This is a genomic window from Pantoea sp. X-Soil-ISGK-285, from assembly GCF_059730815.1.
Map to the genome: position 1 here is coordinate 57,144 of NZ_AP035938.1, position 115,343 is coordinate 172,486.

87 protein-coding genes, 1 tRNA gene, 1 other RNA gene and 5 pseudogenes (1 of these 94 only partly in view) are annotated in these 115,343 nt (G+C 56.2%); 67 read left to right on the forward strand and 27 right to left on the reverse strand.

Features of this window, described 5'->3' with window-relative positions:
- Positions 1-107 precede the first annotated feature (107 nt).
- Positions 108-1,208, reverse strand: coding sequence for a DNA polymerase III subunit beta (gene dnaN, locus AC6I8B_RS00270; RefSeq protein ID WP_010258930.1), 1,101 nt, complete (start codon positions 1,206-1,208; stop codon positions 108-110).
- 4 nt (positions 1,209-1,212) lie between these two features.
- On the reverse strand, positions 1,213-2,628 hold the full coding sequence (gene dnaA / locus AC6I8B_RS00275; protein ID WP_010671615.1) for a chromosomal replication initiator protein DnaA: 1,416 nt from the start codon (positions 2,626-2,628) through the stop codon (positions 1,213-1,215).
- Positions 2,629-3,225: 597 nt separating this feature from the next.
- On the opposite strand from dnaA, the gene rpmH reads away from it, so the two are divergent.
- From rpmH to AC6I8B_RS00305, 6 genes are all read left to right on the forward strand, one after another.
- Entirely contained in the window at positions 3,226-3,366 is a 141-nt protein-coding gene (gene rpmH / locus AC6I8B_RS00280) for a 50S ribosomal protein L34 (RefSeq protein ID WP_003849659.1), read from the forward strand.
- A 14-nt stretch (positions 3,367-3,380) separates the two neighbouring features.
- Positions 3,381-3,740, forward strand: coding sequence for a ribonuclease P protein component (gene rnpA, locus AC6I8B_RS00285; RefSeq protein WP_008926396.1), 360 nt, complete (start codon positions 3,381-3,383; stop codon positions 3,738-3,740).
- Positions 3,704-3,961: a membrane protein insertion efficiency factor YidD gene (gene yidD / locus AC6I8B_RS00290; RefSeq protein ID WP_008926397.1), complete on the forward strand. Its 258-nt coding sequence runs from the start codon at positions 3,704-3,706 to the stop codon at positions 3,959-3,961. The genes rnpA and yidD overlap by 37 nt, the downstream gene beginning before the upstream one ends.
- Before the next feature lie 2 nt (positions 3,962-3,963).
- On the forward strand, positions 3,964-5,610 hold the full coding sequence (gene yidC, locus AC6I8B_RS00295) for a membrane protein insertase YidC (protein WP_010258933.1): 1,647 nt from the start codon (positions 3,964-3,966) through the stop codon (positions 5,608-5,610).
- 92 nt (positions 5,611-5,702) lie between these two features.
- Positions 5,703-7,067, forward strand: a complete 1,365-nt coding sequence (mnmE, locus tag AC6I8B_RS00300) for a tRNA uridine-5-carboxymethylaminomethyl(34) synthesis GTPase MnmE (RefSeq protein WP_010258935.1) — start codon at positions 5,703-5,705, stop codon at positions 7,065-7,067.
- 265 nt (positions 7,068-7,332) lie between these two features.
- On the forward strand, positions 7,333-7,923 hold the full coding sequence (locus AC6I8B_RS00305; protein WP_157354097.1) for a malonic semialdehyde reductase: 591 nt from the start codon (positions 7,333-7,335) through the stop codon (positions 7,921-7,923).
- 18 nt (positions 7,924-7,941) lie between these two features.
- Here the strand turns inward: AC6I8B_RS00305 and AC6I8B_RS00310 are convergent, their stop codons facing one another.
- Entirely contained in the window at positions 7,942-8,352 is a 411-nt protein-coding gene (locus tag AC6I8B_RS00310) for a nuclear transport factor 2 family protein (RefSeq protein WP_157354094.1), read from the reverse strand.
- Between the two features lie 220 nt (positions 8,353-8,572).
- Between AC6I8B_RS00310 and AC6I8B_RS00315 the strand changes: the two genes are divergently transcribed.
- A complete protein-coding gene (locus tag AC6I8B_RS00315; RefSeq protein WP_157354091.1) occupies positions 8,573-9,322 on the forward strand; it encodes a 4'-phosphopantetheinyl transferase family protein in 750 nt (249 codons plus the stop codon).
- A 36-nt stretch (positions 9,323-9,358) separates the two neighbouring features.
- Here AC6I8B_RS00315 and AC6I8B_RS00320 read toward each other — a convergent pair whose 3' ends face one another.
- Positions 9,359-10,672, reverse strand: coding sequence for an NCS2 family permease (locus AC6I8B_RS00320; protein ID WP_010258938.1), 1,314 nt, complete (start codon positions 10,670-10,672; stop codon positions 9,359-9,361).
- A 152-nt stretch (positions 10,673-10,824) separates the two neighbouring features.
- Between AC6I8B_RS00320 and yieH the strand changes: the two genes are divergently transcribed.
- The gene (gene yieH / locus AC6I8B_RS00325) at positions 10,825-11,484 is read left to right on the forward strand and encodes a 6-phosphogluconate phosphatase (RefSeq protein WP_010258939.1); all 660 of its coding nucleotides are present in this window, start codon (positions 10,825-10,827) and stop codon (positions 11,482-11,484) included.
- A gap of 14 nt (positions 11,485-11,498) precedes the next feature.
- Positions 11,499-12,431 (forward strand): GlxA family transcriptional regulator, encoded by a 933-nt coding sequence (locus AC6I8B_RS00330; RefSeq protein WP_157354086.1) that lies wholly within the window; start codon positions 11,499-11,501, stop codon positions 12,429-12,431.
- On the opposite strand, the gene AC6I8B_RS00335 is transcribed toward AC6I8B_RS00330, so the two are convergent.
- Complete coding sequence (locus AC6I8B_RS00335; RefSeq protein ID WP_157354083.1) at positions 12,416-13,411, reverse strand: acyltransferase; 996 nt, start codon at positions 13,409-13,411, stop codon at positions 12,416-12,418. The two genes, AC6I8B_RS00330 and AC6I8B_RS00335, sit on opposite strands and share 16 nt — an antisense overlap.
- A 221-nt stretch (positions 13,412-13,632) precedes the next feature.
- Between AC6I8B_RS00335 and glyQ the strand changes: the two genes are divergently transcribed.
- From glyQ to AC6I8B_RS00415, 16 genes and pseudogenes are all read left to right on the forward strand, one after another.
- The gene (gene glyQ / locus AC6I8B_RS00340; RefSeq protein WP_010258942.1) at positions 13,633-14,544 is read left to right on the forward strand and encodes a glycine--tRNA ligase subunit alpha; all 912 of its coding nucleotides are present in this window, start codon (positions 13,633-13,635) and stop codon (positions 14,542-14,544) included.
- Positions 14,545-14,553: 9 nt separating this feature from the next.
- Complete coding sequence (gene glyS, locus AC6I8B_RS00345; protein WP_064690441.1) at positions 14,554-16,623, forward strand: glycine--tRNA ligase subunit beta; 2,070 nt, start codon at positions 14,554-14,556, stop codon at positions 16,621-16,623.
- 379 nt (positions 16,624-17,002) lie between these two features.
- Positions 17,003-17,236, forward strand: coding sequence for a hypothetical protein (locus AC6I8B_RS00350; protein WP_071998009.1), 234 nt, complete (start codon positions 17,003-17,005; stop codon positions 17,234-17,236).
- Complete coding sequence (locus AC6I8B_RS00355) at positions 17,199-18,149, forward strand: hypothetical protein (protein WP_157354081.1); 951 nt, start codon at positions 17,199-17,201, stop codon at positions 18,147-18,149. Before AC6I8B_RS00350 ends, AC6I8B_RS00355 begins: the two co-directional genes overlap by 38 nt.
- Positions 18,146-18,412 carry a hypothetical protein gene (locus tag AC6I8B_RS00360; protein ID WP_052270955.1) on the forward strand — a complete coding sequence of 89 codons (267 nt, stop codon included), beginning with the start codon at positions 18,146-18,148 and terminating at the stop codon, positions 18,410-18,412. Before AC6I8B_RS00355 ends, AC6I8B_RS00360 begins: the two co-directional genes overlap by 4 nt.
- Positions 18,413-18,447: 35 nt before the next feature.
- Positions 18,448-23,277 (forward strand): annotated as a pseudogene (locus tag AC6I8B_RS00365) (hemagglutinin repeat-containing protein); the annotation flags it as partial.
- Positions 23,267-23,509: a hypothetical protein gene (locus tag AC6I8B_RS00370; protein ID WP_033768452.1), complete on the forward strand. Its 243-nt coding sequence runs from the start codon at positions 23,267-23,269 to the stop codon at positions 23,507-23,509. The pseudogene AC6I8B_RS00365 and the gene AC6I8B_RS00370, both read left to right, overlap by 11 nt.
- A 165-nt stretch (positions 23,510-23,674) precedes the next feature.
- Positions 23,675-25,342: pseudogene (locus tag AC6I8B_RS00375) on the forward strand (VENN motif pre-toxin domain-containing protein); the annotation flags it as partial.
- 342 nt (positions 25,343-25,684) lie between these two features.
- A pseudogene (locus AC6I8B_RS00380) lies at positions 25,685-25,960 on the forward strand (polymorphic toxin type 17 domain-containing protein); the annotation flags it as partial.
- A gap of 5 nt (positions 25,961-25,965) precedes the next feature.
- Positions 25,966-26,181 (forward strand): Imm31 family immunity protein, encoded by a 216-nt coding sequence (locus tag AC6I8B_RS00385; protein ID WP_050482658.1) that lies wholly within the window; start codon positions 25,966-25,968, stop codon positions 26,179-26,181.
- 140 nt (positions 26,182-26,321) lie between these two features.
- Positions 26,322-27,767, forward strand: coding sequence for a VENN motif pre-toxin domain-containing protein (locus AC6I8B_RS00390; RefSeq protein WP_497817555.1), 1,446 nt, complete (start codon positions 26,322-26,324; stop codon positions 27,765-27,767).
- Positions 27,764-28,237, forward strand: a complete 474-nt coding sequence (locus AC6I8B_RS00395) for a hypothetical protein (protein ID WP_307515683.1) — start codon at positions 27,764-27,766, stop codon at positions 28,235-28,237. The genes AC6I8B_RS00390 and AC6I8B_RS00395 overlap by 4 nt, the downstream gene beginning before the upstream one ends.
- Before the next feature lie 147 nt (positions 28,238-28,384).
- A pseudogene (locus AC6I8B_RS00400) lies at positions 28,385-28,919 on the forward strand (VENN motif pre-toxin domain-containing protein); the annotation flags it as partial.
- Between the two features lie 1,162 nt (positions 28,920-30,081).
- The gene (locus tag AC6I8B_RS00405; RefSeq protein ID WP_022624817.1) at positions 30,082-30,468 is read left to right on the forward strand and encodes a hypothetical protein; all 387 of its coding nucleotides are present in this window, start codon (positions 30,082-30,084) and stop codon (positions 30,466-30,468) included.
- 36 nt (positions 30,469-30,504) lie between these two features.
- Positions 30,505-32,399 (forward strand): annotated as a pseudogene (locus tag AC6I8B_RS00410) (DUF4258 domain-containing protein); the annotation flags it as partial.
- Positions 32,386-32,688: a lipase chaperone gene (locus tag AC6I8B_RS00415; RefSeq protein ID WP_060681419.1), complete on the forward strand. Its 303-nt coding sequence runs from the start codon at positions 32,386-32,388 to the stop codon at positions 32,686-32,688. The pseudogene AC6I8B_RS00410 and the gene AC6I8B_RS00415, both read left to right, overlap by 14 nt.
- Positions 32,689-32,735: 47 nt before the next feature.
- Here the strand turns inward: AC6I8B_RS00415 and AC6I8B_RS00420 are convergent, their stop codons facing one another.
- Positions 32,736-32,969 (reverse strand): SymE family type I addiction module toxin, encoded by a 234-nt coding sequence (locus AC6I8B_RS00420; RefSeq protein WP_064690451.1) that lies wholly within the window; start codon positions 32,967-32,969, stop codon positions 32,736-32,738.
- A gap of 369 nt (positions 32,970-33,338) precedes the next feature.
- Here AC6I8B_RS00420 and AC6I8B_RS00425 point away from each other — a divergent pair, with 369 nt between their 5' ends.
- Both AC6I8B_RS00425 and AC6I8B_RS00430 read left to right on the forward strand, forming a co-directional pair.
- Complete coding sequence (locus AC6I8B_RS00425) at positions 33,339-33,623, forward strand: damage-inducible protein J (protein WP_122459548.1); 285 nt, start codon at positions 33,339-33,341, stop codon at positions 33,621-33,623.
- Entirely contained in the window at positions 33,620-33,919 is a 300-nt protein-coding gene (locus tag AC6I8B_RS00430; protein ID WP_115388059.1) for a type II toxin-antitoxin system RelE/ParE family toxin, read from the forward strand. The genes AC6I8B_RS00425 and AC6I8B_RS00430 overlap by 4 nt, the downstream gene beginning before the upstream one ends.
- Positions 33,920-35,312: 1,393 nt before the next feature.
- Here the strand turns inward: AC6I8B_RS00430 and AC6I8B_RS00435 are convergent.
- The 5 genes from AC6I8B_RS00435 to fdnG are packed head-to-tail and all read right to left on the reverse strand — an operon-like array spanning position 35,313 to position 41,472.
- Positions 35,313-35,924, reverse strand: a complete 612-nt coding sequence (locus AC6I8B_RS00435; protein ID WP_022624824.1) for a glutathione S-transferase — start codon at positions 35,922-35,924, stop codon at positions 35,313-35,315.
- Between the two features lie 21 nt (positions 35,925-35,945).
- Entirely contained in the window at positions 35,946-36,869 is a 924-nt protein-coding gene (gene fdhE, locus AC6I8B_RS00440) for a formate dehydrogenase accessory protein FdhE (protein WP_157354078.1), read from the reverse strand.
- Positions 36,869-37,510: a formate dehydrogenase cytochrome b556 subunit gene (gene fdoI, locus AC6I8B_RS00445; protein WP_010257478.1), complete on the reverse strand. Its 642-nt coding sequence runs from the start codon at positions 37,508-37,510 to the stop codon at positions 36,869-36,871. Before fdoI ends, fdhE begins: the two co-directional genes overlap by 1 nt.
- Positions 37,510-38,409, reverse strand: coding sequence for a formate dehydrogenase subunit beta (gene fdxH / locus AC6I8B_RS00450; RefSeq protein ID WP_010257476.1), 900 nt, complete (start codon positions 38,407-38,409; stop codon positions 37,510-37,512). Before fdxH ends, fdoI begins: the two co-directional genes overlap by 1 nt.
- A gap of 12 nt (positions 38,410-38,421) precedes the next feature.
- A complete protein-coding gene (gene fdnG / locus AC6I8B_RS00455; protein ID WP_157354075.1) occupies positions 38,422-41,472 on the reverse strand; it encodes a formate dehydrogenase-N subunit alpha in 3,051 nt (1,016 codons plus the stop codon).
- 404 nt (positions 41,473-41,876) lie between these two features.
- Between fdnG and fdhD the strand changes: the two genes are divergently transcribed.
- Positions 41,877-42,701 (forward strand): formate dehydrogenase accessory sulfurtransferase FdhD, encoded by an 825-nt coding sequence (gene fdhD / locus AC6I8B_RS00460; RefSeq protein WP_157354072.1) that lies wholly within the window; start codon positions 41,877-41,879, stop codon positions 42,699-42,701.
- Here fdhD and AC6I8B_RS00465 read toward each other — a convergent pair.
- Positions 42,698-43,474, reverse strand: a complete 777-nt coding sequence (locus AC6I8B_RS00465; protein WP_137229742.1) for a DeoR/GlpR family DNA-binding transcription regulator — start codon at positions 43,472-43,474, stop codon at positions 42,698-42,700. The genes fdhD and AC6I8B_RS00465 overlap by 4 nt on opposite strands.
- A gap of 207 nt (positions 43,475-43,681) precedes the next feature.
- On the opposite strand from AC6I8B_RS00465, the gene AC6I8B_RS00470 reads away from it, so the two are divergent.
- The 3 genes from AC6I8B_RS00470 (at position 43,682) to AC6I8B_RS00480 (ending at position 47,103) form a co-directional block, all read left to right on the forward strand.
- Positions 43,682-45,022 (forward strand): aspartate aminotransferase family protein, encoded by a 1,341-nt coding sequence (locus AC6I8B_RS00470; RefSeq protein WP_052270948.1) that lies wholly within the window; start codon positions 43,682-43,684, stop codon positions 45,020-45,022.
- A 282-nt stretch (positions 45,023-45,304) separates the two neighbouring features.
- Positions 45,305-45,922, forward strand: coding sequence for a superoxide dismutase [Mn] (gene sodA / locus AC6I8B_RS00475; RefSeq protein ID WP_008926407.1), 618 nt, complete (start codon positions 45,305-45,307; stop codon positions 45,920-45,922).
- 212 nt (positions 45,923-46,134) lie between these two features.
- Entirely contained in the window at positions 46,135-47,103 is a 969-nt protein-coding gene (locus AC6I8B_RS00480; RefSeq protein ID WP_033780832.1) for a VirK/YbjX family protein, read from the forward strand.
- Between the two features lie 8 nt (positions 47,104-47,111).
- On the opposite strand, the gene AC6I8B_RS00485 is transcribed toward AC6I8B_RS00480, so the two are convergent.
- The 6 genes from AC6I8B_RS00485 to AC6I8B_RS00510 form a co-directional block, all read right to left on the reverse strand.
- Positions 47,112-47,474, reverse strand: a complete 363-nt coding sequence (locus AC6I8B_RS00485; RefSeq protein WP_003848030.1) for a YibL family ribosome-associated protein — start codon at positions 47,472-47,474, stop codon at positions 47,112-47,114.
- Between the two features lie 103 nt (positions 47,475-47,577).
- Positions 47,578-48,123, reverse strand: a complete 546-nt coding sequence (gene mtlR / locus AC6I8B_RS00490) for a mannitol operon repressor MtlR (RefSeq protein ID WP_198346870.1) — start codon at positions 48,121-48,123, stop codon at positions 47,578-47,580.
- Positions 48,124-48,187: 64 nt separating this feature from the next.
- Entirely contained in the window at positions 48,188-49,336 is a 1,149-nt protein-coding gene (gene mtlD, locus AC6I8B_RS00495; RefSeq protein WP_157354069.1) for a mannitol-1-phosphate 5-dehydrogenase, read from the reverse strand.
- A gap of 96 nt (positions 49,337-49,432) precedes the next feature.
- Positions 49,433-51,367 carry a PTS mannitol transporter subunit IICBA gene (locus AC6I8B_RS00500; RefSeq protein ID WP_157354067.1) on the reverse strand — a complete coding sequence of 645 codons (1,935 nt, stop codon included), beginning with the start codon at positions 51,365-51,367 and terminating at the stop codon, positions 49,433-49,435.
- Between the two features lie 432 nt (positions 51,368-51,799).
- Positions 51,800-52,516, reverse strand: coding sequence for a DUF3053 domain-containing protein (locus AC6I8B_RS00505; protein WP_010257443.1), 717 nt, complete (start codon positions 52,514-52,516; stop codon positions 51,800-51,802).
- 237 nt (positions 52,517-52,753) lie between these two features.
- Positions 52,754-54,352 carry a gamma-glutamyltransferase family protein gene (locus AC6I8B_RS00510; RefSeq protein ID WP_122459533.1) on the reverse strand — a complete coding sequence of 533 codons (1,599 nt, stop codon included), beginning with the start codon at positions 54,350-54,352 and terminating at the stop codon, positions 52,754-52,756.
- A 734-nt stretch (positions 54,353-55,086) separates the two neighbouring features.
- Here AC6I8B_RS00510 and AC6I8B_RS00515 point away from each other — a divergent pair.
- Positions 55,087-55,383, forward strand: coding sequence for an HTH-type transcriptional regulator (locus AC6I8B_RS00515; RefSeq protein ID WP_010257438.1), 297 nt, complete (start codon positions 55,087-55,089; stop codon positions 55,381-55,383).
- A 41-nt stretch (positions 55,384-55,424) separates the two neighbouring features.
- On the opposite strand, the gene AC6I8B_RS00520 is transcribed toward AC6I8B_RS00515, so the two are convergent.
- On the reverse strand, positions 55,425-56,018 hold the full coding sequence (locus AC6I8B_RS00520) for an HD domain-containing protein (protein ID WP_010257434.1): 594 nt from the start codon (positions 56,016-56,018) through the stop codon (positions 55,425-55,427).
- Between the two features lie 62 nt (positions 56,019-56,080).
- Between AC6I8B_RS00520 and AC6I8B_RS00525 the strand changes: the two genes are divergently transcribed.
- The 17 genes from AC6I8B_RS00525 (at position 56,081) to AC6I8B_RS00605 (ending at position 78,919) form a co-directional block, all read left to right on the forward strand.
- Positions 56,081-56,545 carry a MarR family winged helix-turn-helix transcriptional regulator gene (locus AC6I8B_RS00525; RefSeq protein ID WP_010671641.1) on the forward strand — a complete coding sequence of 155 codons (465 nt, stop codon included), beginning with the start codon at positions 56,081-56,083 and terminating at the stop codon, positions 56,543-56,545.
- A gap of 95 nt (positions 56,546-56,640) precedes the next feature.
- A complete protein-coding gene (locus AC6I8B_RS00530; protein ID WP_010257431.1) occupies positions 56,641-57,069 on the forward strand; it encodes an organic hydroperoxide resistance protein in 429 nt (142 codons plus the stop codon).
- Positions 57,070-57,389: 320 nt separating this feature from the next.
- On the forward strand, positions 57,390-59,081 hold the full coding sequence (gene eptB / locus AC6I8B_RS00535; RefSeq protein WP_010257429.1) for a kdo(2)-lipid A phosphoethanolamine 7''-transferase: 1,692 nt from the start codon (positions 57,390-57,392) through the stop codon (positions 59,079-59,081).
- A gap of 125 nt (positions 59,082-59,206) precedes the next feature.
- Positions 59,207-59,283, forward strand: a tRNA-Pro gene (locus AC6I8B_RS00540).
- Positions 59,284-59,316: 33 nt separating this feature from the next.
- Positions 59,317-59,446: non-coding RNA, RtT sRNA (locus AC6I8B_RS00545), on the forward strand.
- A gap of 1,209 nt (positions 59,447-60,655) precedes the next feature.
- A complete protein-coding gene (gene dppA, locus AC6I8B_RS00550; RefSeq protein WP_010671642.1) occupies positions 60,656-62,266 on the forward strand; it encodes a dipeptide ABC transporter periplasmic-binding protein DppA in 1,611 nt (536 codons plus the stop codon).
- Positions 62,267-62,437: 171 nt separating this feature from the next.
- The gene (gene dppB, locus AC6I8B_RS00555) at positions 62,438-63,457 is read left to right on the forward strand and encodes a dipeptide ABC transporter permease DppB (RefSeq protein WP_022624833.1); all 1,020 of its coding nucleotides are present in this window, start codon (positions 62,438-62,440) and stop codon (positions 63,455-63,457) included.
- Between the two features lie 9 nt (positions 63,458-63,466).
- Positions 63,467-64,369: a dipeptide ABC transporter permease DppC gene (gene dppC, locus AC6I8B_RS00560; protein ID WP_010671643.1), complete on the forward strand. Its 903-nt coding sequence runs from the start codon at positions 63,467-63,469 to the stop codon at positions 64,367-64,369.
- A 12-nt stretch (positions 64,370-64,381) separates the two neighbouring features.
- Entirely contained in the window at positions 64,382-65,368 is a 987-nt protein-coding gene (gene dppD / locus AC6I8B_RS00565; protein WP_157354064.1) for a dipeptide ABC transporter ATP-binding protein, read from the forward strand.
- Positions 65,358-66,380 (forward strand): dipeptide ABC transporter ATP-binding subunit DppF, encoded by a 1,023-nt coding sequence (gene dppF, locus AC6I8B_RS00570; RefSeq protein ID WP_010671644.1) that lies wholly within the window; start codon positions 65,358-65,360, stop codon positions 66,378-66,380. The genes dppD and dppF overlap by 11 nt, the downstream gene beginning before the upstream one ends.
- A gap of 759 nt (positions 66,381-67,139) precedes the next feature.
- Entirely contained in the window at positions 67,140-67,730 is a 591-nt protein-coding gene (gene bcsO, locus AC6I8B_RS00575; RefSeq protein WP_045140905.1) for a cellulose biosynthesis protein BcsO, read from the forward strand.
- Complete coding sequence (gene bcsQ, locus AC6I8B_RS00580; RefSeq protein ID WP_010671647.1) at positions 67,721-68,524, forward strand: cellulose biosynthesis protein BcsQ; 804 nt, start codon at positions 67,721-67,723, stop codon at positions 68,522-68,524. The genes bcsO and bcsQ (AC6I8B_RS00580) overlap by 10 nt, the downstream gene beginning before the upstream one ends.
- A gap of 49 nt (positions 68,525-68,573) precedes the next feature.
- On the forward strand, positions 68,574-70,685 hold the full coding sequence (gene bcsA, locus AC6I8B_RS00585) for a UDP-forming cellulose synthase catalytic subunit (RefSeq protein WP_157354062.1): 2,112 nt from the start codon (positions 68,574-68,576) through the stop codon (positions 70,683-70,685).
- The gene (gene bcsB, locus AC6I8B_RS00590; protein ID WP_157354059.1) at positions 70,682-73,633 is read left to right on the forward strand and encodes a cellulose biosynthesis cyclic di-GMP-binding regulatory protein BcsB; all 2,952 of its coding nucleotides are present in this window, start codon (positions 70,682-70,684) and stop codon (positions 73,631-73,633) included. The genes bcsA (AC6I8B_RS00585) and bcsB (AC6I8B_RS00590) overlap by 4 nt, the downstream gene beginning before the upstream one ends.
- 11 nt (positions 73,634-73,644) lie before the next feature.
- Positions 73,645-77,460: a cellulose biosynthesis protein BcsC gene (locus AC6I8B_RS00595; RefSeq protein WP_157354056.1), complete on the forward strand. Its 3,816-nt coding sequence runs from the start codon at positions 73,645-73,647 to the stop codon at positions 77,458-77,460.
- Positions 77,460-77,903, forward strand: coding sequence for a cellulose biosynthesis protein BcsD (gene bcsD / locus AC6I8B_RS00600; protein ID WP_033767602.1), 444 nt, complete (start codon positions 77,460-77,462; stop codon positions 77,901-77,903). The genes AC6I8B_RS00595 and bcsD overlap by 1 nt, the downstream gene beginning before the upstream one ends.
- A gap of 8 nt (positions 77,904-77,911) precedes the next feature.
- Positions 77,912-78,919, forward strand: a complete 1,008-nt coding sequence (locus AC6I8B_RS00605; RefSeq protein ID WP_010671652.1) for a family 8 glycosyl hydrolase — start codon at positions 77,912-77,914, stop codon at positions 78,917-78,919.
- A gap of 128 nt (positions 78,920-79,047) precedes the next feature.
- Here the strand turns inward: AC6I8B_RS00605 and bcsG are convergent, their stop codons facing one another.
- The 3 genes from bcsG to bcsE are packed head-to-tail and all read right to left on the reverse strand — an operon-like array spanning position 79,048 to position 82,432.
- Positions 79,048-80,709 carry a cellulose biosynthesis protein BcsG gene (gene bcsG, locus AC6I8B_RS00610; protein ID WP_050680407.1) on the reverse strand — a complete coding sequence of 554 codons (1,662 nt, stop codon included), beginning with the start codon at positions 80,707-80,709 and terminating at the stop codon, positions 79,048-79,050.
- Entirely contained in the window at positions 80,709-80,897 is a 189-nt protein-coding gene (bcsF, locus tag AC6I8B_RS00615; RefSeq protein ID WP_010257418.1) for a cellulose biosynthesis protein BcsF, read from the reverse strand. Before bcsF ends, bcsG begins: the two co-directional genes overlap by 1 nt.
- A complete protein-coding gene (gene bcsE, locus AC6I8B_RS00620) occupies positions 80,897-82,432 on the reverse strand; it encodes a cellulose biosynthesis protein BcsE (RefSeq protein WP_050680409.1) in 1,536 nt (511 codons plus the stop codon). The genes bcsF and bcsE overlap by 1 nt, the downstream gene beginning before the upstream one ends.
- Positions 82,433-82,638: 206 nt before the next feature.
- Between bcsE and bcsR the strand changes: the two genes are divergently transcribed.
- The 8 genes from bcsR (at position 82,639) to AC6I8B_RS00660 (ending at position 97,295) form a co-directional block, all read left to right on the forward strand.
- Positions 82,639-82,836 (forward strand): cellulose biosynthesis protein BcsR, encoded by a 198-nt coding sequence (gene bcsR, locus AC6I8B_RS00625; RefSeq protein ID WP_050680410.1) that lies wholly within the window; start codon positions 82,639-82,641, stop codon positions 82,834-82,836.
- The gene (bcsQ, locus tag AC6I8B_RS00630) at positions 82,836-83,567 is read left to right on the forward strand and encodes a cellulose biosynthesis protein BcsQ (RefSeq protein ID WP_050680411.1); all 732 of its coding nucleotides are present in this window, start codon (positions 82,836-82,838) and stop codon (positions 83,565-83,567) included. Before bcsR ends, bcsQ (AC6I8B_RS00630) begins: the two co-directional genes overlap by 1 nt.
- A complete protein-coding gene (bcsA, locus tag AC6I8B_RS00635; RefSeq protein ID WP_050680412.1) occupies positions 83,564-86,167 on the forward strand; it encodes a UDP-forming cellulose synthase catalytic subunit in 2,604 nt (867 codons plus the stop codon). The genes bcsQ (AC6I8B_RS00630) and bcsA (AC6I8B_RS00635) overlap by 4 nt, the downstream gene beginning before the upstream one ends.
- Positions 86,168-86,171: 4 nt before the next feature.
- Positions 86,172-88,460, forward strand: coding sequence for a cellulose biosynthesis cyclic di-GMP-binding regulatory protein BcsB (gene bcsB, locus AC6I8B_RS00640; RefSeq protein WP_157354052.1), 2,289 nt, complete (start codon positions 86,172-86,174; stop codon positions 88,458-88,460).
- Positions 88,453-91,920, forward strand: a complete 3,468-nt coding sequence (gene bcsC / locus AC6I8B_RS00645; protein ID WP_157354049.1) for a cellulose synthase complex outer membrane protein BcsC — start codon at positions 88,453-88,455, stop codon at positions 91,918-91,920. Before bcsB (AC6I8B_RS00640) ends, bcsC begins: the two co-directional genes overlap by 8 nt.
- Before the next feature lie 116 nt (positions 91,921-92,036).
- Positions 92,037-94,043 carry a biofilm formation regulator HmsP gene (gene hmsP, locus AC6I8B_RS00650; protein ID WP_031292605.1) on the forward strand — a complete coding sequence of 669 codons (2,007 nt, stop codon included), beginning with the start codon at positions 92,037-92,039 and terminating at the stop codon, positions 94,041-94,043.
- Positions 94,044-94,268: 225 nt separating this feature from the next.
- A complete protein-coding gene (locus AC6I8B_RS00655) occupies positions 94,269-95,558 on the forward strand; it encodes a dicarboxylate/amino acid:cation symporter (protein WP_010257403.1) in 1,290 nt (429 codons plus the stop codon).
- Between the two features lie 246 nt (positions 95,559-95,804).
- On the forward strand, positions 95,805-97,295 hold the full coding sequence (locus AC6I8B_RS00660) for a M16 family metallopeptidase (RefSeq protein WP_010257399.1): 1,491 nt from the start codon (positions 95,805-95,807) through the stop codon (positions 97,293-97,295).
- Between the two features lie 2 nt (positions 97,296-97,297).
- Here AC6I8B_RS00660 and AC6I8B_RS00665 read toward each other — a convergent pair whose 3' ends face one another.
- Complete coding sequence (locus AC6I8B_RS00665; protein WP_010671660.1) at positions 97,298-98,170, reverse strand: alpha/beta hydrolase; 873 nt, start codon at positions 98,168-98,170, stop codon at positions 97,298-97,300.
- Positions 98,171-98,693: 523 nt separating this feature from the next.
- The gene (gene kdgK, locus AC6I8B_RS00670; RefSeq protein ID WP_010671661.1) at positions 98,694-99,626 is read right to left on the reverse strand and encodes a 2-dehydro-3-deoxygluconokinase; all 933 of its coding nucleotides are present in this window, start codon (positions 99,624-99,626) and stop codon (positions 98,694-98,696) included.
- A gap of 284 nt (positions 99,627-99,910) precedes the next feature.
- On the opposite strand from kdgK, the gene AC6I8B_RS00675 reads away from it, so the two are divergent.
- On the forward strand, positions 99,911-101,971 hold the full coding sequence (locus tag AC6I8B_RS00675; protein WP_045140898.1) for an AsmA family protein: 2,061 nt from the start codon (positions 99,911-99,913) through the stop codon (positions 101,969-101,971).
- Here AC6I8B_RS00675 and ppiC read toward each other — a convergent pair whose 3' ends face one another.
- On the reverse strand, positions 101,972-102,253 hold the full coding sequence (gene ppiC / locus AC6I8B_RS00680) for a peptidylprolyl isomerase PpiC (protein WP_033780849.1): 282 nt from the start codon (positions 102,251-102,253) through the stop codon (positions 101,972-101,974).
- A gap of 75 nt (positions 102,254-102,328) precedes the next feature.
- Here ppiC and rep point away from each other — a divergent pair, with 75 nt between their 5' ends.
- Complete coding sequence (gene rep, locus AC6I8B_RS00685; protein ID WP_010257384.1) at positions 102,329-104,350, forward strand: DNA helicase Rep; 2,022 nt, start codon at positions 102,329-102,331, stop codon at positions 104,348-104,350.
- Between the two features lie 43 nt (positions 104,351-104,393).
- Here the strand turns inward: rep and gppA are convergent, their stop codons facing one another.
- Together gppA and rhlB are read right to left on the reverse strand one after the other, a co-directional pair.
- Positions 104,394-105,878 carry a guanosine-5'-triphosphate,3'-diphosphate diphosphatase gene (gene gppA / locus AC6I8B_RS00690; protein ID WP_010671664.1) on the reverse strand — a complete coding sequence of 495 codons (1,485 nt, stop codon included), beginning with the start codon at positions 105,876-105,878 and terminating at the stop codon, positions 104,394-104,396.
- A gap of 7 nt (positions 105,879-105,885) precedes the next feature.
- Positions 105,886-107,178: an ATP-dependent RNA helicase RhlB gene (gene rhlB / locus AC6I8B_RS00695; RefSeq protein WP_022624852.1), complete on the reverse strand. Its 1,293-nt coding sequence runs from the start codon at positions 107,176-107,178 to the stop codon at positions 105,886-105,888.
- Between the two features lie 117 nt (positions 107,179-107,295).
- Between rhlB and trxA the strand changes: the two genes are divergently transcribed.
- The 8 genes from trxA to rfbA all read left to right on the forward strand — a co-directional run.
- Entirely contained in the window at positions 107,296-107,628 is a 333-nt protein-coding gene (gene trxA, locus AC6I8B_RS00700; protein ID WP_003851963.1) for a thioredoxin TrxA, read from the forward strand.
- 352 nt (positions 107,629-107,980) lie between these two features.
- Positions 107,981-109,240: a transcription termination factor Rho gene (gene rho / locus AC6I8B_RS00705; RefSeq protein ID WP_010257369.1), complete on the forward strand. Its 1,260-nt coding sequence runs from the start codon at positions 107,981-107,983 to the stop codon at positions 109,238-109,240.
- A 280-nt stretch (positions 109,241-109,520) separates the two neighbouring features.
- Positions 109,521-110,606 carry a UDP-N-acetylglucosamine--undecaprenyl-phosphate N-acetylglucosaminephosphotransferase gene (wecA, locus tag AC6I8B_RS00710; protein WP_022624853.1) on the forward strand — a complete coding sequence of 362 codons (1,086 nt, stop codon included), beginning with the start codon at positions 109,521-109,523 and terminating at the stop codon, positions 110,604-110,606.
- Between the two features lie 27 nt (positions 110,607-110,633).
- Positions 110,634-111,683 carry an ECA polysaccharide chain length modulation protein gene (gene wzzE, locus AC6I8B_RS00715; protein ID WP_010257365.1) on the forward strand — a complete coding sequence of 350 codons (1,050 nt, stop codon included), beginning with the start codon at positions 110,634-110,636 and terminating at the stop codon, positions 111,681-111,683.
- A gap of 10 nt (positions 111,684-111,693) precedes the next feature.
- Positions 111,694-112,824, forward strand: a complete 1,131-nt coding sequence (wecB, locus tag AC6I8B_RS00720) for a non-hydrolyzing UDP-N-acetylglucosamine 2-epimerase (RefSeq protein ID WP_010257363.1) — start codon at positions 111,694-111,696, stop codon at positions 112,822-112,824.
- The gene (wecC, locus tag AC6I8B_RS00725) at positions 112,821-114,080 is read left to right on the forward strand and encodes a UDP-N-acetyl-D-mannosamine dehydrogenase (protein WP_010257361.1); all 1,260 of its coding nucleotides are present in this window, start codon (positions 112,821-112,823) and stop codon (positions 114,078-114,080) included. Before wecB ends, wecC begins: the two co-directional genes overlap by 4 nt.
- Positions 114,077-115,147 (forward strand): dTDP-glucose 4,6-dehydratase, encoded by a 1,071-nt coding sequence (gene rffG / locus AC6I8B_RS00730; protein WP_033767584.1) that lies wholly within the window; start codon positions 114,077-114,079, stop codon positions 115,145-115,147. The genes wecC and rffG overlap by 4 nt, the downstream gene beginning before the upstream one ends.
- A gap of 19 nt (positions 115,148-115,166) precedes the next feature.
- A protein-coding gene (gene rfbA, locus AC6I8B_RS00735) for a glucose-1-phosphate thymidylyltransferase RfbA (RefSeq protein ID WP_010257356.1) crosses the window boundary here: on the forward strand, positions 115,167-115,343 show its 5' end (the start). The gene runs 705 nt beyond the window's last position; the window shows 177 of its 882 coding nt (coding positions 1-177); the start codon lies at positions 115,167-115,169; its stop codon lies off the right edge, out of view.

A 115,343-nucleotide genomic window follows, 5' to 3' on the forward strand; every position in this document is an offset into this window, starting at 1 on the left:
CAGTCTGGTTCCGGCCAGCGCGCAGGCCCTGGGAGCATACTGAAGTATGTGACCAGGGGCGAGCACTGCCCGGAATCAGAATGGCAAGTAAGCCAGGCCGATATATTCTACAAGCGCATGGGCATGACGACATAGGCCGCTGCCGGGCTCGCCACATCCTCAATCTGCACGCTCGACACTGAATCGGTCAGCAGCAGACGGACGTTTTCGCACTTAAGCGCGTTCAGCACATCCAGCACGTAACTGACGTTGAAGCCAATCTCCAGTTCCGTGCCGTTATAGCTGACATCCAGCATCTCTTCCGCTTCTTCCTGTTCAGGGTTATTGGCGGTGATCTTCAGCTGATTTTCGGTGATATAGAGGCGAACACCGCGGAACTTCTCGTTAGAGAGGATAGCGGCGCGGGCAAAGGCCTGTTTGAGCAGATCGCAGCCCGCTTCCAGCGCTTTGTCGGGATTCTTCGGCAATACGCGACGATAATCGGGGAAACGGCCATCAACCAGCTTAGAGGTAAAGATGTAGTCGCCGACATGCGCACGGATATTGCTGCCGCCAATCTGAACCTGCAGAGGTGTATCGCCGCCATCCAGCAGACGCAGCAGTTCAATCACGCCTTTACGCGGCACAATCACCGAATGACTCGGCAGCGCCTGACCAATCGGCATGGAGCAGACAGCCAGACGGTGACCGTCAGTGGCCACGGTGCGCAGCTCTTCCCCTTCGGTTTCAAACATCATGCCGTTGAGGTAGTAACGCACATCCTGATGCGCCATCGAAAACTGGGTCGCTTCAATCAGCCGTTTCAGCGTTGCCTGCGGCAGGGTAAATTCAACTTCACTCTGCCAGTCGTCAAGATTGGGGAAGTCACTGGCGGGCAGGGTCGACAGCGAAAAACGGCTGCGGCCAGAGCGCACCAGCATGCGATCGCCTTCCAGTGCCAGAGTAATTTCTGCGCCATCCGGCAATCCGCGACAGATATCGAGGAATTTACGCGCCGGAACGGTGGTGGATCCAGGCTCATGTGCCTGAGTCAGCGCCACGCGTGCGACCATCTCCATTTCCAGATCGGTACCGGTCAGCAACAGCGAACCTTCAGTTACCTGCAGCAGCAGGTTTCCAAGGATCGGCAGCGTCGGACGACCACCCAGGGGACCACTTACTTGTTGCAGCGGCTTCAGCAGCTGCTCACGTTCAACAATAAATTTCATAGCGTCAGGAAGATAATGTTCTGATGAGATTAGAGAAATCTTCTTTGATATCGTGGCTCTCTTCACGCAGCTGCTCAATCTTGCGGCAGGCATGAAGCACCGTTGTATGGTCGCGACCCCCAAAAGCATCGCCAATTTCTGGCAGGCTATGGTTGGTTAACTCTTTCGCCATCGCCATCGCCATCTGGCGCGGACGTGCCACCGAGCGCGAACGGCGCTTGGAAAGCAGATCCGCTACCTTAATTTTGTAGTACTCAGCCACGGTCTTCTGAATATTATCGATGGTGACCAGCTTTTCCTGCAGCGCCAGCAGATCGCGCAGCGCTTCGCGCACGAAGTCGATGGTAATCGCCCGGCCAGTAAAGTTGGCATTGGCGATCACGCGATTCAGCGCGCCTTCCAGCTCACGCACGTTAGAGCGTAACCGCTTGGCAATAAAGAAGGCGACTTCACCAGGCAGACGGATGTCGTTCTCATCCGCTTTTTTCATCAGGATCGCCACACGCGTTTCCAGCTCAGGCGGCTCGATCGCCACCGTTAAACCCCAGCCGAAACGTGATTTAAGACGATCTTCCACCCCGTTGATCTCTTTTGGATAGCGATCCGAGGTGAGGATGATCTGCTGATTGCCCTCTAATAAGGCATTAAAGGTGTGGAAGAACTCTTCCTGCGATCGCTCTTTATTAGCAAAGAACTGAATGTCATCGATCAGCAGCGCATCTACCGAACGGTAGTAGCGTTTGAACTCTTCAATCGCATTGTTCTGTAGTGCTTTAACCATGTCCTGCACGAAGCGCTCGGAGTGCATATAAACCACTTTTGCATTGGGTTTTCGGGCAATGATGCCGTTGCCCACCGCATGCAACAGGTGCGTTTTACCGAGACCGGTGCCGCCATACAGAAACAGCGGGTTGTAAGCGCCGCCTGGATTATCCGCCACCTGACGTGCCGCCGCGCGCGCCAGCTGGTTAGATTTACCCTCGACGAAGTTATCGAAGTTATGACGGTTGTTCACATTTGAGCGATAGGTGACGTCGGCCGGAGCCGGGACATTATCCCAGCTGGGACGCATGATCTGCGTCGGGGCCGGACGAATATGGCTCTGTACGGGCATCACGGGCGCGCTGACGCTGGCCATTACAGGCTGGCTGACCGCTGCCGCCTGCTGCTGAACCGGGCGCGTTCCCACTTCAAAACGCAGCGTGGGCACGTTCGGACCGCAGAATTCATTCAGCAGTGCATTGATACTATTAAGGTATTTGTCCCGAACCCAGTCGAGTACGAAGCGATTTGGAGCATACAAGGCAAGCGTATTGTCGTTTAACTCAGCCTGCAGTGGACGGATCCACATGCTGAATTCGGTGGCAGGAAGCTCATCCTGCAAACGGGCAAGACACTGTTGCCAAAGCGTAAGTGACACGGCGGACTCCACTCGTACAAATTCGAAAAGAATAGTAGGCGTTACTCTAAGAAACGTTCATTTTTGACACAGACGCTAAGAAAGCGCCTGCGACCGCTATCAGCGGTTTTCCGTCCTGCAATCACCGGAGGATCGTCAGCGGAAGGGCGGATCATAGCGCAAAGCGAGGCAGAGATCTTCCCTTTCTACACAGTTTTGATCCTTTTTATCCACAGGCCAGAGGCGCGCAAAGAAGTTTACGCCAGTTGCGGGAAAAACCAGCAGGGATCTGGCGCAATCCATTAAAATTTCGGGCGACATCTCATTTTATCCCCAGGATCCGGCAAGCCGATCGCAATAAGATCCCGTGCGATCCTTGCGCTTTAGTGCGGAGCCCGTATAATTCTCCACCCGACATTGAGCCATCAGGCGCAAAGTCGGGACTCTGCGGGCTGTATGCGGGTTTTCAGGCACTATGACACGCGAAGTAAATTGACTCGGGACTGTACAATTATTACAATCCCGCCTCTTTATTAAAGACACATTGAGGCGTAGGTCGATTTTCTGGCCCGAAACGCGTCACCCAGTGAAAATTTTCAAGTTTAGGTAGAAACCGCCATGAAACGCACTTTTCAACCGTCCGTACTGAAGCGCAACCGTTCACACGGTTTCCGTGCTCGTATGGCAACAAAAAATGGTCGTCAGGTTCTGGCACGTCGTCGTGCTAAAGGCCGTTCTCGTCTGACCGTTTCTAAGTAATAAAGCAAGCCCTGATGGGTAAGCTCGCATTTCCCAGGGAGTTACGTTTGTTAACTCCCACTCATTTCACTTTCGTCTTCCAGCAGCCACAACGGGCTGGCACGCCGCAAATTACTATTCTCGGCCGCCTTAACGCGCTGGGGCATCCCCGCATCGGTCTCACCGTCGCTAAAAAACATGTGAAACGCGCTCATGAACGCAACCGGATCAAGCGATTGACCCGCGAAAGCTTTCGTCTGCGTCAACATGAACTGCCGTCGATGGACTTCGTGGTGGTCGCGAAGAAGGGGGTTGCCGATCTGGATAACCGTATGCTGGCGGAAGCGTTGGAGAAATTATGGCGTCGTCACTGTCGCCTGGCGCGCGGCTCCTGATCGTCCTGATACGCGTCTATCAACGCGGCATCAGTCCATTACTGGGACCACACTGTCGGTTTCACCCGACCTGCTCTCATTACGGAATTGAGGCATTACGCAGGTTCGGCCTGATAAAAGGCAGTTGGTTGACATTAAAACGCGTATTAAAATGCCACCCCTTGAACCCGGGTGGTGACGATCCTGTGCCGCCAAAAACCTTTGATACCAGAGAACATTAACGATGGATTCGCAACGCAATCTCTTTCTCATCGCTTTTCTGTTCGTGACCTTTATGATCTGGCAAGCCTGGCAGACGGACCACGCTCCGCAGCCACAGCAGACGCAGACCACACAAGGCACAAACAGCGTAGCGGGTGATACCGCCAGTCAGGGTGTACCGGCCAGCGGTCAGGGCCAGACGATCACCGTTAAGACTGATGTCCTGTCATTGAATATCAACACCCGAGGCGGTGATGTTGAACAAGCACAGCTGCTGACTTTCCCGGACAAACTGGGTTCTAACCAGCCGTTCCAGCTGCTTGAAACAACGCCAGCGTTCCTTTATCAGGCACAGAGTGGTTTGACCGGTCGTAATGGCCCGGATAACCCGAACAACGGCGCGCGTCCGCTGTTCAACGCTGCGCAGGATCACTTCGAGATGGCTGATGGCCAGTCCGAACTGCGTGTGCCGATGACCTACACCGCTGAAAATGGCGTGGTTTACACCAAAACCTTCATCTTCAAGCGTGGCGAATATGCCGTTAATGTCGATTATCATGTCAACAACACCACCCAGCAGCCGCTGGAAGTGTCGCTGTTTGGCCAGCTGAAGCAGACCATCGATCTGCCTAAGCATCGTGATACCGGCAGCAACAACTTTGCTCTGCACACCTTCCGTGGCGCGGCCTACTCCACCAGCGAGTCGAAATATGAGAAGTATAAATTCGACACCATCGCGGATAACGAGAACCTGAACGCCACCACCAGCAATGGCTGGGTTGCGATGCTGCAGCAGTACTTTGCAACGGCATGGGTTCCGCGTACCGAAGGCACCAACACCCTTTACACCAGCAACCTGGGTAATGGCGTGGCGGCGATTGGCTATAAATCTGCACCGGTCACCATTGCCGCGGGCGCACAGCAGAATCTGGGTGCAACGCTGTGGGTCGGCCCGGAAATTCAGGACAAGATGGCAGCGATTGCGCCGCACCTTGATCTGACCGTAGATTACGGCTGGTTGTGGTTTATCTCTCAGCCGCTGTTCAAACTGCTGAAATTTATTCACAGCTTCATCGGTAACTGGGGCTTCTCCATTATCGTGATCACCTTCATCGTGCGCGGCATCATGTACCCGCTGACCAAAGCGCAGTACACCTCGATGGCGAAGATGCGCATGCTGCAGCCGAAAATTCAGGCGATGCGTGAGCGTCTGGGGGATGACAAGCAGAAGCAGAGCCAGGAAATGATGGCGCTGTATAAAGCAGAGAAAGTGAATCCGCTGGGTGGCTGTCTGCCGCTGGTGATTCAGATGCCAATCTTCCTGGCGCTTTACTACATGCTGTCAGGCTCGGTTGAACTGCGTCATGCGCCATTTATTCTGTGGATCCATGACCTGTCAGCGCAGGACCCGTACTACATCCTGCCGATTCTGATGGGCATCACCATGTTCTTCATTCAGAAGATGTCACCGACCACCGTGACCGATCCGATGCAGCAGAAGATCATGACGTATATGCCGGTGATTTTCACCGTGTTCTTCCTGTGGTTCCCATCAGGTCTGGTGCTGTACTACATCGTCAGCAACCTGGTCACCATTCTCCAGCAGCAGCTGATTTATCGCGGCCTGGAAAAACGTGGTCTGCATAGCCGCGACAAGAAGAAAGCGTAAGCGATCCAGAGCGGGAGCAATCCCGCCCTAAAATAGTCTATTCTCAGGCGGTCAAAGCGACCGCCTGTGTTTTTTGTAGCGAGAGAAAATTTATGAGCCACAGCGATACCATTGTTGCCCAGGCGACGCCGCCCGGACGCGGCGGCGTAGGCATTCTGCGCGTCTCTGGCGCCCAGGCGGCAGAGGTCGCCCGCCAGCTACTGGGCAAACTGCCTAAGCCGCGTTACGCCGATTATCTGCCGTTCACCGATAGCGATGGCCGCGTGCTGGATCAGGGCATTGCGCTGTGGTTTCCTGGTCCTAACTCCTTTACTGGTGAAGATGTGCTGGAGCTGCAGGGCCACGGCGGCCCGGTGATCCTGGACCTGCTGCTGAAGCGCATCGTGGCGCTGCCTGGCGTGCGTATCGCTCAGCCGGGTGAGTTTTCAGAGCGTGCGTTTCTGAATGACAAGCTCGATCTGGCGCAGGCCGAAGCGATTGCTGACCTGATTGATGCCAGCTCTGAGCAGGCGGCGCGTTCGGCAGTGAACTCCCTGCAGGGCGTCTTCTCCACCCGTATCAATCATCTTGTGGAAGCACTCACTCACCTGCGGATCTATGTCGAAGCCGCTATCGACTTCCCGGATGAGGAGATCGATTTCCTCTCTGACGGCAGAATCGAAGCGCAGCTGAATACGGTGATCGGCGACCTGGATGCCGTCCGTGCCGAAGCACGTCAGGGCAGCCTGCTGCGTGAAGGGATGAAAGTGGTGATTGCGGGCCGGCCTAATGCGGGCAAATCGAGCCTGCTGAATGCGCTGGCGGGCCGTGACGCCGCCATCGTCACGGATATCGCAGGCACCACCCGTGACGTACTGCGTGAGCATATTCATATTGATGGCATGCCGCTGCATATCATCGACACCGCCGGTCTGCGTGAAGCCAGCGACGAAGTGGAGCGCATCGGGATTGAGCGCGCCTGGCAGGAGATCGAACAGGCTGATCGCGTGCTGTTTATGGTGGACGGCACGACGACCGATGCCACCGAAGCGGCGGCGATCTGGCCCGATTTCGTCTCCCGTCTGCCGCCCGAACTGCCGATTACCGTGGTCCGCAACAAGGCGGATGTCACCGGTGAGTCTCTCGGTCTGACAGAAGTAAATGGTCACTCACTGATTCGCCTGTCGGCACGCACCAGCGCGGGCGTGGACGAGCTGCGCGATCACCTGAAGCAGAGCATGGGCTTCGCCGGCAATATGGAAGGCGGCTTCCTGGCGCGTCGCCGTCATCTGCAGGCGCTGGAGCTGGCGGCAACGCACTTACAGCAGGGTAAAGCGCAGCTGCTCGGTGCCTGGGCCGGTGAGCTACTGGCGGAAGAGTTACGTCTTGCCCAGCAGGCGTTAAGCGAGATCACCGGCGAGTTCACTTCTGACGATCTGCTGGGTCGCATCTTCTCCAGCTTCTGTATCGGTAAATAACCGTGCTGGCCTGATAGCGTCCTGCTGTCAGGCCAGATTTCCTGCCACGCTGCTCCCCTGTTATTCCCGCCTCTGCGTTGATTCTTGCTGATATGTTATTTTGCGGCGGCACGGCATTGCCGTATAACGGTTGAAGCGCCGATCTGACGTGCGGCGACGGATTGCGGTGAGTGATCCCCGCCTCATCCCGCCGCGCCGGACCGGACGCAAACCCACTACGTGAACACCGTTGGGCGAACTTTTTCGCCTGAAACAGGAGAGTTGCATGAGTACACCGCTCGACACTGCCGCACTGGACACGCTGTTTAATGACGCCCGCACCCACAGTTACTGGCAGGCTAAGCCCGTCGATAACGCCCTGCTGGAGCAGCTCTATGCTTTAACGGCACTGGGCCCGACCTCGGCGAACTGCTCGCCTGCGCGATTTGTTTTCGTGACCTCGGCGGAAGGCAAAGAGAAGCTGAAACCGGCACTCTCTTCCGGCAATCTGGAAAAAACCATGAGCGCGCCGGTCACGGTGATTGTGGCCTGGGACCGCGAGTTCTATGAGCAGCTGCCCGCCCTGTTCCCCCATGCTGATGCGCGCAGCTGGTTTACCGGCAGCCCGGAAGCGGCAAAAGAGACCGCTTTCCGTAACAGCAGCCTGCAGGCGGGCTACCTGATTCTGGCGGCGCGTTCGCTGGGTCTGGATGCCGGTCCGATGTCCGGGTTTGATCCGGCCAAAGTCAATGACGCCTTTTTCTCCGACGGTCAGTATCAGGTTAACCTGCTGATTAACCTCGGCTATGGTGACGCGTCAAAACTGCATCCGCGCCTGCCGCGACTGAGCTTTGAGCAGGCGAGTCGTTTCGCCTGATGCTGCCCGCGTCGCGAGTCAAATCGCGACGCGGATGACCTTATAAAACAGATAGCCACCACACGAACCGCTCAGCGGCGCAGCATTTTTTGCAGGCGTCCCCTGATGAAACACCATTCGCCAGTTCTGACCCTCGCACAGCCAGTGTGAGGCGCGCAGTGCGGCCCGACTGCCATCGGCATCACAGCTCTGGTAGTGCAGTATCAGACTCCTCTCGCCCGTGCTCACCAGCTGAAAGTTACTACTAAGCATATCGGGCATCGCATCTTCTTTTATCAGCGCCGCGATGGTCTGCGCGCGAGTCACAAAGCGTCCTGAACGGGTTATCTCACAAAAGTCAGGATGGAGTATCTGCTCCAGCCACGCCAGTTCCCGTCGCCTGGCACTGTGCAGGCTGCGCTCTCGTTTCACCATTTCGTCCAGCAACATGGCTGACCCTCCTGTTATTCTGTGCTGACAGGCAGCGACAATAATTCCTTTAAGCTGTTGAAGATGGGCATCGTGACGCTTCTGTCCGGTTAGCTCTCCCTCGCGACTCTGCTCATCCTAATCCGAATTTACCCCAATCTGTGCGTTGCAAGGTGCATTAAGGTAAGAAAATTCCTACAATGCTTCTGATGATTATCTGACCATTTTCACGGAGCGACAGATGGCTGGTCATTTTGTACGCTGGACGGGCGATCCCGGCTTCCCGGCTAATGATTTACGCATTCCCCAGGCTATCACCGACACGGCACAGCAGTTTGCTGACAAACGCCGTGGGCGATTTCTTGCCGCCCGTACCCTGCTGGCACAACTGATGCTACGGGTTTATGGCATTAGTGAGCTGCCGCGCCTGCTTATCCAGAACAACGGACGCCCCGTTTTTGCTGACAGCGATCTGCCCGATTTCAGCATCGCCTATGCGGGTAATACGGTGGGTGTGCTGCTGGCCGAAGAGGGTGGGCGTGCCGGTCTGGATATGGAGATTGTGCATGCCAGAAGCCGTCAGACTCAGGAGCAGCTGATTCAGGGATTAACCTCGGGCGAGATCGCCTGGATCAATGCCCAGCAGGATGCCATGGAGGCGGTGACGCAGATCTGGACATTACGCCAGAGCATTCTCAAGCTGACGGGAGAGGGCGATCGGGGACTGGATTCGCTGCGCCTGTTGCCCGGTGCGGGTCGGCTGCGATCTTCACTCTATCCCGATATTCAGGTGGTGTGTGATGCGGAGCCCATGCTGGTCTGGTCGTGTGCGCTGTCGTCTGCGACTCAGCGTCTGCATCTGTGGGAGATGGATAACGCCTTTCAGTGGCACGCATTACGCGAAATAGAGATGGGTAAGCCCAACATCGGGCCTCATGCTTTGCGGCTGACCAGCCTGCCCAGCGAGCGCAGCCTGCATCCTGAAATGTAAAAAGCCGCAACCCGGAGGTTGCGGCCCTGAATGCGCTTAGTGCGCGTCTACAAAAACAATCTTCAGCACAAACAGCAGAGCAACAATCACTACGCAGGGGCTGATTTCACGCCAGCGGCCAGTACCCAGCTTCATGACGCAGTAAGCAATGAATCCCAGCGCAATACCTTCGGTGATGGAAAAACTGAAGGGCATCATGGCGGCGGTCACAAACGCCGGAACGGCTTCGGTCAAATCATCCCAGCGAACGCGCGACAGGCTGGCGGTCATTAACACCCCAACGTAAATCAGCGCGCCTGCAGCGGCGTAGGACGGCACCATCGCGGCCAGCGGTGACAGGAAGGTCACCAGCAGGAACAGCAGGCCGGTGACCACGGCCATCAGGCCGGTACGGCCACCAATCGCCACGCCCGAGGTGCTTTCGATATAGGCGGTCACGGATGAGGTGCCTGCCAGCGCGCCACTCACTGAACTGATGCTGTCGACATAGAGCGCCTGCTGCATGCGCGGGAAAGTGCCGGTTTCATCGGTCAGTCCCGCTTTATCGGTGACGCCAATCAGCGTGCCGGAGGAGTCGAACAGATTGACCAGCATAAAGGAGAAGATCACGCCTGCCATGCCGATGTTGAAGGCGCCTTTGATATCCACCTGGCCGACCACAGAAGTAATGGAAGGCGGCGCAGAGAACAGGCCGACAAACTTCACGTCACCCAGCATCCAGCCGATAGCGGTAGTAACCACCATCGAGATCAGCACCGCCGCGTGGATATTGCGTGATGCCAGAATAGCGATGATAAAGAAGCCCAGCGCGCCCAGCAGTACGCTGTGCGAGGTCAGGTTCCCCACGGCCACCAGGGTATCGGGATTCGGCACGATAATACCGGCATTCTTCAGCCCCATCATGGCGATAAACAGGCCGATACCGGCGGTAATGCCGACGCGCAGGCTCAGCGGGATATTGGCAATCATCCAGTAGCGAACCCGCAGCAGCGTCAGGATCAGCAGGCCGACCGCACCCCAGAAGATCGCGCCCATACCCACCTGCCACGAATAGCCCATCGCGCCAACCACCACAAAGGCAAAAAAGGCGTTCAGCCCCATTGCGGGCGCCAGCGCCACCGGCAGATTGGCAAACAGTCCCATCAGAATGCTGCCGAAAGCGGCAATCAGACAGGTGGTCACAAACACCGCCTGGGTATCCATGCCGGCGACGCCGAGGATCTGCGGATTGACGAAGACGATGTAGACCATCGTCAGAAAGGTGGTGATACCCGCGATCACTTCGGTGCGCACCGTGGTGCCATGTTCCTGCAGCCTGAAGATGCGCTGCAAAACGCCTTGCTTGCTCATGCCATCCATCCAGAAGAAAAAATCATCGGCGCGTATCCTGGCGATTTTACCGGGGCAATACAATGATTTTTCGCAACCGATTGCCAGTCTCGCAATCTGCGCTGAGTGCGGTAGAGTGTGGAGCACACCCCTGAATCGAAGGATAGAGTCTGATGTCAGTAGAATGCGTCTTTTTTGATTGCGATGGCACGCTGGTGGACAGTGAGTTGCTCTGTACCCAGGCCTACGTCAACACCTTTGCCCGTTACGGCCTGGAACTGTCGCTGCAGCAGATGTTTGAAAAGTATAAGGGCGTCAAACTCTACGACATTATTCGTGACGTCGGCGACGCGCATCAGGTGACGCTACCGATGGAAGAGGTGGAGACTGCTTATCGCGCAGAGGTCGCGCGGCTGTTTGATCAGCAACTGCAGCCTATCCCGGGCGCGAAAGCGCTGGTTGAGCAGATCAAGGTGCCGATGTGCGTAGTTTCAAACGGGACGGTAAAAAAGATGCAGCACTCGCTGGGCTTAACCGGCATGCTGCCGCTGTTTGCGGAGCACCTCTACAGCGGCTATGACATTCTGCACTGGAAGCCCGATCCGGAACTGATGTACCACGCGGCGGAACAGATGCAGGTACCGATTGAGCGCTGCATTCTGGTGGATGACTCCGAAGCGGGCGCCCGCGCCGGTATCGCCGCCGGCATTCCGGTCTACTACTACTGCGCTGACCCGCACAACCCTGAACTGGATCATCCGCTGGTGACGCGCTTCGACGATATGGCGCAACTGCCTGCGCTGTGGCGCGCCCGTGGCTGGGATCTGGTGTAGCAGCGCGGGCCAGCATGACACACATCGTCTGGTTTTTAACCCTGCCCGGCGTGATGGCGCTGGATCTCACCGGCCCGGCCGAGACGCTGAAGCTGGCGGGCGAGCGCTTTATGCTGCGCTACATCGGCCCGCAGCCGGAGGTGGTCTGCTCCACCGGCATGACCATTGGCGGCATCGAACCGTTACCTGATCAGTTGCCCGCCGGGAGTCTGCTGGTGGTGCCTGGCGTCTATGACTCGCAGGTCTGTTACGCCACGCCGCAGGCCGGAGAGGCTCGCGAGTGGCTGATGCGCCAGCACGCCGCGCTGCGCGCGCAGACCTTTATGCTGGTCTGCGTCTGCTCGGGTGCGCTGCTGGCGGCGCAGGCAGGCATGCTGGATGACGTGCTCTGCACCACTCATCATGATGTGATTGCCCGTCTGAAAGCCGCGGCCCCGCGCGCACGGGTGCAGGAGAACCGGGTGTTTGTCGGGCATGAGAATATCTGGACCAGCGCAGGCATCACGGCGGGAATCGATCTGGCGCTGCATCTGATTAATCAGCTCTGCGATACGCAAACCGCGCTGGCGGTAGCGCGGGAGATGGTGGTCTGGTTTCGCCGTGCCGGTGACGATCCGCAACTTTCGCCGTGGCTGCGTTACCGCAACCACATGCATCCGGCCATTCACCGGGCGCAGGATCTGATGATTGCCCATCCTGAGCACGGTTGGACCCTGACCGAGCTGGCCGGACGCACGCATGTCAGCAGCCGCCATCTGGCGCGGCTGTTTCGCCAGCATCTGGGGATTAGCGTGCGTGAATACCATGAGCAGCTGCGGGTTGGCGTGGCACGCCAGCGTCAGCAGCAGGGTGAATCTGCCGAAAAAGCGGCGCTGGCGGCGGGGTTTTCATCGGCGCGCCAGCTACGGCGCGCCCGCCAGCGTGAAGCCGATCAGCTGACAAAGTGACGGGTATCGACGCGTTTCAGTGCCATACCCAGCAGCAGGCTGCCGCCCAGCGTCAGCCCGAACACCCAGGGCAGGTCGAGCCACGGACGTGACATATCATCGTAATGATGCGTTCGCAGGTAGTGAATGAACAGCGCATGAAAGCCGTAGATCGGCAGTGAATAGCGTGCAATCACCGTTAAACCCGGCAGCGTGCGCTGGTTCAGGCTGTTTTTAAACACGATCAGCAGGCTGATCGCGGCGATAAACACCAGCGGTCCGCAGTAGAGATACCAGGTGTCATTAAACGCCCCGTTGACGATCAACGCCTGTTTCGTCCCTAACGTAATGCCAATCACACAGGCGATAAACAGCCCGGCAGCCAGCGGCGTCAGGCCGCGGCGGGTCGTTTCCATCGTGCCGATAGCCCGTCCCAGCAGCGCATAGAGCAGGTAGTAGATACTGTCACCGCTGACATAGAGATTAACCGGCAGAAAGTGAAATGACCCCAGCGACTGGCTGACCGTATTGGGATTGGCGAGCACCGCCAGCACCAGCACCAGCAGCACCACGTAGCGCGCCTGCACGGTTTTTACCTGGATCAGGGGCGACAGCAGATAGATGCCGATCAGCGCAAAGAAGAACCACAGGTGATAAAACACCGGCTTCTGCAGCATCTTCAGGATTGATCGCCCTTCGCTGATGGGGGTCAGCCAGGTGATATAGGCCAGCGATACCGCGCTGTAGAACAACAGACAGAGCACCAGCCGGAGCATATGGCGCGGCTGGGCGCTGCGTTCGCCGAAAAACAGATAGCCGGAGATCATAAAGAACAGCGGAACACAGACGCGTGATGCTGAGTTCAGCAGATTAGCCGCATCCCAGGTGATGCCAGTCACCGCCATCGGCCCGGTGATATACCAGGTGGTGGTATGAATCACGATCACCATCAGACAGGCAACCGCGCGTAAATTATCGATCCAGTAAATCTTCTGCGGCATGGCATCCTCTTGCGCATCGCGTCCGTGCGCAAAAGGGTAGCCAAATGCGACCAGAGCAACAACTGCTGCCAGCAGGATTCGGAGCCATCTGTATGCCAGCGCCCTGAATCACCGCGAAAACGCGCCGGTAGCGCCTGGGATTTACGGCTGCACATCGCGCGGTCAAAGGGTATACTGTCGGCCTCTTTTTTTAATCTAACCGAAGCGCGTGCACACTCAACATGCAAAAGTTTGATACCAAAACCTTTCAGGGGCTGATCCTGACCTTGCAGGATTACTGGGCGCGTCAGGGCTGCACCATTGTCCAACCGCTGGACATGGAAGTGGGCGCTGGCACTTCACACCCGATGACCTGCCTGCGCGCACTCGGCCCGGAGCCGATCGCCGCCGCTTACGTGCAGCCATCACGCCGTCCTACCGATGGCCGCTACGGTGAAAACCCGAACCGCCTGCAACACTATTACCAGTTCCAGGTGATCATCAAACCCTCACCGGACAACATTCAGGAGCTCTATCTTGGCTCGCTGAAAGAGCTGGGTATGGACCCGACGGTGCATGACATTCGCTTCGTGGAAGATAACTGGGAAAACCCGACGCTGGGTGCCTGGGGACTCGGCTGGGAAGTGTGGCTCAACGGCATGGAAGTGACGCAGTTCACCTACTTCCAGCAGGTTGGCGGCATGGAGTGTAAGCCGGTGACCGGCGAGATCACCTACGGTCTGGAGCGTCTGGCGATGTACATCCAGGGCGTCGACAGCGTTTACGATCTGGTGTGGAGCGACGGTCCGCTGGGCAAAACCACCTACGGCGACGTGTTCCATCAGAACGAAGTGGAGCAATCCACCTATAACTTCGAATACGCCGACGTTGATTTCCTCTTTACCTGCTTCGAGCAGTATGAGAAAGAGGCGCAGCATCTGCTGGCGCTGGAAAAACCGCTGCCACTGCCCGCCTACGAACGCATTCTTAAAGCGGCACACAGCTTCAACCTGCTGGATGCCCGCAAAGCGATCTCGGTAACAGAGCGTCAGCGCTATATTCTGCGCATTCGTACCCTGACCAAAGCCGTGGCTGAAGCTTACTACGCCTCTCGCGAGGCAATGGGCTTCCCGATGTGCAATAACAAAAAGTAAGAGGCAGCCATGACTGAACAAACCTTCCTGGTGGAGATCGGCACCGAAGAGCTGCCACCAAAAGCCCTGCGCAGCCTGGCAGAAGCCTTTGCCGCGCAGGTCACTGCTGAACTGGATGCCGCTAACCTGAGCCACGGCGAGGTCAGCTGGTTTGCTGCGCCGCGTCGTCTGGCGCTGAAAGTCGCCAACCTGAGCGCCTCACAACCCGATCGGGAAGTAGAGAAGCGCGGACCGGCGGTCGCTGCGGCGTTTGACGCTGACGGCAACGCGACCAAAGCCGCTGAAGGCTGGGCGCGTGGCAACGGCATTACCGTCGATCAGGCTGAACGTCTCGCCACCGATAAAGGCGAATGGCTGGTTTATCGCGCTCAGGTCAAAGGCGAAGCGGCCCAGGCGCTGCTGCCCGCAATGATCGCTACCGCGCTCAGCAAGCTGCCGGTGCCAAAACTGATGCGCTGGGGCAACAGCGATGTGCAGTTCGTTCGTCCGGTTCACACCGTGACGATGCTGCTGGGCGATGAGCTGATCCCAGGCACCATTCTGGGCATTAAGTCAGATCGGGTTATTCGTGGTCACCGCTTTATGGGTGAAAGCGAAATCACGCTCGACAACGCCGATCAGTACCCTGATGTGCTGGAAAAACGCGGCCAGGTCATTGCCGACTATCAGGTCCGCAAAGCGATGATTAAAGCCGATGCTGAAGCAGCAGCACGCCGTTTAGGCGGCAACGCTGATATCAGCGACAGCCTGCTGGAAGAGGTGACATCGCTGGTGGAGTGGCCGGTGGTCCTGACCGCGACCTTTGAAGAGAAATTCCTCAAGGTACCTGCGGAAGCGCTGGTCTACACCATGAAAGGCGATCAGAAGTATTTCCCGGTGTATGACAATGACGGCAACCTGATGCCGAACTTCATTTTCGTCACCAACATCGAATCCAGCGATCCGCGTCAGATTATCTCCGGCAACGAGAAGGTGGTACGTCCACGCCTGGCCGATGCGGAGTTCTTCTTTAATACCGACCGCAAAAAGCGTCTGGAAGATCACCTGCCGCGTCTGGAGACGGTGCTGTTCCAGAAAGAGCTGGGCACGCTGCGCGATAAAACCGATCGCATTCAGGCCCTCGCGGGCTGGATTGCCGGTGAAATTGGCGCAGATGTGAATCACGCCACCCGCGCGGGCCTGCTGTCGAAGTGTGACCTGATGACCAACATGGTCTTCGAGTTCACCGACACCCAGGGCGTGATGGGCATGCACTACGCGCGTCACGACGGCGAAGCCGAAGATGTGGCGGTGGCGCTGAATGAGCAGTATCAGCCGCGCTTTGCCGGTGACGATCTGCCGTCCAGCCCTGTCGCCTGTGCACTGGCGATTGCCGATAAAATGGATACGCTGGCCGGTATTTTCGGCATTGGTCAGCATCCAAAAGGCGACAAAGACCCGTTCGCACTGCGTCGTGCGGCGCTGGGCGTGCTGCGTATCATAGTCGAGAAAAACCTGCCGCTTGACCTGCAGACTCTGACCGAAGAAGCGGTGCGCCTGTATGGCAGCAAGCTGAGCAACGCCCGCGTGGTGGATGATGTGATCGACTTTATGCTGGGTCGCTTCCGCGCCTGGTATCAGGAAGAGGGTCACAGCATCGACACGCTGCAGGCGGTTCTGGCGCGTCGTCCGACCCGTCCGGCTGACTTTGATGCACGCATGAAAGCGGTGTCGCACTTCCGTACGCTGGAAGCAGCCGCAGCACTGGCGGCGGCGAACAAGCGCGTCTCTAACATTCTGGCAAAATCGACTGAAACGCTGAATGAGAGCGTGCAGGCGTCGCTGCTGAAAGAGAATGAAGAGATCCAGCTGGCGACCTTTGTCACTGCGCTGAGCAGCAAGCTGCAGCCTTACTTCGCTGAAGGTCGTTATCAGGATGCGCTGGTCGAACTGGCACAGCTGCGTACTGCGGTAGACAACTTCTTCGATAAAGTGATGGTTAACGCCGACGATCAGGCGGTGCGGGTTAATCGCCTGACGCTGCTGTCAAAACTGCGTGAGCTGTTCCTGCAGGTCGCGGATATCTCACTGCTACAGTAATGCTATTTGTTGTGCGAAAAAGGGACGAGCAATCGTCCCTTTTTTTATGGGATTTTTTTGGCCTGATGTCTTCGACTCATACCTGAGTGTGACCGCTATAGCGGCCATTTTTTAGGGTGCAAATGAATACGCTAAAGTGCCTAAACTGCCATTGCCGGTCATCAGAAATCGGCTGTTGTGATGCGCCAGGTTATAAATATTATGTCGATATATCAAAAGTTTAATTGTTAATTTTTCTCCTGTAATACTCTAAGGTTTTTCATCAATCCGGTGGTTAAGAAACCGCCCTAAAAATAGCCAGCCCTCTTGTTTTTCCCCTCTCCTGATGGATAATTCGCCAGAATTTACACCCGGTTACATTTAGTGAAATGGAATTTTCATGAAAAGGATTTGTTTATCGCTCTGTCATCCGCCAGTGCGTCTGCTCGCCATGGTGGCAGGCGCGCTGCTCTGCTCTGCTTTCCCGGTGATGGCAGCCCCGCCAGCCGATAATCCCCGCGAAGAAGGCCAGGCGATTGAAACCGGGCAACAGTTGCGTCAGCAGATGCGTGAAAATAATTCTAAAAGGTGTTTAGATGAATGTCTCAAATATGGATATGCAGCAAAAACTTGAAGTTTCCATCACTAAGTCTGCAAAAATTCTGCCTGGTGATGTCGGCCAACAATTGTTGGCAATGCTGACCCCTCAAGCATTGGCCACAATGGCTGCAATAACTGGTTTATGGGCTGGTGCACACTTTTTTGGTATTGGTGAGTTAGCTGACCTCATTCTGATTGTGGCGGGTTGGGTTGCCGTAGGTGGTGTGGCTGTTGAGGCTTCAAAAAAGCTCTACGAATTCGGTAAGACAACATACAAAGCCAGAACTGAAAGTGATCTTGATGATGCGGCTGCCTATTTAGCTGCAGCCATTACCATGATTGGCGTAGATACTGTGATGGCGATTTTACTGAAAAAGAACCCTCGCGACGCCTTCAGGCATTCATACAGAAATATACGTATGCCTAAATACAGCGCATCAGTGGGCCGCGCAATGAATGGCCCCCGAAACACTTCTTCATCCTGGCGGTATCGCCCAAAAATCCGCTTTACTGATAGGCAAAATGCCGGGTTAGGTTCAACTAATTTATGGGGTGACATTACTATTGGCAGAGCCTACGACCGCACATTAAAAACAGCGGAACAAGCGGCTGAGGATGTTCTGGCGGCCATATATCATGAGCGGGTACATTCCTCCATTGCGCCAAAGTTTTATCTGCTTCGGGAGCTTAGAGCCTTTATGTATATTAGCTCCTACAACAGGTCATATATTTTACGGTATCTGGAAGAAGCATTTGCCGAGATGGTTGGGCTAATGAGAGCGAAAGGGATGTCAACACGTTATGTTATTGATGGTTTCAAATTTCCGTTAACCAATAACTATGAGATTACCTTTACCGCACTTCGACATGAAGCAGCTGGCGTGCTTCTTGGGCCGGTTGTTGTAGGCGGTGCTATGTACAATGTCTATTATGGAATTCAGCAATGATAAACCTAGAAGACGCTAAGAACGCCGCTCGTGACTATGCATCCCGACATAAAGTGGGATGGAGTGAGAAATTTACTTTCATTAAAACGGCTTTTTATGATGGTGTTGAATGCTATATCGTTGAGACTTCTAGCGAAGATGTAGAAAACAAGTCATGGATGGAGATTGAGACCTCTACTCCCGTAAATATTTACGTCGATATGAAAACTGGAAAATGTTTTGGGCATCAGTTTGGTAATAGGGGTTTTAACAAGGGTATTTAATATCCTCAATCATTGACCAGCTAATACCGTGTGGCCTGGCCTTCACCGTAGACGGCGTCGCCCGCCATGACGGCGACACAGAACTTACGACGGGTGATAACACATCGGGTCGCCCACTGTTACCGGCTGAACTGGCCCTGACGGCGCTACAACAGCTGGAGAAAGTCGCCACAACCATCCCCAATAATGGTCTGTTCAGCCAGCATACCGCGGCGGGCAGCCCGTATCTGATCGTGACTGACGAGCGTTTTACCAGCAAGAGCAAATTTATCAGCAGCGACTATCTGCTTGAACGGGTGGGTTACGACCCGTCACAGGTGCATAAACGCCTGGGCGACGGTTTTTATGAGCAGCGTCTGGTTCGCGAGCAGGTCCTGAAACTGACCGGCAGGCCTTCCGTTAACGGCTGGGATGCGATGGCGCAGTATCAGGAGCTAATGAACAACGGCTCTAAAGTGGCGCAGGATTTCCATCTGGTGCCGGGCGTGGCGTTGACGCCGCAGCAGATTGCGGCGCTGCAACAGGATATCGTCTGGCTGGTCAGCGAAACGGTTGATACGGCAGACGGCCCTCAGACGGTGTGGGTGCCGAAAGTTTATCTGGCTCAGACCACGCTGCGCCTGACTGGCGCGGGCGCGGTGATTGGCGGCGGTAACCTGCAGCTCTCAGCGGACAGCGTGACCAATGCCGGTAACCTCTTTGCGGATCAGGCGCTCTCCATCGACAGCGGGCAGTTTCAGCACCTGGGCGGCGACATTAAGGCGGGCAGCATTGATGTGAAGGCGGAGACGCTGAAGATCAGTACCGATCTGCAGAATGCCCTGCGTCAGGCGACGATGAGTGCTGAGGATATCAGCCTCAGCGGCAACGATATCCGGCTGCAGGGCGCGAAACTCAATGCCACCAATAACCTCAGCCTGAGCGCGCGCAACAACCTTGCGATCGGTGCCGCGAAAAGCAGTCACAGCGGCAGCCTGAACGTGATCTCCGGGGCGATGGGTAACCGCACCAGCAGCGGCATAGAAGAAGCGGGCAGGCGCATGGCGCAGGTCAGCGGCCAGTGGCAGCAGGCAAAGGGCAGCGAGCTTAACGCCGGTGGCAATCTTCTGCTCTCGGCCGGGCGTGATCTGACGCTGATCGGTAGCCAGGCCAGCGCCTCCGGCTCTGCCCGGGTTCAGGCTGGCGGCGACATTCACATCGGCGCTGAAACCACCACCAATACCACCCATCTTGAGGCTGGCAGCCGGACTTCATCGGTCAGCAACAGCCGCACGGAAGATCGCCTGGTGCTCAGCACCCTGAGCGGTGACCAGGGTGTGACGCTGGTGGCGGGTAATAACCTGCTGGCCGAAGGCGCGCAGGTTGACAGTACCCAGGGCCGCATCGGCGTCAGCGCGCAGAACGTCACCATTAAAGATGCGCGCGCCAGCCTGCTCGATCAGGACAGCGAAAACAAGCGTGAGGGTAATACCCGCACCCATCGTGAAGAAGAAAGCGTGCGCGAGAGCAGCACCGGTAGCACCTTCAGCGGGCAGCAGGGCGTAACAGTGATTGGGCGCGAGGGCGACGTCACCGTGACCGGCAGTACGCTTCACAGCGAACAGGGCGCGGTCGGGCTTCAGGCGAAACAGGACGTGGTGCTCAACACCGCCACCGAACGTGAGTCACTCTATAGTGAAGAACGCTCAGAGAATAAAGGCCTGCTGAACAAAAGTAGCAGTCACAGCGTGACGCGGGACGTTACCACCCGTGAGAACGGCAGCCTGCTGAGCGGCGAAAGCGTCGCGGTCATCGCCGGACGCGACCTGACGGTGACCGGCTCGGCGGTGGCTGCCGACCAGGACGTCAGTCTGCGGGCCGGGCGCGACGTGGAGATTGGCGCGGCAACCGAGACCGACAGCCACTACCAGCTGAAAGAAAAGAAAAAAAGCGGGCTGATGAGCAGCGGCGGCATCGGCTTCACCGTCGGCAAGCAGTCCACGCGGCACGAAATTGATGAGAAAGGCACCACCCAGAGCCAGAGCGTCAGCACCATCGGCAGCAGCCAGGGCAGCGTGGATATCACGGCGGGCAACCGGCTGCACGTCGGCGGCGCAGACCTGGTGGCAGGTCAGGACATGAACCTGACGGGCGACAGCGTAACTATCGACCCGGGCTTTGATTCACGCAGCCGTAAGGAAACCTTCGAGCAGAAACAGAGCGGTCTGCGCATCGCCCTGTCAGGCACGGCAGGCAGCGCGCTCAACACGGCAGTGAGCAGCGCGCAGCAGGCGAGGAAGTCGGGTGGCGGGCGTGTCAGCGCACTGCAGAACACCCAGGCGGCGCTGAACGGGGTGCAGGCGGCGCAGGCAGCTCAGATGGACGGGCTTAACACCGCCGCCGCGGACGCACACAATGCCGCCGGCGACCTGAAGCCGGGGCAGGACGGCTATCAGGCGGGCTCGACCAACACCATCGGCGTCAGCGCCTCGTACGGCAGTCAGTCGTCGAAAAGCGAAGCGCGTACTGAGAGCAGTCAGTCGAAGGGCAGCACGCTGACGGCGGGCCGGAATCTGACCGTCACGGCAACCGGCAAAAACGGTACGGCGCAGAGCGGCGACATCAGCATCACCGGCAGCCAGCTGAAGGCGGGCGGCGACCTGAGCCTGGATGCGTCGCGGGACATCCTGCTGCAGTCGGCGCAGAACACGCAGAGCACCGATGGGAAAAACAGCAGCAAGGGCGGCAGCGTCGGCGTAGGCATCGGCGTCGGGTCAGGCGGCTACGGCATCAGCGTGTCGGCGAGCGTCAACGCGGCGAAGGGCAGCGAAAAAGGCAACGGGCTGACGCACAGCGAGACCACGCTGGACGCGGGCAACCGGCTCAGCCTGACCAGCGGGCGCGACACGACGCTCACGGGCGCGCAGGCCAGCGGTGAGAGCGTGAAGGTGGACGCGGGCCGCAACCTGACGCTGACCTCGGAGCAGGACAGCGACCGCTACGACAGCAAACAGCAGAGCGCCAGCGCGGGCGGCAGCTTCACGTTCGGCTCAATGACCGGGTCGGCGAACGTGAACGTGAGCCGGGATAAGATGCACAGCACCTGGCAGAGCGTGGCGGAGCAGACCGGGATATTTGCCGGGAAGGGCGGCTTTGACGTCACGGTGGATGAGCACACGCAGCTGAACGGGGCGGTCATCAGCTCGACGGCCTCCGCCGATAAGAACCGGCTCGACACCGGCACGCTGGGCTTCGGCAATATTGAGAACCACGCGGAATATGAGGTGGAGCATCAGAGTGCGGGCATGAGCACGGGCGGCAGCGTGGGCGGTCAGTTCGCCGGGAACATGGCGAACGGCATGCTGGCGGGGCTGAACGACAGCGGCAGCGCGGACTCCACCACGAAGGCGGCGGTGAGTGAGGGCACCATCGTTATCCGCGATAAGGAACAGCAGACGCAGGACGTGGCGGACCTCAGCCGCGACGTGGCGAACGCGAATCCGGGGCTGGACGTCATCTTCGACAAGGAGAAGGAGCAGAACCGGCTGAAGGCGGCGCAGCTTATCGGGGAAATCGGGGCTCAGGCGGGGGATATCGCACGGACGCAGGGCGATATCATTGCGACGCGGGCCGCAAACGAGAAAATGTCCGGCGCCACGCAGACCGACCGCGACAGAGCGCTGGCTGAGCTGAAAGCAAAGGATCCGACGAAGCAGTACAGCGCAAGCGACGTCAATAAACAGGTTTACAGCAACTACTATAATCAGGCGTTCGCGGAGAGCGGGTTCGGCACCGGCGGTAAGGTGCAGCAGGCCATCAGCGCGGTGACAGCTGCGGTGCAGGGCCTGTCGGGTGGGAACGTGGCTCAGGCGTTGAGCGGCGCGGCAAGTCCGTATCTTGCTGAGCAGATACATAAGCTGACGGAAGGCAACCCGGAAGCGCAGGCGATGGCCCACGCGGTTGTTGGGGCGGTAGCGTCTTACGCATCCGGCAACTCAGCGCTGGCTGGTGCAGCCGGAGCGGTCAGCGGTGAGGTGATGGCGAAGCTGGTGATGAATCAGCTGTATCCGGGTAAAGCGGTCAGCGGCCTGACAGAAACGGAGAAGCAGACCATCAGCGCGCTGGGGACGCTGGCGGCGGGTCTTGCGGGCGGCGTTGTAGGTGACAGCGCCGCGGGTGCGGTGGCGGGTGCGCAGGCGGGACAGAACGCGGTTAATAACAACTTATTTGGTGGAACCGAAGCGGGACAGAAAAAGTTCGTGCAGAAGCAGGGTAAAGACGTGATGTCCTGTGCAGACGATCCTTCTTCAGTTAGCTGCCAGCGCGGCGAGGCGGTAAATAAAGCGATTGCGGGAGCGCTGGCAACTGGCGGCGTGGCATCTTTAACAGCTCCAGCGCAGGCAATGTGGGCACTGGGTGCAGGGGTTAATGCAGGCGCTCAGTACGCTGAAGATGGCACGGTGAACCCGGTTAACTCTGTTGTCGCTGGCTGGACAAACGTTATCACCATCGGAAATGGCCTGACCGGTACAGTGATCTGGAACGCTGTTGGAGGAGCCTTAACGAATCAAATCAATGGCGATGATCCGCTAACTGGTGCGATAACTAATGGTGCAGGATCGGCATTAGGTTATGGAGCCGGTAAATTGATCTCTTCAGGGACAAATGCCGCTGGTAAATGGATCACTGGTGGCTGGGATCCAAAGTTCAATCCTGACCTGCTGAAATATACCGAAGTCAAAGGACAACTGGGGATATCGAAGGAAATGCTTCCGAGCAAAGTCCCCAGCAGCATAGGTAATATCGGAGCTTCAATAATGTCAGAGGGAAGCGGGAAAGCAGCAGAGCAAGTGCTCAAAAAAATAGGAGATGGAAATGAAAAATGATCTTCTCAGAATTTTTCAATCCTTATTTATTTTAGCTGCCACTGTTTTGTTTATGATCGCTCTATCTGTTTGTGGAAAACTTTTTTTCTCGTTACTACTGTGGCTGCTTGGGGATGGGTTTAATTCCACCTGGCAAGATATTTTACATGGAGCAAAAATTGGACTTTATGGTGGAGGGATCGGAGGTATTGGCCTTGCATTACTTCACTTTTTTAAAGTAAAAGGTTTTTAACCTCAGCAAAGAGGATCTCGGCCACCAAGCCAGGATCTTTTTACCCACCAATCGCTCCTCAGCCACGGCTCGTCACAGGTGCATAAACGCCTGGGCGACGGTTTTTATGAGCAGCGTCTGGTACGCGAGCAGGTCCTGAAACTGATCGTCACCGGTAGCACGCTGCGCAGCGGACAGGGTGCTGTTGCGTTGCAGGCGAAATCAGGCGGCTACGGCATCAGCGTGTCGGCGAGCGTCAACGCGGCGAAGGGCAGCGAAAAAGGCAACGGGCTGACGCACAGCGAGACCACGCTGGACGCGGGCAACCGGCTCAGCCTGACCAGCGGGCGCGACACGACGCTCACGGGCGCGCAGGCCAGCGGTGAGAGCGTGAAGGTGGACGCGGGCCGCAACCTGACGCTGACCTCAGAGCAGGACAGCGACCGCTACGACAGCAAGCAGCAGAGCGCCAGCGCGGGCGGCAGCTTTACCTTCGGCTCAATGACCGGGTCGGCGAACGTGAACGTGAGCCGGGATAAGATGCACAGCAACTGGCAGAGCGTGGCGGAGCAGACCGGGATTTTTGCGGGCAAGGGCGGCTTTGACGTCACGGTGGGTGAGCACACGCAGCTGAACGGGGCGGTCATCAGCTCGACGGCCTCCGCCGATAAGAACCGGCTCGACACCGGCACGCTGGGCTTCGGCAATATTGAGAACCACGCGGAATATGAGGTGGAGCATCAGAGTGCGGGCATGAGCACGGGCGGCAGCGTGGGCGGTCAGTTCGCCGGGAACATGGCGAACGGCATGCTGGCGGGGCTGAACGACAGCGGCAGCGCGGACTCCACCACGAAGGCGGCGGTGAGTGAGGGCACCATCGTTATCCGCGATAAGGAACAGCAGACGCAGGACGTGGCGGACCTCAGCCGCGACGTGGCGAACGCGAATCCGGGGCTGGACGTCATCTTTGACAAGGAGAAGGAGCAGAACCGGCTGAAGGCGGCGCAGCTTATCGGGGAAATCGGGGCTCAGGCGGGAGATATCGCGCGGACGCAGGGCGAGATAGCGGGACTGAAGGCGCAGCGAGATCCGGCGGCGCTTCAGGCGGCGAGGGAAGAGCTGGCCGGAAAAGGGAAGCTGAACCCGACGGCAGATGAGATAGCGAAGCAGGCTTACGACACGGCGATGAAGCCGTTCGGCACGGGTTCGTCGCTGCAGCAGGGCATCAGCGCGGTGACGGCGGCGGTGCAGGGCCTGTCGGGCGGGAACGTGGCGCAGGCGGTGAGCGGCGCGTCGGCACCGTACCTGGCGGAAAAGATACATGAGCTGACCACGGACGCGAACGGTAAGGTAAATGTCCAGGCGAACCTGATGGCGCACGCGGTGCTGGGTGCGGTAACCTCGTATGCGTCGGGCAATGCGGCGCTGGCGGGTGCCTCGGGCGCGGTGATGGGCGAGTACATCGCGCAGCAGCTGTATCCGGGGGTTAAGCGTAATGACCTGTCTGAGGAGCAGCGGCAGACGATAAGTGCGCTGGGGACGCTGGCGGCGGGTCTGGCAGGCGGCGTGGTTGGTGACAGCACGGCGGATGCGGTGGCGGGGGCGCAGGCGGGTAAGAACGCGGTTGAAAATAATGCGCTGCACGCCGAAGGCGAGAAGCAGCGTCAGGATGCGAAGTGGTCGCTGCCGTATCTGGAAGCCGAAAAGAAACAGCAGGCTGAGAAGTTAATCAGTGACCTGAATGCGAAAGATAAGGCATTCGATGCAGCGTTAGACTCAGCCTGTAAAGGGCTTTCTTCAGCAGCCTGCCAGGGAATGCGGCAGGAACTGGCAGCGATGTCGAAGAGTTATGACCAGCAGCTCGACGGTCAGTATATCGGCACGATGGGCAGCGTTTATAAAGAAGGAAAAGGTCAGGTTGACGCGCTGATGTGGCAGTATGCCTCGGCGGATGCGAAAGCGGAGCGCGAAGCCAACGTTAACCGTATCGCTGAAAACTGGGGTGTGAGTAAGGAGACAGCAGACGGCCTCTATACCGCGATGGCTGGCGTTCATACCACGGCGGCGATTGGTGGCGCGGTTTATGGGATGAAGGGAAGTAGTTCGGCGCAGACAGGTAAGAATCCTGCTTATATAGAAGAGCCACCTTTCAATCCCTCAGGCACAGGCGGAGCTGCGCAACCGTGGTCGACTAAAGGTCGTATCAACTATGTTCAGCTACCGAATGAAGGTAAAATTCGTTATATACCGCCAGAGGGGTACTCTGCATCTCAACCTCTGCCAAGAGGCCCAAATAAAGGTTACATTGACAAGTTTGGGAATGAATGGGTTAAAGGCCCATCTCGTACAGCGGGCCAGGCATTTGAGTGGGATGTCCAGTTATCACGAACAGGTAAAGCTCAGTTAGGTTGGGCAACGCGAGATGGCTCTCACCTTAATATCTCCCTTGATGGAAAAGTTACGCATAAGTGAAAACTATGAAAATAGATTTTTATCAAGAAGTAGAAATTAAAGCGGATGCTAAAAATAGTAAGTACGCAAAATGCAAGGGAGTCGTTCTTGGAATCAGCGAGGAGGAGAATACTGTCTTTGGTTACTCTGTAGTAATTCATGGGAAAGAAAACACAGTGTACTTCGATAAAGATGATGTTTCCCCCACTGGTATTACCTTCAGTCGAGAAGACTTTTATTGATAAAAAGCCCGGCTATAATGGGCTGACTCCATAAAGTTGGACATCCAACAAGTAGGGGTTCACTTCATTAATAGCCGGTTTGTTTTATCAGCCCCTACGCAAAATGCCCGTCATCACGCTTAAACTTCGGCGCGTCACTGGTGCTGTGCATCGCACCAGGAAACTCCGTCAGCCACTGCGCCACCTTCTTCCGGTTGATGGGCACCACGCTTAAGCCCTCGACGCAGCCCCACAGTTCGCGGGTGGCGGGCCTGAAGGTGCAGAAAGATCCGGAAGCACTGGCGGCTGCGAGGGAAGAGCTGGTCAAAAAAGGGAAGCTGAACCCGACGGCAGATGAAATAGCGAAGCAGGCTTACGACACGGCGCAGAAACCGTTTGGGACCGGCGGTAAGGTGCAGCGTGCCATCAGCGCAGTGACGGCGGCAGTGCAGGGCCTGTCGGGCGGGAACGTGGCGCAGGCGATAAGCGGCGCGTCGGCACCGTACCTGGCGGAAAAGATACATGAACTGACCACGGATGCGAACGGTAAGGTAAATGTCCAGGCGAACCTGATGGCGCACGCGGTGCTGGGTGCGGTAACCTCGTACGCGGCGGGCAATGCTGCGCTGGCCGGAGCCTCGGGCGCGGTGATGGGCGAGTACATCGCGCAGCAGCTGTATCCGGGGGTTAAGCGCAGTGACCTGTCTGAGGAGCAGCGGCAGACGATAAGCGCGCTGGGTACGCTGGCAGCGGGTCTTGCGGGCGGTGTCGTGGGTGACAGCACGGCGGATGCGGTGGCGGGGGCTCAGGCGGGAAAAACGTCGCTGGAAAATAACGCACTGAGTGATATTGCGCAGGCGCAGTCTGAAGGTAAGACGCCGGAACAGAAGGCCGGTGAGTACGTTGAGGCGGAAAACGAACGCTATAAGAAGGCAAACTGCGGCGGCATGAGCGCCGAAGCCTGCTCGGTGAAGATGTATGAAGAGCGGCGTGAAGCGCTGAAAGATATGGCTTCGCTGGGTGCTGACTTCGTACCTGTTGTGGGTGATATCAAAAGCTTTGCGGAAGCTCAGTCGGCGCTTGATTACCTTGTGGCTGCAATCGGTATCATTCCTGGCGCGGGAGATGCGGCAGGCAAGGTCATCAGGGCAGCAGAAACGGCGCTGAAGAAAGGCGACGTGGCTGAAGCGTCGAAGCTGATTAATAAGGCCAGCGATGAAATATCAGGGCATTTACCGAGTTCTGGCCAAATATCTTTACCAAGCTCTGGAGTTGGATCTAATGCTGCATTCTCAGTTAACAATGCACAACTAGGTAAAAAGCTTGGAAAACACGTTGAAGATTTTGGTGGTAATGCATCGAACGCAGCAGATAGACAGCGTGTATTAGATATTATCAATGATATCGGTTCTCACCCGGATAAAGTTATTGCTGGAAAATTTGCGGGGCAAGGTACTGGAATCGGGGCCAGTCGTGGAGATGTATTTTTTAGGATCAAGGGTAATAATGTTGTTGTTACCAAACCAGATGGTAGCTTCGTCACTATCCTTAAAGATGGTATTAATAATACATCTGTAATAAATGCATTGAAGGGGGATCCGAAATGATTAATGTTGTGGGAGGATATCAAAAATGGGCTCGCAGTGTCGTTGGAAGAAAGCTTCTAAGGGTTAATGGGGTGATTTATTCGCTTGAAACTCATGATTTTAGTCACCCTCAGCAATTACAGCTTGTTTTTTCAGAAGTTGAAGAGATGGAGAGTTTTAAATGTGGAAGGGATGGCTCGACACTTGAATTAACAGACGTATCTCTCCAGGGAAATGATCTTGGCGAATATGGGAGAGAAACGGTCATTGATATTTCACACGTTTATCCGTTCGTTAATTATCTCGAAAAAAAACTTTTAAAAGTATTTTTAATTTTTTCTTCATTAGAGGATGCATTTATAGGTGTAAAGCTGGTTTTTGAAGGTGAATTAATCTTGTTCATTATGAATGTTGGAGATGAAATAAGTATGTTGGAATCTTTGTCGTCATCATATGAACAAGACGAAGGTATTAAATATCAACACTTATAAATTAGAACCTAGACCTCAATTAACCGACGTTTTCTTAACTTTAATGATCAGATTTTCGCGTACAGCAGGTTCGGAATGGGGCGTAAGGCGTAGTAGGCCATCAGCATCGGCATGAGTTCAGGCGGCTAATGCATCAGCGTGTCGACGAGCGTGAAGGTGGATGCGGGCCGCAACCTGACGCTGACCTCAGAGGAAGACAGCGACCGCTACGACAGTAAGCAGCAGAGCGCCAGCGCGGGCGGCAGCTTCACGTTCGGCTCGATGACCGGGGCGGCGAAGGTGAACGTTACCGGGGCTGTCGGGTGGGAACCTGGCGCAGGCGATAAGCGGCGCGTCGGCACCGTACCTGGCGGAAAAGATACATGAACTGACGACGGACGCGAACGGTAAGGTAAATGTCCAGGCGAACCTGATGGCGCACGCGGTGCTGGGTGCGGTAACCTCGTACGCGGCGGGCAATGCTGCGCTGGCCGGAGCCTCGGGCGCGGTGATGGGCGAGTACATCGCGCAGCAGCTGTATCCGGGGGTTAAGCGCAGTGACCTGTCTGAGGAGCAGCGGCAGACGATAAGCGCGCTGGGTACGCTGGCGGCGGGTCTTGCGGGCGGCGTTGTGGGTGACAGCACGGCGGATGCGGTGGCGGGGGCTCAGGCGGGTAAAAATGCGGTTGAGAATAATCATTTGCACACCGCAGAAGCCAGGGCGCTTGATAAAGAACTCTCGGACTGTAAAGCGTCGGGCGGTGACTGTCAGGCCGTAATTAACAAATATATTGATATCAGCAATAAAAACAGTAAAGAACTGGCGGAAGCCTGCACCGGAGGAGGTGTTGCCTGTGTAAGCTGGGAAGAACTGGTTCAGGCGGAAACTAACATTGCTCTGGATGCTGATAAACATCAGGTAAGGCTGGGTGATAAACTGAAAGATCCGGATGCAGCTGCGATAGTTAAATATCTTAACGGGTCTGATCTTAAATTCCTTAAGGATAATATCACGAAAAGTGATCGGTTTATGGATGTGGTAATGAACCCAACTTCCTGGCCGGTAGTGATAATGGGTGGGAAAGCAATTATTACGAATATTGTTAATAACAGCAAGGAGCAATTAATTGCTGTTGGAGTTGCTGGGGCTGCAAATGTAGGTATTCAATATGGCACGACAGGTGAGGTAAAACTGTCTGATGTAATTGGATCTGTAATTGTTGGTGGGATTACTGCGGGTAAAGGTTATAACCCAACGGTTACATGGAATGCAGCAGGTGGGTATTATCAGGCAGAAATAAGTGGAGATGATCCGATTATGGCTGCACTTATGAGTACTACTAGTTCTGGGGCAGGATATAAAGCAGGAAATATTTTAAAAGTACCTTTTGATAAGGTCTTCAATCCTGTGTCAAAGCAATATGAATGGGTGTCGAGCGGAGTTTGGACAATATCAAAACCGGTCCCTCAAAGCTCAGTGCCATCTGTGGCGGGTAATGTCGCAGACTCTCTCACATCAGGTTTACTTAATTCACCGAATGGCAATAATTCGGGAGAGAAAAAATGATCCGTATAACTAAATGGAAGTTAATAATTTTATTCATATACTCATGCACCACTATTCCTGTGTTTATGTTTTTATTGAGTCTATTTTTTCTATGGCAGCCGTCTCCAGTAGGGGAGGGGGTTTTTGCGGAGAAAAATTTAAATGTTGCATTAAATATGGCAGGAGTGGGGTTTTTATTAGGTATCATTTTATGGCTATCTTATTATTTACCGTATAGAAAAAGAAATTTGAATAAAACAAAAAGTTAATGCAGTCTGTTAAAAATAGGGTTAAGTTTAGATATGATGAGTGATGCCATATGACTGAGAAAATTTTAAGTATTGATATCGGTGTTCATTCCTTTAAAAATATTCAGCTAAAGGATATTAAGTATTTTTCTGGGGCGCTTGATCTGACTTTTTACTTATTTGATGAGGATTTTAAAAGTAATGTTATGGTTACTTTTGAATGGATACACTCCTTTCGTGTAACAGATGAAGGTGACTTGCTAAAAATGCAAGATGATCTGAATGGTCAGATGATTACAGGAATTTATACAGTAGAAGGATCTCATTATTTATCATGGTTTAATAAGCAAAGCGCCAACATCCATGATGGGGGTACTATAAATCATTACTTAATAGTTACAGGCGATGATGTTATTGAAGTACTGTCTTCTGTTAGTCCAACAATAACACCTTGTTAATAGAAAGCCCAGTTTTCACGGCTGGGTTTTTACTTTATAACCAGTGAGTTACCCGATAATGGCCGCTACTCAATAAACCTCATCACTGTCACCGACAGCACCAGCAGCAGCGCGGGCGGCAGCTTCACCTTCGGCTCGATGACCGGGTCGGCAAACGTGAACGTGAGCCGGGATAAGATGCACAGCACCTGGCAGAGCGTGGCGGAACAGACCGGGATATTTGCCGGAAAGGGCGGCTTTGACGTCACGGTAGGTGAGCACACGCAGCTGAACGGCGCGGTCATCAGCTCAACGGCCTCCGCCGATAAGAACCGGCTCGACACCGGCACGCTGGGCTTCGGCGACATAGAGAACCACGCGGACTACAGGGTGGAGCACCAGAGCGCGGGCATTAGCACGGGCGGCAGCGTGGGCGGTCAGTTCGCCGGGAACATGGCGAACGGCATGCTGGCGGGGCTGAACGACAGCGGCAGCGCGGACTCCACCACGAAGGCGGCGGTGAGTGAGGGCACCATCGTTATCCGCGATAAGGAACAGCAGACGCAGGACGTGGCGGACCTCAGCCGCGACGTGGCGAACGCGAATCCGGGGCTGGACGTCATCTTCGACAAGGAGAAGGAGCAGAACCGGCTGAAGGCGGCGCAGCTTATCGGGGAAATCGGGGCTCAGGCGGGAGATATTGCACGGACGCAGGGCCAGATAGCGGGCCTGAAGGCGCAGCAGGACCCGGCGGCGCTTCAGGCGGCGAGGGAAGAGCTGGCCAAAAAAGGGAAGCTGAACCCGACGGCAGATGAAATAGCGAAGCAGGCTTATGATACGGCGATGAAGCCGTTCGGCACGGGTTCGTCGCTGCAGCAGGGCATCAGCGCAGTGACGGCGGCGGTGCAGGGGCTGTCTGGCGGGAACGTGGCGCAGGCGATAAGCGGCACGGCGGCACCGTACCTGGCGGAAAAGATACATGAACTGACGACGGACGCGAACGGTAAGGTAAATGTCCAGGCGAACCTGATGGCGCACGCGGTACTGGGCGCGGTAACCTCTTACGCGGCGGGCAATACAGCGCTGGCGAGTACATCGCGCAGCAGATGTATCCGGGGGTTAAACGTGAAGACCTGTCTGAGGAGCAGCGGCAGACGATAAGTGCGCTGCGTACGCTGGCGGCGGGTCTTGCGGGCGGCGTAGCGGGTGACAGCACGGCGGATGCGGTGGCGGGGGCGTAGGCGGGGAAAACGTCGCTGGAAAATAACGCACTGAGTGATATTGCGCAGGCGCAGTCTGAAGGTAAGACGCCGGAACAGAAGGCCGGTGAGTACGTTGAGGCAGAAAACGAACGCTATAAGAAGGCAAACTGCGGCGGCATGAGCGCCGAAGCCTGCTCGGTGAAGTTGTATGAAGAGCGGCGTGAAGCGCTGAAAGATATGGCTTCGCTGGGTGCTGACTTCGTACCTGTTGTGGGTGATATCAAAAGCTTTGCGGAAGCGCAGTCGGCGCTTGATTACCTTGTGGCTGCAATCGGTATCATTCCTGGCGCGGGAGATGCGGCAGGCAAGGTCATCAGGGCAGCAGAAACGGCGCTGAAAAAAGGCGACGTGGCTGAAGCGTCGAAGCTGATTAATAAGGCCAGTGACGAAGTGTCTGCAACTCTCCCAATGGGAAGTAAGCGCAATCCGATGAATCAGCCAAGTAATCCATCTTATCAACCTGTAAGAAATCAGCCGAGTACGATCAGTAATCGAGAATATTCCGGGCATGCTTTAGACAGAATGCAGGATCGAGGAATAACCCCTTCTGTAGTTGAAAATACGATTAAAAATGGTAAATCAACACCTAGTCGAGGTGGAACAATAGTACATTATGATCCTGAAAGTAAGGTATCCGTAGTTACGAACGAATCTGGTAGGGTGGTCACGGTTAAATATGGCGATAAATAAGAAGAATGACATCTGTGAATATGCGCTTAGTTCACTAAATGATGTCGTCAGCTTTGCGAGGTTCGTTAATTATGCGGAAGATTTACCTCAGCTAAACGATCTGTTTGAAGGGGAACATGATAAGGATAATTATCAGCAAATATGGTTTGAGCTAGAAATTATTAACGCACTTGCCTTATCTGAGTGGGAAATTGAAGGCCGTCCCGCAGACTGGCAAACTCGCTGGCTATCAGACTATAAACAAGATGCTTCTGAACTAATAGGTAAGTTATTAAGAACGTTGAAATAAAAGTAAAATCCCAGCCAACCGGCTGGGATTTTACTTTTATCGGTCAGTTACCCTTCAGTCGCCAGCCGGATAACCAGCTGTCCCGGCCCGGGGATCACCTCGATCTTCTGCCCGGTCGTAAAGCCCAGCGCTTCCAGCCAGCGCCCTTTAATGGTGAGCTGTGGCAGCGGGTTCGGCTGGCCTTTATTAGGCCGGTATCCCACTTTGTAATAATGTGCCTGCGATCCGCTTGCGGCGGTTGTGGGCGTGTGGGTCTCTGACTTATGATGTGCCTCAGCCATAATTAACTCCAGTTCAGTTAGTTGTGGTCAGCGGGCTGTTGGTGTTCCACCACCTTCAGCTCGCGTTAAAAATCTCTCGTTACGTTCTTCCTTTTCTGTTTTCTCCTGTTCAAATATACACCGCCCGCTTTGTAAACTCGCTGAAAGCTAAGTAATAAACTGCGAGTCGTCTCTGAAAAACGGATTGTTTTTTCCATTTACTATTTCGTTTACATCCTCTTCTCAATACTCTCTTCAGCATCTGCAGCCGGCCATTTGTTCCTATGGGTGTGGCGATTTCCTGCATCGCATAAGAGTGAAATGAAGATGACAGAGAAAAGGATGACAGGCATCATGACACCACAAATGACACCACGCGAGAGGCAGGTTATGAGTACTATCCACTTCAGGATTGATGAGGACGTTAAACGACTGGCGATGCGGGCAGCAGAGCGCCAGAAGATGACGCTGACAGAGGTTATGCGTCAGCGAGCGGAAGAGCTGGCTGCCGAAGAGCGGCAATATCAGGACAGTAAACATGATGCATGGCTGGAAGAGCAGATAGTGACGGCATTCAGTCGTTATGATGCCGGTGATAGCGAGTTCATCAGTAACGATGAAATGAATACCCGCATGGAAGAACTGAAAGCGCAGGCCGCGCGGGGAACGTTGTGATATCAGCCGTTCAATGGGAAAAACAGGCGCAGGCAGACAGGGAGACGATATTTCGTTATCTGTATCGTGAGGCTGGCCTGCTGGTAGCCAGTGCAACAGACGATAAGTTTACCCGTATGGCCAGTCTGATTAGCGAAAACCCGCGGGCCGGAACAAAAGTCGGCACAGAAAAACAATATAAACTGGTGGTGCCACGCTTTCCGTTCATCATCATCTATGTTGCCGAAACAGATGGCGTTCGCATCCTGCGGGTACTTCATACATCCCGGAAAATATCAGGCCGCTATCAAAGATAGTTAGCCTGTTCATCCAGCATCAGATTGTCAGGCATAAGAACGTCGTCAGACAGAACGGCACGCTTCAGAGCTGGATTAGAAAATTAGCACCCAAACCGCACCTTTTAATTTTTCACCTGCCATCTACAGCACACCATCACGCCGCAGGCGGCGTCGTCCTTGCAAAGCTTTCACGCTGAAACAGTGTTTCCGCCAGACGGTGTTGGTGAAGGGGCTGACGGGTAAGAACCTGGCGCAGGTGGTAAGCGATACGGATGCAGTTTGCTTAGCAACGCAGATAAATAAGCTGACGGAAGACTATTCGGAAGTACAGGCGATAGGGGCGCGTTGCTGGGTACGGTAACCTCTTATGCTTCTTGCAACTTGGCGCTGACAGGCGTACCGGACGGTGTCAGTGACGTAGTATAATAAAAATACGCTCTAAAACCTATAGTCAACTAGCAAAGTGAAAGTGAGTTTTCGCTAATTCCATTAGCAAATTGAATTGTTTGAAAGTATATTTACGAGAAGATAGCTCACTAACAACCAGAAGTTAAAATAAGTTTTAGTGTTATATAAGGAAAGATTAAAATGCATGGAAGCCGTTTTGTTTCTGGCTATGAAAAAGGCAATGTTAAACGCTATTTATTACTCTCCGTTTTTTTCATCATATTCGCAGCATGGCTATGGTATCTGATGTGGTCAACTGGCATCGCAAGTCGTGTTGTATTAATGAAGAGTGTTCCCGAGTGGACAACATACATTACTGTTGCATAAATAGTAGGTCTTGTTTTTTCGGGGCGAGTTGTTTATTTTAGACCAGTTGGTGAATCAGCTATCTATGTACTGAAAGCTTTTGGATGTGGCTTTTCTATTGGTCTTATATGCATTCTAAATTGTTACAGTGTCTATGTTTATATCGCTCCTGGTAACATTGTTCAGTATGAGTCTGAATATGAGGTTACGTTTCCAGGCCCGGCAGTTGGGAAATATAGCCATTGTGAAGCTGGCTTGTGGATTAAAGATGCTCACACAAAAAGATGGCTTCAACTTTGTACAAATCGTACGAATTTATACAATGACAGGAAGCAAGGTATGACTAAAGTATGGGTGACGGCTCATACTAATAAAATAGGGTCTTACATTATAAATTATAAGTTCACTTATGATTAATTTTAAAACAACTATACGCATTAATTATTATTTTTATAAATCCGGGTTAACTGAGTGATAGTTAAAATTTCCGAGCGGAAAGTCCAGAGGCAGGAATGAAGATAATCCAGTAAAATTAATATTCGTGGGCTTTTACTGATCTATAGCCTGGCTCCAGATTTCTGCTGCTCTTAATGAAGTCATTACCTTGACATGGAGCCAGACACCATTGTCCTTCTTAATGGTTCTGGCTCAGCACCCATCACGCCGCAGGCGGCGTCGTCCGCGCAAAGCTCTCACGCTGAAACAGTGTTTCCGCCAGTTTCACCAGCGCCGGTCGTTCAACACACCAGTTCGGCACTACGCGACGGAAATTGAGGTAGCCGATCATGCAACCGGTGGCGATATCCGCCAGATTGAGCTGGCCGTTGTTAAGCCATTTCCCCTCTGCCGCCTTCGCTTCCAGCATGTCGAGGCTGCGCTGAATCTTTTCACGATTGCGCAGCAGCACCTCTTCCGACTGTAAATTTCCCGGACGCATCTGCTCGCGCACGATCACCAGCGCGGCATCGCTGACGCCATCCGCCAGCTTCTCCAGCTGACGGATGTTAAGCGATTCAAGCGGATCGGCAGGCAGCAGAGCAGGCTCCACGCCACGCAGTTCCAGAAACTCCGCAATGATGCTGGAATCGAACCAGATTTGCTTATCGTCAGCGACCAGCGCCGGAACTTTGCCCAGCGGATTGTAGTGCGGCACGTGGCTGTCATCGCTGTAAGGCGATGCGTTAACGAATTCAAAAGTAATGCCTTTTTCCAGCATGATAATCGAAATCTTACGCACAAACGGGCTGGTATAGCTGCCAATCAGTTTCATCGGGTTCTCCAGAGTCAGTGACTATTCGCCAGGAAACATAAAGGGATTGAGACTGCTGCGTGCGAAGCCTTCCTGCTCCATTTTGGCATCCAGTATCAGCGATGCCAGGTCATCTGCCACCGGTTCAATGGCCGGATCTTTCTCCTGATAGAGCATCTTCAGGTAAGTGCCGCAGTCGCCACAGCTCTCTGCTTTCACCGCCGCCCGTTCGCTGTCGATCGACCAGTAATGCAGATCACGGGACTGTTCGCACTGGGTACATTTGCTGCGCACCACATGCCATTCACTTTCGCACAGATTACAGTGCAGATAGCGCGCGCCTTCATGACTGCCCATATGCACCACGCTGGCGACCGGCATACTGGCGCAGACCGGACAGAACTGACGCTGATCGCCCATCTCAGCGCGTGCTTTGCCTGGGATCAGGGCCGCCATCTGCGCCCAGTAGAGCGAAAGCGCCGCCCAGATAAAGGGTGCTTTGTCGCTGCTGACCAGCGCATACTCGCCGGTAAACAGCGCGTTGGCCAGCGTTTCCAGCTCGGTGGCGGACGCCTTCTCCAGATTCTCCAGCACCGCCAGTGCCTGACCGCTCATCTCTGGCTTCAGCTCGGCAATCAGTGAATGCAGGAGTCGCTGCCAGTGGGGATCGCGCGGCAGGGTATGAATATTCAGCGGCGGCTTGCCCTCGCTGGCGCTCTGCGTCAGGCGGGCATGCAGGTCGATGTGCAGCGGATGGTCATACAGCACAATCTCCTGCGCTTCAGCGATCACCGCCGCAAAGCGCAGGTAGTCGCCGAGTGGGTTTTTCGCCGCCAGGTCACGCAGTCGCGCAGCACGACGGCTGTATAAATTTTTCAGCCGTGGAAAAAGTAACGGCGGAATCATCTCCGCCGTTGTCTTTTCGCCTTTCTCCAGCTGATCTTGCGGGATTATGCGAATACTCATCAGGGGCGTTTTTCCTGTTTTATTGGCGGATTACGCTGCTCGCGATACCAGCGAGGATGGTGCTGCCTGGCCCATTCGGCGCTGACCCAGCCTTCCACCATCGCGGTCAGTGTGCCTTTGACCCACAACGCAGCATAAATGTGCACCATAATGACGATGATTAGCGCCACCGCTGACACCGAATGTACCACCAACGCCAGACGAATCAGCGGAATGGCGAAGGCATCGGCAAAGTAAGGTCGCCAGATCACGATGCCACTGGCAAGCAGCAACACTAAGCTGATAATAGCAGCCCAGAACACACACTTCTGACCAAAGTTATATTTACCGGTATCACCCACCTCTTCATTCAGCGCAATCCGGTGAATGTTTCTGGCCCAGTAAAGGTCATCGCGATTAATCAGGTTGTGTTTCCAGTAACGCAAAAACATCAGCATAAAAGCAACGAACATCACCACACCGACAAAAGGATGCAGGATACGCGCCAGCTGTGGCGTGCCAAATATCTGCATCAGCCAGTTGAACGACGGAAAGAAAAACCCTAATCCGCTTAACGCGGCCATGACAAAGCAAATCGCGACAATCCAGTGATTGATGCGTTCGGGTGCGCGGTAACGCACCAGATGATCGGGCTTTTTCATTATTTGCGCTCCTCAGGGTGATCGTCGTTGTCGTCGTGCTCTTCAGTGACGCGATTCGGGCCAACGCCAACATAGTGAAAAATAGAGGCGGCGAACGTAGCGGCAAAACCCACCGCCGCCAGCGGTTTCCAGATCCCCTTCCAGAAGGTCACCGTCGGGCTGATGCCCGGGTTAGCAGGCAGACCGTGGTAGAGCTGAGGCTTGTCGGCATGATGCAGCACATACATTACATGGGTGCCGCCCACGCCTTCCGGGTTGTAGAGGCCAGCCTGCGCAAAGCCGCGCGACTTCAGCTCCGCTACACGTTCCTCCGCCAGCGTCAGCATGTCGCTTTTGCTGCCGAAATGAATGGCACCGGTCGGACAGGTCTTCACACAGGCAGGCTCCTGGCCGACGCTGACGCGATCCACGCACAGAGTGCATTTGTAGGCGCGGTTATCCTCTTTGTTGAGCCGCGGCACGTTGAACGGGCAACCCGCAATGCAGTAGCCGCAGCCGATACACTGCTCAGACTGGAAATCGACGATGCCGTTGGCGTACTGAATAATGGCACCTGCCGACGGACAGGCTTTCAGGCAGCCGGGATCGGCGCAGTGCATGCAGCCATCTTTGCGAATCAGCCAGGCCAGCTTGCCGTTCTCTTCAACTTCCGAGAAGCGCATCACCGTCCAGGATTTGGCGGTCAAATCGGTAGGGTTGTCATAGACCCCGATGTTATGACCGACTTCATCGCGGATGTCGTTCCATTCGGAGCAGGCGACCTGACAGCCTTTGCAGCCAATACAGGTGGTGACGTCAATTAGCTTCGCGACTTCACGCTGGTGATCGCGCGCCTGTGGCGGTGGGGTGAAGCCGTTGGTCGCTGAGCGACGGATAATATCTTGTGATTGATAAGCCATTGTCATCTACCGTTACGCTTTTTCCACTTTCACTAAAAATCCCTTGTACTCCGGGGTCTGCGAGTTGGCATCGCCAACCGACGGCGTCAGCGTATTGGCGAGGAAGCCTTTACGCGTGGTGCCTTCAAAGCCCCAGTGACAGGGAATACCCACGGTATCAACCGGCTTGCCGTCAATCATCAGACGCTGCAGACGACGTGTTACCACCGCTTTGGCTTTGATATAGCCACGGCGCGACGAGACTTTGACGCTGTCTCCGGCCTTGATGCCTTTCTCCTCTGCCAGTTCGGTGCCGATTTCAACAAACTGCTCCGGCTGCGCGATTGCGTTCAGCAGGGCATGTTTGGTCCAGTGCCGGAACAGTTCGGTGATGGAATAGGTGGTGGCGACGCAGGGATAGTCAGCGGCCTCGCCCAGTTGCGCGGCGTCGCTGCTGAATAGTCGGACGACCGGACTATGACGCTGCTGCGGATTCATAGGATTGTCGGCGAGCGGGCTTTCCATCGGTTCGTAATGTTCCGGGAAGGGGCCGTCGGCCATCTTATCGAGCGCAAACAGATGGCCAAGACCATCGGGCTGCATGATAAACGGACCGGCCTGCTGCTGCGGCGACAGCGTTACCGGATAATCCGGCACGTCGATGCCGTGCCAGCGAGTGCCATCCCACTCAATCAGGCGGCGATTCGGATCCCAGGCTTTACCCTGCGCATCCGCGGAGGCGCGGTTGTAGAGAATGCGGCGGTTAGCCGGCCACGCCCAGGCCCAGCCGGAGACCGCGCCCAGCCCCGATGGGTCGGCGTTGTCGCGTCGTGCCATCTGGTTGCCTTCCGGCGTCCAGCTGCCGCTGTAGATCCAGCAGGCGCTGGCTGTGGTGCCGTCGTTACGCAGCTCTGAGAAGCCGTTGAGCTGCTGGCCTTTTTTCAGCAACAGCTTGCCGCTGGCGTCGTAAATGTCGGCCAGCGCCTGACCGTTGTTCTCCTGCGCCACCTCTTCCGGCTCAGGATTAGACGGATCGCGGTAGTCCCAGCGCATTGCCATCAGCGGTTCAGGGTTTGCTCCGCCTTCCAGGCGATAGAGCGCGCGCAGACGCATGAACAGATTGCCGAGGATTTTACCGTCGTGCAGCGCTTCAGCGGGCGGCTCCGCAGCCGCCCAGTGCCACTGCAGCCAGCGTGACGAGTTGGCCACCGATCCTGACTCTTCAGCGAAGCAGGAAGAGGGCAGACGGAACACTTCGGTCTGGATTTTCGAGGGATCGACATCGTTGAACTCGTCGTGATGCTGCCAGAAGCTGGCGGTTTCGGTGCGAAGCGGATCGATCACCACCATATATTTGAGGCGGGACAGTGCCCGGACCGCTTTATTTTTGTCCGGGAAGGCGGCCAGCAGGTTGAAGCCCTGAATCAGGCAACCATTGAGCGCGCCCTGTTCCATCATCTCCGCCTGCGCCATGCAGTCGTAGCTCTTATCCCACTTCGGCAGCCAGTCGTAGCCCCACTGGTTTTCCGCTGTGGCCTTATCGCCGTAGAAACTCTTCATCAGGCTGACGAAAAATTTGTCGGTGTTCTGCCAGTAGTTGACCTGATCCGGCAGTGCCGCAACCGGCGTGGCCTGCTGCAGGTAGGTTGCCAGCGTGGTCATCTTTTCGGAAGGCAGTGGCAGATAGCCCGGCAGACTCTGCGCCAGCAGGCCGAGATCGGTATAACCCTGCACGTTGGAGTGGCCGCGCAGAGCGTTAATACCGCCGCCTGGCATCCCGATATTACCCAGCAGCAGCTGAATCATCGCCGCCGTGCGGATAATCTGCGAACCGTTGGTGTGGTGAGTCCAGCCCAGCGCATAGAGAATAGTCGCGGTGCGATTCGGCACACAGGTGGAGGCCAGCTGCCTGCACACCGCAATAAAGGATTCCTGCGAGGTCCCGCACAGGCGCGTCACCATTTTCGGGGTGTAACGGCTGGCATGGGTTTTCAGCAGGTTCAGCACGCAACGCGGGTGAGTGAAGCTCTCATCGCGTTTCGCATGGCCGTTTTCATCCAGCTCATAGTGCCAGCTCTGACGATCGTACTGACGGGTTTCAGCATCGTAACCGCTGAACAACCCGTCGCTGAAGCTGAAACCTTCGCTGACAATCAGTGCGGCATTGGTGAAGGCGCGAACATACTCCTGCTGAATCTGATTGTGTTGCAGCAGATAGTTGATCACTCCCATCAGGAAAACCACATCGCTGCCGGCACGCAGTGGCGCGTAGAGATCGGCGACCGCCGCAGAGCGGTTAAAGCGTGGATCGACCACGATGACTTGCGCATTGTTATGGGTTTTGGCTTCAATCACCCATTTAAAGCCAACCGGATGCGCCTCGGCGGGGTTGCCGCCCATGATCATCACCACATTGGCATTTTTGATGTCGTTCCAGTTATTGGTCATCGCACCGCGACCAAAGCTGGGGGCCAGCGCGGCCACGGTCGGGCCGTGACACAGGCGCGCCTGGTTTTCCAGCGCCAGAATACCCAGCGAGCGGGCAAATTTCTGATCGAGCAGGCCGGTTTCATTACTGGCGGCGGAAGAGCAGAGCATGGCGGTGGTCGGCCAGCGGTTTACCGTCACGCCAGCGGCGTTGGTGGCCTGGAAATTGGCATCGCGATCCTGCTTCATCAGGCGGGCTATGCGGTCAAATGCCTCATCCCAGTTGATGCGCTGCCATTTATCCGAGCCTGGCGCGCGGTATTCCGGGTATTTCAGGCGCTGTTCACTGTGAATAAAGTCGAGCACGCCCGCGCCTTTGGGGCAGAGCGATCCACGACTGACAGGATGGTCAGGATCGCCTTCAATATGGTAAATCGAGGCGCGGGCATTTTTAGCGCCATCACCCAGGCTGTAAATCAGCATGCCGCAGCCGACTGAGCAGTAGGTGCAGTTATTACGTGTCTCTCTGGCGCGAATGAGTTTGAACTCTCTGACGCTGGCTAAGGCTGTGGTGGGGGCAAAACCGAGTAACGCCGCGCTGGTGCCCGCCAACCCGCCAGCACAGATTTTGAAAAAACTCCGTCTGTTAATTTGCATTTTATCGTTCTTCTTTATTGGCTCCATTGCGAAGCCTTGCAAAATAGCAGCCCTATCTGCCTGTAAGTTGACCAGGGTCAACAGGTTAGTCATTAGTAATTCTTTTTCTAAATTTTGTTAAAAATCCTCGGCAACCAATCCCCGGCGCAAGCAGATTTCCCGTAGCGGCAGATAATTACTGTTGTTTTATGCTTACCGATGTTAAAGCCTGAAAGATACCCATTCTCATTCTGCCCGCCAGCAGGCGTGGCTGCGCCTTTCCCGATGAGAAAACCGCATGAATTGCCCCGCTGTTTATTTGCGCCGCACCGGGCCAGAAGGCAAAATTAGTCTGCGTCTGATCACCGCTGTGCAGCCGTACTGACTGTCGCATTTCATTATTTATTAACAACAGGTCGTACTTTTTGAAAGCTATCCAGCCTGACTCAGGCGAAGATTTAACAATTCAGGCCGGCGTCAGCAGAACGCAGGTATGGCAGCGTGCCGATTTGACCGCAGCAGAGTCTGACTGGCTGGCGGACGAGGTGCCGGTGGCGCTGGTTTACAACGGCATCTCTCACGTGGTGATGATGACCACGCCCAAAGATCTGGAGGCGTTTGCGCTGGGTTTTTCGCTGTCAGAGGGCATTATCGACGCGCCAGGCGACATTTTCGGCATGGACATCGTGCCGGGCTGTAACGGCATTGAGGTTCAGATTGAGCTTTCCAGCCGTCGTTTTATGGCGCTGAAAGAGCAGCGTCGTGCGCTGGCAGGCCGTACCGGCTGCGGCGTGTGTGGCGTTGAACAGCTGGACCAGATTGGCAAGCCGCTCTCTCCGCTGCCGTTTACCCAGACCTTTGCGCTGGATCAGCTGGATCGGGCGCTGGGCCAGCTGAAAGCGTATCAGCCGGTCGGACAGAAAACCGGCTGCACCCATGCTGCCGCGTGGATCCAGCCTGATGGTCAGCTGGCCGGTGGCTGTGAAGATGTGGGTCGCCATGTGGCACTGGATAAGCTGCTGGGCTATCGCAGCCAGGCTGAGTGGGGGCCAGGCGCGGTGCTGGTCTCCAGCCGCGCCAGCTATGAAATGGTGCAGAAGTCCGCCATGTGCGGGGTTGAGATCCTGTTCGCAGTCTCGGCAGCGACCCGCCTGGCGGTTGAGGTGGCTGAGCGCTGCAATCTGACGCTGGTCGGGTTCAGTAAACCTGGACGCGCCACGGTTTACAGCCATCCTCAGCGACTGCGTTAAACCACCATCACCTCTGGCAGCGTCTGCTGCAACGCCTCAAGGGCGGCACTATTGTCGCCGCCACTATCCGTAATCAGCAGGTTGATCGCCGGTGACGGCGCGTAAACCGTGCGGCTGACTACGCCCAGTTTAGTGTGATCGGCCAGCAGATAGCAGGAAGTGGATTGCTGCACCATCGCCCTGGCGATGGCCGCTTCGTGCGGATGAAAACTGCTGGCACCACAACCCGCCTCAATGCCAACCGGCGACAGCAGCGCCACATCGGCGCGGTAGCGGATAATCTCACCCACGGTAATTTCGCCGCGCGTCTGTTGTGCGCCCGCCGACATCATCCCGCCCAGCAAAATAATCTGATTATTCAGCGGCTGATCTTCTTCTCCGGCGCTCAGCGCCAGCGCGGCCTGCAGGCTGTTGGTCACAATCGTCAGGCCGGAAAGGGCGTGCAACTCCTCTGCCAGCAGCGTGGTGGTGCTGCCCGCATCCAGAAACAGCGTTTGTCCGGGCTGCAGCAACTGCGCAGCGGCACGGGCGATGGCGCGCTTCTCCCGGGTCTGGGTACTGCGGCGTTCCGTCAGCGGCGGTTCAGCCCGCGTTTCAATCGCCACCAGCCCGCCGTGAACGCGGCGCGCCAGACCCAGCGCTTCCAGCTCAATGATATCGCGGCGCGCGGTTTCGCGTGAGACCCCCAGCTCCCTGATAATGCGCTCGGTACTCACCTGGTTAAGCCGGGTCAGTAAGGCACGGATGCGATGAAGGCGCGTTTCCTGCAGCATAGAGGTTTCCTTTTAAAGCGCGAAGATCACGGATGATACGCCAGTGAAGCGAAAGATTCCGTCTGAATCAGGGAGCAAGCTTAGCGTGGCGATCTGCCTGCGTCATGTGTATTTTATTGCATTTGTGTATTTTGTTGCATTTTAGATTCAGGCAGGCATGATAAAGGCGTCAGCTCTTCCTCCTTCATCCTTGTAACGGGAGTCATTATGGCCACGCGTTCCACTATTATGGATACCAACAGTTTCCGCGCCGAACATGCCGATGCGCTCGACAGCGAGACGCGCAAACTGACCGATAAACGCAGCAAAGTGCTTGGCGAATCTTATCGCCTGTTCTATCGCAAACCGGTGCATCTGGTGCGGGGTGAAGGGCAATATCTGTGGGATGCGGCGGGCGATAAATATCTCGACGTCTACAACAACGTGGCGAGCATCGGGCACTGCCATCCGGCCGTGACTGAGGCGGTGACGCAGCAGATGAAAATGCTGAATACCCACACCCGTTACCTGCATGAAAATATTCTGGATTACAGCGAAGCGCTGCTGGCGACCACGCCCACGGCGATCGATCGCGCGATGTATATGTGCACCGGATCGGAAGCTAACGACCTGGCGATTCGCGTGGCGCGCGCCTTTAGCGGCGGCAGTGGGATTATTGTCAGTAAAGAGGCCTATCACGGCACCAGTGAGCTGACATCCGGCGCTTCTCCGGCGCTGGGCAGTGGACAGCCGCTGGCGCCCACCACGCGGCTGGTGATGCCACCGGATGCGTATCGTGTGGACGCGCCTGACCTGGGCGACTGGTTCGCTGACCAGATTCAGCAGCAGATTGATGATATGGCGGCGCACGGCATTAAATTTGCCGGTTTCCTGGCGGACTCAATCTTCTCCTCAGACGGCGTGTTGCCCGATCCGCGCGGCTTCCTGAAAAAAGCGGTCGAGGTGGTGCATGCCAACGGCGGCATCTTTATTGCCGATGAAGTGCAGCCTGGTTTTGGCCGTACCGGCGACGCGTTCTGGGGCTTTGGCCGCCACGATGTGGTGCCTGACATCATTACCACCGGCAAGCCAATGGGCAACGGCATTCCGGTTTCCGGCCTGCTGGCAAAAAGTGAAGTGCTGGCCGCCTTCAGCGACTCAATTCCCTACTTCAATACCTTTGGTGGTAATCCGGTCGCGATGGCGGCGGCGCAGGCGGTACTGAAAGTGATCACCGAAGAGGGGTTACAGGAACACAGCCGCGTGGTCGGCGCGAAGCTGCTGGCGGAGCTACGAACCCTGATGGATCGCTATGAGTGCGTGGGGGATGTGCGCGGTGCCGGACTGTTTATCGGTTTTGAGCTGGTCACCGATCGTCACAGCAAAACGCCGGACAAAACGCTGGCGCTGGATTTAATCGAGAAGCTGCGTGAACATCGCGTGCTGACCTCGGTCGCCGGCCCGTATGGGAATGTGCTGAAACTGCGTCCGCCACTGGCGTTCCAGGAAGGGGATATCGACTGGCTGGTCGGCGCGCTCGACAGCGGGCTGCGCGAACTGGGCAGGTAACGCGCAGGGCAGGGCAGATGCGGCGTTCGGGCGGGATGAGTGCCTGCTGGTGGTGCTGGCAGAGTGCTTCGCTCTCCCTGTCTGATAAAGCTGAAAAGGCGGAGTCAGCAGCAGCATGCTGTAAAAACAACGGGTTGCTTTTGCCAGATTTCTCAAATCCTTATGGTTAATAGGGCATTGATTACCCTTTTACGCTACATGAATTTAACTATAATGATTCGACTGCTTACGCGGCACGTCCCGAATTCGTCGTGCTGCTCAAACTAAATGGAGAGGAAGAACATGAGTTATTCACTGCCATCCCTGCCTTACGCATACGACGCACTGGAACCGCATTTCGACAAGCAGACGATGGAAATCCATCACACCAAACATCACCAGACCTACGTGAACAACGCTAACGCGGCGCTGGAAGGCACTGAATTTGCCAATCTGCCGGTAGAAGAGCTGATCACCAAACTGGATCAGCTGCCAGCAGACAAAAAAGGCCCACTGCGTAACAACGCAGGCGGCCACGCTAACCACAGCCTGTTCTGGAAAGGCCTGAAAACCGGCACCACGCTGCAGGGCGACCTGAAAGCGGCTATCGAGAAAGATTTCGGTAGCGTGGAAAAATTCCAGGAAGAGTTCGAGAAAGCGGCTGCGACCCGTTTCGGCTCAGGCTGGGCGTGGCTGGTTAAAAAAGGCGACAAACTGGCTGTGGTATCGACCGCAAACCAGGACAACCCGCTGATGGGTGAAGCGGTTGCTGGCGTTTCTGGCTTCCCAATCATCGGTCTGGACGTGTGGGAACACGCCTACTACCTGAAGTATCAGAACAAACGTCCTGACTACATCAAAGCATTCTGGAACGTGGTCAACTGGGACGAAGCAGCAGCCCGCTTCGCAGCTGCCCAGTAAGTTAACTCAGTGTTAACGTGATAACGATAAACCGGTGGAATTTATTTCGCCGGTTTTTTTTATCTTTAAATTCTGTCGTCCCAGATTAAACCAAAAATAAACGGATCTCGCTTTTTAACCGCCGCGCTTTTAACCTTCTGCCACATTAACACGCCGTTGATACTCGTTGTCTTATGCTCAGTGACATTCCTGCTCACTGTGTGTCGATGACTATGTCAATTATAACTACTCACGAAACTACGACCGATTCTTCTGCATCGCTTTTTTTTCAGTTAATTAGCGGAAAATACGTTCCGAATAAACTCTGGATAAGTAAACGTTTCCGGCTGAAATTTGTGTTAAGAACCTTAATATCGCCGCTGACTACGCTGCGTTATCTGGATGAGCTGTCGCATTTACCGCAACTCCCTCTGTTGATGAGTACTCAGGGATTGCTGCCAGCCAAGCTGCACCGGCCCTATCTGCGCTCAGGGTTGAGCATTGCTGCGCGCGCGCAGGCGATACTTGATCATTACAGTCTGATGAATAATCTGGAAAACCCTGCGCTGCGTCAGCTGCTGCAAAGCGCCACGGATAATCCGCTGGCTACGCTGACCGGTAAAAATGGCGAATCCTTTTTACTTTCCTGCAGTTCCGGTTATTTCGATCGGGAAGGGGAAGTGACGCTGGTATTACGCTATAACGACGAAATTATTGCTTCACTTTCATTTTCAATTCTCAATGAAAATAACCAGCGCACATTATTAATTGGCGGATTACAGGGTCCGCGAAAACATATCAATAATGAGGTGATCCGCGAGGCGACCAAAGCGGCGCAGGGTCTCTTTCCGAAACGCCTGTTAATGGAATCGGTATTTATTGTGGCGAAGCAGTGCGGCGTGGAGAATATTCTGGCGGTAGGCGATGAGACTCATGTCTTCCGCAGCCTGCGCTATCGCCACAGCAAAGGGGATAAGTTCTTTGCCAGCTACAGTGAATTCTGGCTGTCGCTGAGTGGCGAGGCGCGCAGGGATGGGATGTTTATCCTGCCGCTGAGTCTGCCGCGCAAAACGCTGGAGGAGATTGCCAGTAAGAAGCGGGCTGAATATCGTCGCCGCTATGAACTGCTGGATGCGCTGGCGGAGCAGGTCTATGCCGCCGCCGGCGAACGCAAAGCCGATGTCGATCAGGCTGCTGCCTGATCGACCCGTCAGAATGCGGTTTTGGCGAAGCCGGTCATTGCTGTCAGCCCCATCTCACGTCCCAGCGCGGTCATTGGATGCACCACGACCAGGCCGCGCACGCTTTTCTTCAGCGCGCCCAGATTTGCCTGCTCTTTCTTGGTAATTTCGCGGCTGAAGCCCATTTTTTGCAGCTTCTGCGCCTCGGCACTGAGTTTTTCAACCCGCTGACCGCGCAGACGCTCAATCTCAATGACCAGCGCTTCTTTCTCTTTCAGCAACGCGCCCAGTTTCTCGACATCACCCGATTCCAGTAACTGCGGCTCTTTGCGGTTCAATGCGTCCAGCTTATCGCTGAGAAGTTTGATTTCGTTCTTTTCTTGCTCTTTCATGACAACAACTCGTTGAGGAAAACAGGCAAAGGATACACCAAATCTGGCGCATATTCCCGCTCAGGTTAAGACGAAAAAGGCGCCGTGATGGCGCCTGACAGGATTAGCTGCCGGACTTTTTAAACGCCTGCTTCATACTGATGCGGGCGATCAGCTCGGTTAGCGACAGGACCATGGTGGATCGCACCATCTGCAGATAGCGCTGCTGCTGCATGCTGCGCAGCTCTGCATCTTCGATGTGAAACACCGGTGCGGGCGGCCAGGCGGTGACGCAGTGCAGTTCACCAAACGGGCCAAGGATCTCATCGTCGGTAAAACGATAATCACCGCTGTCGTGATTCAGCTCTTCGCGCAGCGCCAGCAGCAGTTCACCATCTTCATATTCGTGGCGGCTGATAACGCCAAGACCGTAAATCAGCTTCAGGCGAACCGAGAGTTCACCCAAAGGACCATCGCCCAGCAGCAGCGGTTCTACGGCATATTTCACCGCGTAGTCATCTTTACGGAACACCTGCAGCACCAGCAGATTGACGGCTTCAGCCAATAGCTCAACGGCGGCGATCAGAAAGCTTCTCACCGAACGACCGGCGTTCAGGCGCTCAAGCACCCGGTTTTCAAAAGCCTGCTTCTCTTCCATTATTGCCTGCATGGGTTCAATACCGCCGTTGGGCGCAGGCGAACTGCGCCCGGCTTGCGTCACTAACACGCGCGCATTATGCCATAGCGTGCCAGGCGCTCACCACCGAAGCCACCACTTCGCTGTCAGCATCCAGCCCTGAAACCTCAGCCAGCGTCGCCTGTGGGCCTTTTTCTGCCAGCAGCGTGGCCAGCTCCTGCGCCTGTGGGTCCTGGTCGCTGCGATAGTGCATCGCGGCGGCAATGCCCTGCACCAGGCTGGCGTGCGGTAAACCATACTCCAGCGTGCCCAGCGTCGGCTTGATCAGGCGATCGCCCGCGCTGAGTTTACGCAGCGGCTGACGACCCACACGCTCAACATCATCTTTCAGATAGGGGTTTTCAAAACGGCCCAGTATTTTCTGGATGTAGGCCGCATGTTTATCCGCCTCAAAACCGTAGCGCTTAATCAGCACCGCGCCGCTCTCTTCCATCGCCCCTTTCACCACGGCCCGGATTTTTTCATCGAGGATGGCGTCACGAATGGTCTGGTGACCGGCCAGCTGGCCAAGATAGGCGGTAATCGCGTGACCGGTGTTCAGTGTGAAGAGTTTACGCTCAACAAATGCCATCAGGTTATCGGTCAGTTCCATACCCGGAATCGCAGGCAGGTCGCCTTTAAACTGAGTTTTATCGACGATCCATTCGCTGAAGGTTTCAACGGTCACTTCCAGCGGATCGGTGCTGCCCGCTTCTGACGGTGGCACGATGCGATCGACAGCAGAATCCACAAAGCCGACATGCTGCTCCAGCCAGGCGTGATACTGCTCCGGCAGCGCCTTCAGCACATGCTGTTTCAGCTGGCTGGTGCCGCGCACCATATTCTCACAGGCGATAATATTTAGCGGGCGGGTATTGCCGTTGTCGCTGCGTTTTTCCAGCCCTTTAGCCACACTGCCGGCAATACGCTCCAGAATCTGCGGGCCCACGGCGGTGGTAACGAGATCGACTTCAGAAACCAGGGTGATGATCTCATCGCTGGTGCTGTTTACCGCACTGACGCCTTTAACGGTTTCTGTTTTGGCCTGCTCGCCAACTACATGAACGGGATACTCATGACGCGCGTTCAGTGCATCCAGCACCGTCTGATTCACATCAGCAAAAACCAGTTCGATACCTGCATCAGCCAGTAACTTGCCGATAAAGCCGCGACCAATGTTTCCTGCTCCGAAATGTAACGCTTTCATAATTTTTGACCCATATCAAATGACGATGGGGCGGGCAAACCCGCCCCAGGAAATCGGGACGGGCATGACCGCCCCAGGGAAATTAATTGCTATAAATTACGCGATTGAAGGCTTACCTGACAGCAGATCCAGCACTTCCTGCACGCTGGTGGTGTTCGCCAGCTTCTCAATCACGCTGTCATCATCCAGCGCATTGGTCAGGCTGGTGATCACCTGGATGTGCTCGTTGTTACGGGCAGCAATACCAATCACCAGGCGCGCCACATCCTCCGGCTCTTCACCGAACAGGACGCCTGCCGGATACTGACAGAACACCACGCCGGTTTTCAGCACGCGATCTTTTGCTTCGACCGTACCGTGCGGCACGGCAATCGACTCACCGAGGTAGGTCGGCGTCAGTTTTTCACGCGCCAGCATCGCCTCAACGTATTCAGGCTCAACGTAACCGCCTTTCACCAGCTGTTCGCCAGCAAAGCGGATCGCCTGCTCTTTGTTACTGGCGGTCAGGCCGAGGAAGACGTTATCCGCACCCAGTTTAAACAGGTGTGCGTTGCCTTCATCGTAGCTGTCAGAGAGCGCGGTATTCACCGTTTGACGATGCACGTCGCTGCGGTTAGCCGCCACCAGACGCTCGGTCAGAGTGCTGTAGAGCGCGCTGTCAAGGAAGTTGTTCAGCGAGATATGCTGCGCATGCGGAGCCTGGCGGATGGCGCGTTCAGTCAGATCACGATGGGTAATCACCAGATCGACATCACCCGGCAGGGCGTTGATCGCGGTATTGGTCACCGACACATTGCTCAGCCCGGCGTCCTGCACTTTCTTACGCAATACGCCTGCACCCATCGCGCTGGAACCCATACCGGCATCACAGGCGACGATGATTTTACGCACGTGATGCAGTTCAACGCTCATGGCATCGCTGGCGACTGGGGCACCCGCGCCGCTCTGGCCTTTAGACTGCGCTTTCATCTCATGCATGCGCTGGGTCGCGGCTTCGATATCGTCATCTTCTTTGACTTTGCTGGTTTTCAGCAGGATAGCGGACACCACGAAGGAGACGGCGAAGGCCGCAGCGATAGCGGCGATGTTCGCGAAGTAGGCCCCTTTTGGCGTCATTGCCAGTACCGCCAGGATTGAACCCGGTGAGGCAGGAGAGACCAGGCCACCGTTCAGCACCGTCAGCGTGAAGACGCCGGTCATACCGCCAAGGATAACTGCCAGCAGCAGACGAGGAGCCATCAGCACATACGGGAAGTAGATCTCATGGATGCCGCCAAGGAAGTGGATGATTGCCGCACCGCCCGCAGACTGTTTAGCACTGCCACGACCAAAGAACATATAGGCCATCAGCACGCCCATACCCGGACCCGGGTTGGCTTCGATCAGGAAGAAAATGGATTTGCCGGCTTCACTAGCCTGCTGGATACCGAGCGGCGAGAAGATACCGTGGTTAATGGCGTTGTTCAGGAACAGAATTTTCGCGGGTTCGACGAAGATCGAAGTCAGTGGCAGCAGGTTGTTCTGCACCATCAGATTCACGCCCGCGGCAAGAATGTGTGACAGACCTTCTACCAGCGGACCGATCGCCAGGAACGCCAGCAGTGCCAGTATCATCCCGATAATACCGGCCGAGAAGTTGTTGACCAGCATCTCGAAGCCGCTTTTGATTTTGCCGTCAATCGCCCGGTCAAACGACTTGATTGCCCAGCCGCCCAGCGGACCGGCAATCATCGCACCGAGGAACATCGGCATATCCGCACCGACAATCACACCCATGGTGGTAATGGCACCGACCACGCCGCCGCGATCGCCGCCCACCAGACGCCCACCGGTGAAACCGATCAGCAGTGGCAGCAGGTAGGTGATCATCGGGCCAACCAGTTTGGCCAGCGTTTCGTTAGGGATCCAGCCAGTTGGAATAAACAGTGCGGTGATGATACCCCAGGCGATAAACGCCCCGATGTTTGGCATCACCATATTACTCAGAAAGCGACCAAAGCTTTGTACTTTGACCTTCACTGATGAGGACATAAACCCACCCCTTATTGAGACGCGCTGCAATAGGAGAGCGCGCTTGTTTTTGTTTAGCCACCCCGACCCAAAGCCGGTGGTATTACTGTATGCACGCGGACTCTATCACGCGAATTTGACGCTGCGTAGCGTGCGGGGTAAGTGTGATCTACATCACTGATTAAGGGTGGTGGCAGGGGTGATTAGCGTGATTTTGATCACACTTTAAAGCGTAGCTCAGGCTCATTTGGCTGATTTTTAGACGGGGTGGCCGGTTATCTGTGAGGTGAATCACACTTGTTTGACGTTGATTTGTTATATATCTGTGACTTAGATCACAAACTATTTTTGGTCGAAAATGCGCCAGATCACACTTCATTCAGCGGGTGATTGGGTGGGAGGAGAAAAGAGAGTGGGACGGGCAGACGATTAGCATCTGCCCGTAAGGCGGGTTTACTGCAGACCACCCTGGACGGCAGCCTGTGCCTGAGCAAGCGCCTGCGAATTGGCGGATAAAGTGCTCATCAGCGCGTTATATTGCGAAGCCTGATCCTGAGTCGGGAACTGTACGCCGCCATCATTGAAGCTGACACGGGTTCCCTGCGTTTGCAGGAAATCGCCGGTCTGCACTGCACCCTGGCTCAGCGCCTGGAGTTTTGGCAGCAGAGGAATCAGCTGATTGGCGGGCACCGTCACCACTTTGTTATAGGCGGTGTCGTAGACTTTTTTCAGGTCATCCGGCTGCTTCAGGGTCGCCTTGCTGCTATCCGCCTGCATTTTGGCGCTTTCAATCTGCTGGGTGACGATCACCAGTGCGCTGGTCGCCTGACGCAGGGAATCACGACGGCTGAGATAATCCTGCGGAACGCGAATAGCAGAAAGCTCATCCACCACCGGACGCATACCCTGTTCAACCGCTTTGTTCGCCTGCTGCGAGAAGCCATACATAATGGCGTAATCGCTGGCGAAGTTGCCAAAGCTCTGCTTCTGGTTTTCGCTGAGGCTGGGCAGATGCTCGCCGCTGCGCATCACAGTGTTCTGGAGAAAATCGATAAATGCTTTGCGCTGCTCGCCTTCTTTATCACCGCATGCGGTGAGTTGCAGCACGATCAGCGCGCCAGCGAGCATAATGCCGCCGCGTGCCATAAGGCGTGTAAGTCCTGAAGCCATAGGGTCAACTCCTGTCGGTGATACTGTCAGATGTCCAGGTAGGAATGGCCTAAAGAATAGAACAAACCCGAGCCACGGCACAACGTGAAACCACCTGTGAAACAGATGCTTTCTGAAACGCCGGTTACAGAATGGGACCGCCTGCGCCTCAGGGCGTGCTGCGTTCCCTGCCATTGCAGGCTTCAGCGCGCAGAGATGAAGGAGGGGTTGAGCAGCCTGACACTCACTGCCGCGACCTTAAAACACCACCGCCTGACCATCTTTGCGACTCTCACTGGCCGCAATGTAAAAGCCCTGCGGATCGCGCACTATCGCCTGCGCGCCACCAAAATTGTAATTACTCAGGGGATCTTCCAGTACCACGTTGTGACCCATGCGGCGCAGTGTGCTCAGGGTATTGCGATCGAGGGTTGATTCAAATACCACCTCGCGTCCCTGCACCACGCGCCAGCGCGGCGCATCAATCGCGGCCTGCGGATTCTGCTGGTGCAGCATAATGCGCAGCGCCAGCTGGAGGTGCCCCTGCGCCTGCATCGGGCCGCCCATCACGCCAAATGCCATCAGCGGCTGGCCCTGCTGATCCCGCGCAAAGGCCGGAATGATGGTATGAAACGGCCGCTTACCGCCCGCCACGACGTTGGGATGGTCTGGATCGAGTGAAAAGCCCGCGCCCCGGTTCTGCAGGCTGATGCCGGTATCGGGTACCACCACGCCGGAGCCAAATCCCATGTAGTTAGACTGAATGAATGAGACCATCATGCCGCTGGCATCACCGGCGGCGACATACACTGTGCCGCTCTGCTGCGGTGATCCAAAGCAGAAATCTCCCGCCTTGTCAGGATCAATTAACGCTGCCCGCTGGCGAATATAGTCGTTGCTGAGCAGGTGTTCCGCCGGAAATTCGAGATGATCTTCATCGGTGACATAACGGTCCAGATCAACCAGCGCCAGTTTCATCGCCTCGATGGAGAGATGCAGCCACTGCGGCGAATCCGGTGCATAGCGGTTGATTTCCCACTCTTCCAGAATGCCAAGTGCAATTAAGGTCGCAATGCCCTGACCATTCGGCGGCAGCTCCTGCACCGATCCTCCGGCAAACGGACGCGACAGCAGGGTAACCCAGTCGGCACGATGGTTTTTCAAATCCTCCAGCGTCAGGGCTGCGCCATGCTCACGGGCGAAGGCTGTCATCTTTTGCGCCAGTGCGCCGCGGTAAAAGCTTTCGCCCTGAGTCTCAGCGATTTCCTGCAAGGTGCGGGCCTGAGCCGGATTGCGGAATAGCTCGCCAGCACGCGGCGGACGACCCTGCGGCGCAAAGCAGTCGCTAAAGCCAGGTTGATCCCGCAGCTTGTCATAGCCGCGCTGCCACAGCTGACCAATCAGCGGTGAAACCGGAAAACCGTCGCGCGCATAGTCAATTGCCGGTTGTGCGAGGGTGGTCAGCGGTAAGGTGCCAAAGCGCTGTGCCAGTGTGACCCATGCCGAGACGGCCCCTGGCACAGTGACGGATTCCCAGCCGGTTTCAGGCATCGCACTAAAATCGGCAAAGCGTTCGGGATGCCACGCGGCTGGCGATCGGCCTGAGGCGTTTAACCCATGCAGCTCGCTGCCATCCCAGACAATGGCAAACGCATCGCTACCGATGCCGTTTCCGGTTGGCTCCAGCACGGTTAAGGCGATGGCGGTGGCGATAGCCGCATCCACGGCGTTTCCACCCTGTTGCAGCATCCGTAAACCCGCCTGCGCCGCCAGCGGTTGAGAGGTTGCGACGGCATTACGACCCATCATCGGTACACGATGAGAAGGGTATCCGACGTTAAAATCTGTTTCTCGCATCGCTTTTCCTTACAGAGGTCAGGTATGGGTTTTGCCCGTCGTCAGTGCGTTATCACGGGGCTGCACTTTTACCGCGCATCAGGTCGATAGTTGCCGGGTAACTGCACCGGCATGAGGCGCCAGCCGTTTCGTTAAGATGACTGTTGATTAATCTGGCGACAGAGCGCCGTTAAGAATAAAAGATTTACCCGCTCTGCACTGTGAGCCGCCGCGCGCCAGGCCTCAGGCCCCAACCAGGACTATTCTTAATTTAATAAGATCAGTGAATATATGTGTTCAGGAAGTAAACCATTGGCGTATATTTTGCACTCACTACCTGAAGAGGTGTATTGCCTCACAGAAATGAGAATATGCCAGCAAAAAGCTTGATGGCATCCACATAAATAGCAAACACCATTTGATTTTTTTGCCCACACCGAAGGCACAAAACTCAACTGCCTCAGCGGGTTAGAGGCGCTGGAACTTTTCCGGCAAACCATAGTTAAAAAAATAATTATAAATTGCGCGGCAAATAGTCAGGTCTCTATCCATACTTAGTCTCCCGGCATTTGTTGCATTGACCTGACATCTTTAAAGCAGTGCACCGCAGGCTGTGTCCCGTAATGGTTTCTCTCATAACAAAAATAAACCCTTGCGGGATCCAGCCTGAAACAGGCCCGGTTTCAGAGTCCTGACTTCAGGCTCGTACCTCTCTACTTTCACGTGCTTCATAGCGAGTTTTTAAGGAGTTCTCTATGGAATTAAAAGACCCGATGTTTGAATTGCTCAGCAGCCTTGAGCAGATTGTTTTGACACGTGATGATCGCGCCGCCGAGTTACTTATTCAGCGTCAGCAACCCGCCCAGCCAGAGCCGCAGCGTCTGCGTGAAATGACCGGCATGCAGGTTGATGAGTTTGCAAAAGTAATGGGCGTGAGCGTTTCTTCCGTGAAAAGCTGGGAAGCCCGGCGTACCCGTCCTTCCGCGACGGCGCAGAAATTGATGAAGTTATTACATGCCAATCCCTATCTGGGACGGCAGTTGCTTGAATAAACTGATATCACGAAAAGAACCCGCCGCTGGCGGGTTTTTTATTAGCGTAATTCGCTGTATTTAGCCGCCTGTCTGGCAAACCAGCTCTCCGGCACGCTATAGGGCGGCTCCCGCAACTGTGCGAGTCCGCTTTCAATAATCATTGAAGCCTGCTGCCATAACTGCGCATCTCCCTGCTTCAGCAACTCAATCTGTATCTGCTTTTCAACCAGGTAGACCCGCGCAAAGTCGGGATCAAAACGCACAATCGCGCGGGTGTTATCGATGATGTCAGCCAGTTTGATGGTTTGTGCCTCAGGACTGGCGCTGGCTGTATGGCGGAAGTGCGCCAGTTTACGGGCCGTGCGATTTTTTGCCCCAGCGGGTGCGCTGTTGGTCAGCATCTCTACCAGGCTTGCCACGCGCGTACCAAAGTGGGTTTCGATATCGCTCTGTGTGGTTGCGGTATCTTCTACGGTATCGTGCAGCCAGGCTGCCGCTAACAACGCGTCGTCATGGCTGACGCTGCGCACCAGTTCCACCACCGCTGCCGGATGAACAATATAAGGCTCATCGGTATATTTGCGGCGCTGACCGGCACTGGCATGTGCCTCGGTGGCGAAGCGACGCGCCTGTTCTTCCAGTGAATCCTGCATGCCTTTCCCCCTGACAAAAAGTTTGCTTGCAATTATCTAGCGCGCTATCTATATTATTAACCATGAACTGTGATCAAGATGACAAAAAAGTGAAAACGATGCCACTGTTGGTCGATCAGCACCTCTGCTTTGCGCTTTATTCTGCCAACCTGGCGATGAATAAAGTCTATCGTCAGTTGCTGAGCCAGCTCGACATCACCTATCCTCAATATCTGGTCATGCTGGTGTTGTGGCAGAAAGATGATGTCACGGTGTCAGAGATTGGCGAGCAGCTTTTTTTAGACTCGGCAACATTAACGCCACTTCTGAAGCGACTGGAAAGTGCAGGCCTGATTAACCGGCAGCGAACCCGTCAGGATGAACGCCAGGTTGCGGTGACGCTGACCGAAGCCGGGCAGGCGTTACGGGCCAGGGCTGAAGCCATTCCTGAAGCGGTCAAGTGTGCCACAGCCTGTGATGATGACGCTTTGCTGGCGCTGAAATTACAGCTGGATGGGTTGCGAGATAACCTGAATAAGTCACGATAAATATTGCTGACGGGTGCGCGGCACCCGTTAAACCTCACCGCCTGATTACGGCTGTATAAGTAGTGGGCGATTAAATAGCGTAACGGAGAAATGTCATGTCTTTAGAACAAGTGGTTTACCGCGCCAAAGCCAAAGCAACCGGTGGTCGTGATGGTCGTGCAACCTCTTCTGACGGTGTACTGGACGTGAAACTGGGCGTGCCAAAAGAGATGGGCGGTGCAGGCGGCGAAGTGACTAACCCTGAGCAGCTGTTTGCTGCGGGCTATTCTGCCTGCTTCCTGGGCGCGATGAAGTTTGTGGCGGGCCGTGACAAGATCACCATGCCAAAAGACGCCTGGATCGAAGGTGAAGTGGGTATCGGCCCTATCCCTGATGGTTTTGGTATTGAAGCGACCCTGAACATTCATCTGCCAGAGATGGATGAAGCAGAAGCGCAGAAGCTGGTTGATGCGGCACACATCGTTTGTCCTTACTCAAACGCCACCCGCAACAACATCGATGTCACGCTGAACATTATTCGCTAAGCGTGCTGCGGGCCTGAAACTATCAGGCCCGCACTTTTTTCCTCTGTCATTTTCGCTCTCCTGCTGCTGTCTGCAACAGCCCACCTGGCCGTTCCTGTCCGCTGTGTACAAAAAATGTGCTAATCAGGTCGACAACGATTATTTTCTGGTCTATCAAACGCGACCATGTTTTACTGAGCCACCTCGCGTTATAGCCTGTAAATCCGTTCAGAATTTTCCTTCATCTTGTCCGGTCCGCTTATTCAGCGAACTCTGCCGCGTTTCGGCAGTCACATAAAAGATTTGGTCAAGCGCTTCACACCGGAGAAACACCTTTTTTCATGAATTACATTAAAACCCTGACTCAGCAGAAGTTATCGCTCTTGCTGGCGCTCTATCTCGGTATCTTATTGAATTTGCCGATTTTCTATCGTCGTTTTGACGGTTTTCTCAGGCACTCTACGGTTACGAACTGGCTGACTGCCGTCACCGAGGTAGTGGCCATTGTGGTGCTGACTTTCTTCCTGATGCGTCTGCTGTCGCTGGGCGGAAAGTGGTTTTATCGCGTGCTGGCCACGCTGATTGTGCTGATTTCGGTTGCCGCCGCCTATTACATGGCGTTTTTTAACGTGGTGATTGGCTACGGCATTGTGGCTTCGGTGATGACGACTGACACCGATCTCTCTAAAGAGGTGATTGGTTACCATTTCATCCTGTGGATGGTGCTGGTCAGCGCGCTGCCACTGCTGATGATCTGGCGCAATAAGCTGAGCATGACGCTGAACGAACAGCTGCGTACGCCAGGACAGCGCCTGAAACCCACCCTGATCATGCTGCTCTGCGTGGCGCTGGTCTGGCTGCCGATTCGTTTTTTCGACAAGCTGCAGAAGCATAACGAAGAGATCACCAACATCGATCTGCCGAGTTACGGCGGTGTGGTGGCGCACTCTTATCTTCCTTCGAACTGGCTGGCGGCTGTGGGCCTGTTTGCCTGGACCCGTGTGGATGAGTCGCTGAACAGCCAGGAACTGCTGGATCCGGCGAAGAAGTTTACCTACGTCGCGCCTGCCGGGCTTGATGATACCTATGTGGTGTTTGTGATTGGCGAAACCACGCGCTGGGATCACATGGGGATGCTGGGCTATGAGCGTGACACAACGCCGAAGCTGTCGAAAGAGAAGAACCTGGTGGCATTCCGGGGCGAGTCCTGTGATACCGCGACCAAGCTGTCACTGCGCTGCATGTTCGTGCGCGAAGGCGGCACTATGGATAATCCGGGCCGCACGCTGAAAGAGCAGAATGTGTTTGCGGTGATGAAAGAGCTGGGCTTCACCTCTGAGCTGTTTGCGATGCAGAGCGAAGTCTGGTTCTACGACAACATCAATGCTAACAATTTTGCCTTCCGTGAGCAGATCGGTTCAGAGAAGCGTAATCAGGGCAAAGCGGTGGATGACATGCTGCTGGTGCCGGAGATGAAAGCGTCACTGGATCGTTTCCCGAAAGGTAAGCATCTGATTGTGTTGCACACCAAAGGTTCGCACTACCTCTATTCACAGCGTTATCCGCGCAGCTTCGCGAAATATCAGCCGGAGTGTATGGGCGTGGATGAGACCTGCAGCAAAGCGCAGTTGATTAACGCTTATGACAACTCGGTGCTGTATGTCGATAGCATGCTGGATAGCGTGCTGGATCAGCTGCGTGATAAGAAGGCGATCGTCTTCTATGCCGCCGACCATGGTGAGTCGATTAGCGAGAATATGCATCTGCACGGCACGCCGCGTGAGATGGCTCCGCCTGAGCAGTTCCGTGTGCCGATGATGGTCTGGGCGTCAGATAAGTATCTGGAAGACAGTCAGAACCGCAGCAACTTTGAGCGCCTGCAGGCGCAGCAGCGCGTGGGCCGGACGCATCGCCACGTTGAGTTGTTCGATACCATCCTGGGCTGTCTGGGTTACACCTCGCCAGATGGCGGTATTAACCCGGCCAACAACTGGTGTCAGGCACCGGGTAATGGTCAGGCTAAGCCGCTGTAATAGTGGTCGAAAAGTGTAAAGCAGGCGGCTGATTCCCGGTAACCGCGTGCTTTCCAGGCGATTGGCGGCAAAAGCATAAAAAGCGGTTGACGCTGATCGGGGGTAGCAGTAACATGCGCCCCCATCGGCGAGTAGCGCAGCTTGGTAGCGCAACTGGTTTGGGACCAGTGGGTCGGAGGTTCGAATCCTCTCTCGCCGACCATATTTAAGAAACCTGTCTGAAAAGACAGGTTTTTTTTCGTCTGAAGAAAAGAGGATGAGAACCTCCGAAGGAGGTTTGAGCCGAGCGTAGCGAGACAACGTTGCTTCAGCAACGGCCCGAAGGGCGCTGCTCGCAGAGCAGAGTAATCCTCTCTCGCCGACCATATTTAAGAAACCTGTCTGAAAAGACAGGTTTTTTTTCGTCTGAAGAAAAGTGGATGAAAGGTACGGATTTACCGTTGAGCGGGCTTCAGGGAGCATACGCCAGGCAGACGCTGGGAGCCTCAGACGGCTAACAGATCCAAACCCGAGTGACGCTGACAGCAATGAACAATCTCAAGGCGAAGGGAACACGGGCAGAGGAGGAAAGCGTCCCACGCCATGGACGGCGTGGGCCGAGCGTCCATGGATGGTTTAAGCGCCTTTCCGATCTGACCGTGTTCCCGAAGCAGTCTCGATCTGGCCGCTAAGCATTCACATTATTACCGCTGAGTGGGCTTCAGGGAGCATACGCCTTCCGCAAAGACGCAAAAACACCATCCCTGGCAGGCTCAACGCAGGCGATTACGCACCTCATCCCTGAGGTGCGCCCGTAGCCGGGCCAACGCTTTGCGTTGTTCAAAAACGCTCCCGGCGTTTTTGTCCCTGGCCCGCGATGCTTTGCTCCAGGCGTATGCTCCCTTCGCTTCACGTCTGGCAGACGCATCAGGTACTTATTTGGGAGCCTCAGACGGCTGACAGATCCAAACCTCAGCTGTCACCTTCCAGAAAGTTCCAGTAAACCCCATCCACCGCGCATTCCGTTTACCAGCCGTTGTTATCATCACTTACCCGCTGGCAGGCCTTGCCATATAAGAGATGCGATCATAATTCGCGACACATTCTTCTTATGACCGAAAGCGGCAACATGCTGATTTCTTATGCTTCTTTACCAGCATATTCCGCTGGATGAACGTCATAACGCACGGTGAATCGTTCAGTTATTCAACATTTGCCGGTAAAAGTTTTAAGTTTTTTAGCGGTGAGAATCACTAGCGATAGAACAACCATCCAGCACAATGCACGGAAATCAGACCAGCAGCGCTGTGCATTGTATGGCTTTTAGGCCGAAAGGGTTTTTATTACCGTTGCATGCTATCCCTCACACTCTGTGTAAATAAGTAACCGTTGTATTGACGTTCTTTGCAACTGTTGACAAATTGATGCGTCAATAAACGCGCAGTTACGGAATTTTCTGAATGCACCATCTGCATAAGAAAAAACAAAAAAAACGTAGCGTGCTTTAACCACCTGTTCGGTGGTACGCCTGAACCGCATAAAAAAATCAGAGGTCGGGCAATACACACAACATCACATCACAATGGAGCAAAAGCATGATCAACTCCCTGGCTAAATCCGGGATGCTGAAGGTCGGTCTGAGCCTGATTGCTATGACTGTCGCCGCCGGTGTTCAGGCAAAAACCCTGGTTTACTGTTCTGAAGGTTCTCCGGAAGGCTTTAACCCGCAGTTGTTCACCTCGGGCACCACCTACGATGCCAGCTCACGTCAGATCTACAACCGACTGGTTGAGTTCACTATCGGCACCACCGAACTGCACGCTGCGCTGGCAGAGAAGTGGGATGTTAGTGAAGACGGTAAAACTTACACCTTCCACCTGCGCAAAGGCGTGAAGTGGCAGACCACCAAAGATTTCAAACCGACGCGCGACTTTAATGCGGATGATGTGGTGTTCACCTTTGAGCGCCAGCTGGATAAAAACAACGCCTATCACGGCGTCTCCGGCGGCAGCTACGAATATTTCGAAGGCATGGACATGCCGAAGCTGATCAGCAAAATTGAAAAAGTGGACGAGAACACCGTGCGCTTTGTGCTGACGCGTCCTGAATCGCCGTTCCTTGCTGACCTCGGCATGGACTTCGCCTCGATTCTGTCGAAAGAGTACGCTGACAACATGCTGAAAGCGGGCACCCCGCAAAACGTCGACCTGAATCCGGTCGGTACCGGTCCGTTCCAGCTGCTGCAGTACCAGAAAGATTCGCGCATCCTTTACAAAGCTAACCCGGATTACTGGGGCACCAAGCCGAAAATCGATCGCTTAGTCTTCTCCATTACCCCGGATGCTTCAGTGCGTTACGCCAAGCTGCAGAAGGGCGAATGTCAGGTCATGCCCTATCCAAACCCGGCTGACATCGCGCGTATGAAGCAGGACAAAAACATCAACCTGTATGAGCAGGCTGGCCTGAACGTCGGCTATCTGTCGTACAACGTTGAGAAAAAACCGCTGGATAACCTGAAAGTGCGTCAGGCACTGACCATGGCGGTCAACAAAAAGGCGATTATCGAAGCCGTTTATCAGGGTGCAGGTCAGCCTGCTAAAAACCTGATCCCACCAACGATGTGGGGCTATAACGACGACGTAAAAGACTACGCCTACGATCCTGAGAAAGCCAAAGCGTTGCTGAAAGAAGCGGGCATGGCAGACGGCTTCTCAATCGACCTGTGGGCAATGCCGGTTCAGCGTCCTTACAACCCGAATGCGCGCCGCATGGCTGAGATGATCCAGAGCGACTGGGCGAAGATTGGCGTCAAAGCCAAAATCGTCACCTACGAGTGGGGCGAATATCTGAAGCGCGCCAAAGCAGGCGAGCACCAGACCGTCATGATGGGCTGGACCGGCGACAATGGGGATCCGGATAACTTCCTGGCCACCCTGTTCAGCTGTTCAGCGGCAAAAGATGGCTCTAACTACTCGCGCTGGTGTGATAAATCCTTTGAGGATCAGATTCAGCCAGCTCGCGCCACCGCCGATCAGGCGAAGCGCATCGAGTACTACAAGCAGGCACAGGTTGTGATGCATGACCAGGTACCGGCGCTGATGATCGCGCACTCAACGGTATACGAACCGGTCAGCAAGAAAGTCTCCGGGTACAAAGTCGATCCGCTGGGCGGACACTACTTTGCTCAGGTAGACATTAAAGAATAATTGTCGCCTTTTCCGGGGCGGCTGCGCGTCGCCCCGGCTTTATCTCCCTGTTTTACTGGAAACGGTAGAGGCGCAGCCTGTCTGCGTCGCGGTCGGGCCTACCCGATCGTCAGATGTAAGCAATAACTACCCTCGCGGCGACGGTCGCGCGGACAAGAGAGAACCCGGATTATGCTGCAGTTCATACTCCGACGTCTGGGCCTTGTCATCCCAACGTTTATCGGTATTACATTACTCACCTTCGCATTTGTTCACATGATCCCCGGCGATCCGGTACTGATCATGGCGGGCGAACGCGGTATTTCTCCTGAACGCCATGCACAGTTAATGGCGCTGTTAGGTCTGGATCAGCCGCTGTGGAAACAGTACCTGAACTACATTAACGGCGTATTACATGGCGACCTGGGCATTTCACTCAAGAGCCGCATCCCGGTCTGGGATGAGTTTGTTCCGCGCTTCAAAGCGACGCTGGAACTCGGCTTCTGCGCCATGATATTTGCCGTGGCCATTGGTATCCCGGTTGGGGTCATGGCCGCCGTGAAGCGGGGGTCGATTTTCGATCACACCGCCGTGGGGATCTCACTGACCGGCTACTCCATGCCGATCTTCTGGTGGGGCATCATGCTGATCATGCTGGTCTCGGTACAGCTCAACCTGACGCCGGTTTCCGGGCGGGTCGGCGACACCGTCTTCCTGGATGACACCATGCCGCTGACCGGCTTTATGCTGATCGATACCTTCTTCTGGGGTGAGCCGGGCGACTTCCACGATGCGGTGATGCACATGATTCTGCCTGCCATCGTGCTCGGCACCATTCCGCTGGCGGTGATTGTGCGAATGACGCGATCGGCGATGCTCGAAGTGCTGGGTGAAGATTACATCCGTACTGCGCGTGCCAAAGGCCTGACGCGGATGCGCGTGATCGTAGTGCATGCGCTGCGAAACGCCATGCTGCCGGTGGTTACGGTGATCGGCCTGCAGGTCGGCACCTTGCTGGCCGGGGCGATTCTGACCGAAACCATCTTCTCGTGGCCGGGCCTGGGTCGCTGGCTGATTGAAGCGTTGCAGCGCCGTGACTATCCGGTGGTGCAGGGCGGGGTGCTGCTGACAGCAGTACTGATTATTGTGGTCAACCTGCTGGTTGACCTGCTGTATGGCGTGGTTAACCCGCGCATACGTCATAAGAAATAAGGGGGCATCATGTCTGTTGTTGATCCCGGCAGCGTTACCGTTGCACCCAAGCCGATGACCCCGTTTCAGGAATTCTGGCACTACTTTAAACGTAACAAGGGCGCCGTTGTGGGCCTGGTCTACATCATCATTGTGTTGCTGTGTGCCATTTTTGCCGATGTGCTGGCCCCGCATGCCCCTGCTGAACAGTTCCGCGATGCGCTGCTGCATCCGCCGGTCTGGCAGGAAGGCGGCAGCTGGAGCTACATTCTGGGCACCGACGATGTAGGCCGCGATGTGCTGTCGCGTCTGATGTACGGCGCGCGCCTGTCGCTGCTGGTGGGCTGCCTGGTGGTGGTGCTGTCACTGATTTTTGGCGTGATATTTGGCCTGCTGGCCGGTTATCTCGGCGGCGTGGTCGATGCCATCATCATGCGTGTCGTCGATATCATGCTGGCGCTGCCCAGCCTGCTGCTGGCGCTGGTGCTGGTCGCCATCTTTGGCCCTTCGATCGTTAACGCCTCTATCGCGCTGACCTTTGTGGCGCTGCCGCACTATATCCGTCTGACCCGCGCGGCGGTGCTGGTGGAAGTGAACCGCGACTATGTGACCGCCTCCGGCGTGGCCGGCGCCGGTATGCTGCGCCAGATGTTTGTGAATATTCTGCCTAACTGCCTTGCACCGCTGATCGTGCAGGCTTCATTAGGTTTCTCCAACGCCATTCTCGATATGGCGGCGTTGGGCTTTCTCGGTATGGGTGCGCAACCGCCGACGCCGGAGTGGGGCACGATGCTCTCCGACGTCCTGCAGTATGCGCAAAGTGCCTGGTGGGTAGTGACCTTCCCTGGATTGGTCATTCTGCTTACCGTGCTGGCATTTAACCTGATGGGCGATGGTTTGCGTGATGCACTCGACCCGAAACTCAAGCAGTAAAGAGGCACCGAGATGGCGTTATTAAATGTAGACAAACTATCGGTGCATTTCGGCGACGATAAAGCACCGTTCCGCGCGGTTGACCGCATCAGTTATCAGGTTGAGCAGGGCCAGGTCGTGGGTATCGTGGGCGAGTCCGGCTCCGGTAAATCGGTGAGTTCCCTGGCGATCATGGGGCTGATCGATTTCCCCGGCAAAGTGATGGCTGAGAAGCTGGAGTTCAACCAGCGCGACCTGCAGAACATCTCCGAACGTGAGCGCCGCCAGCTGGTGGGCGCCGAAGTGGCGATGATTTTTCAGGACCCGATGACCAGCCTGAATCCCTGCTACACCGTAGGTTTCCAGATCATGGAAGCGATCAAGGTGCATCAGGGCGGTAATAAACGCACCCGGCGTCAGCGGGCGATCGACCTGCTGAATCAGGTTGGTATTCCCGATCCCGCGTCACGGCTCGATGTCTATCCGCACCAGCTGTCGGGCGGCATGAGCCAGCGTGTGATGATTGCCATGGCGATCGCCTGTCGGCCTAAGCTGTTAATCGCCGATGAGCCGACCACGGCGCTCGACGTGACCATTCAGGCGCAGATCATCGAACTGCTGCTGGAGTTGCAGCGGCAGGAGAACATGGCGCTGATCCTGATTACTCACGATCTGGCGTTAGTGGCAGAAGCGGCGCACCACATTATCGTGATGTATGCCGGTCAGGTGGTGGAGAGCGGGAAAGCGACCGATATCTTTAAGGCGCCGCGCCATCCTTATACGCAGGCGCTGCTGCGTGCGCTGCCGGAGTTTGCGGCCGATAAAGCACGCCTGGCCTCGCTGCCTGGCGTGGTACCGGGCAAGTATGACCGCCCGATTGGCTGTCTGCTTAATCCACGCTGCCCCTATGCGACTGACCTTTGTCTTCAGGAAGAACCTGAACTGCGCACCATTCCAGGACGCCAGTCCAAGTGTCACTATCCGCTGGACGATGCCGGGAGACCAACTTATGAGTCATGAAACCACTAAAGATCAGTTCCTGCTGCAGGCGATTGATCTGAAGAAGCACTACCCGGTGAAGAAGGGGCTGTTTGGTCAGGAGCGTCTGGTCAAAGCGCTGGATGGCGTCTCTTTTAATCTGGAACGCGGCAAAACGCTGGCGGTGGTAGGCGAGTCAGGCTGTGGTAAATCCACGCTGGGCCGCCTGCTGACGATGATTGAAACCCCGACCGAAGGGCAGCTTTACTGGCACGGTCAGGATCTGCTGAAACATGATCCCCAGGCGCAGAAGTTGCGTCGCCAGAAAATCCAGATCGTGTTCCAGAACCCGTACGGCTCACTCAATCCACGCAAAAAAGTAAGCCAGATTCTGGAAGAGCCGCTGGTGATTAATACCCAGCTGACCCGCGCGGAACGCCGCGAGAAGACGCTGGAGATGATGGCAAAAGTCGGCCTGAAAACCGAGCACTACGACCGCTACCCGCACATGTTCTCAGGCGGGCAGCGTCAGCGTATCGCCATCGCACGTGGGCTGATGCTCGATCCGGACGTCCTGATTGCCGATGAGCCGGTTTCGGCGCTCGACGTGTCGGTGCGTGCCCAGGTGCTTAACCTGATGATGGATCTGCAGCAGGATATGGGGCTTTCTTATGTCTTTATCTCGCACGATTTGTCGGTGGTGGAACACATTGCCGATGAGGTGATGGTGATGTATCTCGGCCGGTGCGTTGAGAAGGGCAGCAAAGAGGCAATTTTTGCCAACCCGCGCCATCCTTATACTCAGGCTTTGCTGTCAGCGACGCCGCGGCTTAATCCAGACGACCGTCGTGAGCGCATTAAGCTGACCGGCGAGCTGCCGAGCCCGCTCAATCCACCGCCGGGCTGCGCCTTTAATGCGCGCTGCCACCGACGTTTTGGCACCTGCGTGCAGTTGCAGCCGAAGCTGAAAAACTATGGCGGACAGGAGATTGCCTGCTTCGCGGTTGATCAGGATGAGAATCAACCGGTCGGCGTGGCAGAAAAGGTCAGCTGAGGATTGGCAGCGCATTCTGGTGTTTACAGACCGCACAAAATTGAAAGCGATGGGAGCATAGGCCTGTAGCAAAACATCGCGCCCCCGGATGAAAACGCCGGGAGCGTTTTTGAACAACGCAACGCGTTGGCCCGGCTACGGGCGCCCCTCAGGGATGAGGTGCGTAATCGCCCGCGCTGAGCCTGCCAGGGATGGCGTCTTTTGCGTCTTTGCGTAAGGCGTATGCCCTCTGAGCCTGTTCGCGATCTTAACTCCCCAGCCGAAGGCTCTTTTCTGAAGCCTTTTTTTATCTCAACTCAGCTGCAAGCCGCACTGCTGGCAGGTCAGCGAGCACTTTCTGGTTATTCCTCCTCTTTTTCCGTTATCAGTCTTAACCTGTTTTCCTTCTGGCGATATTTGCAGTGAAAAAAGATAAATAGCATCAATCACTTATGGCAGAAATGCGATTTTTTTGCGCCTGCGGCAGCCTGAACGCTCTCTGAAAGGCTGTTTACAGGAGTCAGCCTGGCAGTGCCAGAGGTTGTAAGAGCGGTATTTTCAGAAAAATTATTAAAACAGTGCTAATGAATTTAACTTAAGTATTACTTATTAATTATCAGCGGCAATGACTCAGAAAAGGCTTTCTTCCGCCACTATTGAATCTTTATGATTAAAAAATTTGATTGAAATTGCTTTTTTTGTAATCAGGTTTTTCTGACTGATATTAAAGGGATGTGTTATATTCCAGGAAAATTCCCACCTTGTTGCAGGCCATGGCCAATGAAGAATAATTACGATGATTTGCAGCGTTTTAAAGAGAAAACGCAAACGCTCGACATCGACTTTAAAGATATGTCTGGCCAGACGCAGGAAGCGGCGGAACACAGTAAATGGGCATTGATTCGCCAGCTGGCGAAAGAAGAACATCAGACACCGTTTGGCGGCGGCGAGCGTATTGACCTGCCGCAACCTCAGCCGCTGCGTGGTGATGAGTTTACGGCTCCACCGCCTGGGGCACCGGCACGACATGCCGCACTCACTGCGCAACCGGCAATGGCAGCTCGCACCTCGATTCTCGATAGCCTGTCAGGCAGTAACCTGCCAGCAACCAGCACGACTGCACGCGGTCCTTCATCACTCTTTCCGCCACCGCCGCCACTGCAAAAAGTGGCCGTGGCTGAGCCTGCGACCATGCTGCGTGCTGAGCCGGTCCGGCCTGCCACCGTGGCGGAGCTTCAGCCCGTCGTCGCACCCACCGCCACCCATTCTGAGCCAGGGCGATTTGGTGCGCTGTTCCGCTCGCGCGAGATTAATCTGCCGAAAGAAACCTTACTCAAACCGTTACTGGAGAAGATTGCGCTATGCCATTAGTTTGTGTGTGCTCGCCGAAGGGGGGCGTGGGGAAAACCACGCTGGCGGCGAATCTGGCCTGGAGTCTGGCGCGTTCCGGTAGCAAAGTTCTGGCGATTGATTTTGATGTGCAGAATGCACTGCGTCTTCACTTTGGCGTGCCGCTTCATGATGGCCGCGGATTTGTGGCGCGCTCAGAAGAGCAGGCGGACTGGAGCCAGTCGATTCTTACCACCGGCGGCAATATCTTTGTGCTGCCCTATGGCGACGTCACGGAGCCGCAGCGCGAACGGTTCGAAGAGAACCTGATGAAAGATCCCCACTTTATTAAGCGCGGTCTGGATACGGTGCTCAATTATCCCGGTCTGGTGATCGTGGCTGATTTCCCGCCGGGCCCGGGCCCCGCCCTTAAAGCAATGACGGCGCTGGCCGATATGCATTTAGTAGTGATGTTAGCCGATACCGCATCAGTATCGTTATTACCGCAGATTGAAGAGAACCGGATGATCGGTAAGCCTCTCAATAATAAGCAGGGTCACTATTTCATCCTTAACCAGTGTGACAACCGCCGGAATATCAATCGCGATGTCACCGCGTTTATGCAGCAGCGCCTGGGCGATAATTTACTGGGCGTGGTTCACCGTGATGAAAGTGTAGGTGAAGCCAATGCTTCGCAGCAGTCTGTTTATGATTTCAGTCCCGCCTCGGCAGCGGCATTTGATATTGAACTGATCGCGAAAAGGGTCAGCAGCATTCTGAATATCACCGTGGGTAATGGCGAAGTTCAGGCTCCCATCCGCACAAACCACTTTTAGTCGGCTTCTGCCAGGCGACTGACTTACACAGCTCTTCTCAGGGTGAATCATGAGTAAAATCGGGTTTTACCTGCTGCTGCTGGTGCTTGCACCCGTTGCGGCGGTGATCATCATTACGCCAATGGACAGCCAGAAACAGTATATTTTTGGTCTGATCAGCATCGGCATGATGTTTTTATTGGGTTTCAGCAAGAGCCGCAAAATAACGGTGGTGATGGTGGTTCTCTCTGCGCTGATGTCCAGCCGCTATATCTGGTGGCGGACCACCGAGACGCTGCACTTTAATTCCGAAGTTGAAGCTATCTTAGGCATTGGCTTATATCTGGCGGAGCTGTACGTCTGGCTGATCTTAATTCTTGGCTTCCTGCAAACCACCTGGCCATTAAAACGCACCATCGAACCCTTACCGGACGACACCAGCCTGTGGCCGACGGTCGATATTTATGTGCCTTCCTACAATGAAAGTCTTGATGTGGTGCGCGACACCGTACTCGCGGCGCAGTGTATCGACTACCCGCGTGACAAAATCAGGGTCTATCTGCTGGATGATGGCAAGCGCAGCGAGTTTGCCCGCTTTGCGGCGGATGTCGGCGTGGGTTATATCACCCGTGACGACAATAAACATGCCAAAGCCGGGAACCTCAACCATGCGATGAAAATCACCAAAGGTGAGCTGATTTGCATCTTCGACTGCGACCACGTGGCGACGCGCACCTTCCTGCAGGCGACGGTCGGACCGTTCCTGAAAGATCCGAAGCTGGCGCTGCTACAGACGCCGCACTACTTCTATTCTCCCGATCCCTTTGAGCGTAACCTGCGCGCCGCACGCAGCATTCCAAACGAAGGCTCGCTGTTTTATGGCCCGGTGCAGCAGGGTAACGATAACTGGAATGCCACTTTCTTCTGTGGCTCCTGTGCGGTTATCCGTCGTTCAGCGCTGGAAGAGATTGGCGGTTTTGCCGTTGAAACCGTGACCGAAGATGCACACACCGCCCTGAAAATGCAGCGACTGGGCTGGGGCTCAGCCTTTTTGTCGATCCCGCTGGCTGCCGGTCTGGCAACAGAACGTCTGGGCCTGCATATCATTCAGCGTACCCGCTGGGCGCGTGGCATGACACAGATTTTCCGCGTCGATAACCCGCTGTTTGGCCGTGGCCTGAAGTGGCAGCAGCGTCTTTGCTATCTCAACGCCATGCTGCATTTCCAGTTTGGCCTGCCACGCGTTGCCTTCCTGACCGCACCGCTGGCTTACCTGCTGTTTAACCTGAATATTATTCACTCATCGGCCTCGCTGATCTTTGCCTATGTGCTGCCCCATCTGGTGATGTCGCTCTACGTTAACTCACGGATGAATGGCCGTTTCCGTTACACCTTCTGGGGTGAAATTTATGAGACGGTGATGTGCTTCCATCTGGTAATCCCGACCATTCTGACCCTGCTGTCGCCAAAACATGGCAAGTTTAACGTGACCGATAAAGGCGGCGTGCTGGATCAGGGCTTCTTCGATTTCCACATCGTGCGTCCGCATGTGATTGTGGCGCTGCTGCTGGGCATTGGCATTGTAGCCGGCGTGGTGCGTGCCGTGATGCATGACTATTTTGGCGTCGATCCTTACGTTATCGCGCTCAACGTCGGCTGGGCGATCTTCAGCCTGATCATTCTGATGGCGGCAATTGCCGTGGCGCGCGAAACTAAGCAGGTACGTAAAACCATTCGTGTTGAAGTGCAAATCCCGGCGATTATTCATTACGCCAGCGGCATTTCATCGCGCACCCAGACCAGCAACCTTTCGATGGGCGGCGCGCAGCTTGATGCACCCGATGCACGTCATGAAACTGATGAGATTGAAGAGATTGATCTGCTGCTGAAATCCGGCGCGATCACTATCCCGGTCAGTCAGATTTCCGGCGATGATGAGAGCATCCGTCTGCGCTTTGAGGCGATGCCGCTGGCGCGTCGTCGCGAACTGGTCCGTGTGGTGCTGGCTCGTGCTGATGCCTGGATTCAGCCGGAGTATAAGCAGGACAACCCGCTGATTTCGCTGGGCACTATTATCCGTACCGTCTTTGAGCTGTTCTGGCTGACGTGGAAAGGCCGCCACGATAAACGTAAAAATGTCGACCCGGTTGCCGCGGCGGCGAAAGAGGATGGGGCGGCATGAAGATCCTGACGCAAACTTTGCTGGTCAGTTCACTGACCGCAGCGTTATGGCTGACGCCCGCTGGCGCTGAAACGCCGGTTGTTACTGATAACAGCAGTGCTGCGCCGGTAAACAGTTCAGCTCCGACGCCGTCTGATGCTGCTTCCACCGCGCAGCCTGCCAGTGCGCCGGTAAACAGTTCAGCCCCGACGCCGCCTGATGCTGCTTCCACCACGCAGCCTGCCGATGCCACCGTCAGTGCACCCGCGACAAATCAGGCTCCGGCCAGCGATGCGGCATCTGTGGCACCCATAAATAATGGTTCCACCCAGACGGCAGGTTCAGACCAGGTAGCCGCCCCGGTCAGCGGTGGAGAGTCTGCAATGCCGTCAGTGTCACCTGCGGCAAATGCGCCATCTGCGACACCGTCCGCAGAATCTGCACCGACCTCGGCGCCTCAGAGTGTATCACCCAATGCCATGACACCCCCGGTGAACGCCTCTTACGCCCCAGGTAGCGAGTCGACATCACAAACTCAGCCATCTTCAGTGACCGGTGACGCGACCTCAACGCCTCAGACCGCGTCATCGACCGGTGAGGCGGCGGCTTCTGCCCAGACCACCGCGCCGATGGCCGCCACCGGCGCGGTGACCCAGGACAACAGCGCGCTGTCAGCAGTACCCCTGCCGCAGGGCCTGAGCAGTGCCGATCCCGCGCTGGAAGCGGCCGCCAGTGCGCTGCCCTACGCGCCAAGCCAGGTAGCTGCGCCGGTTGCAGAAGCGCAGCCGCCGATCGCGGCTGCCATCAATCAGCCAATCAGTAGTGTTATTTCAGTGGCCCAGATGGGCCAGTCGCGCGGCATCACGCTGACCGGCGGTCAGCTTCAGTCGGGCATCACCTTTACCCTGCCCGGCGATGAAGTCATCACCAATGCGCGACTTAATCTGACGCTGCGCGTCTCAGCTGCGCTGGCGGCACGCAATACGTCGCTGCAACTGATGCTGAATGGTCAGCCGCTCGGCACGCTGCCGCTGGGTGCGACGGACAGCGATGTCAGCGACTATGAGCTGGATATTCCGGCGGCGATGGTGGTGTCGGCGAACAATCTGAGTTTTAAAATCAATGATGCGGACAAGTTGCTGTGTGAAAGAGAGAGCGCACAGCAGTATCAGGTCACCATTCTGCCGAACACATCGCTGCACCTTGAGGGTCAGAAGCTCAATATCGGCACCAGCCTGCTTAATTTCCCGCGCCCCTTCCTGGATCCTCAGCGGATGACGGCGTCCACCGTGACGGTGGGCTTTGCCAGTCATGTTTCAGCCGATGCTGTCAGCGCGGCGGCACTGGTGACATCATGGCTTGGCATTCAGAGTGATTATCGCGGCATCCGTTTCCCGGTGGTGCGCGGCGAACTGCCGGAACACAACGGCATCCTGTTTGGTCATCCTGGTGACCGGATCGGCACCCTGACTTTCCCGGCCAGTAACGGTCCGATGTTGCAGGTGGTGGATAATCCCAATAATCCGGTTTACAAATTGCTGCTGGTCAGTGGCAACAATGAGGAGCAGTTGCGTCAGGCGTCGAACCGTCTGACGACGCAGCCACTGACGACGGATGAGAGTCATCTGCAGGTCCCCGCACAGACTATTGCAAACCGCAAACCTTACGATGCCCCGCGCTGGATTAACACTGACCGTCCGGTACGACTGAGCGAACTGCTGCGTAAAGATCAGAGTCTGACCAGTAGCGGCATCTGGCATGATGCGCTGCGTGTTAACTTCCGCGCCGCGCCTGATTTGTTCCTGTGGGATGGCGACACAGTGCCGGTCAATCTGCACTATCGCTTCCCGTCCGAAAGCTGGATCGATGAGGATAATTCCTTCCTTAACGTCATGCTTAACGGCACTTTTCTGCGCAATCTGACGGTGAACAAAGTTGGCCTGCTGGAGAACGCCTGGCACCGTCTGGGCGGTGATGCGCGTCAGGAGCAGTATCAGCTTAATCTCGAACCCTACCTGATCTATGGCGATAACCAGCTGGCGCTCTACTTCAATATCAAACCGCGGGCTGATGCGCCCTGCGGTGTGTTACTGAACAACAACATCAAGAGCCGGATTGAAGAGGATTCATGGATCGATCTGAGCCATACCCGTCACTTCAGCATGCTGCCAAACCTCTCTTACTTTGTGGGTGCCTCTTTCCCGTTCTCACGTCTGGCCGATTTCAGCCAGACCACACTGCTGCTGCCGGAAACGCCCAGCGATGCTGAACTGTCAACGCTGCTGGATCTGGCGGCGCGGGCTGGTAAAGCCACCGGTCTGGCGCTGACACAGAATCAGGTACTGTTTGGCCTGCCGACTGGCGGCACCCATCTGGCGCGCATACAGCAGAGCGATCTGCTGGCGGTGAGCACCACCGGCAACAGCGCCTTTAACCAGGCGATGCTGGCGGCTTCCCCTTATGACGCGACTGGCAGCACCTTTGGGGTGAAAGAGCCCGATACGCTGGAAAAATTACGCGGCTGGCTGACCGGTGACTGGAGCCGTCAGCAGCTGGATGCCGATCGTTACTTCTCCTCCAACGAAGCGTGGCGAGGCTTCCTCAGCTACCGATCGCCATGGAACCGCGATCGGCTGGTGGTGATGACGGTGGCAACCAGCGACGATCAGCTGTTGCGACTGCATAACGATTTGAGTTCAGCGCAGATTAACGCCGGCATTCGTGGCGATACCGCGATTATTACCGATGAAAACGGTATCCGCAGTTTCCGCGTCGGCGCGCAGTTCCCCAGCGGTGAGTTGCCCTGGTACATGATGGTGGTGTGGTATGCCAACCAGCACTCGGTGCTGCTGGCGGTGGCGGCGATGCTGCTCTCCGCGCTGGTGGGCAGTGCGGCCTGGGTGATGCTGAAGCGTCACGCCTGGCGACGTCTGAACCCAAAGCAGGACCGTGATTCCGGCAGGAAGTAAGGATAATAATAATGAAAAAAAATCTGTTAAGTGCCGGTATCCGTAAGGCGTTGCTGCTGGGCAGTGCGCTGGCCCTGTCACAGCCGCTGCTGGCGGCGGAAAGCGCCAATCCGGCGTTGCAGGCGCTGTTCGATCAGGCCTCTTACTGGCATCAGAAAGCGCATGACGACCTGGCGACAGCCTCACTGCAAAAGGTGCTGATGGTTGAACCCAACAACACTCAGGCGCTCTACCTGCTGGCGCTCTATTCACAGCAGGGTGGCGACACTGCGGCGGCGGCGCAGTATCGCGCCCGTCTGAGTCAGGTCTCCCCCAACGATCCGCATCTTGGCGAGCTGGATAACGCGCGCCAGATGCAGACCATTCCGCAGGCGCAGCTTGCGCTGGCGCGTCAGCAGGCGCGCAGCGGCAACATTCCGGCGGCGTTACAGACCTGGCGCAACACCTTCAGCGGCAATGCGCCACCACCCAGCGTCGCGGCAGAATATTATCTCACTATGGCGGGCGACCGTACGCTGCTGCCGCAGGCGGTTGAGGCACTGCGCCAGTTTGCGGCTCAGCATCCGCAGGACACCGGCGCGCGGCTGGCGCTGGGTAAAGCGCTGACCTATCAGGAACCGACCCGTCGCGAAGGCATTGAGGTGCTGAGTTCGCTGGCGAGCGGTAATCAGGATGCCGACCGCTCACTGCGTCAGGCGCTGCTGTGGCTCGGTCCGCAGCCGTCAGATGCGGCGCTCTATCAGACCTGGCAGCAGCGTCATCCGCAGGACTCCGCCGTCATCGACTACTACCGTAAAAACGTCGGCGGCGCAGAAAAAGGGGCCGGATTCAGCGCGCTGAACAGCGGTGACGTCGGCGGTGCGCAGTCCAGCTTTGAAAAAGTACTGGGTGCGAATCCGCAGGATGCCGATGCGTTAGCGGGCATGGGCTATGTGGCCCAGCGAGCCGGACGTTATCAGGAAGCGGCGGATTATCTGCAGCGGTCTGCTCAGCTCGGCGGCGATCAGGGTTCATCGCGTCAGCAGCAGGCTGACGATGCGCGTTTTTATGCACAGCTGGCCAGCGCCCAGCAGGCACTGAAAAGCGGAGACACGGCGCAGGCGCTGACATTAAGCGAACCGCTGGTGCAGGCTGACGGCGAAAAAGGGCTGGCCGCCAGACTGTTCCGCGCCGACGTGCTGCGCCGCACCAATCAGCCACAGCAGGCGGAGCAACTCTATCGCACTATTCTGCAAAGCGATGCGGATAACCGCAGCGCCAAAGAGGGGCTGTTCTACGTTCTGCGTCAGCAGAATCGGGGTGCCGAAGCCAGTACGCTGCTGGGTGCATTGCCGGACAGCGTTCGCCAGAGCGTCACGCCACGGGCCAATGAAGCCGATGCGCTGCGTCAGCAGGCGAAGCGTCAACTGGCGGCTGGTAACAATGCCGCTGCCATCGCGACGCTGCAGCAGGGTATTCAGCGCTATCCCACGGATGGCTGGCTGCGGCTTGATTTAGCCCGGCTTTATCGTCAGCAGGGCGACACGCTGCTGGCGGCCAACGTGATGCAGCCGGTGATGCGCAACGGGGCCAGCACCAGCGAACTGTATGCCGGTGCGCTTAACGCCAGCGAAAGCGGCGGCTGGCAGCAGGCCAGCACGCTGCTGTCGCGTATTCCCGCTAACGCTAAGACGGCGGCGATGCGTGAACTGGCGCAGCGGGTTAATTTCAATCTGCAGATGAGCACGGCAGACCAGTATCTGGCGCAGGGCGCGACGGCTGCCGCCGCCAATACCCTGAAGGCGCTCACGGTTAATCCACCCACCAACCCGGTTGATGCCGGAAACCTGGCGCAGAAGCTGGCGCAGGCGGGCGATCTCACCAGCGCCGTTTCGGTGGTGCGGACTAACCTGCAGCGTGGCGTGCAGGGCAATGCGGGCGATTATGCCGCGCAGATGACGGTACTGAATCAGGCGGGCCTCGGTAGTGAGGCGCAGCGCTTCCTCAGTAACCCGGAACTGCAGGCGCGCAGTACGCCGACGCAACTGGCCGGTATTCGCAATGGCTATCTGATTAACGAAGTGGATCGTCTGCGGCAGCAGCGTCAGTACGCGGTGGCGTATGACAAGCTGATTGGTGCACTGCAGCAGGATCCGCAGAACCGCGATCTGATGTTCGCGATGGCCCGTCTCTACCAGGACGGCAAGATGAACCGGGATGCGGGCGTGGTCTATGACTACCTGATGACCCAGGATACGCCGACGCAGGATGCGCGCGTCGGGGCCATCAACGTCGCGCTGGCGCAGAACAATGTGCAGCGCGCTAATGAGCTGAGTCGCGGCCTTAACAGTACGACTCAGACACCGGATCGTCTGCTGCTGCTGGCGCGGGTCGCGGAAGCCAATGGCGAGCATTCTCAGGCGATGGCTTATCTGCGTTCAGCGCGCGGTCAGCTGATTGGCCTGCAGGGCGCGCAGCCTGGCAGCGTGCCGACCGTGGGCGGACTGGCGCTGGCGGATAATCCGTTTATCAACCGTGATACTTCGCCGGTGGGACGTTCACCATCCAGCTACGGCACCGTGCTGCCGTGGCAGGCGGCACCGGCGGGCGTTGCCGCTGGCGTGAAGACGCAGGGCGAACCGGCCGCGGGCAGCGAAACCGTTGCTCAACAGTCACAGATTCTGCACGACGTCGACACCATGATGGATTCGCTGCAGAAAAAAACCGGCAGCTGGAGTCAGGGCATGGTGCAGGTGCGCGGGCGTGATGGCGAGTCGGGCCTGAGCAAGCTGACGGAAGCCAAAGCGCCGCTGACCTTCTCTACCGTGCCGTTTGAAACGGCGCGCCTCGACTTTACCGCCACGCCGGTCTCACTTACGGCGGGCAGTGGCGCAGCCGATGCCTGGCGCCGTTTCGGCACCAATGCGCTGAGTCAGGGCAGGGTGGTGGCTGCGGGCGGTGCGACGGTGAATGACCTGCCGAACGCCACCACCGATTCGCAAACCGCCTCAGGTGTGGAGCTGAATCTGGCGCTGAAGGGCGACAGCTATAAAGTGGATATCGGCAGTACGCCGCTGGGCCAGGATCTCAGTACTCTGGTCGGGGGCGTACAGTGGTCACCGAAACTCACCGACTTCCTGACGCTGATCCTGACCGGTGAGCGCCGCGCGATTACCGACAGCCTGCTCTCTTACGTCGGCGCAGAAGATAAAACCAGTGGCAAACGCTGGGGACGCGTCACCAAAAACGGCGCTAACGCCCTGTTAAGCTACGACAATGGCGATGCCGGCTTCTATGCTGGTGCGGGCGCGTACAGCTATCTCGGCGAGAATGTCGCCAGCAACAACAACCTGCAGGCAACAGCCGGCGCCTACGTCCGTCCGTTCCACACTGAGGATCGCGAGCTGAAAGTGGGCATGAGCCTGTCGTGGATGGACTTCTCAAAGAACCTCAGCTACTTCAGCTACGGTCAGGGCGGCTACTTCAGCCCGCAGAACTATGCGTCGGTCTCGTTCCCGATAGAGTTCTCACGCAAGTTTGACGATCTGAAAGTGAATATTGGCGGTGCAGCCGGTTATCAGACCTACAGTCAGGATAAGAGCGCGTACTTCCCGGCGGATGCCAGCCTGCAGTCAGAGCTGGAATCCCTTGCCGCCAGCGGCAGCGTGAAAGACGCTTACTACTCCGGCGGCAGTAAAAACGGCATCGGCTACAACCTGCACGCTGGGGCGGACTACAAACTCAATAAAGATGTGACGATTGGCGGCCAGCTGGGTTATGACACCTTTGGTGACTACAACGAAAGCAGCGCACAGCTCTATGTCCGTTACCTGTTCGGAGAGAAGTAATGAGTGAGCATTCGGGGGTATCGCATCCTTATCAGCCAGGCTGGTTTGACCTGGTCAGCGTGCTGATTGACGGGATGATCGCCAACGCCGGTCAGCAGGAGGCGGAAGCCTTTCTCTATAAGATGGGGGAATCGCTGGCGACCCGCTATCCTTTGCCAGAGTCGCGTACCGTGCAGGATCTGGAGCGCGAGTGCAATCTGCAACTGGCGCGGTTTAACTGGGGCTTTGTGCAGCTTCAGCCGGAAGAGAAGGCGCTGCTGATTGCCTGTCACGCCTTACCGGCAGGCGACAACATCCACTCTCCAGCTGACTGGCAGGCGGCGTTTGGTGCGGTGATGGCCGGACTTTTTTCGGGCTGGTTGCAGGGCCAGGGCGGCAGCAGCATTGTGCCGGTTACGCTTGAACTCAACGATGGCAGCACGCTGCACTATCGATATCAATAGGATCGGAAATGAAACGTAATCCACTCTGGCGGGTCTGGCTCTGCTCTGTTTTACTGCTGGCCTGCAGCGCGCAGGCGAGTGCCAGCGGCTGGGAGACTTTTAAAAGTCGCTTTGTGACCTCAGAAGGGCGGATCACTGACACCGCCAATAACAACGTCAGTCATACCGAAGGCCAGGGTTATGGCATGTTGCTGGCGGTGGCCAACGACGATCGCGCCACCTTCGATCGGCTGTGGCAGTGGACGCGCAGCCAGCTGCGTAATCCGCAGACCGGGCTTTTTTACTGGCGCTACGTGCCGGGCAGTGACAACCCGGTCGCCGACAAGAATAACGCCGCGGATGGCGATGTGTTGCTGGCCTGGGCACTACAGCGTGCTGCACAGAAATGGCAGGTGGAGAGCTACCAGCAGGAATCTGACCGTATTCAGCGCGCCATTATCAGGCTGGATGTCACAAGCTTTGGCGGCCACACCGTGATGTTGCCGGGTGCGCAGGGCTTTAACAAAGTCAGTTATGTGGTGCTCAATCCCTCTTACTTCCTGTTTCAGGCATGGCGCGAGTTTGGTGAACACAGCCATCTTCAGGTCTGGGATAAGCTGATTAACGATGGCTTTGATCTGCTGGGTAAGCTGAGCTTTGGCAAAACCGGGCTGCCAATGGACTGGGTCGCACTGAATGCCGACGGTTCGGTTGCCCCGGCCGTCGGCTACTCGAACCGCTTCAGTTACGATGCGATTCGCGTGCCGCTGAACATCTGGTGGTATGACCCGCACAGTCTGGCACTGGTGCCGTTTCAGCGCGTCTGGCAGGGTTACAGCCGCATGCTGACACCCGCCTGGTTCGACGTGCTGGCGAATGCCCCAGCACCTTACCATCTTGAGGGCGGGCTGCTGGCGGTACGTGACCTGACGCTGAATGAAACCGGCTATCTGAGCGATAAGCTGGCTGCGGATCAGAACTACTTTTCTGCCAGTCTGCAGTTGCTGACCTGGCAGGCGTTTCAGGAGAAGCGCTGATAACTGGCAGAATGGCGGCACTGGCCGCTATTCTGCCATCGACAGCCACGCGCTCAACAGGGAGCAGGCGCCGCGCCTGACCCGCCATTAACTGCCGGGTCACGGCTCTGCAACCCGGCGGTTACGCGTTACTGCGGATAGGCGACCCAGTCGCCGCCGTTCAGCCTGATCCAGGGTTTGCCCTGATACATCATCACCACTGCACCGTCATTTTCCGACACCACCGGCGTCTGTGGCAGCTTGTCAGTCAGCACCGACATATTCACATTCGGGGCATTAAATACCTGCCCATCTACGACGCGCGACACAATCTCTGACAAGGCCAGCAGGCTGGTCGGCGCATCAATGTTCAATGGCTGAGCCTGATGCGGCGCCTTCATTCCGACGAATTTAATGCCCACCGGTACGTGAGTAATATCCGGGCTGGGAATATCGCGCAGTCCAGACATCTGCATTTTGTCTCCCTGCAGCGCGGCACCATGCTCGGGCACCACCAGTACCATAACGCGGCGGCCCGACTTCTCCAGTTGCGTCATAAAGGCATCAAGCTGATCGAATAGTAGTTGCGCGCGCGGTTTCCACGGTGCCGTTTTGGTGCTGCCGAGTTCGCGGGTGCCGTCGTGCAGCGGGATCAGATTGTAGAAAGTGGCGCTGCGTGCATCGCTGCTTTTGCTGCGGTCGTCCAGCCAGCGCTGCATCAGTTGCGCATCGTTGAATACCGGCGAGCCGTCGAATGATGTCAGTTCTGGTGCGATACCCGCCTGTGACATCAGCGGTGCCTGAATATCGCCGCCCTCGCGCACCTCCTTCAGATAGTTACCGAATACGCCGGTGTGATCCATCATCAACTGCTCTTTAAAGCCCAGCTTCGCCAGATTGTCGAACAGATAGCAACGCGGATCGGCAGGTTTATAGAGATCGCTATGCGAGGTCTGGCCACAACTGGCACGCAGCAGTCGGATACCCGCCGGTCCGCTGTAGCTGGTCGCGGCGTTGTAATTGCTCAGCATGATGTCGAAATGCTGCCACAGCGGATGGTTACGCAGCTGAGAAGCATCCATATCAGACCAGGCGAGCGAACAGATATTGATCACCAGGATGTCGAAAGGCTGCGAATCTGCAGGCAGATTGTCGGGAAAATGCGTCACGCGCTGGCGTTCACTTTCATGAAAGCGGTTCAGCCAGGCGGTGAGATTCGCGCTGGTCGGCGGCGCAGACTGCTCCAGTCCATCCGGCGTGGCGGCTGGCTGGCCGCCGCTGGGTGTCTGATTCAATACGACCTGTGGCGTAGCCGTCCGGGTCGGCAGCAGCGACATCGCCGGGCCAGCAATCGTCAGCACGTTAAGCCAGATCAGCATCAGGGAAACCAGCACCGTGATGCGAACCCATTGTGAAACAAACAGATAGAGAACCAGCAGCACAAAGGCGGCTCCCACCATTTGCCAGTTAATAAAGCGATCGGCCAGGTCGAGCAGATAGGCCGCAGAGAAGCCCGCCAGCTGATCGCCCTGGCTGAGTATGCTGCTGAGTCCTGGCAGCCAGGTGTCGTGCCAGAACAGCGCGATGCCAACCGGAATCGAGATCAACTGGCGGATGCGATGCAGGCGCGCCGAGGGTAACGGAAAAAGCAGCCAGGCGAGAAACACCAGATTGCTCAGGGCGTGAAAATTGAGATAGCCATACCACAGCAGGCCGAACTTCAGTAAAAAGTAGAAATTCCAGCCGCCCAGTCCGCGCCAGGAGGACCAGAAGCGGGAAGAGGAGGCCGCCGCGGGTTGATCAGTATTCATTAATTTTTTCTATCCGTTTCAGAGGATTGACGCTGCCAGTGACCTTCCGATTTAAGCGCGCGCGCTGGCAACAGACGATTCATGATGCCGTTCCAGCGACGGGGTAGCCATTTTTGATATAATGGCTTTAAAAACAGCAGGATAACCAGAATAAGTAGCGCAATTTGTACCCAGTCCATCAGATTCATCAGGCTTTGTTCTCCGGCAGTAAAGTGATGGGCTGCGGTGCAGCGCGTTCATGTGTTTCAGGCCGGCTCTCAACGGCGGCGCGGGCCGTCTCTGATACCGGAGCCAGATCCTGAATTGCCATCGGCGTCAGTTTCTTAATATTGCTGACTTCTGCGAGGATCTGATTATCCTCAAACCAGACCATCCGGTTAGCAAACAGCTCGTCGTGAGGCAGAGAAAAGATATATTTCAATGCCTTATCAAGGTCGTTATAGCGGCAGGAAGAGAGGAAAAGGATGACACGATCTTCCAGTACCGTGACCAGGTCGCCAAAGCGGCGCGGTTTACAGAGCGTCAGGATTTGCTGAGGCTTAAGCTGTGGCACAGGCCGCAACGCGACCAGCAGGCCCTTATCATTTTCCGGCAGCAGGGTATTGCTGATCAACTGGCCGACTGACTGACAGAAGGCATCGAGACGCAGGTAGCCTTTCTCATGCAGAGGCTGCAACGAAGCGGTTAACGCCTCAAGACTGGCGGGAACGCGACGGTTAAACACCTGTCCCTGAAGGCCCTCCAGCGTGGTCAGAAAGCGCGACAGTGTGGCGTTGGTCGGGACGATGGCGTTTACACCGCAGGCCAGCAGCAGACGTTCGTCGCTATAACGCAGGCTGGCACCCATCTCGCGCACCACAATTTTCAGGCCGTTGCCGCGTGTACGACGCAGGCTGTGCACCATCTTCGCCAGTTCGTTGATATATTCGCTGCGGGTCAGGCTGAAAATCACCGTTGCGGCATTGGCCTGCTGCGCCCGCAACCAGACCTGCTCATTATCCTCGAACAGTTGCCACTGGCGTGAAAGCGGCGGCGCGCCCTCGAGCACGATGTTGTCCGCAAGATAATGCTGCTCATCGTTGAGGCTCAGCGGTTCCTGCTTTTCATTTAAGGTAAAAAATCGCTCATTTTCACAGCCCAGACGTATTGCCCGATCGGCAAGCAGGCGTTCCGCGGCATACCACCAGTTAATTCGATACTGCCAGCTATCCTGCTGAAAGCTCAAATGCGCAACGCCATCCAGCTGACGAAAATAACGCTGAAGATGATTACTCAGATTTATTATTGTGGTGCCGGAGGTCACGATTAAAAGGGTGAGCTTTCTTTTATGCAGCGTCTGACGCATGCCCTTTATCCAGCGGGATAATTCTGCGTCATCAAGCTTATCCCATTGCGCTGCGTTGCTATTAAATATCACTAACCCATTTTTACTGCCGAGCGTGCGCAGAAAATCACTTTCCAGCTGCAACAAACTGCCTTTGCTTTTGGAAAGAGAAAACAGCGGAATACGATCGGGTCCGCCAGGTGGGTCGGGCGTCAGCAAATCACGCGGCGGCTGGTCAGCGCTGATCAGCGTTACGGCCTGCTGATGTGAAATTACCTGTCGAATAAAAGTGCGGGCGTCATCCTGCCGCGCACAGGTCACCCAATAACAGCCAGGCGTTTGCAATGCCGTTAATTCAGGCTGAACATGCAACAGCCCCAGCGAAAAAGAATTTTTCATATTGAATTCGTTATTTTTCCAGTCCAGGCTAGCTTATTATAGACAGGCCGGGATGTAACCTGAGAAATTTAAACATTGCTAATCACAGGCCGGCTCACATTGTTCTGCAATTGCCGCGTTTCTGGAAATATTTTTCAACTTTCCTTTACGCGTACGCGCAGTCGGTCATCCTGAGTGTGACGTTGTTTTATTTTTGGCGAACAGTAATGAAAAACCACAATCTCTATAACCCTGTTGCCGCTGATGGCGATCGTCAGGATGATATTAGTGCGTTGCGTGATGCGTTTTCTTTGCACTCTTTCCGCTATGTCGACATTGCGCGGGAAGAGCGCCTGAAAGCGATCATGTCGCGCTGGCCGCTATTAGCGGAAACCCTTGCCAGCCAGTCTGAGACCGATCGCTGATGCCGCAGATCGCGCTTCAGGGCGTACGGGGCGGCGTCGGCACGACTTCTCTTTGTGCCGGATTAGGCTGGGCGCTGGCGGCACTCGGCGAACGAGTATTGTTGATCGATGGCTCCCCGGTCAGCCAGCTCGGCGTGCATTTTAATCTGCCCGCTCAGCAGGATAATGGCTGGATGAAAGCACTGTGTGAGGGCGGTGACTGGCAGCACAGCGGGTTTCGCTATCCCGATGGTCCTGATTTGCTGCCTCACGGGGTGCTTTCCCATCAGCATGCTTTGACTATTGCCAGACAGAATGAGGCGATCGCCGCGCCGCTGCTCCAGGCATTACCGGACCTGCGGGCGCGCTATCAGTGGATTATTTTCGATCTGCCTGCCGATACCCTGCCCTGGCATGAAACGCTCTATCCGTCGCTGGACAGCCTGTTGTGCGTCACTCAGCCAGACGCGAATTGCCATTTACGGCTTAGCCAGCGCCAGTTTCCGGCGCGCACTCGTTTTATTATCAATCAGTTTAATGCCAACAGTCGTCTGCAGCAGGATCTGCATCAGCTCTGGATGGCCTCGCTAAATCCGTTGATACCGCTGCTGATCCACCGGGATGAGGCGCTGGCAGAAGCGCTGATGATGAAGCAGCCGGTCGGTGAATACCGGCCACATGCGTTGGTCAGTGAAGAGATCATCACGCTGGCAAGCTGGCTGCTGCTCAATCTGAATGGAGTGAGCTCTTGAATCCGTTGTGCTGGCTGTTAACAGCGCCCGCCTGGCAATCGCTGCACAGGGGCTATACCACCGCGCGAGGCAATGGCGCGTCCCGCTTCGCCAGTGCACTCCATCTGTTCTGGTCGGTGCTGGGCCTGATGCTGCTTCGCTTCGAAACGCCGGGCTGGCAGCGGATTATTCAGCAGCGCCGCCGGCTCTATCCGCACATTTCGCCGGAGCGGCCGCGACCGCTGGATATTCTGCGTTATCTGATCCAGACGCTGTGGCTTTTGGTGATCCTGCCGCAGAGCGATCGCGCTCGTGGCGGTTTCCGTGGCCTCGGTGCGCTGTCTGGCTGGCGCCACCATGGCTACCGCTGGCTGGACAAGGCCGTTGCCCACTCACAGACCCAGGGAATCGATGTGCGCATCGAACACTGGCTGAAGCGGCTGTCGCCGCTGGTGCGACGCAGCCTCTTCGCCGTCACTGCCCTGTTTGCCACGTTGCTGGCGCTGCTCTGTATCAGCCAGCCGTTTGGCCTGATGACGCAGTTTATCTTTGTGGTACTGCTCTGGAGTCTGGCGATGCTGGTACGACGCGTCCCGGGGCGTTTCCCGACCATGATGCTGATTGTGCTGTCGCTGACCGTATCGTGCCGCTACCTCTGGTGGCGCTATACCTCGACGCTGAACTGGGACGATCCGCTGAGTCTGGTGTTTGGTCTGCTGCTTATTGCGGCAGAGACCTACGCCTGGGTGGTGCTGGTGCTGGGCTATTTTCAGACGCTCTGGCCGCTTAACCGTCAGCCGGTGTCGATGCCTGTCGATCGGGATCAGTGGCCAGGCATCGATCTGCTGGTGCCAACCTACAACGAACCGCTCAGCGTGGTCAGACCCACCATCTACGCTGCCATGGGCATCGACTGGCCGAAAGACCGCCTGAATATCTATCTGCTCGACGACGGCGACCGGCCGGAATTCCGCGACTTTGCCGCCAGCGTGGGTATCAACTATGTCGTCCGTCCCACCCATGAGCACGCCAAGGCCGGCAATATCAATCACGCGCTGAAAAAGTACTGCCGCAGCGAATTTGTGGTGATTTTCGACTGTGACCATGTGCCGACGCGCGCCTTTTTGCAGATGACCATGGGCTGGTTTATTAAAGATCCCCGGCTGGCGATGATGCAGACGCCACATCACTTCTTCTCGCCCGATCCGTTTGAGCGCAATCTCGGGCGGTTTCGTCGTACGCCCAATGAGGGTTCGCTCTTTTATGGGCTGGTGCAGGACGGTAATGATACCTGGGATGCCACCTTTTTCTGCGGCTCCTGCGCCGTGCTGCGCCGCAGCGCACTGGATGAAATTGGCGGTATTGCGGTGGAAACCGTTACTGAAGATGCCCATACCTCGCTGCGGCTGCACCGGCGCGGCTACACTTCGGCCTACATCCGCATTCCTCAGGCGGCCGGACTGGCGACCGAAAGTCTGTCAGCGCATATCGGACAGCGCATCCGCTGGGCACGCGGTATGGTGCAGATCTTCCGCCTTGATAACCCGCTATTTGGTAAGGGGCTGAAGTGGGTACAGCGGCTCTGTTATGCCAACGCCATGCTGCACTTTCTCTCTGGCATTCCGCGGCTGGTCTTCCTGCTGGCGCCGCTGGCGTTTCTGCTCTGTCATGCCTACATCATCTACGCACCTGCGCTGGCGATCGCCATTTATGTTTTGCCCCATATGCTGCATACCAGCCTCACCAACTCGCGTATTCAGGGACGCTGGCGACACTCTTTCTGGAGCGAGGTCTACGAGACGGTGCTGGCCTGGTATATCGCCCGGCCTACCACCGTGGCGCTGTTCAATCCTCATAAAGGAAAGTTTAACGTCACCGCAAAAGGCGGGCTGGTGGAGGAGGAGCATCTGGACTGGGTGATAACCAAGCCCTATATGCTGCTGGTGCTGCTCAACCTCGCAGGGGTTTTGATGGCGTTCTGGCGCATGCAGCACGGTCCGGCCAATGAGGTACTGACGGTATGGGTGAGCCTGATTTGGGTGCTCTACAACATGATTATTCTTGGCGGTGCGGTAGCGGTTTCGGTTGAAGCACGGCAGATCCGTGAGGCGCACCGGGTGGAGATCGCCATGCCGGCCGCCATTGCACGCGAAGATGGTCATATGCTGCCCTGTACGCTGCGTGACTACTCTGACGGCGGCGTCGGGCTGGAGATGCGCGAGCCGGATGCGCTGCGGGAGAATGAAAAAGTGTGGCTGCTGCTGCGTCGTGGACAGCAGGAGTTCAGCTTCCCGTGCCAGGTGCAGCGGGTCTTTGGCCACCGGGCTGGCGTGCGTCTCCATCAACTGACCACTCAGCAGCATATTGAATTTATCCAGTGTACCTTCGCCCGCGCCGATACCTGGGCGCTGTGGCAGGACGGTTTTCCGGAAGATAAACCGGTCCAGAGCCTCGCCGATATCATGATCCTCGGTTTCAAAGGTTACCTGCGCCTGGCGGAATATGGCCCGCCGCAGTTACGTCGGCTGTTTAACCTGCTTACCGTTGGGGTGAGCTGGCTGGCTTCGCTGTTGCCGCAAGGCATCGGACGTGTGCCAGCTTCAAAAAACGCATTGAGTTGATGATATGACGATACCGAGAGTAAACAGGTGGTTTGCCGCTCTGCTGCTGGGCAGTGCAACGTTAAGCTGTGCCGCCGCGCAGGAGGACGCGCCCGCAAACATCAATGGTGTAACGCCTGTGCAATCTTTACCGCAGGATAGCGGCGCGCCGCTGCGGAACAGCCAGCTGAGCTTTGCCCAGCTGGCACCGCCGCCTGGCAGCATGACGCTGCGTGGCACCCGCACTACCGGACAGATTGAGTTCGGTGTGCGCAGCGATGAGGTGGTGACGCGCGCGTTGCTGAACCTCAGCTTTCGGCCTTCGCCCGCACTGCTGCCGACGCTGTCGCAGCTGAAGATTTATCTCAATGATGAGCTGGTCGGTCTGATTACCCTGACGCCGGAACAGCTGGGTAAAGAGATCCAGACGCAGCTGTCGATCGATCCGCGCTACATTGCCGACTTTAACCGCGTGCGTTTCGAGCTGGTGGGCCACTACGCCAACGTCTGTGAAAATCCTGCCAATAGCGCAATCTGGCTGGATATCGGCAAACAGAGCGGCATCGATCTGACGCTGCAAAAACTGCCGCTGAAAAATGACCTCTCCCACTTCCCGGAACCCTTTTTTGATTCGCGGGATACGCGACCGCTGACCCTGCCGATGGTGTTCAGCGCCCAGCCGGATGTCACGCAGCAGCGGGCCGCCGCCATTCTTGCTTCCTGGTTTGGCAGCAAAACGGGCTGGCGCGGGCAGCGTTTCCCGGTGCTGTATAACCAGCTACCGCAACAGCAGCATGCGGTGGTGTTTGCCACCAACGAAGCGCGCCCGGATTTCCTGAAAGATCTACCGCCGGTGACGAAACCCACAGTAGAGATTGTCAGCCAGCCCGATAATCCGTATGAAAAAATGCTGCTGATTCTGGGACGCAACGATGAGGACCTGCTGACGGCGGTTCAGGGTATCGCCCAGGGTGAGCTGCTGCTGCGCGGCGATACCTCAACCATCGACAGCGTTAAGCTGCTCTCCCCGCGCCAGGCTTATGACGCCCCTAACTGGGTGCGGACCGATCGCCGCACCACTTTCGCCGAACTGACGCAATATGAGAATCAGTTGCAGTCTGATGGGGTGCAGCCTAATCCGGTCAGCCTGACCCTCAATCTGCCGCCCGATCTCTTCCTGGTTCGCGCGCGCGGTATCGACATGGATCTGAGCTATCGCTATACCGCGCCTTTCCAGTCGGATGGCTCACGGCTGGCGGTCAACCTGAATAATCAGTTCATTCAGGATTATCCGCTGCCGCCGAAAAATACGACGGGTCAGCAGCTGCTGCATATTCCGCTGATTCAGGGAATGCTGGACAAGAGCCATGAGCTGCTGATTCCGGCGCTGCGCCTCGGGGTGGTGAATCAGCTGCGCTTCGATTTTGATTACGCCAACATCACCATCAGCGGCAACGCGGATGGACGCTGCGAAACCGCAACGCCGATTACGCATCATGTGGTGGTGGACGACAATTCCAGCATCGATTTTTCCGGCTATCGCCACTACATCGAAATGCCGTCGCTGCGCGCCTGGGCGAATGCGGGCTTTCCGTTCAGCCGCTACGCCGATCTGGCGCAAACCCTGGTACTGATGCCGCCAAAACCCGATGCAGAGCAGGTCAGTACGCTGCTGAATACGTTGGGCAATATGGGTGCGCAAACCGGCTATCCGGCGCTGCGCGTTCAGTTGACCGATGACTGGGCCACGGCGAAGAAGCAGGATGTGGATCTGCTGATGATCGGTGTCATCCCCAAAGATCTTCAGGATGACCAGCGGATCCCCGCGCTGGTCGACGCCACCGCCAGCTGGCTGAAAGAGCCTGTGCGACAAATCACTCCGGAGGTGAACCCGCAAAGTCAGCGCGAGCAGGCGGCAGAAAGCACGACGACTATCAGCTCCCGCGGCCCGCTGGCAACGGTGATTGGCTTCCAGTCACCTTTTTACGATCAGCGCAGCGTTGTCGCGTTGCTCGCCGATGGCACGCCGCGCAGCTGGCAGTTGCTCAACGAGGCGATGGGTGACAGTGGCAAGCGTGGCACGATGTCTGGCTCCACCGTGGTGATCCGCGAGTCAGGGGTTAACAGTCTGCGCGTGGGAGAGAGCTACTACGTTGGTCATCTGCCGTGGTGGGAGCGTCTCTGGTCGCTACTCTCCGTCCATCCCTTCTGGCTGGCACTCTGCGCACTCTTTGTAGTGGTGCTGTTTGCGCTGATGACCTGGCGTCTGATGCGAATTATTACCCGTCGTCGTTTACTGGATGAAGATGAATAACGCCCGGGTGCTGCGGGCAGGCATGCTGCTCGGCGCACTGAGTGCGCTGCCGGGGCTGGCTGCACCGGTCGACGGATCGGAGGTGTCGCCGGTCGAATGGTTGCTGTCACAGGTACGCACCGGCGAGTCGACCAACAAATACGATCTGGTGCAGCAATCGCTCTACCGGCTTGAGAAGATCGATCCTGATAATCCGCAGGTGCTGGCGGCTCGCCTGCGGCTGGCGCTGCGTCAGGGCGATATCCCTAAAGCGCAGATGCTGCTGGAGCAGCTGAAAAAGGTTGCGCCCGACTCCGCCGCGACGCGTGAATCCGCCGTCGGCCTGACGCTGATGTCGTCGGATGGGCGGCAGCAGCTGCAGCAGGCGCGCCTGCTCGCCACCTCGGGGCGCCTGGCGGAGGCGAAAAGTGCTTACGACGCGTTGTTCGGAGGGGTTTTTCCGGATGCGAACACGGCGCTGGAATACTGGCGGCTGCTGGCACGCACTCCCGGTCAGGAGAGCGTCGCTTACCAGCAGCTGCAGGCGCTGGAGCAGCGCTACCCGGGCAATATCGGGGTTGAGCTGCAAATTGCACGCATGGCATTTGATCAACAGCAGCCGGAGCAGGCGATAGCGCAGTTGAAAAAGCTGGCAAACAGCAATGGCGGACGCGCCGCTGCCGCCGATCTCTGGCTGCAGCAGATCAACGATCAGCCGGTCAGTGACAGCAGCGTGGCGCAGTTAAACGCCTACCTGGCTGTTTTTACCGACGGCGACGCACACCAGCAGGGCGCGGATGTGCTGGTGAAGCAGCAGGCGCAGCTCGCCGATCCCGCCTATCGCGAGCGGATGCGTGGCCTGGCGCTGGTCGAGGCGGGCGATGTGAATAATGCCATGGCAGCGCTTAGCCGGGCACTGAAGGATAACCCCAACGACGCCGAATTGATGGGTGCAATGGGGCAGACTCAGGCACGCGCCGGCCATCGTGATGTGGCGGTGCTCTGGCTGGAACGCGCCGTTGAGGCGGGCAAGCAGAGCACGCTGATCGGCAAATGGCAGTCACTGCTGCAGACTAACCGTTACTGGCTGGCGGTCGAACAGGGCGACAAGGCGCTGGCGCAGCATGACGTTGAGGGAGCCGAACGCGCCTACCGCGCCGCACAGAAAATTGATAGCACCGACAGCTATGCCCTGATTGGCCTGGGCGATGTGGCGATGGCGCGCAAAGATTCGGCAGGTGCCGAACTGTTCTGGCAGCATGCGCTGCGGCTGGACGCGACCAACACCACCACCGTGCGTCGCCTGGCCGGGCTTTATCAGGCCGAGTCGCCTGCCCGCGTCATGCAGTTTATCAGTACGCTACCCGCCGGGCAGCAGCGCGAGATGGCGGGAACGTTGCGCGCGCTGCGCAGTGACAGTCTGCGCGCCGAGGCCGATGCGCTCGCCCGGCAGAATAAATGGCCGCAGGCGGCAGAGAAGTATCGGGCGGCGCTGGCGCTGCAGCCGGATGACGTCTGGCTGAGTTATCGGCTGGCGAGCGCGCTACGCGACGGTGGGGCCACCCAACAGGCGGATGCGCAGATCGCGACGCTGCAACAGCAGCATCCCGGCGATGCGACCGCGCTCTACGCCGCCGCGCTCTACCTTTCCAGCCGGGATAATGATGACGCCGCACTGGCAACGCTGCATCGCCTGCCTGAAACGCAGTGGAACAGCAATATGCATGAGCTGGCTGACCGGCTCGGGCAGGATAAAATTTTTGCCAGCGCCGAAGCGCTTCGTGCGTCAGGGCAGGAGCGGGCAGCGGTGACGCTGCTTTACCAGCAGCCGGTTTCCAGCCGACGCGACCTGACGCTGGCCGACTGGGTGCTGGCTCGCGGGGACGCGCAGCAGGCCCTGGAGATCTATCAGCAGGTGCTGTCAGGTGAAGCTGACAACAGCGACGCAGCGCTGGGACGAATCGAAGCGCTGGTCGCGCTCCAGCGCCACAGCGAAGCACGGCAGGCACTTGAGCAGCAGCCAGCCCAGCCCAACACTCTTAATGCCGATCGCCGCGCCGCGCTGGCATGGCAGGCGGTTGGCGAAACCACGCAGGCTGCCGTGCGCTTTGCCAGCCTGAAGCAGCGCGCTGCGTCACTGCCGCCATCACAGGATAAGGCACTGGTGTTTCGTGATGCGGCACGGCTGGAGCGCACACAGCAGCAGCCAGAGATCGCGCTGGCGGATTATCGTCAGGCGATGACGGCCAGCGGTATCGGCAGCGGCGAAAGTACCAGCCGCGCGACACGCTCTCAGGAACAGGATGACTGGCTGAAGCGCAGTATTCGCAGCGACACCGCAGATCTCTATCGTCAGCGTGAGACCACGCTGACGGTGCAGCAGGACTATTCACGTAATAAGGGTACGGCTGGGGTCTCCGACTTTACTGCCCATACCACCATGCTGCAGGCGGAAAGTCCGTTTGCCGACGGACGCGGCTTTTTCCGTCTCGACCAGGTGGACGTCTCGGCAGGAAGTTTTACCACCCGCAACGGCAGCTTCGACGAGCAGTTTGGTAGCTGCGACGACGCCAGTTCCGGCGGATGCAGCCGCGATGCCAGTCAGCGCGCCAAAGGCACTGCGCTGGGCGTCGGCTGGCATAATGACCGCTGGTCAGCGGATCTGGGTACCACGCCGCTGGGCTTTGAGGTGACCAACTGGACCGGCGGACTGAGCTGGAAAACTGACGTCAGGGATCTTGGCGTGACGCTGACCGCCTCGCGACGGCCGATCGCCAGTTCGCTGCTTTCCTACGCGGGCGCGCGCGATCCATCAGCCAACGGTGGAAAAAGCTGGGGCGGCGTAGTGGCAACGGGTGGCAGCATCGGGCTGAGTTACGATCAGGGCGGCGCACACGGTGTCTGGGGCGACATCAGCGCGCATCAGATCACCGGTAAAAACGTTGCGGATAACAGTCGCGAGCGCTTAATGGCCGGCTACTACTACAAGCTCATTAATAGCGATAATCGCCGGGCCACCGTCGGGCTTAACAGTATGCTCTGGCACTATCAGAAGGATCTCAGCGATTACACCTTCGGTCAGGGCGGCTACTACAGTCCGCAGCAGTATCTCTCTTTTTCCGTGCCGGTCACCTGGCGACAGCGGACAGAAAACTGGTCGTTCGACCTGGGCGGCTCGGTTTCCTGGTCACATTCGAAAACCGATGCGCAGCAGCGCTATCCGGTCAATCCCGGCTTTACCCTTGCCAGCAATCCCGTTTCCGCCAGCAGCACCGGCAGCGGCACGGGGTATACGCTGCAGGGCGTGGTTGAACGTCGTATCACACCCGACTGGTTTATCGGGGTGGGCGTCGATATTCAACAGGCAAAAGACTATACCCCAAGCCACGGGCTTATCTACGTGCGTTACTCTGCCGCAGGCTGGGAAGGGGATCTGGATATGCCGCCACAGCCGCTGACCCCTTACGCAGATTTCAAATAATCCCGACCGGGAAAAAGCCGGACTTTTCAGACGGTAAAAAAGTCAGTTTATGGGATATACTGGCGGGCATTGTACTGTCTGCTATCTGGGCTTTTTTCATCGTCAGGAGAATATTTTTGCGCGTAAGCCGGTCACTTACGATAAAGCAGATGGCGACAGTTTCGCTGGTTGCGGTTATCACCATCAGCATCTTTATCGTCATCCAACTGTTTCATTTTGTGCAGCAGCGCAGGATTGACTACGCCCAGCAGATGGAGAATATCGCACACACCGTCCGCCAGCCGCTGTCGGAAGCGGTACTGCGCGCCGATATTTCTCAGGCTGAACGCATTCTCCATTCACTGAAACCTGCCGGTATTTTATCGCGCGCCGATGTGGTGCTGCCGAATGCGTTTCAGGCTCTGCATGCCGACTTCGAAACGGAGAAACCGGTGCCGCGTCTGGTAGCGCGACTGTTTGAGCTGCCGGTGCAGATTACCCTGCCGCTCTATTCAGTGGAAAATACCGGGATGCCGAAACCGCTGGCCTATCTGGTGCTGCAGGCTAACTCGACGCGCGTCTACCAGTTTATTCTCAGCACGCTCTCGACCATGATTATCACCTATCTGCTGCTGGCACTGATCCTGTCAGTGGCGATCAGCTGGTGTATCAACCGGCTGGTGGTGCATCCGCTGCGCAATCTCTCGCGGGAGCTGCAGGAGCTGCCGCCGCAGTCGATTCTGACGCATAAGCTGTCACTGCCGCAGAGCCACCGCGATGATGAAATCGGCATGCTGATCCGCAGCTACAACCGCAATCAGCAGGTGCTGGAGTCGATACATGATGAGATGAGCCGGCTGACCACCCATTTTCCCGTGACCGATCTGCCCAACCGTACCCTGTTTCTGGCGCTGGTCGAGCAGTTCATGAGCAGCCCGGAACAGCCGCTGGGGCTGATGGTGATCCGCATTGAAACCCTGCAGGAAGCCAACGGCGTATTAAGCGATGAGCAGCGCGATACGCTGATGCTGACGCTGGTGGAGAAGATCCGTAATACGCTGGATGACCATACTCTGCTGGCGCAGACCGGGACCAGCGACTTTGTCCTGTTAATGAAGCGCGCCAGTAATCCGTTCCGCGCCCTGCGTCTGGCCCGTAACCTCATGATTCGCCTTAATCAGCCGGTCAACCTTTATCAGCTGCAGCTGCGTCCTAACGTCAGCATTGGTCTGGCGCTGCGCGATGATCAGCCGCTGAGCGCCAGTGATCTGCTTGGCCGCGCGACCTCAGCGATGATGTCGGCCCGTCATCAGGGCAAAAATCAGATCCTGTTCTTTGACGCCGCGTTAACCGAGCGCGCGCAAAAACGTCTGACCCAGGAGCATGATATTCTGCAGGGGTTGCACAATGAGCAGTTCGCCCTCTATCTGCAACCGCAGGTCGATATGCGCACCGGCACGTTAGTCGGCGCGGAAGCGCTGCTGCGTATGCGCCAGCCCGACGGCAGCTACGGTCTGACCGAAGAGTTTATTGCCAGTGCCGAAGAGATTGGCGTGATTAGCGCGATTGGCCGCTGGGTGTTTGAAGAGGCGTGCCGCATTCTGGCAGGCTGGCAGCGACAGGGCATTATGTTGCCGCTGAGTGTGAATATTTCCGCTGTGCAACTGCGTGACACGGGCGTGGTCTCTCATCTGCAATCCCTGCTGACGCGCCACCGCATCGCACCTGGCACCTTCGTGCTGGAAGTGACAGAAACGGCTCAGCTTGATGATGCTGAACAGGCGATATCGATGCTGCGGATGTTGCAGCAGACTGGCGTGGCCGTGGCTCTGGACGATTTCGGCATGGGCTACTCCAACCTTAACTACCTCCATCAGCTGAAAGCGTTGCCGGTTAACAAGCTGAAGATGGATCGCAGCTTCGTGGCGGCGCTGCCGCATGACGACACCATGGTCTGCATCGTGGCGGCCATCGCCGAGATTATCCATCTGGAGGTGATTGCCGAAGGCGTGGAGACAGCGGAACAACGTGACTGGCTGCTGGCGCGCGGCATCTCTATCGGACAGGGCTATCTGTATGCTGAAGCGCTGCCTCTGACCCGATTCAATCAGGCATGGATCGAAAACTCCTCACTACCGCAATAATTGCCTGATTCATTGATTTTGCGAGAATTTTAGTTACAAAACCCCCTGCTGAAGCGTTTCAGTTCAGAATTACGATCCCCGGGTTTCCTGGGCGTTTGTCACCCTGTATTAATCACGTAAACAGAGTGTTATTTTCGGGTTACTGTCAGGCGCCACCTGTGTTGCCCGCCAGTCACAATAACGAATCCGACAACATCACCTCACGGCGTTAGTGGACACCTGTTTATGAAAACCTCACTTTTTAAAAGCCTTTATTTCCAGGTGCTGATGGCGATTGGCATCGGCGTTTTGTTAGGCCATTTTTACCCGGAGTTAGGGACCCAGATGAAGCCGCTGGGAGATGGCTTTGTTAAGTTAATCAAGATGATTATCGCCCCGGTGATTTTCTGTACCGTGGTGACCGGCATCGCTGGCATGGAAAGCATGAAAGCGGTAGGACGGACCGGCGCGGTTGCACTGCTCTATTTTGAAATTGTCAGCACCATCGCGCTGATTATCGGCCTGATCGTGGTTAACGTGGTGCAGCCAGGTGCCGGGATGAACGTTGATCCTGCCACGCTGGATGCCAAAGCCGTGGCGATTTACGCGCAGCAGGCAGAACAGCAGGGCATCGTCGCTTTCCTGCTGGATGTCATCCCCAACAGCGTGATTGGCGCCTTTGCCAGCGGCAATATTCTGCAGGTGCTGCTGTTTGCCATTCTGTTTGGTTTTGCCCTGCATCGTCTGGGTAACACTGGCACGCTGATTTTCAACGTGATTGAAAGCTTCTCAAAAGTGATTTTCGGCATCATCAACATGATTATGCGTCTGGCACCGATAGGGGCATTTGGCGCGATGGCGTTCACTATCGGCAAGTATGGCGTGGGCTCACTGGTGCAGCTCGGCCAGCTGATTATCTGCTTCTACATCACCTGTATTCTGTTTGTGGTGATCGTGCTGGGGCTGATTGCACGCCTGTTCGCCGGATTCAGCATCTTTAAGTTCATCGCCTATATCAAAGAAGAGCTGCTGATTGTGCTGGGCACTTCCTCTTCCGAGTCTGCGCTGCCGCGCATGCTGGATAAGATGGAGAAGCTGGGCTGCAAGAAATCGGTGGTAGGGCTGGTGATCCCAACCGGTTACTCCTTTAACCTGGACGGCACCTCGATTTACCTGACCATGGCGGCAGTATTTATCGCTCAGGCGACCAATGCGCACATGGACATTTTCCATCAGATTACGCTGCTGGTGGTGCTGCTGCTCTCCTCCAAAGGCGCGGCGGGGGTAACCGGGAGCGGATTTATCGTGCTGGCGGCGACGCTCTCTGCGGTGGGACATCTGCCGGTGGCGGGTCTGGCGCTCATTCTCGGTATCGACCGCTTTATGTCCGAAGCCCGTGCGCTGACCAACCTGATCGGTAACGGTGTGGCGACCGTGGTGGTGGCGAAGTGGGTCGATCAGCTGGATCATAAACAGCTGACCGACACGCTGGCAGGCCGGAATAAGGAGAATAAAGCGTCTGAATCTTCAATTTAATCATTGAATTTCACTTAAATCCCCACAAATGCCCGCTGTCGCTTGCCCTGACAGCGGGCATTTGCATAATAAACCCCACTTGTTTTTTTTGACGTTTTTCACTTCGTTACGCGACATCCTGAGCTTCCTGTGGTCAAACACTTTGTTGTTGGATAACAGCGCGATTCGGCGCCAGCCGAATCGTTAATAACAGCGGCAATATGCGCCAGTGATAACGATATTTGAATTATTTGAGTAGGGGTTCACATGCAGGGCACCAGAATTCGGCTTTTGGTTGGTGGATTAGTGCTGGCAAGCAGCTTTGGTCTCCAGGCAGAAACGCTGCAACCGGATCCGGCCTGGCAGGAAGGCAAGCTGGATAATGGATTTAACTGGCAGTTACTGGCCACACCGCAACGCCCCAGTGACCGTATTGAACTGCGGCTGGTGGTGAATACCGGCTCGCTGGTAGAGAGTGCGCAACAGGCCGGCTTCAGCCATCTGCTGCCGCGTCTGGCGATGGTGCACAACACCGCGCTTGATAACCATCAGCAGCGCGCGCTATGGCAACAGGCGATGGATCCTCAGCATCCGCTGCCACCTGTGATCACCTCCTATGATTCCACCCAATATAATCTGAGCCTGCCGAATAACCGCCCCGAGTTGCTGAAAGAAGCGCTGAACTGGCTGGCGGCCACGGCAGGCAATATGGCCATCACCGAACAGGTGGTCAATACCGCGCTGGCGGCATCGGATCCGGTGGCGACCTGGCCGAAAGATACCCAGGATGTCTGGTGGCGCTACCGCCTGAAAGGCTCCGCGCTGCTGGCGCATGACCCCGCAGCGCAACCACGCGCGCCGGTTGATTTAACCCAGCTCAATGATTTTTATCATCAGTGGTACACCCCGGATGCGATGACGCTCTACGTGGTGGGGAATGTTGACAGCCGCAACCTCTCTGAGCAGATCAATAAAACCTTCTCGGCGTTAACCGGTAAACGTGAAACGCCTGCGCCACTGCCCACCCTGTCGCCGCTGCCGCACGAGCCGGTAAATCTGGTCAGCAGCAACATGACGCAGGATCGCCTCTCGCTGGTGTGGGATACGCCGTGGCAACCGATTCGTGACTCCCAGAATCTGCAGCGTTACTGGCAGGGCGATCTGGCACGTGAAGCGCTGTTCTGGCATGTCCAGCGTGCGCTCAGTGACAGCAAGGCACAGGGCATACAGGTGGGATTTGATTGCCGTGTGCTTTATCAGCGTGCGCAGTGCTCCATCAACCTGGATGGACGCAACGAAAATCTGGCGCAGAATATGAATCTGGTGGCGCGTGAGCTGGCAAACGTGCGTGACAAAGGCTTGCCGCAGGAGGAGTTTGATGCGCTGATGGCGCAGAAGCTGCTGGAGCTGAACAAGCTGTTTACCACCTATGCCCGCACCGATACGGATGTGCTGATGAGCCAGCGCCTGCGCTCCCAGCAGAACGCCGTAGTCGATATCGCACCTGAGCAGTATCAGAAGCTGCGTCAGACTTTCCTGGCCGGCCTGACCCGCGAACAGTTAAACCAGGAGCTGCGTCAGCAGCTGACGCAGGAACTGATGATGGTACTGATTCAGCCGGAAGGCGAAGCGGAAACCAACGTGAAGAGCCTGCAAAACAACTGGGACAAAGTGATGGCACCACCAGCGGCACCGGCGACCAGCAATGAAGCCAGTCCGCCGGATAGCAACGTCAAAGACGTTCCGCCAGCCGCATAAAGTCAGGTTTTTGCCCTGAGCCACTCGGTCACTAACATCGGCCAGCTGGCGAGGGGCAAATCTGCCACGCCGCGGATACCAAATCCGTGCCCGCCTTTCTGATAGAAATGCACCTCTGCCGGGACCTTATGCTCACGCAGCGCGCCAAAAAACGCCATGCTGTGATTCACTGATACATCATCATCGTCGGCTGCGTGGATCAACAGCGTTGGCGGCACCAGCGGATGAACCCGGGTTTCCATTGAATAAGCGTCAATGGTTTTCTGATCGGGCCAGGCACCCAGCAGGCGGGTTCTGGCTCCTTCATGGGCGATGCCGTCCCGCATGCTGATTACCGGATAGACCAGTACCATCGCATCCGGACGCGGCGAGAAGTTTTCTGCGCCATCCTGCACCGGATAGAGTTTCTCTGCGAAACGCGTACCCAGACTGGCAGCCACGTGGCCACCCGCCGAAAAGCCCATCATGACGATATATTTACCATTCAGGCCGCGCTGCGCGCGTTCACGCAGGACGCGTACCGCGCGCTGAGCATCGGCCAGCGGCGCGTCGGGCCCTTCGTGATGTCCATCATAGGGCAGGCGATAAGTCATCACCGCCAGGGTGTAACCCATTGAGGTAAAGAATGTCGCCAGGGCGCTGCCTTCACGATCGATCATCACGCGCTGATAGCCACCGCCCGGTGCGACCAGCAGGGTAATCCCGTTTGATTCGACCGGATGCCAGATCGCCATCTCCGGGCAACGCACGCCGGTAGCGGCCCGATCGTAAGGCTCATACTCTTTTGCCATGTCGACAATCTGCGGCTGTGCGCGCGAATCGCTGGCGCCTGGCGCATCACCGTGTGGCCAGATATTAATAATTTCTGTGTGCATAAATAGATCCTGATGCGGGGAATATTTTAATTGTTTTGTTCGCGGCCGGAGAGAACAGCGTCCTGCTGTCTTTTGATTAAAAGATGGTCTTTTTTCAGGCAGTCGTCCATCCGAAAAGGGGGGATCTGACCAGATTCGGACTATGCCTGGTGGTGGATCTGTTTATTTAACTTATTAATTTTAATCAATAAATTATAAGAGAGCTTGAAGGGGGAGACCGCAGGGGATCTGTTATTAACCACAATTTTTCCGCTTAAGGTAAATAGCTGGCACGGCCCGCTTTATTAGCCGCAATTTACCGGATATCACGCTGTGCGTACTTAAGGCGACATAATGATTTTAGCGTCAGGATCACACCGCCACGCTGCAGGGGCTAACGTGCCAGTCTCATCTGGGAACGGATAGCATCGGTTACAGTCACGCAGCCAGACGTTACCAGCAGCCTAAAAAAATGCGCCCTCGGGCGCATTTTCTGGCATCGGCACGATCAGTGCCTGTATCAACGACACTGGCTAGCGCTCTGTCAGTCAGGCATCGCCTCTGCCGGAATAATCGCGCCGCGATGCTGAATCACGGTGCTGGCAGTCAGGTGTCCGCGCTGCGCGGCGACCTCTGCAGAGGCGCCGGTCAGACGGCGAGCCAGATAACCGGCACTGAACGAATCACCGGCTGCGGTGGTATCGATCACTTTCTCTTTCGCCAGACGTACCGCAGGCACATCAATCAGCGGTGCGTCGCCGGTGACCACCAGGCAGGAGTCTGCACCGCGCTTAATCACGATTTCGCTGGCACCCGCCTGGCGGGTACGCGCGATAACGTCATCCAGCGGCTCTTCGCCCCAGAGCAGATGTTCATCATCCAGTGTCAGGAAGGCGATATCGGTGCAGTTGAGCATGGCGCGATAAGCGGCCTGCGTGCTGGCCCGATCGGCCCATAAACGCGGGCGGTAGTTGTTATCGAAAATCACCTTGCCGCCATTAGCCCGGCAGCGCGCCAGCAGCACCATCAGCTTTTCACGACTGGCAGGCGGCAGAATCGCCAGGCTGATGCCGCTAAGATAGAGATAATCGTAGTGCGACAGCTGTTCAGCTATCTCTGCTGATTGCGGACTGTCGAGCCAGTAACGCGCGGCGGCATCACTGCGCCAGTACCAGAAGGTGCGCTCACCGTCGGCATCGGTTTCAATGAAATACAGGCCCGGCATTTTATTATCGAGCCGCTGAATCAGGTCAGTATTGACCTTCTCCTGCTGCCAGGCCGCGATCATTTGATCGCTGAACGAATCCGTACCCAGCGCAGTGACATAATCGACCCGTAACTGCTGCTCATCAACCTGGCGGGCGAGATAAACGGCCGTATTGAGCGTATCGCCGCCAAAGCCACGTTTAATGTTCTCACCCTTTTCGGACAGCTCAATCATGCATTCGCCGATGATGGCGATTTTTTTCTGCGTCATGGTTTCAGACCTGTAGTGAAATATCGCCTTAGTCTCGCGTCTGGTATGGCAGACGTCAATGGTTTTAAAACGGTGTTTTAATTTACCTTTTAAGGTGGCCATTAGTCCCGGTCTCGGGGATAAACGCCGGGAATGTCGGCTTTTTTTACCGCTTATGCTAACGAAATGGCTGAGAAACCCCTTTTTCTGAATTGAATCATCTTACTATCCCGCTTCCCTGATGCTGTTGCCCGCGGTCTCGACTATCTTTAACGCAGACCGTGAATGTGCAAGGAGAAAGCGTAATGTCGCGTACCGGGAAAATAGTCAGCTGGGTAGCAGGAATTCTGGTGTTGTTGATCGTGGTGATTATCGTCGTCATCGCGACCTTTGACTGGAATCGCCTGAAGCCCACCATCAATCAAAAAGTTTCAACCGAGTTAAACCGTCCCTTTGCGATACGCGGGGATCTGGGTATCGACTGGGCACGAAATCGCGACGAAGCAGGCTGGCGGCGCTGGGTGCCGTGGCCGCAGATCCATGCGGAAGATATCATGCTGGGGAATCCGCCTGACATTGCTGACGTCACCATGGTACATCTGCAGCGGGTCGATGCCACATTGTCACCGCTGTCGCTGCTGCACAAAGAACTGTTCATCCCGTGGATTAAATTGCAGCGGCCGGATGCGCGTCTGATCCAGACCGCGGATAAAAAGAACAACTGGACCTTTACCCTTGCCAATAGCGGCAAGGATGAGAAGAGTGCTGCGCCATCGGCCTGGTCATTCCGTCTGGATAATATTCTGTTCGATCAGGGCCAGATTCGTTATCGCGACGCCATTAACCGCGCAGATGTCACGGTGCAGGTTAATCCGCTGGGTAAACCGGTGCCGTATACGCAGATTGCCGGAGGCAATGACCAGCAGAAGGGCGCAGGCGACTTCGTCTTTGGCTGGCAGGCGAAGGGCACTTATAACAATGAGTCACTCAGCGGCGACGGTAAGATTGGCGGCATGCTGTCACTGCGCAGTCAGAACACCCCGTTCCCGATTCAGGCCGATCTGCGCAACGGCACCACCCGCGTTCAGGTGACCGGCGGTCTGCAGGATCCGATGAACCTCGGCGGGCTTAACGTGCGACTGCGCTTCTCGGGCGATACGCTGGCCAATCTCTATGGCCTGACCGGCGTTCTGCTGCCTGACACGCCACCTTATGAAACCGACGGCCATCTGATTGCTAAATTCAGCGGCGAAAAGGGCGCGGTCTACCGCTATGAGAAATTCAACGGACATATTGGCGACAGCGATATTCATGGGTCGCTGATCTACAGTCAGGTTAAACCCCGCCCGACACTCAGCGGCGAGCTGACCTCTGAGCAACTGCGCATGGCCGATCTGGGGCCGCTGATTGGCGTCGACTCTGGCAAAGGTAGTGAAAAAACGGCTCAGGCCAAAGCCCGGCGCGGGGAGAAATCGAATCAGCCCGCAGACCGCGTGCTGCCACACGATAAATTCGAAACCAAAAACTGGGACGTGATGGATGCCGACGTGAAGTTCAGCGGCAAACGGATCGAACACAGCAATTCACTGCCGTTAAGCGATCTCTATACCCATTTACAGCTGAAAAACGGTGATCTGCTGCTGGATCCGCTGCGCTTTGGTGTGGCGGGCGGCAATCTCAACAGCACTATCCGGCTGGAGGGCGATCACTCGCCGATGCGTGGCCGGGTTGATCTTCATGTCCGTAAGCTGCAGCTGCGTCAGCTCTTCCCGAATGTGGAGGCGATGAAGAACAGCCGTGGCCAGCTCAATGGCGATGCCAGCTTTACCGGCACCGGTAACTCCGTAGCCGATCTGCTGGCGACCAGCAACGGGCAACTTAAGCTGCTGATGAATGATGGTCTGATCAGCCGCAGCCTGATGGAAATTGCCGGACTCAACGTCGGTAACTACGTGGTGGGCAAACTGTTTGGCGATGACCAGGTGCGCATCAACTGCGCCGCCACCGATCTCAAACTGCAGAATGGTGTGGCGACGCCTAACCTGTTTGTGTTTGATACCGAGAACGCGATTATCAATGTTTCAGGCAACGCGAACTTCGCCAGTGAGCGGCTGGATCTGTCGGTGAATCCGGAGAGTAAGGGCGTCCGCATCGTAACGCTGCGCTCCCCGCTCTACGTGCGTGGCACCTTTAAAAATCCTGATGCGGGCGTGAAAACGGGGCCACTGCTGGCACGTGGTGCTGCTGCAGTGGCACTGGGCGCAGTAGTCGGCCCGGCGGCGGCGCTGCTGGCACTGATCTCTCCTAGTGATAACGAAGACAACCAGTGCAGCACCGTCCTGCAGCAGATGAAGCAGAAGAAGTAACTAGTTGCGATAGAGTACTTTGATAATGTGATAACCAAAGCCGGTCTTTACCGGCCCGTAAGGCGTCAGCAGCGGGCAGGTAAAGACCGCTTTATCAAAGGCCGGCACCATCTGTCCCTGCCGGAACTCGCCCAGATCGCCGCCATTCCGGCCGGAAGGACAGGTTGAGTGCTTCTTTGCCAGCTGCTGGAAATTGCCACCCTTCGCCAGTTTCGCCAGAATCTCTTTTGCCAGCGTTTCCTCTTTGACCAGGATGTGTAAAGCCGCCGCGGTTTTCGCCATGTTGGTATCTCGGTTGTGTATAATTGCCGCCCATTATAAACCCCTTTCTTTTGATTCAATCAGGCGATTTCTCCTATGCGTTTAAACCCCAGCCAACAACGTGCCGTCGAATTTGTTACCGGTCCCTGTCTGGTGCTGGCGGGCGCGGGATCGGGCAAAACCCGCGTGATTACCAATAAAATCGCCCATCTGATCCGTGAATGCGGCTATCAGGCGCGCCACATCGCCGCAGTGACCTTTACCAATAAAGCCTCGCGCGAAATGAAAGAGCGTGTGGCGCAGACGCTGGGCCGCAAAGAGGCGCGCGGCCTGCTGATCTCCACCTTCCATACGCTGGGGCTGGAGATCATCAAACGCGAAACCGCGGCGCTGGGCATGAAGTCAAACTTCTCGCTGTTCGACGATCAGGATCAGCTCGCCCTGCTGAAAGAGCTGACAAAAGAGTGGCTGGAAGAGGATAAGACGCTGCTACAGCAGCTCATCTCCACCATCTCGAACTGGAAAAATGATCTGATCGATCCGCAGGGCGCCGCCGCGCTGGCGCGATCGCAGCAGGATAATATTTTTGCTCACTGCTACGCCCTCTACAGCCAGCATCTTAAGTCGTGCAACGTGCTCGATTTCGACGATTTGATTCTGCTGCCGACGCTGCTGCTGCAGCGTAATCAGGAGGTGCGTGAACGCTGGCAGCAGCGTATCCGCTATCTGCTGGTGGATGAGTATCAGGATACCAACACCAGCCAGTATGAACTGGTTAAGCTGCTGGTGGGCGCGCGGGCGCGCTTCACGGTGGTGGGCGATGATGATCAGTCTATCTACTCCTGGCGCGGCGCACGCCCGCAGAATCTGGTGCTGCTGAATCAGGATTTCCCGGCGCTGGAGGTGGTGAAGCTGGAGCAGAACTACCGCTCTTCGCAGCGCATACTGAAAGCGGCAAATATCCTGATTGCCAATAACCCGCACGTCTTTGAGAAGCGGCTCTTTTCGGAGCTGGGGCAGGGCAGCGAGCTGAAGGTGCTTACTGCCAACAGCGAAGAGCATGAAGCGGAGCGGGTCACTGGCGAGCTCATCGCGCATCACTTTATCAACCGGACGCAGTACAAAGATTACGCGATTCTTTATCGTGGCAACCATCAGTCCCGAACCTTTGAAAAGTTTCTGATGCAGAACCGCATCCCTTATCGCATCTCTGGCGGTACTTCGTTCTTCTCACGGCCCGAGATCAAAGATCTGCTCGCCTATCTGCGCGTGCTGACCAATCCTGAGGATGACAGCGCGTTTCTGCGCATCGTCAATACGCCGCGCCGTGAGATTGGCCCGGCTACGCTGCAGAAGCTCGGTGAGTGGGCCAACCTGCGCAGCAAGAGCCTGTTTAACGCCAGTTTTGATGTCGGTCTGGGGCAGACGCTGAGTGGCCGCGGTCTGGAGCATCTGCAGCGCTTCACCCACTGGCTGAATGAGATTATCCAGCTGACCGAACGTGAGCCGGTAAACGCAGTGCGTGATTTGATTCGCGGCATCGACTACGAAAGCTGGCTGTTCGAAACCTCCGGCAGCCCGAAAGCCGCAGAGATGCGGATGAAGAACGTCAACACGCTGTTTCAGTGGATGACCGAAATGCTTGAGGGCAGCGATATCGATGAGCCGATGACGCTGGCGCAGGTGGTGACGCGCTTTACCCTGCGCGACATGATGGAGCGCGGTGAAAGCGATGAAGAGCTGGATCAGGTGCAGCTGATGACGCTGCACGCCTCCAAAGGGCTGGAGTTCCCCTATGTGTTCCTGGTGGGCATGGAGGAGGGGCTGTTACCGCATCAGAGCAGTATCGATGAAAATAATATCGAAGAGGAGCGTCGCCTGGCCTACGTGGGGATCACACGGGCGCAGAAAGAGCTGACCTTTACCCTGTGTCGCGAACGCCGGCAATATGGTGAATTAATCCGGCCGGAGCCGAGCCGTTTTCTGCTGGAACTGCCGCAGGACGATCTGCAATGGGAGACCGAGCGCAAAGTGGTCAGTGCGGAGGAGCGGATGAAAACCGGTCAGAGCCGGGTGGCCGGTCTGAGAGCGATGCTGGATAAGGCGAAAAAGAGTTAAACCAGTGCAGGAGGCGAAGGAGATTCGCCTCACGCGACGGCAATTACGACAGGGTTAATAACCAGTGGACGTAAGACTGATAATGGCTTTCCTGCTCCAGCAGCTCACTGCGCAACGGATGGGCCTCCAGCCAGCCCGCGGGCAGGGTCAGATGCAGGGCATCATCGTCTGCCTGTAGCCGCACCGCAGGCAGGGTGTCATCGCGACGACGGGTGGAGAAAATAATCGCCAGCCGCAGCAGACGGCACATCCGTTCCGCCAGCCGCGGCGGCAGGGCGTTCTGCTGAGTCAGCAAAGCCAGATCGATGCTGCCGCTCTGGTTTTGCAGTAAACAGGCCAGTAGCTTCTTCTGTGCCGGTGTGAAACCAGGAAGATCGAGGTGACGCACCAGATACGCCGCATGCTGCGGCGCATGACGGAAGTCAACGCTCAGGCCGATTTCGTGGATCGCGCAGGCGCTGAGCAGCAACTCACGACAGCGCTGATCCAGCTTCCACAACGTGGAAACCTGACGGAAAAAGCTCTCCGCCAGCTGACGCACGCGATCCGCCTGCTCAACATCAATGCTGAAACGGCGCTGGACGTTATGCAGTGTACGGGTTCGGATATCCCGGTCGATGGGCAGATGCAGCATGCCGTAGACCAGTCCTTCACGCAGTGCGCCGCCCGCCAGCGTCATGCTATCGATACTGAGCTCCTGGAAGATGGCGATCAGAATCGACAGGCCGCTGGGGAACACCAGCGCCCGCTCCAGCGTCAGCCCTTCGATTTCCAGCTCTTCCAGTTTGCCGCACTGAATGGCGCGCTGCTTCAGCTGCTGCAGCTTATTCAGCGTGATGCGCTCATCCATGCCCTGCGCCACCATGATCTCCTGCAGCGCCTGAACCGTGCCAGAGGCACCAACACAGGCCTGCCAGCCCTGCTCACGCAGTTGCGCTGCAATGGGCTGGATCATTTCACGCGCCGCCAGCTCGGCCTGGTCAAAGTTCTCTTTTGCCAGATGACGATCGCTGAAGAAGCGCTCCAGCCACGTCACACAGCCCATCGACAGACTGAACAATACCGACGCGTGCGATCCGTCGCCGGTGGCCAGCTCGGTGCTGCCGCCGCCGATATCGACCACTAAACGCTGGTCGGAACCGCCGGTGGTGTGGGCCACGCCCTGATAAATCAGGCGCGCCTCTTCTTCACCGCTGATGACGTTGATGGTACAGCCAAGGATCTGTTGGGCGGTGTCGAGGAAGGTCTGCGCATTGGCAGCCAGACGCAGCGTGGCGGTCGCCACCACGCGGATCTGATCGGGGGGAATATCCTGCAGTTGTTCAGAGAACAGTCTGAGGCATTGCCAGCCTCGCGACATCGCGTCGGCTGACAACAGGTTATTTTTATCCAGACCGGCAGCAAGGCGAACCTTGCGCTTAATTTTTGCAACGGTCTGGATACTGCCAGAGACCTCGCGCACCACCAACATATGAAAGCTGTTAGACCCTAAATCAATCGCTGCATAAAGTGACGATGCGCTTAGCATGGTGGCCTTAACCTGAACGTTTACGGTTGTTGTTGCGTGGAGCACCGCGACGATTGGCGTTATTCCCTCCGCGACGTGGGCCATTGCCGGAACGGCTGCGTTGCAGACGCTTAGGCGGCGGTAAATCCGTTAACAACGCCTCGCTGCTGTACTTGCTGACCGGGATGCTGTGGCCGATGTACTCTTCAATTGAAGGCAGATTCAGCGCGTATTCTTCACAGGCCAGGCTGATTGAATGACCGCTGGCGCCTGCACGACCGGTACGGCCAATACGGTGAACGTAATCTTCACAGTCGTCTGGCAGATCGTAGTTAAAGACGTGGGTAACAGCCGGGATGTGCAGACCGCGAGCAGCCACGTCAGTGGCGACCAGAATATCCACATCACCTTTGGTGAAGTCATCCAGAATGCGCAGGCGCTTCTTCTGAGCAACGTCGCCGGTCAGCAGGCCGACACGATGTCCATCGGCAGCCAGGTGGCCCCAGATATCTTCACAGCGGTGCTTGGTGTTGGCGAAAATAATGGCGCGATCGGGCCACTCTTCTTCCAGCAGGGTCTGCAACAGGCGCATTTTCTCTTCGTTAGACGGATAGAAAAGCTCTTCCTGAATGCGATGGCCGGTTTTCTGTTCCGGTTCCACTTCCACATATTCAGCACTGTTCATGTGCTCAAACGCCAGTTCACGGACGCGGTAGGAGAGGGTCGCCGAGAACAGCATGCTCAGACGCTGAGTCGCCGGCGGCATGCGACGGAACAGCCAGCGAATATCTTTAATAAAGCCGAGATCGAACATACGATCGGCTTCGTCCAGCACCATGACCTGAATAGCACCGAGGTTGACGTGATTCTGTTTCGCGTAGTCGATCAGGCGACCGGTGGTAGCCACCAGAATATCAACGCCCTGCTCCAGCACTTTAAGCTGTTTGTCATAACCGTCTCCGCCATAGGCGAGACCCAGTTTCAGGCCGGTTGAGGCGGTAAGGGGTTCTGCATCTGCATGAATCTGCACAGCAAGTTCACGCGTCGGCGCAAGAATTAATGCCCGTGGCTGGTTAACCTGACGACCTTCCGCCGCAGGATGAGAGAGAAGATGATGAAACGTTGACGTCAGAAACGCCATCGTTTTGCCGGTACCGGTTTGCGCCTGGCCTGCAACATCACGCCCTGAAAGCGTAAAAGGCAGAGCTAACGCCTGAATCGGCGTGCAGTATTGAAAGCCTTTAGTATCAAGGGCTTCCACCACTTTTGGGTGCAGGGCGAAGTCGGAAAACTTCTGTTCAGTTAAGTGTGTTTTGCTCATAGTGTGGTAGAATATCAGCTTACTATCGCTTTACGAAAGCGTATCCGATGAAATAAAGTCAACCAACATTGGTATATTTTACGCCAATTCGCCAGGCATAATCTTGTGGAGTAAAACATGAGCAGCGATAAAATCGTTCATCTGACTGATGACAGTTTCGACACCGACGTGCTGAAAGCCGACGGCGTTACACTGGTAGATTTCTGGGCTGAATGGTGCGGTCCTTGCAAAATGATCGCGCCAATCCTTGATGAAGTTGCAGAAGAGTATGATGGCAAGCTGACCATCGCTAAGCTGAATATTGATGATAACCCAGGCACGGCACCGAAGTATGGCATTCGTGGTATCCCGACGCTGCTGCTGTTTAAAAATGGCGAAGTCGCCGCGACCAAAGTGGGCGCGCTGTCTAAAGGCCAGCTGAAAGAGTTCCTGAACGCCAATCTGGCGTAATTCAGGGCTGAATGTCCGGCAGTGGTGAATTTATCTCCTGCTGCTGGACGTTCGCTTTCAGGCGTGCTAATTTACCAGCACTGCATTACGAACTTACCTTGTAGTTAGCATCTAAAAGTTTTCCCTTGTTGAACCCTGTCGCCCTGTACCTTATAAAGATTGAACGGTTCAGCAATCTTACGGTTAGCTCCAACTCTGGCATCACATTCGGACATCTCCCTGCATACCGATCGCCATTCCATACGATGATCGTCAGGAAGAGCCGAAAAGAGCCATTAACGGCATGGATTAGTTGCCATACCATTCACGACAAACATTCCGAGTATTACCCCGAGTTTAAGAACCCATCACTATGAATCTTACCGAATTAAAGAATACGCCGGTTGCTGAGCTGGTTACTCTCGGCGAAAATATGGGACTGGAAAACCAGGCTCGTATGCGCAAGCAGGACATTATCTTTTCAATCCTGAAGCAGCACGCGAAAAGCGGCGAAGACATCTTCGGTGATGGCGTGCTGGAGATCCTTCAGGATGGATTTGGATTCCTCCGTTCCGGAGACAGCTCCTACCTCGCCGGCCCTGATGATATCTACGTTTCCCCTAGTCAAATCCGCCGCTTCAACCTCCGCACTGGTGACACCATCTCTGGCAAAATCCGTCCACCGAAAGAGGGTGAACGTTATTTTGCGCTGCTGAAAGTTAACGAAGTTAACTACGACAAGCCGGAAAATGCGCGTAATAAGATTCTGTTCGAAAACCTCACGCCGCTGCACGCAAATAAACGTCTGCGTATGGAGCGGGGTAATGGCTCAACGGAAGATTTAACCGCTCGCGTACTGGATCTGGCATCGCCAATTGGTCGTGGCCAGCGTGGTCTGATTGTTGCACCACCGAAAGCCGGTAAAACCATGCTGCTGCAGAACATCGCGCAGAGCCTGGCGCACAACTATCCGGACTGTACCCTGATGGTACTGCTGATCGATGAGCGCCCGGAAGAAGTCACCGAGATGCAGCGTCTGGTGAAAGGCGAAGTTATCGCCTCAACCTTCGATGAGCCAGCTTCACGCCACGTTCAGGTTGCTGAAATGGTGATCGAGAAGGCCAAGCGTCTGGTTGAACACAAGAAAGATGTCATCATCCTGCTCGACTCCATTACACGTCTGGCACGTGCTTACAACACCGTGGTTCCTGCTTCAGGTAAAGTCCTGACCGGTGGTGTGGATGCCAACGCCCTGCATCGTCCAAAGCGTTTCTTTGGTGCTGCACGTAACGTGGAAGAGGGCGGTAGCCTGACCATCATCGCGACCGCGCTGGTTGATACCGGTTCGAAGATGGATGAAGTGATTTACGAAGAGTTTAAAGGTACCGGTAACATGGAACTGCATCTCGCCCGTAAAATCGCTGAAAAACGCGTCTTCCCGGCGATTGATTACAACCGCTCTGGTACGCGTAAAGAAGAGCTGCTCACCTCTCAGGAAGAGCTGCAGAAGATGTGGATCCTGCGTAAGATTATTCACCCGATGGGCGAAATCGACGCAATGGAATTCCTCATCAACAAGCTGGCGATGACCAAAACTAATGATGAATTCTTCGATATGATGAAGCGTTCTTAATCCGATACTGCCTGGCCGAACCACAGATTCGGCTTTTTTAGTCCAGATGCGCAGAAAATCGACCTCACGCCACGTCTCAACGTGGCGTTTTTCATTTGTGAGCTATAGGATTGAACACTGGCAGGAGCATTTATAATGACTGTGGTAGCGATGGCGAACTTTTGACCGTTCGTCTGTCTCTTTATGCAGAATTCGGAATCCGACACAGCGATAGGCGCGTTTTTTCGCGTATTGTTGTGCGGGATGTTAGCTGAGAGCGTTTAACGTGAATTTACTCACTATGAGTACTGAGCTTGGTTTAATTTTTCTCTTTTCCCTGGCTTTCCTCTTTTTTGCTCGAAAAGCAGCTAAAAAAATTGGTTTAGTTGATAAGCCTAACTCACGTAAACGCCATCATGGCGCGATTCCGTTGGTGGGCGGCATTTCTGTGTTCGCAGGTATCTGCTTTACGTTTGCCATTACCAACTACTATCTGCCTCACGCGCTGCTCTATCTGGGCTGCGCCGGTGTTCTGGTGCTGGTTGGCGCACTGGATGACCGTTTCGATATCAGCGTCAAGATCCGCGCGGTGGTGCAGGCGATTGTCGCACTGGTGATGATGTTTGGCGCAAAACTCTATCTGCTTAGCCTGGGCTTTATCGTCGGCCCGTTCGAGCTTATCGTGGGGCCGTTCGGCTATGTGCTGACGCTGTTTGCCGTCTGGGCCGCGATCAACGCCTTTAATATGGTGGATGGGATCGATGGTCTGCTGGGCGGACTCTCCTCGGTCACTTTTGCCGCCATGGGGATCATCCTCTATTTCGACGGCCAGACCAGCCTCGCGATGTGGTGTTTTGCGATGATTGCCGCCACGCTGCCCTATATCCTGCTTAACCTCGGCTTCCTTGGCCGTCGCTTCAAAGTTTTTATGGGCGATGCCGGCAGCACCATGATCGGGTTCACCATTATCTGGATTCTGCTGGAAACGACGCAGGGTCTGAGCCATCCCATTACGCCCGTTACCGCACTGTGGCTTATTGCCATTCCTCTGATGGATATGGTGGCGATTATGTATCGTCGCCTGCGTAAAGGCATGAGTCCATTCTCGGCTGACCGTCAGCACATCCATCATCTGATTATGCGTGCCGGCTTTACCTCCCGTCAGGCCTTTGTACTGATTACCGTTGCGGCGGCCATTCTCGCCGGTATCGGTGTGCTGGGTGAATATCTGGCATTTATCCCGGAGTGGGTGATGCTGCTGCTGTTCCTGGGCGCGTTTATGGTTTACGGCTACTGCCTCAAACATGCATGGCGCGTGGCGCGACGTGTCCGCCGCATTAAGCGCCGTCTGAGCCATCATCGCGAAGCAAAAAACAAATTACCCTGAAAAGAGCTGATAAAGGATACCTCTGCCATGCCTTCTGACGTTGTGGACAACGAACTGGATATTCGCAGCTTTTGCTGCCGTTTATGGCGTGGCAAGCGCTGGATTATCGGGCTGGCGCTGCTGTTTGCTCTGGTCGCCTGGCTGGCCACGCTGCTGCTGAAACAGGTCTGGAGCACCACGGCGATCACCGATCGTCCGACGGTGAACATGCTGGGTTCTTACTATGCGCAGCAGCAATTCCTGACCAATCTGGATGTGCGCAATAACGCCTTAACCCTGGCCGCACCTTCACCTACGGTGATGGATCAGGTTTATCAGGAGTTCACCATGCAACTCGCCTCCTGGGATACGCGTCGTGAGTTCTGGCAGCAAACGGATTATTACAAGAGTCGTAAAACCGGCAATGCGCATAATGATGCCGCGCTGCTCGACGATATGATCGGCAATATCCTGTTCACGCCCGCTGACGCGGCACATAACCTGCCCGATAACGTGAAACTCAAAGCGGAAACCGCTGGCGACGCCAATAATCTGCTGCGTCAGTACATCGCCTATGCCAGTGAGCGCGCCGCGCGTCATCTGAATGATGAGCTAAAAGGTGCCTGGCGGGCGCGTACCGACCAGTTGCAGGCGCAGGTGAAACGTCAGGAAGATGTGGCTAATGCGGTGTTTCAGCGCCAGCAGCATCGACTGGAGCAGGCGCTGAAGATCGCCAGCCAGCAGGGCATCAATGAGAAACAGACGCGTGAAGCGGGTGAAAATCTGGCAGACAGCGACCTGTTTCTGCTGGGCCAGCCCGTTTTACAGGGACAGCTGGATACGCTGCGCGCTACCGGTCCGGAGTTTGATATCAGCTATGATCAGAACAGAGCAATGCTGACCACGCTGCAGACCGGGCCAAAACTGAACAGCCAGTTCCAGACCTACCGTTATCTGCGTACGCCGGAAGAGCCAGTATCACGTGACAGTCCGCGACGTCTGTTCATGATGATTATGTGGGGTGCCATTGGGGCATTAACAGGCGCGGGAGTGGCGCTGGCACGTCGTCCGCGTCTGATGTCAGACACGCATGAGTGAGAGAAACAGTGTGAAAGTTCTGACGGTATTTGGTACTCGTCCCGAAGCGATCAAAATGGCACCGCTGGTTCAGGCGCTGGCGCAGGATCCCGCTTTCGAATCGCGACTGTGCGTCACCGCACAGCATCGCGAAATGCTCGATCAGGTGCTGCGCCTGTTCAAGCTGCAGCCGGACTATGATCTCAATATTATGCGTCCCGAGCAGGGGCTGACCGAGATCACCTGCCGCATTTTAGAGGGCATGAAAACCGTCCTGCTCGACTTCAAACCGGACATCGTGCTGGTGCATGGTGACACCACCACCACACTGGCGGCGAGCCTGGCGGCATTTTATCATCAGATTCCGGTCGGGCATGTGGAGGCCGGTCTGCGTACCGGCGATCTCGCCTCGCCATGGCCGGAAGAGGGTAACCGTAAACTTACCGGTCATCTTGCCCATCTGCATTTCACCCCCACCTCCCGATCGCGTCAGAATCTGTTGCAGGAAAATCTGCCCGATGCGCGCATTATCGTGACCGGCAATACGGTCATTGATGCGCTGCTGTGGGTTCGCGACAGGGTGCTGGATGACAGCAATCTGAATGCACAACTGGCAGCGCGCTATCCGTTTCTCGACCCGGATAAGAAACTGGTGCTGGTCACCGGACATCGTCGCGAAAGCTTTGGTGGCGGCTTTGAACGTATCTGCAGCGCGCTGGCGCAGATTGCCCGCCAGCATCCCGAGGCGCAGATTGTCTATCCGGTGCACCTTAATCCCAATGTCAGCGAACCGGTAAACCGGATTCTCAGCGGCATTGAGAATATCATTCTGATTGAACCGCAGGAGTATCTGCCTTTTGTCTGGCTGATGAACCGCGCCTGGCTCATCCTCACTGACTCCGGTGGCATTCAGGAGGAAGCGCCTTCGCTGGGTAAACCGGTGCTGGTGATGCGTGATACTACCGAGCGGCCTGAAGCGGTCGACGCCGGCACCGTCAAACTGGTGGGAACCGATATCGCCCGAATCGTGGCGGAGGTCAGCAGCTTGCTGACTGACGACGCTGCCTGGCAGGCGATGAGCCACGCCCATAATCCGTATGGCGATGGCAAAGCCTGTGGTCGTATTTTACAAGCCTTAAAAGATAACCGAGCCGAATTATGAGTTTTGAAACCATCTCCGTGATTGGACTGGGATACATTGGGCTGCCGACGGCAGCCGTTTTTGCCTCAAAGGGAAAAAAAGTGGTGGGCGTGGATATCAACGCGCGCGCCGTTGAAACCATCAATCGTGGCGCGATCCATATCGTGGAACCCGATTTAGATCAGGTGGTGCATGCGGCTGTTACGCGTGGCGATCTGCGCGCCACCACGCAGCCGGAAGCCGCCGACGCTTTTCTTATCGCCGTTCCGACCCCTTTTAAAGATGAGCATCAGCCCGATCTGCGCTTTGTGAAAGCCGCGGCGGAGTCGATTGCGCCGGTACTGAAAAAGGGCGACCTGGTGATTCTGGAGTCGACCTCACCGGTGGGCAGCACCGAACAGATGGCCGACTGGCTGGCGGCGGCGCGTCCCGACCTGCGCTTTCCTCAGCACGGCGATACGCCCGATATTTTTGTTGCCTACTGTCCGGAGCGCGTGCTGCCTGGTCAGGTGATGGTTGAGCTGATTAACAACGACCGGGTGATTGGCGGCATGACGCCAGCCTGTTCCGCCCGCGCCAGCGAGCTTTATCGGCTGTTTTTAAAAGGCGAATGCGTTGAAACCAACGCCCGAACCGCCGAGATGTGTAAGCTGACAGAAAACAGCTTCCGTGACGTGAATATCGCCTTTGCCAATGAGCTGTCGCTGATTTGTGCCGATCAGGGGATTAACGTCTGGGAGCTGATTGCGCTGGCGAATCGCCATCCGCGCGTCAACATTCTGCAGCCGGGCCCAGGCGTCGGCGGTCACTGTATCGCCGTCGATCCCTGGTTCATCGTGGCGCAGAATCCTGAATTAGCCCGCCTGATCCGCACCGCGCGCGAGGTCAATGACGCCAAGCCTCAGTGGGTGCTGGACCAGGTGAAAACCGCGCTGGCGGACTGCCTGACACAGACCGGCAAGCGCGCCAGCGATATCACCATCGCCTGCTTTGGCCTGGCCTTTAAACCCAATATTGACGACCTGCGCGAAAGCCCGGCGGTGGGCGTGGCACAGAAAATTGCAGAGTGGCACAGCGGCACCACCTGGGTGGTTGAACCCCATATTGAGCAGCTTGCTGACGCACTGGCCGACAAAGCCGTGCTGGTCTCTGCCGGGCAGGCGCTGGAACAGGCCGATATTCTGGTGATGCTGGTCGATCACCGCGCCTTCCGCGCCATTGATGGCGCCAGCGTTCAGCAGAACTGGATTGTCGACACCAAAGGTGTGTGGCGATGAGGCGTTTTCTGATCACGGGCGGTGCCGGGTTTATCGGTTCTGCACTGGTGCGCTTTCTGATCGCAGAAACCGAACATCAGGTGGTGGTGGTCGATAAACTCAGCTACGCCGGAAATCTGGCGTCACTCGCCAGCGTTGCCGACTCGCCCCGCTTTCATTTTGAGCAGGTCGATATCTGCGATCGCCCGGCACTTGATCAGGTGTTTGCCCGTCATCAGCCAGACTGTGTGATGCATCTTGCGGCTGAAAGCCATGTGGATCGCTCGATTGACGGGCCGGTAGCCTTTATCGAGACCAATATTGTCGGGACTTATCAGTTGCTGGAAGCCGCGCGTTTTTACTGGCAAAACCTGGATGACGCGCGCAAAACCGCCTTTCTGTTCCACCATATCTCGACAGATGAAGTCTTTGGCGATCTGCACGACAGCCAGGCTTACTTCACCGAAACCACACCCTATGCGCCAAGCAGTCCTTACGCCGCCAGCAAGGCCAGCAGCGACCATTTAGTGCGAGCCTGGCTGCGCACTTACGGTCTGCCCACGCTGGTCACCAACTGTTCAAATAACTACGGCCCCTGCCATTTCCCGGAGAAGCTGATCCCGCTGACCATCATCAATGCGCTGGCCGGAAAAGCCTTACCGGTTTACGGCAACGGACAGCAGATTCGTGACTGGCTCTACGTCGAAGATCACGCCCGCGCACTCTATCAGGTGGTCAGCCATGGCAAGCCAGGCGAAACTTATAATATTGGCGGCCATAACGAGCGACGCAATATTGAGGTGGTTGAAACTATCTGCAGCCTGCTTGAAGAGCTGGCCGCAGAGCAGAAACCTGCCGGGCTGGCGCATTACCGCGACCTGATTACCTATGTCACTGACCGCCCCGGTCACGATCAGCGCTATGCCATTGATGCCAGTAAAATCGCGCATGAACTTGGCTGGGTACCGCAGGAAACCTTTGAAAGCGGCATGCGTAAAACCGTGGCATGGTATCTGGCCAATCCCACCTGGTGGCAGGCTATTCTGGATGGCCGCTATCAGGGCGAACGCCTTGGCTTATCGCAATAAACCCGCGTAAGGAGCAGCGATGAAAGGCATCATTTTAGCGGGAGGGTCGGGCACGCGGTTACACCCGATAACCCGTGCAGTATCAAAGCAACTTCTGCCGGTTTACGACAAACCGATGATCTACTATCCGCTCTCCGTGCTGATGCTGGCGGGTATTCGCGACATCCTGTTAATTACCACGCCGGAAGATCGGGCG

Coding starts and splice junctions, on each gene's coding strand:
- AC6I8B_RS00435 (WP_022624824.1), bottom strand. CDS start 35,924: ATGAAACTGATTGGCAGCTATACCAGCCCGTTTGTGCGTAAGATTTCG.
- AC6I8B_RS00505 (WP_010257443.1), bottom strand. CDS start 52,516: ATGGCTTCAGGACTTACACGCCTTATGGCACGCGGCGGCATTATGCTC.
- AC6I8B_RS00485 (WP_003848030.1), bottom strand. CDS start 47,474: ATGAAAGAGCAAGAAAAGAACGAAATCAAACTTCTCAGCGATAAGCTG.
- AC6I8B_RS00660 (WP_010257399.1), top strand. CDS start 95,805: ATGCAGGGCACCAGAATTCGGCTTTTGGTTGGTGGATTAGTGCTGGCA.
- AC6I8B_RS00470 (WP_052270948.1), top strand. CDS start 43,682: ATGGCCACGCGTTCCACTATTATGGATACCAACAGTTTCCGCGCCGAA.
- yidC (WP_010258933.1), top strand. CDS start 3,964: ATGGATTCGCAACGCAATCTCTTTCTCATCGCTTTTCTGTTCGTGACC.
- AC6I8B_RS00675 (WP_045140898.1), top strand. CDS start 99,911: ATGTCGCGTACCGGGAAAATAGTCAGCTGGGTAGCAGGAATTCTGGTG.
- dppF (WP_010671644.1), top strand. CDS start 65,358: ATGAGTCATGAAACCACTAAAGATCAGTTCCTGCTGCAGGCGATTGAT.
- AC6I8B_RS00665 (WP_010671660.1), bottom strand. CDS start 98,170: ATGCACACAGAAATTATTAATATCTGGCCACACGGTGATGCGCCAGGC.
- AC6I8B_RS00350 (WP_071998009.1), top strand. CDS start 17,003: ATGAAAAGGATTTGTTTATCGCTCTGTCATCCGCCAGTGCGTCTGCTC.
- rffG (WP_033767584.1), top strand. CDS start 114,077: ATGAGGCGTTTTCTGATCACGGGCGGTGCCGGGTTTATCGGTTCTGCA.
- mtlR (WP_198346870.1), bottom strand. CDS start 48,123: ATGCAGGCAATAATGGAAGAGAAGCAGGCTTTTGAAAACCGGGTGCTT.
- sodA (WP_008926407.1), top strand. CDS start 45,305: ATGAGTTATTCACTGCCATCCCTGCCTTACGCATACGACGCACTGGAA.
- AC6I8B_RS00395 (WP_307515683.1), top strand. CDS start 27,764: ATGATTAATGTTGTGGGAGGATATCAAAAATGGGCTCGCAGTGTCGTT.
- AC6I8B_RS00320 (WP_010258938.1), bottom strand. CDS start 10,672: ATGAGCAAGCAAGGCGTTTTGCAGCGCATCTTCAGGCTGCAGGAACAT.
- AC6I8B_RS00355 (WP_157354081.1), top strand. CDS start 17,199: ATGAATGTCTCAAATATGGATATGCAGCAAAAACTTGAAGTTTCCATC.
- fdhE (WP_157354078.1), bottom strand. CDS start 36,869: ATGAGTATTCGCATAATCCCGCAAGATCAGCTGGAGAAAGGCGAAAAG.
- bcsB (WP_157354052.1), top strand. CDS start 86,172: ATGACGATACCGAGAGTAAACAGGTGGTTTGCCGCTCTGCTGCTGGGC.
- dppA (WP_010671642.1), top strand. CDS start 60,656: ATGATCAACTCCCTGGCTAAATCCGGGATGCTGAAGGTCGGTCTGAGC.
- bcsD (WP_033767602.1), top strand. CDS start 77,460: ATGAGTGAGCATTCGGGGGTATCGCATCCTTATCAGCCAGGCTGGTTT.
- AC6I8B_RS00480 (WP_033780832.1), top strand. CDS start 46,135: ATGTCAATTATAACTACTCACGAAACTACGACCGATTCTTCTGCATCG.
- AC6I8B_RS00405 (WP_022624817.1), top strand. CDS start 30,082: ATGACTGAGAAAATTTTAAGTATTGATATCGGTGTTCATTCCTTTAAA.
- eptB (WP_010257429.1), top strand. CDS start 57,390: ATGAATTACATTAAAACCCTGACTCAGCAGAAGTTATCGCTCTTGCTG.
- AC6I8B_RS00655 (WP_010257403.1), top strand. CDS start 94,269: ATGAAAACCTCACTTTTTAAAAGCCTTTATTTCCAGGTGCTGATGGCG.
- dnaN (WP_010258930.1), bottom strand. CDS start 1,208: ATGAAATTTATTGTTGAACGTGAGCAGCTGCTGAAGCCGCTGCAACAA.
- ppiC (WP_033780849.1), bottom strand. CDS start 102,253: ATGGCGAAAACCGCGGCGGCTTTACACATCCTGGTCAAAGAGGAAACG.
- yieH (WP_010258939.1), top strand. CDS start 10,825: ATGTCAGTAGAATGCGTCTTTTTTGATTGCGATGGCACGCTGGTGGAC.
- fdnG (WP_157354075.1), bottom strand. CDS start 41,472: ATGCAAATTAACAGACGGAGTTTTTTCAAAATCTGTGCTGGCGGGTTG.
- bcsB (WP_157354059.1), top strand. CDS start 70,682: ATGAAGATCCTGACGCAAACTTTGCTGGTCAGTTCACTGACCGCAGCG.
- rhlB (WP_022624852.1), bottom strand. CDS start 107,178: ATGAGCAAAACACACTTAACTGAACAGAAGTTTTCCGACTTCGCCCTG.
- AC6I8B_RS00420 (WP_064690451.1), bottom strand. CDS start 32,969: ATGGCTGAGGCACATCATAAGTCAGAGACCCACACGCCCACAACCGCC.
- rpmH (WP_003849659.1), top strand. CDS start 3,226: ATGAAACGCACTTTTCAACCGTCCGTACTGAAGCGCAACCGTTCACAC.
- bcsE (WP_050680409.1), bottom strand. CDS start 82,432: ATGAAAAATTCTTTTTCGCTGGGGCTGTTGCATGTTCAGCCTGAATTA.
- glyS (WP_064690441.1), top strand. CDS start 14,554: ATGACTGAACAAACCTTCCTGGTGGAGATCGGCACCGAAGAGCTGCCA.
- bcsA (WP_157354062.1), top strand. CDS start 68,574: ATGAGTAAAATCGGGTTTTACCTGCTGCTGCTGGTGCTTGCACCCGTT.
- AC6I8B_RS00425 (WP_122459548.1), top strand. CDS start 33,339: ATGAGTACTATCCACTTCAGGATTGATGAGGACGTTAAACGACTGGCG.
- AC6I8B_RS00510 (WP_122459533.1), bottom strand. CDS start 54,352: ATGCGAGAAACAGATTTTAACGTCGGATACCCTTCTCATCGTGTACCG.
- AC6I8B_RS00515 (WP_010257438.1), top strand. CDS start 55,087: ATGGAATTAAAAGACCCGATGTTTGAATTGCTCAGCAGCCTTGAGCAG.
- AC6I8B_RS00415 (WP_060681419.1), top strand. CDS start 32,386: ATGGCGATAAATAAGAAGAATGACATCTGTGAATATGCGCTTAGTTCA.
- AC6I8B_RS00525 (WP_010671641.1), top strand. CDS start 56,081: ATGAACTGTGATCAAGATGACAAAAAAGTGAAAACGATGCCACTGTTG.
- wecA (WP_022624853.1), top strand. CDS start 109,521: ATGAGTACTGAGCTTGGTTTAATTTTTCTCTTTTCCCTGGCTTTCCTC.
- yidD (WP_008926397.1), top strand. CDS start 3,704: ATGGCGTCGTCACTGTCGCCTGGCGCGCGGCTCCTGATCGTCCTGATA.
- AC6I8B_RS00595 (WP_157354056.1), top strand. CDS start 73,645: ATGAAAAAAAATCTGTTAAGTGCCGGTATCCGTAAGGCGTTGCTGCTG.
- AC6I8B_RS00360 (WP_052270955.1), top strand. CDS start 18,146: ATGATAAACCTAGAAGACGCTAAGAACGCCGCTCGTGACTATGCATCC.
- trxA (WP_003851963.1), top strand. CDS start 107,296: ATGAGCAGCGATAAAATCGTTCATCTGACTGATGACAGTTTCGACACC.
- dppB (WP_022624833.1), top strand. CDS start 62,438: ATGCTGCAGTTCATACTCCGACGTCTGGGCCTTGTCATCCCAACGTTT.
- AC6I8B_RS00530 (WP_010257431.1), top strand. CDS start 56,641: ATGTCTTTAGAACAAGTGGTTTACCGCGCCAAAGCCAAAGCAACCGGT.
- glyQ (WP_010258942.1), top strand. CDS start 13,633: ATGCAAAAGTTTGATACCAAAACCTTTCAGGGGCTGATCCTGACCTTG.
- AC6I8B_RS00310 (WP_157354094.1), bottom strand. CDS start 8,352: ATGTTGCTGGACGAAATGGTGAAACGAGAGCGCAGCCTGCACAGTGCC.
- fdxH (WP_010257476.1), bottom strand. CDS start 38,409: ATGGCTTATCAATCACAAGATATTATCCGTCGCTCAGCGACCAACGGC.
- wecC (WP_010257361.1), top strand. CDS start 112,821: ATGAGTTTTGAAACCATCTCCGTGATTGGACTGGGATACATTGGGCTG.
- mtlD (WP_157354069.1), bottom strand. CDS start 49,336: ATGAAAGCGTTACATTTCGGAGCAGGAAACATTGGTCGCGGCTTTATC.
- rnpA (WP_008926396.1), top strand. CDS start 3,381: ATGGGTAAGCTCGCATTTCCCAGGGAGTTACGTTTGTTAACTCCCACT.
- bcsC (WP_157354049.1), top strand. CDS start 88,453: ATGAATAACGCCCGGGTGCTGCGGGCAGGCATGCTGCTCGGCGCACTG.
- AC6I8B_RS00385 (WP_050482658.1), top strand. CDS start 25,966: ATGAAAATAGATTTTTATCAAGAAGTAGAAATTAAAGCGGATGCTAAA.
- AC6I8B_RS00330 (WP_157354086.1), top strand. CDS start 11,499: ATGACACACATCGTCTGGTTTTTAACCCTGCCCGGCGTGATGGCGCTG.
- AC6I8B_RS00315 (WP_157354091.1), top strand. CDS start 8,573: ATGGCTGGTCATTTTGTACGCTGGACGGGCGATCCCGGCTTCCCGGCT.
- bcsQ (WP_050680411.1), top strand. CDS start 82,836: ATGCCGCAGATCGCGCTTCAGGGCGTACGGGGCGGCGTCGGCACGACT.
- AC6I8B_RS00305 (WP_157354097.1), top strand. CDS start 7,333: ATGAGTACACCGCTCGACACTGCCGCACTGGACACGCTGTTTAATGAC.
- wzzE (WP_010257365.1), top strand. CDS start 110,634: ATGCCTTCTGACGTTGTGGACAACGAACTGGATATTCGCAGCTTTTGC.
- AC6I8B_RS00465 (WP_137229742.1), bottom strand. CDS start 43,474: ATGCTGCAGGAAACGCGCCTTCATCGCATCCGTGCCTTACTGACCCGG.
- bcsQ (WP_010671647.1), top strand. CDS start 67,721: ATGCCATTAGTTTGTGTGTGCTCGCCGAAGGGGGGCGTGGGGAAAACC.
- AC6I8B_RS00605 (WP_010671652.1), top strand. CDS start 77,912: ATGAAACGTAATCCACTCTGGCGGGTCTGGCTCTGCTCTGTTTTACTG.
- mnmE (WP_010258935.1), top strand. CDS start 5,703: ATGAGCCACAGCGATACCATTGTTGCCCAGGCGACGCCGCCCGGACGC.
- rho (WP_010257369.1), top strand. CDS start 107,981: ATGAATCTTACCGAATTAAAGAATACGCCGGTTGCTGAGCTGGTTACT.
- AC6I8B_RS00520 (WP_010257434.1), bottom strand. CDS start 56,018: ATGCAGGATTCACTGGAAGAACAGGCGCGTCGCTTCGCCACCGAGGCA.
- bcsR (WP_050680410.1), top strand. CDS start 82,639: ATGAAAAACCACAATCTCTATAACCCTGTTGCCGCTGATGGCGATCGT.
- AC6I8B_RS00370 (WP_033768452.1), top strand. CDS start 23,267: ATGAAAAATGATCTTCTCAGAATTTTTCAATCCTTATTTATTTTAGCT.
- dppD (WP_157354064.1), top strand. CDS start 64,382: ATGGCGTTATTAAATGTAGACAAACTATCGGTGCATTTCGGCGACGAT.
- dppC (WP_010671643.1), top strand. CDS start 63,467: ATGTCTGTTGTTGATCCCGGCAGCGTTACCGTTGCACCCAAGCCGATG.
- gppA (WP_010671664.1), bottom strand. CDS start 105,878: ATGCTAAGCGCATCGTCACTTTATGCAGCGATTGATTTAGGGTCTAAC.
- kdgK (WP_010671661.1), bottom strand. CDS start 99,626: ATGACGCAGAAAAAAATCGCCATCATCGGCGAATGCATGATTGAGCTG.
- fdoI (WP_010257478.1), bottom strand. CDS start 37,510: ATGAAAAAGCCCGATCATCTGGTGCGTTACCGCGCACCCGAACGCATC.
- rep (WP_010257384.1), top strand. CDS start 102,329: ATGCGTTTAAACCCCAGCCAACAACGTGCCGTCGAATTTGTTACCGGT.
- AC6I8B_RS00335 (WP_157354083.1), bottom strand. CDS start 13,411: ATGCCGCAGAAGATTTACTGGATCGATAATTTACGCGCGGTTGCCTGT.
- AC6I8B_RS00500 (WP_157354067.1), bottom strand. CDS start 51,367: ATGTCCTCATCAGTGAAGGTCAAAGTACAAAGCTTTGGTCGCTTTCTG.
- bcsG (WP_050680407.1), bottom strand. CDS start 80,709: ATGAATACTGATCAACCCGCGGCGGCCTCCTCTTCCCGCTTCTGGTCC.
- bcsF (WP_010257418.1), bottom strand. CDS start 80,897: ATGAATCTGATGGACTGGGTACAAATTGCGCTACTTATTCTGGTTATC.
- bcsO (WP_045140905.1), top strand. CDS start 67,140: ATGAAGAATAATTACGATGATTTGCAGCGTTTTAAAGAGAAAACGCAA.